The sequence below is a fragment of the Gemmiger sp. An194 genome (assembly GCF_002160145.1).
Taxonomy (GTDB): Bacteria; Bacillota; Clostridia; order Oscillospirales; family Ruminococcaceae; genus Allofournierella.
This window is the reverse complement of record NZ_NFKA01000001.1, coordinates 56572-169337: the sequence shown is the minus strand read 5'-3', so window position 1 is coordinate 169337 and position 112766 is coordinate 56572. Positions and strand designations below refer to the sequence as shown.

At 61.7% G+C, this 112766-nt stretch carries 104 protein-coding genes, 1 tRNA gene and 1 other RNA gene (1 of these 106 running past the window's edge); 56 read left to right on the top strand and 50 right to left on the bottom strand.

The annotated features are described in order from the left end of the window. The 4 genes from B5F28_RS00780 to B5F28_RS00765 all read left to right on the top strand — a co-directional run. Nucleotides 1–873: the 3' portion of an MBOAT family O-acyltransferase gene (locus tag B5F28_RS00780; RefSeq protein WP_087292105.1), read on the top strand. It extends 693 nt beyond the left edge of the window; 873 of the gene's 1566 nt are visible here — the last part of the coding sequence; its start codon lies beyond the left edge, outside the window; it ends in the stop codon at nucleotides 871–873. A 30-nt stretch (nucleotides 874–903) separates the two neighbouring features. After that, nucleotides 904–1860, top strand: a complete 957-nt coding sequence (locus B5F28_RS00775) for a hypothetical protein (RefSeq protein WP_087292102.1) — start codon at nucleotides 904–906, stop codon at nucleotides 1858–1860. A 63-nt stretch (nucleotides 1861–1923) separates the two neighbouring features. Next, the gene (locus B5F28_RS00770; RefSeq protein ID WP_087292099.1) at nucleotides 1924–3249 is read left to right on the top strand and encodes a surface carbohydrate biosynthesis protein; all 1326 of its coding nucleotides are present in this window, start codon (nucleotides 1924–1926) and stop codon (nucleotides 3247–3249) included. A gap of 6 nt (nucleotides 3250–3255) precedes the next feature. Then, a complete protein-coding gene (locus tag B5F28_RS00765; protein ID WP_087292096.1) occupies nucleotides 3256–4491 on the top strand; it encodes a lipopolysaccharide biosynthesis protein in 1236 nt (411 codons plus the stop codon). A gap of 94 nt (nucleotides 4492–4585) precedes the next feature. On the opposite strand, the gene B5F28_RS00760 is transcribed toward B5F28_RS00765, so the two are convergent. Further along, nucleotides 4586–5230 (bottom strand): DUF1648 domain-containing protein, encoded by a 645-nt coding sequence (locus tag B5F28_RS00760; RefSeq protein ID WP_158097470.1) that lies wholly within the window; start codon nucleotides 5228–5230, stop codon nucleotides 4586–4588. Between the two features lie 336 nt (nucleotides 5231–5566). Between B5F28_RS00760 and B5F28_RS00755 the strand changes: the two genes are divergently transcribed. The 4 genes from B5F28_RS00755 to B5F28_RS00740 all read left to right on the top strand — a co-directional run bounded on the left by B5F28_RS00755 (nucleotide 5567) and on the right by B5F28_RS00740 (nucleotide 9523). Next, nucleotides 5567–6688 carry an N-acetyl sugar amidotransferase gene (locus B5F28_RS00755; RefSeq protein WP_087292091.1) on the top strand — a complete coding sequence of 374 codons (1122 nt, stop codon included), beginning with the start codon at nucleotides 5567–5569 and terminating at the stop codon, nucleotides 6686–6688. A 477-nt stretch (nucleotides 6689–7165) separates the two neighbouring features. After that, on the top strand, nucleotides 7166–7903 hold the full coding sequence (locus B5F28_RS00750) for a methionine ABC transporter ATP-binding protein (RefSeq protein ID WP_087292383.1): 738 nt from the start codon (nucleotides 7166–7168) through the stop codon (nucleotides 7901–7903). Between the two features lie 4 nt (nucleotides 7904–7907). Beyond that, nucleotides 7908–8576 (top strand): methionine ABC transporter permease, encoded by a 669-nt coding sequence (locus B5F28_RS00745; protein WP_087292087.1) that lies wholly within the window; start codon nucleotides 7908–7910, stop codon nucleotides 8574–8576. 113 nt (nucleotides 8577–8689) lie between these two features. Then, on the top strand, nucleotides 8690–9523 hold the full coding sequence (locus B5F28_RS00740; protein ID WP_087292084.1) for a MetQ/NlpA family ABC transporter substrate-binding protein: 834 nt from the start codon (nucleotides 8690–8692) through the stop codon (nucleotides 9521–9523). A gap of 89 nt (nucleotides 9524–9612) precedes the next feature. On the opposite strand, the gene B5F28_RS00735 is transcribed toward B5F28_RS00740, so the two are convergent. Next, on the bottom strand, nucleotides 9613–10992 hold the full coding sequence (locus B5F28_RS00735; RefSeq protein ID WP_087292081.1) for an MATE family efflux transporter: 1380 nt from the start codon (nucleotides 10990–10992) through the stop codon (nucleotides 9613–9615). Nucleotides 10993–11222: 230 nt separating this feature from the next. On the opposite strand from B5F28_RS00735, the gene B5F28_RS00730 reads away from it, so the two are divergent. From B5F28_RS00730 to B5F28_RS00715, 4 genes are all read left to right on the top strand, one after another. Then, nucleotides 11223–11876 (top strand): response regulator transcription factor, encoded by a 654-nt coding sequence (locus tag B5F28_RS00730; RefSeq protein ID WP_087292078.1) that lies wholly within the window; start codon nucleotides 11223–11225, stop codon nucleotides 11874–11876. 11 nt (nucleotides 11877–11887) lie between these two features. Beyond that, nucleotides 11888–13303: a sensor histidine kinase gene (locus B5F28_RS00725; protein WP_087292075.1), complete on the top strand. Its 1416-nt coding sequence runs from the start codon at nucleotides 11888–11890 to the stop codon at nucleotides 13301–13303. 112 nt (nucleotides 13304–13415) lie between these two features. Then, the gene (locus tag B5F28_RS00720; RefSeq protein WP_143424659.1) at nucleotides 13416–14261 is read left to right on the top strand and encodes a hypothetical protein; all 846 of its coding nucleotides are present in this window, start codon (nucleotides 13416–13418) and stop codon (nucleotides 14259–14261) included. Between the two features lie 13 nt (nucleotides 14262–14274). Then, entirely contained in the window at nucleotides 14275–15051 is a 777-nt protein-coding gene (locus B5F28_RS00715) for a hypothetical protein (RefSeq protein ID WP_087292069.1), read from the top strand. Nucleotides 15052–15115: 64 nt separating this feature from the next. Here B5F28_RS00715 and B5F28_RS00710 read toward each other — a convergent pair whose 3' ends face one another. Beyond that, the gene (locus B5F28_RS00710) at nucleotides 15116–15667 is read right to left on the bottom strand and encodes a hypothetical protein (protein ID WP_087292066.1); all 552 of its coding nucleotides are present in this window, start codon (nucleotides 15665–15667) and stop codon (nucleotides 15116–15118) included. A 234-nt stretch (nucleotides 15668–15901) separates the two neighbouring features. On the opposite strand from B5F28_RS00710, the gene B5F28_RS00705 reads away from it, so the two are divergent. The 4 genes from B5F28_RS00705 to B5F28_RS00690 all read left to right on the top strand — a co-directional run bounded on the left by B5F28_RS00705 (nucleotide 15902) and on the right by B5F28_RS00690 (nucleotide 19224). Continuing rightward, nucleotides 15902–16486 (top strand): GNAT family N-acetyltransferase, encoded by a 585-nt coding sequence (locus B5F28_RS00705; protein ID WP_087292063.1) that lies wholly within the window; start codon nucleotides 15902–15904, stop codon nucleotides 16484–16486. Nucleotides 16487–16519: 33 nt separating this feature from the next. Beyond that, complete coding sequence (gene hflX / locus B5F28_RS00700) at nucleotides 16520–17782, top strand: GTPase HflX (RefSeq protein WP_087292060.1); 1263 nt, start codon at nucleotides 16520–16522, stop codon at nucleotides 17780–17782. A gap of 322 nt (nucleotides 17783–18104) precedes the next feature. Then, the gene (locus tag B5F28_RS00695) at nucleotides 18105–18545 is read left to right on the top strand and encodes an Lrp/AsnC family transcriptional regulator (protein ID WP_087292057.1); all 441 of its coding nucleotides are present in this window, start codon (nucleotides 18105–18107) and stop codon (nucleotides 18543–18545) included. Nucleotides 18546–18669: 124 nt separating this feature from the next. Next, on the top strand, nucleotides 18670–19224 hold the full coding sequence (locus B5F28_RS00690; protein WP_087292054.1) for a DUF4358 domain-containing protein: 555 nt from the start codon (nucleotides 18670–18672) through the stop codon (nucleotides 19222–19224). Nucleotides 19225–19293: 69 nt separating this feature from the next. Here the strand turns inward: B5F28_RS00690 and B5F28_RS14635 are convergent, their stop codons facing one another. Further along, nucleotides 19294–19455, bottom strand: coding sequence for a hypothetical protein (locus B5F28_RS14635; RefSeq protein WP_158097469.1), 162 nt, complete (start codon nucleotides 19453–19455; stop codon nucleotides 19294–19296). 147 nt (nucleotides 19456–19602) lie between these two features. Between B5F28_RS14635 and B5F28_RS00685 the strand changes: the two genes are divergently transcribed. The 6 genes from B5F28_RS00685 (at nucleotide 19603) to B5F28_RS00660 (ending at nucleotide 23825) form a co-directional block, all read left to right on the top strand. Beyond that, nucleotides 19603–20592 (top strand): glycosyltransferase family 2 protein, encoded by a 990-nt coding sequence (locus tag B5F28_RS00685; RefSeq protein ID WP_087292051.1) that lies wholly within the window; start codon nucleotides 19603–19605, stop codon nucleotides 20590–20592. Nucleotides 20593–20775: 183 nt separating this feature from the next. Beyond that, nucleotides 20776–20988 carry a helix-turn-helix transcriptional regulator gene (locus B5F28_RS00680; RefSeq protein ID WP_087292048.1) on the top strand — a complete coding sequence of 71 codons (213 nt, stop codon included), beginning with the start codon at nucleotides 20776–20778 and terminating at the stop codon, nucleotides 20986–20988. Then, on the top strand, nucleotides 20985–21746 hold the full coding sequence (locus tag B5F28_RS00675) for a DUF3169 family protein (protein ID WP_087292045.1): 762 nt from the start codon (nucleotides 20985–20987) through the stop codon (nucleotides 21744–21746). The genes B5F28_RS00680 and B5F28_RS00675 overlap by 4 nt, the downstream gene beginning before the upstream one ends. 28 nt (nucleotides 21747–21774) lie before the next feature. Next, entirely contained in the window at nucleotides 21775–22842 is a 1068-nt protein-coding gene (locus tag B5F28_RS00670) for a CPBP family intramembrane glutamic endopeptidase (protein WP_087292041.1), read from the top strand. 88 nt (nucleotides 22843–22930) lie between these two features. After that, nucleotides 22931–23218, top strand: coding sequence for a hypothetical protein (locus B5F28_RS00665; RefSeq protein ID WP_087180738.1), 288 nt, complete (start codon nucleotides 22931–22933; stop codon nucleotides 23216–23218). A 7-nt stretch (nucleotides 23219–23225) separates the two neighbouring features. Then, the gene (locus tag B5F28_RS00660) at nucleotides 23226–23825 is read left to right on the top strand and encodes a LysO family transporter (RefSeq protein WP_087292037.1); all 600 of its coding nucleotides are present in this window, start codon (nucleotides 23226–23228) and stop codon (nucleotides 23823–23825) included. 82 nt (nucleotides 23826–23907) lie between these two features. Here B5F28_RS00660 and B5F28_RS00655 read toward each other — a convergent pair whose 3' ends face one another. Continuing rightward, on the bottom strand, nucleotides 23908–24924 hold the full coding sequence (locus tag B5F28_RS00655; RefSeq protein ID WP_158097468.1) for a thioredoxin domain-containing protein: 1017 nt from the start codon (nucleotides 24922–24924) through the stop codon (nucleotides 23908–23910). Between the two features lie 251 nt (nucleotides 24925–25175). Between B5F28_RS00655 and B5F28_RS00650 the strand changes: the two genes are divergently transcribed. Next, nucleotides 25176–25811 carry a lactate utilization protein gene (locus tag B5F28_RS00650; RefSeq protein WP_087292030.1) on the top strand — a complete coding sequence of 212 codons (636 nt, stop codon included), beginning with the start codon at nucleotides 25176–25178 and terminating at the stop codon, nucleotides 25809–25811. A 60-nt stretch (nucleotides 25812–25871) separates the two neighbouring features. Here the strand turns inward: B5F28_RS00650 and B5F28_RS00645 are convergent, their stop codons facing one another. From B5F28_RS00645 to B5F28_RS00635, 3 genes are all read right to left on the bottom strand, one after another. Further along, nucleotides 25872–26078, bottom strand: a complete 207-nt coding sequence (locus B5F28_RS00645; protein WP_087292028.1) for a hypothetical protein — start codon at nucleotides 26076–26078, stop codon at nucleotides 25872–25874. A 78-nt stretch (nucleotides 26079–26156) separates the two neighbouring features. Beyond that, nucleotides 26157–26356, bottom strand: a non-coding RNA gene (gene ssrS, locus B5F28_RS00640) — 6S RNA. Between the two features lie 21 nt (nucleotides 26357–26377). Next, entirely contained in the window at nucleotides 26378–26701 is a 324-nt protein-coding gene (locus B5F28_RS00635) for a DUF1292 domain-containing protein (RefSeq protein WP_087292025.1), read from the bottom strand. A gap of 215 nt (nucleotides 26702–26916) precedes the next feature. Here B5F28_RS00635 and B5F28_RS00630 point away from each other — a divergent pair, with 215 nt between their 5' ends. The 4 genes from B5F28_RS00630 (at nucleotide 26917) to B5F28_RS00615 (ending at nucleotide 30142) form a co-directional block, all read left to right on the top strand. Further along, nucleotides 26917–27726 (top strand): peptidylprolyl isomerase, encoded by an 810-nt coding sequence (locus B5F28_RS00630; protein WP_087292022.1) that lies wholly within the window; start codon nucleotides 26917–26919, stop codon nucleotides 27724–27726. Between the two features lie 146 nt (nucleotides 27727–27872). After that, entirely contained in the window at nucleotides 27873–29438 is a 1566-nt protein-coding gene (gene cls / locus B5F28_RS00625) for a cardiolipin synthase (protein WP_247643364.1), read from the top strand. A 22-nt stretch (nucleotides 29439–29460) separates the two neighbouring features. Continuing rightward, nucleotides 29461–29865, top strand: a complete 405-nt coding sequence (locus B5F28_RS00620; RefSeq protein ID WP_087292018.1) for a DUF3842 family protein — start codon at nucleotides 29461–29463, stop codon at nucleotides 29863–29865. A gap of 118 nt (nucleotides 29866–29983) precedes the next feature. Continuing rightward, nucleotides 29984–30142: a rubredoxin gene (locus B5F28_RS00615; protein ID WP_087180730.1), complete on the top strand. Its 159-nt coding sequence runs from the start codon at nucleotides 29984–29986 to the stop codon at nucleotides 30140–30142. Between the two features lie 74 nt (nucleotides 30143–30216). On the opposite strand, the gene B5F28_RS00610 is transcribed toward B5F28_RS00615, so the two are convergent. Together B5F28_RS00610 and B5F28_RS00605 are read right to left on the bottom strand one after the other, a co-directional pair. Then, on the bottom strand, nucleotides 30217–31002 hold the full coding sequence (locus B5F28_RS00610) for a 4Fe-4S binding protein (protein ID WP_087292015.1): 786 nt from the start codon (nucleotides 31000–31002) through the stop codon (nucleotides 30217–30219). A gap of 13 nt (nucleotides 31003–31015) precedes the next feature. Then, entirely contained in the window at nucleotides 31016–31558 is a 543-nt protein-coding gene (locus B5F28_RS00605; protein ID WP_158097467.1) for a DUF1836 domain-containing protein, read from the bottom strand. Nucleotides 31559–31711: 153 nt separating this feature from the next. Between B5F28_RS00605 and B5F28_RS00600 the strand changes: the two genes are divergently transcribed. Beyond that, nucleotides 31712–32989 (top strand): chloride channel protein, encoded by a 1278-nt coding sequence (locus B5F28_RS00600; protein ID WP_087292010.1) that lies wholly within the window; start codon nucleotides 31712–31714, stop codon nucleotides 32987–32989. 145 nt (nucleotides 32990–33134) lie between these two features. On the opposite strand, the gene B5F28_RS00595 is transcribed toward B5F28_RS00600, so the two are convergent. The 9 genes from B5F28_RS00595 to rlmB all read right to left on the bottom strand — a co-directional run bounded on the left by B5F28_RS00595 (nucleotide 33135) and on the right by rlmB (nucleotide 45588). After that, a complete protein-coding gene (locus tag B5F28_RS00595; RefSeq protein WP_087292007.1) occupies nucleotides 33135–33617 on the bottom strand; it encodes a MarR family winged helix-turn-helix transcriptional regulator in 483 nt (160 codons plus the stop codon). 175 nt (nucleotides 33618–33792) lie between these two features. Next, on the bottom strand, nucleotides 33793–34902 hold the full coding sequence (locus B5F28_RS00590) for a sensor histidine kinase (protein ID WP_247643363.1): 1110 nt from the start codon (nucleotides 34900–34902) through the stop codon (nucleotides 33793–33795). Next, complete coding sequence (vanR, locus tag B5F28_RS00585; RefSeq protein ID WP_087292004.1) at nucleotides 34895–35587, bottom strand: VanR-ABDEGLN family response regulator transcription factor; 693 nt, start codon at nucleotides 35585–35587, stop codon at nucleotides 34895–34897. Before vanR ends, B5F28_RS00590 begins: the two co-directional genes overlap by 8 nt. 181 nt (nucleotides 35588–35768) lie before the next feature. Further along, nucleotides 35769–36197: a Holliday junction resolvase RuvX gene (gene ruvX, locus B5F28_RS00580; RefSeq protein WP_058963683.1), complete on the bottom strand. Its 429-nt coding sequence runs from the start codon at nucleotides 36195–36197 to the stop codon at nucleotides 35769–35771. Nucleotides 36198–36315: 118 nt separating this feature from the next. Beyond that, complete coding sequence (gene lysS, locus B5F28_RS00575) at nucleotides 36316–38313, bottom strand: lysine--tRNA ligase (protein ID WP_087292002.1); 1998 nt, start codon at nucleotides 38311–38313, stop codon at nucleotides 36316–36318. A 150-nt stretch (nucleotides 38314–38463) separates the two neighbouring features. Next, nucleotides 38464–38952, bottom strand: coding sequence for a transcription elongation factor GreA (gene greA, locus B5F28_RS00570; protein WP_087291998.1), 489 nt, complete (start codon nucleotides 38950–38952; stop codon nucleotides 38464–38466). Between the two features lie 303 nt (nucleotides 38953–39255). Next, the gene (gene fusA / locus B5F28_RS00565) at nucleotides 39256–41340 is read right to left on the bottom strand and encodes an elongation factor G (protein WP_087291995.1); all 2085 of its coding nucleotides are present in this window, start codon (nucleotides 41338–41340) and stop codon (nucleotides 39256–39258) included. Between the two features lie 260 nt (nucleotides 41341–41600). Then, nucleotides 41601–44684 (bottom strand): hypothetical protein, encoded by a 3084-nt coding sequence (locus B5F28_RS00560; protein WP_087291992.1) that lies wholly within the window; start codon nucleotides 44682–44684, stop codon nucleotides 41601–41603. A gap of 43 nt (nucleotides 44685–44727) precedes the next feature. Then, a complete protein-coding gene (gene rlmB, locus B5F28_RS00555) occupies nucleotides 44728–45588 on the bottom strand; it encodes a 23S rRNA (guanosine(2251)-2'-O)-methyltransferase RlmB (RefSeq protein ID WP_087291989.1) in 861 nt (286 codons plus the stop codon). Nucleotides 45589–46106: 518 nt separating this feature from the next. On the opposite strand from rlmB, the gene B5F28_RS00550 reads away from it, so the two are divergent. The 5 genes from B5F28_RS00550 (at nucleotide 46107) to B5F28_RS00530 (ending at nucleotide 50259) form a co-directional block, all read left to right on the top strand. Beyond that, entirely contained in the window at nucleotides 46107–46952 is an 846-nt protein-coding gene (locus B5F28_RS00550; RefSeq protein ID WP_247643367.1) for a DNA-3-methyladenine glycosylase family protein, read from the top strand. Between the two features lie 117 nt (nucleotides 46953–47069). Then, the gene (gene fba, locus B5F28_RS00545; protein ID WP_058963812.1) at nucleotides 47070–47933 is read left to right on the top strand and encodes a class II fructose-1,6-bisphosphate aldolase; all 864 of its coding nucleotides are present in this window, start codon (nucleotides 47070–47072) and stop codon (nucleotides 47931–47933) included. 136 nt (nucleotides 47934–48069) lie between these two features. After that, on the top strand, nucleotides 48070–48816 hold the full coding sequence (locus B5F28_RS00540; RefSeq protein ID WP_087291985.1) for a 4Fe-4S binding protein: 747 nt from the start codon (nucleotides 48070–48072) through the stop codon (nucleotides 48814–48816). 124 nt (nucleotides 48817–48940) lie between these two features. Continuing rightward, on the top strand, nucleotides 48941–49483 hold the full coding sequence (locus tag B5F28_RS00535; protein WP_087291982.1) for an RNA polymerase sigma factor: 543 nt from the start codon (nucleotides 48941–48943) through the stop codon (nucleotides 49481–49483). Beyond that, nucleotides 49480–50259, top strand: a complete 780-nt coding sequence (locus B5F28_RS00530; RefSeq protein WP_087291979.1) for a hypothetical protein — start codon at nucleotides 49480–49482, stop codon at nucleotides 50257–50259. Before B5F28_RS00535 ends, B5F28_RS00530 begins: the two co-directional genes overlap by 4 nt. Nucleotides 50260–50334: 75 nt before the next feature. Here B5F28_RS00530 and B5F28_RS14930 read toward each other — a convergent pair whose 3' ends face one another. Both B5F28_RS14930 and B5F28_RS00520 read right to left on the bottom strand, forming a co-directional pair. Further along, nucleotides 50335–52164, bottom strand: a complete 1830-nt coding sequence (locus B5F28_RS14930; RefSeq protein WP_087291976.1) for a M56 family metallopeptidase — start codon at nucleotides 52162–52164, stop codon at nucleotides 50335–50337. Nucleotides 52165–52173: 9 nt separating this feature from the next. After that, complete coding sequence (locus B5F28_RS00520) at nucleotides 52174–52530, bottom strand: BlaI/MecI/CopY family transcriptional regulator (RefSeq protein WP_087291973.1); 357 nt, start codon at nucleotides 52528–52530, stop codon at nucleotides 52174–52176. A gap of 333 nt (nucleotides 52531–52863) precedes the next feature. On the opposite strand from B5F28_RS00520, the gene B5F28_RS00515 reads away from it, so the two are divergent. After that, entirely contained in the window at nucleotides 52864–53142 is a 279-nt protein-coding gene (locus B5F28_RS00515) for a hypothetical protein (RefSeq protein ID WP_087291970.1), read from the top strand. A 68-nt stretch (nucleotides 53143–53210) separates the two neighbouring features. Here B5F28_RS00515 and B5F28_RS00510 read toward each other — a convergent pair whose 3' ends face one another. Together B5F28_RS00510 and gltX are read right to left on the bottom strand one after the other, a co-directional pair. Then, complete coding sequence (locus B5F28_RS00510) at nucleotides 53211–55481, bottom strand: serine/threonine-protein phosphatase (protein ID WP_158097466.1); 2271 nt, start codon at nucleotides 55479–55481, stop codon at nucleotides 53211–53213. 186 nt (nucleotides 55482–55667) lie between these two features. Further along, nucleotides 55668–57119, bottom strand: a complete 1452-nt coding sequence (gene gltX, locus B5F28_RS00505; RefSeq protein ID WP_087291964.1) for a glutamate--tRNA ligase — start codon at nucleotides 57117–57119, stop codon at nucleotides 55668–55670. Nucleotides 57120–57320: 201 nt separating this feature from the next. Between gltX and B5F28_RS00500 the strand changes: the two genes are divergently transcribed. The 4 genes from B5F28_RS00500 (at nucleotide 57321) to B5F28_RS00485 (ending at nucleotide 61418) form a co-directional block, all read left to right on the top strand. Then, complete coding sequence (locus B5F28_RS00500) at nucleotides 57321–58727, top strand: MBOAT family O-acyltransferase (protein WP_087291961.1); 1407 nt, start codon at nucleotides 57321–57323, stop codon at nucleotides 58725–58727. Between the two features lie 15 nt (nucleotides 58728–58742). Then, entirely contained in the window at nucleotides 58743–59840 is a 1098-nt protein-coding gene (locus tag B5F28_RS00495; protein WP_087291958.1) for a hypothetical protein, read from the top strand. Between the two features lie 86 nt (nucleotides 59841–59926). Further along, nucleotides 59927–60934 (top strand): tryptophan--tRNA ligase, encoded by a 1008-nt coding sequence (trpS, locus tag B5F28_RS00490; protein WP_087291955.1) that lies wholly within the window; start codon nucleotides 59927–59929, stop codon nucleotides 60932–60934. A gap of 241 nt (nucleotides 60935–61175) precedes the next feature. Continuing rightward, nucleotides 61176–61418 carry an AbrB/MazE/SpoVT family DNA-binding domain-containing protein gene (locus B5F28_RS00485; protein ID WP_087180701.1) on the top strand — a complete coding sequence of 81 codons (243 nt, stop codon included), beginning with the start codon at nucleotides 61176–61178 and terminating at the stop codon, nucleotides 61416–61418. Nucleotides 61419–61480: 62 nt separating this feature from the next. Here the strand turns inward: B5F28_RS00485 and B5F28_RS00480 are convergent, their stop codons facing one another. Beyond that, nucleotides 61481–62173 (bottom strand): helix-turn-helix domain-containing protein, encoded by a 693-nt coding sequence (locus B5F28_RS00480; RefSeq protein WP_087291952.1) that lies wholly within the window; start codon nucleotides 62171–62173, stop codon nucleotides 61481–61483. 289 nt (nucleotides 62174–62462) lie between these two features. Between B5F28_RS00480 and B5F28_RS00475 the strand changes: the two genes are divergently transcribed. Then, nucleotides 62463–63104, top strand: coding sequence for a histidine phosphatase family protein (locus tag B5F28_RS00475; RefSeq protein ID WP_087291949.1), 642 nt, complete (start codon nucleotides 62463–62465; stop codon nucleotides 63102–63104). A 74-nt stretch (nucleotides 63105–63178) separates the two neighbouring features. Here B5F28_RS00475 and B5F28_RS00470 read toward each other — a convergent pair whose 3' ends face one another. The 3 genes from B5F28_RS00470 to B5F28_RS00460 all read right to left on the bottom strand — a co-directional run bounded on the left by B5F28_RS00470 (nucleotide 63179) and on the right by B5F28_RS00460 (nucleotide 66842). Next, nucleotides 63179–64093 (bottom strand): AEC family transporter, encoded by a 915-nt coding sequence (locus B5F28_RS00470; RefSeq protein ID WP_143424658.1) that lies wholly within the window; start codon nucleotides 64091–64093, stop codon nucleotides 63179–63181. A 133-nt stretch (nucleotides 64094–64226) separates the two neighbouring features. Further along, on the bottom strand, nucleotides 64227–65546 hold the full coding sequence (locus B5F28_RS00465) for a DUF3048 domain-containing protein (RefSeq protein WP_087291941.1): 1320 nt from the start codon (nucleotides 65544–65546) through the stop codon (nucleotides 64227–64229). Between the two features lie 90 nt (nucleotides 65547–65636). After that, on the bottom strand, nucleotides 65637–66842 hold the full coding sequence (locus B5F28_RS00460) for a DUF3048 domain-containing protein (protein ID WP_158097465.1): 1206 nt from the start codon (nucleotides 66840–66842) through the stop codon (nucleotides 65637–65639). A gap of 458 nt (nucleotides 66843–67300) precedes the next feature. Here B5F28_RS00460 and B5F28_RS00455 point away from each other — a divergent pair. Next, nucleotides 67301–67376 (top strand) — tRNA-Lys (locus tag B5F28_RS00455). A gap of 125 nt (nucleotides 67377–67501) precedes the next feature. On the opposite strand, the gene B5F28_RS00450 is transcribed toward B5F28_RS00455, so the two are convergent. After that, a complete protein-coding gene (locus B5F28_RS00450; RefSeq protein ID WP_087291933.1) occupies nucleotides 67502–67759 on the bottom strand; it encodes a hypothetical protein in 258 nt (85 codons plus the stop codon). A gap of 207 nt (nucleotides 67760–67966) precedes the next feature. Further along, a complete protein-coding gene (gene thrS, locus B5F28_RS00445; RefSeq protein ID WP_087291930.1) occupies nucleotides 67967–69901 on the bottom strand; it encodes a threonine--tRNA ligase in 1935 nt (644 codons plus the stop codon). Between the two features lie 670 nt (nucleotides 69902–70571). Here thrS and rny point away from each other — a divergent pair. Beyond that, the gene (gene rny / locus B5F28_RS00440; protein WP_087291927.1) at nucleotides 70572–72128 is read left to right on the top strand and encodes a ribonuclease Y; all 1557 of its coding nucleotides are present in this window, start codon (nucleotides 70572–70574) and stop codon (nucleotides 72126–72128) included. A 181-nt stretch (nucleotides 72129–72309) separates the two neighbouring features. On the opposite strand, the gene B5F28_RS00435 is transcribed toward rny, so the two are convergent. From B5F28_RS00435 to B5F28_RS00420, 4 genes are all read right to left on the bottom strand, one after another. Continuing rightward, nucleotides 72310–72687 carry an MmcQ/YjbR family DNA-binding protein gene (locus B5F28_RS00435; RefSeq protein WP_087291924.1) on the bottom strand — a complete coding sequence of 126 codons (378 nt, stop codon included), beginning with the start codon at nucleotides 72685–72687 and terminating at the stop codon, nucleotides 72310–72312. Between the two features lie 181 nt (nucleotides 72688–72868). After that, nucleotides 72869–73219, bottom strand: coding sequence for a hypothetical protein (locus B5F28_RS00430; RefSeq protein ID WP_087291921.1), 351 nt, complete (start codon nucleotides 73217–73219; stop codon nucleotides 72869–72871). Between the two features lie 94 nt (nucleotides 73220–73313). Next, entirely contained in the window at nucleotides 73314–74264 is a 951-nt protein-coding gene (locus B5F28_RS00425) for a TIGR03943 family putative permease subunit (protein WP_087291918.1), read from the bottom strand. A 22-nt stretch (nucleotides 74265–74286) separates the two neighbouring features. After that, nucleotides 74287–75525, bottom strand: a complete 1239-nt coding sequence (locus tag B5F28_RS00420) for a CobW family GTP-binding protein (RefSeq protein WP_087291915.1) — start codon at nucleotides 75523–75525, stop codon at nucleotides 74287–74289. 276 nt (nucleotides 75526–75801) lie between these two features. Between B5F28_RS00420 and B5F28_RS00415 the strand changes: the two genes are divergently transcribed. Next, nucleotides 75802–77586 (top strand): aminopeptidase P family protein, encoded by a 1785-nt coding sequence (locus B5F28_RS00415; RefSeq protein WP_087291912.1) that lies wholly within the window; start codon nucleotides 75802–75804, stop codon nucleotides 77584–77586. A gap of 151 nt (nucleotides 77587–77737) precedes the next feature. Then, nucleotides 77738–79276: an amidase domain-containing protein gene (locus B5F28_RS00410; RefSeq protein ID WP_087291909.1), complete on the top strand. Its 1539-nt coding sequence runs from the start codon at nucleotides 77738–77740 to the stop codon at nucleotides 79274–79276. Nucleotides 79277–79386: 110 nt separating this feature from the next. Here the strand turns inward: B5F28_RS00410 and B5F28_RS00405 are convergent, their stop codons facing one another. Next, the gene (locus B5F28_RS00405) at nucleotides 79387–80232 is read right to left on the bottom strand and encodes a glycosyltransferase family 2 protein (protein ID WP_087291906.1); all 846 of its coding nucleotides are present in this window, start codon (nucleotides 80230–80232) and stop codon (nucleotides 79387–79389) included. Nucleotides 80233–80456: 224 nt separating this feature from the next. On the opposite strand from B5F28_RS00405, the gene B5F28_RS00400 reads away from it, so the two are divergent. Together B5F28_RS00400 and B5F28_RS00395 are read left to right on the top strand one after the other, a co-directional pair. After that, nucleotides 80457–81950 (top strand): carboxypeptidase M32, encoded by a 1494-nt coding sequence (locus tag B5F28_RS00400; RefSeq protein ID WP_087291903.1) that lies wholly within the window; start codon nucleotides 80457–80459, stop codon nucleotides 81948–81950. Between the two features lie 269 nt (nucleotides 81951–82219). Continuing rightward, the gene (locus B5F28_RS00395; RefSeq protein WP_247643362.1) at nucleotides 82220–83521 is read left to right on the top strand and encodes an MATE family efflux transporter; all 1302 of its coding nucleotides are present in this window, start codon (nucleotides 82220–82222) and stop codon (nucleotides 83519–83521) included. Nucleotides 83522–83579: 58 nt separating this feature from the next. Here the strand turns inward: B5F28_RS00395 and B5F28_RS00390 are convergent, their stop codons facing one another. The 5 genes from B5F28_RS00390 to gap all read right to left on the bottom strand — a co-directional run bounded on the left by B5F28_RS00390 (nucleotide 83580) and on the right by gap (nucleotide 88041). After that, entirely contained in the window at nucleotides 83580–85058 is a 1479-nt protein-coding gene (locus B5F28_RS00390) for a hypothetical protein (protein WP_087291900.1), read from the bottom strand. Between the two features lie 232 nt (nucleotides 85059–85290). Then, nucleotides 85291–85626: a DUF2500 domain-containing protein gene (locus B5F28_RS00385; RefSeq protein ID WP_087183745.1), complete on the bottom strand. Its 336-nt coding sequence runs from the start codon at nucleotides 85624–85626 to the stop codon at nucleotides 85291–85293. A gap of 225 nt (nucleotides 85627–85851) precedes the next feature. After that, nucleotides 85852–86175: a branched-chain amino acid transporter permease gene (locus B5F28_RS00380; protein ID WP_087291897.1), complete on the bottom strand. Its 324-nt coding sequence runs from the start codon at nucleotides 86173–86175 to the stop codon at nucleotides 85852–85854. Further along, nucleotides 86172–86891, bottom strand: a complete 720-nt coding sequence (locus tag B5F28_RS00375; protein ID WP_247643361.1) for an AzlC family ABC transporter permease — start codon at nucleotides 86889–86891, stop codon at nucleotides 86172–86174. The genes B5F28_RS00380 and B5F28_RS00375 overlap by 4 nt, the downstream gene beginning before the upstream one ends. Nucleotides 86892–87030: 139 nt before the next feature. Continuing rightward, complete coding sequence (gene gap, locus B5F28_RS00370; RefSeq protein ID WP_087291894.1) at nucleotides 87031–88041, bottom strand: type I glyceraldehyde-3-phosphate dehydrogenase; 1011 nt, start codon at nucleotides 88039–88041, stop codon at nucleotides 87031–87033. Between the two features lie 206 nt (nucleotides 88042–88247). On the opposite strand from gap, the gene B5F28_RS00365 reads away from it, so the two are divergent. Together B5F28_RS00365 and ansA are read left to right on the top strand one after the other, a co-directional pair. After that, nucleotides 88248–88913, top strand: a complete 666-nt coding sequence (locus B5F28_RS00365) for a histidine kinase (protein ID WP_087291891.1) — start codon at nucleotides 88248–88250, stop codon at nucleotides 88911–88913. 92 nt (nucleotides 88914–89005) lie between these two features. Beyond that, complete coding sequence (gene ansA, locus B5F28_RS00360) at nucleotides 89006–90025, top strand: asparaginase (protein WP_087292363.1); 1020 nt, start codon at nucleotides 89006–89008, stop codon at nucleotides 90023–90025. 77 nt (nucleotides 90026–90102) lie between these two features. Here the strand turns inward: ansA and pap are convergent, their stop codons facing one another. From pap to B5F28_RS00340, 4 genes are all read right to left on the bottom strand, one after another. After that, nucleotides 90103–91575 (bottom strand): polyphosphate:AMP phosphotransferase, encoded by a 1473-nt coding sequence (pap, locus tag B5F28_RS00355; protein ID WP_087291888.1) that lies wholly within the window; start codon nucleotides 91573–91575, stop codon nucleotides 90103–90105. A gap of 230 nt (nucleotides 91576–91805) precedes the next feature. Further along, nucleotides 91806–93341, bottom strand: coding sequence for a nitrite/sulfite reductase (locus tag B5F28_RS00350; protein ID WP_087291885.1), 1536 nt, complete (start codon nucleotides 93339–93341; stop codon nucleotides 91806–91808). A 138-nt stretch (nucleotides 93342–93479) separates the two neighbouring features. Next, nucleotides 93480–94253, bottom strand: coding sequence for a hypothetical protein (locus tag B5F28_RS00345; protein WP_143424657.1), 774 nt, complete (start codon nucleotides 94251–94253; stop codon nucleotides 93480–93482). Further along, entirely contained in the window at nucleotides 94250–95602 is a 1353-nt protein-coding gene (locus B5F28_RS00340; protein WP_087291879.1) for a citrate synthase, read from the bottom strand. The genes B5F28_RS00345 and B5F28_RS00340 overlap by 4 nt, the downstream gene beginning before the upstream one ends. A gap of 181 nt (nucleotides 95603–95783) precedes the next feature. Here B5F28_RS00340 and B5F28_RS00335 point away from each other — a divergent pair, with 181 nt between their 5' ends. Beyond that, nucleotides 95784–96845, top strand: a complete 1062-nt coding sequence (locus B5F28_RS00335) for a SpoIID/LytB domain-containing protein (RefSeq protein WP_087291876.1) — start codon at nucleotides 95784–95786, stop codon at nucleotides 96843–96845. A 218-nt stretch (nucleotides 96846–97063) separates the two neighbouring features. After that, nucleotides 97064–98416, top strand: coding sequence for an MATE family efflux transporter (locus B5F28_RS00330; RefSeq protein ID WP_087291873.1), 1353 nt, complete (start codon nucleotides 97064–97066; stop codon nucleotides 98414–98416). A 9-nt stretch (nucleotides 98417–98425) separates the two neighbouring features. Here the strand turns inward: B5F28_RS00330 and B5F28_RS00325 are convergent, their stop codons facing one another. The 3 genes from B5F28_RS00325 to B5F28_RS00315 form a co-directional block, all read right to left on the bottom strand. Beyond that, nucleotides 98426–99481, bottom strand: coding sequence for a YcxB family protein (locus B5F28_RS00325; protein WP_087291870.1), 1056 nt, complete (start codon nucleotides 99479–99481; stop codon nucleotides 98426–98428). A 108-nt stretch (nucleotides 99482–99589) separates the two neighbouring features. Beyond that, nucleotides 99590–100336, bottom strand: a complete 747-nt coding sequence (locus B5F28_RS00320) for an SDR family NAD(P)-dependent oxidoreductase (protein WP_087291867.1) — start codon at nucleotides 100334–100336, stop codon at nucleotides 99590–99592. A gap of 172 nt (nucleotides 100337–100508) precedes the next feature. Further along, a complete protein-coding gene (locus B5F28_RS00315; protein WP_087291864.1) occupies nucleotides 100509–101621 on the bottom strand; it encodes an ABC transporter ATP-binding protein in 1113 nt (370 codons plus the stop codon). A 142-nt stretch (nucleotides 101622–101763) separates the two neighbouring features. Between B5F28_RS00315 and B5F28_RS00310 the strand changes: the two genes are divergently transcribed. Together B5F28_RS00310 and nagB are read left to right on the top strand one after the other, a co-directional pair. Further along, on the top strand, nucleotides 101764–102552 hold the full coding sequence (locus tag B5F28_RS00310; RefSeq protein WP_087291860.1) for a helix-turn-helix domain-containing protein: 789 nt from the start codon (nucleotides 101764–101766) through the stop codon (nucleotides 102550–102552). 219 nt (nucleotides 102553–102771) lie between these two features. Next, the gene (gene nagB / locus B5F28_RS00305; protein ID WP_087181789.1) at nucleotides 102772–103509 is read left to right on the top strand and encodes a glucosamine-6-phosphate deaminase; all 738 of its coding nucleotides are present in this window, start codon (nucleotides 102772–102774) and stop codon (nucleotides 103507–103509) included. Nucleotides 103510–103629: 120 nt separating this feature from the next. Here the strand turns inward: nagB and B5F28_RS00300 are convergent, their stop codons facing one another. Continuing rightward, on the bottom strand, nucleotides 103630–104157 hold the full coding sequence (locus tag B5F28_RS00300) for a hypothetical protein (protein WP_143424656.1): 528 nt from the start codon (nucleotides 104155–104157) through the stop codon (nucleotides 103630–103632). Nucleotides 104158–104173: 16 nt separating this feature from the next. Continuing rightward, complete coding sequence (locus B5F28_RS00295; protein WP_087291855.1) at nucleotides 104174–105076, bottom strand: helix-turn-helix domain-containing protein; 903 nt, start codon at nucleotides 105074–105076, stop codon at nucleotides 104174–104176. A gap of 236 nt (nucleotides 105077–105312) precedes the next feature. On the opposite strand from B5F28_RS00295, the gene B5F28_RS00290 reads away from it, so the two are divergent. Together B5F28_RS00290 and B5F28_RS00285 are read left to right on the top strand one after the other, a co-directional pair. Continuing rightward, nucleotides 105313–106686 carry an MATE family efflux transporter gene (locus B5F28_RS00290; protein WP_158097464.1) on the top strand — a complete coding sequence of 458 codons (1374 nt, stop codon included), beginning with the start codon at nucleotides 105313–105315 and terminating at the stop codon, nucleotides 106684–106686. 66 nt (nucleotides 106687–106752) lie between these two features. Further along, on the top strand, nucleotides 106753–107622 hold the full coding sequence (locus B5F28_RS00285; RefSeq protein ID WP_087291850.1) for an NAD(P)-dependent oxidoreductase: 870 nt from the start codon (nucleotides 106753–106755) through the stop codon (nucleotides 107620–107622). Nucleotides 107623–107671: 49 nt separating this feature from the next. On the opposite strand, the gene xdhC is transcribed toward B5F28_RS00285, so the two are convergent. Further along, nucleotides 107672–108529 (bottom strand): xanthine dehydrogenase accessory protein XdhC, encoded by an 858-nt coding sequence (xdhC, locus tag B5F28_RS00280; RefSeq protein ID WP_087291847.1) that lies wholly within the window; start codon nucleotides 108527–108529, stop codon nucleotides 107672–107674. Between the two features lie 257 nt (nucleotides 108530–108786). Here xdhC and B5F28_RS00275 point away from each other — a divergent pair, with 257 nt between their 5' ends. From B5F28_RS00275 to B5F28_RS00265, 3 genes are read left to right on the top strand one after another with little or no spacing between them, the layout of a single operon-like run. Further along, nucleotides 108787–109887, top strand: coding sequence for a putative NPN-dependent ornithine cyclodeaminase (locus B5F28_RS00275; RefSeq protein ID WP_087291844.1), 1101 nt, complete (start codon nucleotides 108787–108789; stop codon nucleotides 109885–109887). Nucleotides 109888–109927: 40 nt separating this feature from the next. After that, nucleotides 109928–111022, top strand: coding sequence for a hypothetical protein (locus B5F28_RS00270; RefSeq protein WP_087291841.1), 1095 nt, complete (start codon nucleotides 109928–109930; stop codon nucleotides 111020–111022). 29 nt (nucleotides 111023–111051) lie between these two features. After that, nucleotides 111052–111960 carry a L,D-transpeptidase gene (locus tag B5F28_RS00265; protein ID WP_087291838.1) on the top strand — a complete coding sequence of 303 codons (909 nt, stop codon included), beginning with the start codon at nucleotides 111052–111054 and terminating at the stop codon, nucleotides 111958–111960. 92 nt (nucleotides 111961–112052) lie between these two features. Here the strand turns inward: B5F28_RS00265 and B5F28_RS00260 are convergent, their stop codons facing one another. Beyond that, the gene (locus B5F28_RS00260) at nucleotides 112053–112697 is read right to left on the bottom strand and encodes a hypothetical protein (RefSeq protein WP_087291835.1); all 645 of its coding nucleotides are present in this window, start codon (nucleotides 112695–112697) and stop codon (nucleotides 112053–112055) included. Nucleotides 112698–112766 lie beyond the last annotated feature (69 nt).

The window sequence follows — 112766 nt, the reverse complement described above, 5'->3', positions numbered from 1 at the left end:
CTGCTGGCGGCCACCCTGGGCTACACCTTTTATCTTTACTTTGATTTCGTGGGTTATTCCCAGATGGCCCGGGCCAGTGCCCTTTTGCTGGGGCTGGAGATCCCGGAGAACTTCAAGACCCCCTTCTTTGCCACCAACTTCTCCGGCTTCTGGAGCCGGTGGCACATCAGCCTTTCCAGCTGGCTGCAGGACTACCTGTTCACCCCACTGGTCTGGGCGGACGCTTCCAAGCTGCCGCTGCTGGGCAGAAAGATCACCCGGTTTTCGCCGGTGTTCTGCGTCTTCTGCGTGTTCTTTGTCTCCGGCTTCTGGCACGGCAACACCCTTCCCTTTGTGATCTGGGGTCTTTTACAGGCCGCCTACCGGGTGGGCGAGGAGCTGCTGCATCAAAAATTGGGCAAGCCCAAAAAGAAGGCCCCTGCCCGCCAGATGTGGGCCAAGCGGCTGGGCGTGTTCCTGCTCTGGAACTTCAGCATGGTGTTCTTCGCCATGGGCAGCGGCATCGGCCAGCCGGAGGGAGAAAGCTACGGCGTGGGCCAGGCCTTCGCCATTCTGAAGGGCTGGTTCGCGGGCTGGTCCCCCGCCCGCTTTGCCTCCGAGAGCTGGCAGGCTATTCTGGGCGGCTTCTACAACAACACCCTCATGGGCGCGGCCTGGCTTGTGATGCTGGCCTGCACCCTGGCGCTGGCCTTCTGGCTGGACTGGCAGCGTAACTTCCAGTTCAAGAACAAGAGCGAGGAGCTGGTGCTCACCGCCCAGAAGCCCGCTGTGCGCTGGGCGCTTTACTACGCGCTGGTGCTGTTCAGCTTTGCCGGTCTCGTCATGCAGAACGGCGGCTTTGCCGGGGGCAGCTTTGCCTACGGCGGTTTTTAATTCAGATCGCAGAAAGGAGCCCACGGCCCCATGAAACATATTTTACGCAACCTTGCGCTGCTGCTGGTTCCGGTGCTGGCGTATTTCTGCCTGTTTGCGGCCTTTGAGCCCAACAACTATTTCGGCCTGCACCCGAACACCGACAGCGACGCCCCCATCAGCCGGCTGAAGGATTTCAAACGTGAGCCGGGCAATTCCATCATCATCGGTGATTCTCGTTTTGCCCACTTCGACATGGATCTGGTGAACGAAACCAGCGGCCGCCCCTGGCAGAACCTGGCCTTCGGCGGCGCGTCGCTGCGGGAGGGCATCGACCTTCTGAACTGGGCGCTGGATAATAATCCCAACCTGGAGGAAGTGATCTTCGGCTTTTCCTTCTACACCATCAACCAGGGCTACGACACCGACCGGATGAGCAATCTGGAAAAGACCCTGAACAACCCCTTCGCCTACTTCTTTAACCTGGAATACAACGTGAACATGCTCACCAACCTGCAAAACCAGCTCACCGGCCGGGTGGACGCCCCCGAAACCGGCGACTGGGTCTACCCGCAGGACTACACCGCCGCCGACGGCACGGTGTATGAGGTTCACACCCTGCTGGCCGAGTACCCCGCCGCCCTCATCACCAAATGCGAGAACTGGGCGCTGAACACCAGCCAGATGGACCGGCTGTACGAGGCCGCCGCCCGCTGCGCCGAGCGGGGCGTGAAGCTGACCGTAGTGCTGGCCCCCATGGCGGACATCGTGAAAACCGAAGTCTGCGACGTGTACGGCGAAGGCGGTACCATCACCGAGCAGATGGAAACCGCCGTGCTGCCCCAGCTGGCGGAAAAATCCTCTGAGCTTGGCTTCTCGGTGCTGGACTACGAATGGACAAACCGGCCGGACTTTGACGATGACACCCAATTCTACGACGGCTTCCACCTGGACGAGCGCTACGGCCTGCCCCAGTGGACCGAGCAGCTGTTCACCGATCTGGGCTAAGGGCAGCCCTCCGCCAGTTCGGCGGATGCTGCCCCCAAAGCCCCCAAAAAAGGAGAGAAAAAAGTGAGTCTTGATTTTCTGATCCTCTACGAGCATACGGTGCGGGAATACGAAAGCGACCTTCTTTTGAAGCTGGAGCTGGAACGGCGTGGCTACACCGCCGAGATCCGCCAGCTGCTGGACCGCAAAAAGCTGAAATATTTCACCTGGAAAAAGCCCAAGGTGCTGGTGTCCAGCTGCATGTACGACAACGAAGCCATCAACAGTCACGTTTACAACAACGTGGGCAAGCTGAACAAGATCGTGAACCTGCACTGGGAGCAGATGCTCAGCGACACCCAGGAGGAGGGCGACTGGTTCAACTTTAACGGCAACGCCAAAAAGTGCGTGCAGACCTGCTGGGGCCGCCGCACCGCGGACCGGCTGATCGCCCACGGCATGGAGGAGAAAAACTGCCCGGTGACCGGCGCGGTGATGATGGACTTCGTGCGGCCGGAATTTTCCGGCTATTTCAAAAACAAGGCGGACCTGTGCGCCGAGTTCGGTCTGGATGCCTCCAAGGAGCTGCACCTTTACATTTCCAGCTTCGGTTATGCCAGCATGACCGAGCAGGAGGTCAAAGAGCTGAGCGAGATGGCGGGCACCGACTTTACCGGCTTTGCCGCCACCAACCGGGTGAGCATGGCCGAGACCCTGCGCTGGTTCGACGAGTATCTGGGCCAGCACCCGGAGGTGGAGCTGGTCTACCGCCGCCACCCCAGCGAATGGAACAGCCCTCAGCTGGCCGAGCTGGCCAAAAAGCGGCCCAACTTCCACGTGATCTTCGCCTACGGCGTGAAGGACTGGATCATGGCGGCGGACTCCATCTCCATCTGGATGAGCACCGCCATTGCCGAGGTGTACATGGCGGGCAAGAGCTGCCACATCCTGCGCCCGGCCCCCATCGAGCACGAGTACGACCCGGTGATCTACGCCGGAGCCAAATACGTGACCAGTTACGAGGAATTCCTCGCCGCCATGGCGGACAAAAACCCGCCCTTCCCCATTGCCAGAGAGGTGATCGAGGGCTATTTTGACCCCAGTGAGACCCCCGCCTACATCCGCATGGCGGACCTGCTGGAGACCGTGTACAAGGAGCCGCCCCGGGACGAGCCCATGGGCGAGGGCTTCACGCCTCATTTCAACCTGCTCAAGTTCTTCGCGCTGTGGGGCGTACACATCCTGTTCGCTTTGCGCCTGCCCCCCAAAAAGGTGTTCTTCTTCCACAAAGGTCTGGCGGATTTTGCACAGCGCATCTACGGTTATGTGGAAAAAGCCTATGTGCCCAAAGCTCAGATCAAGGCCATGGAGGACAAGATCCGTCCCTTCGTGATGAAAGGGGGCAACTGACCGGACATGGAACGCCAGATGCGCCGCAACGTGCTGTTCAACACCGCGGGCAGCCTTTTGTTCTACATCTGCCAGGCAGCCATCACCCTGCTGGTCACCGCTCTGGCCGGGGCCGAGGCCAACGGCCTGCTGGCCACCGGCATGACCATCGCCAACGTCTGCCTTTCCGCCGCCAGCTATGGCATGCGCACCTTCCAGGTGTCGGACCTGTCGGGCAAATACACCGACCGCAGCTATCTGTTCAGCCGCTACATCACCCTGACGGCGGCGGGGGTGGGCTGCCTTGTGTTCTCGTTTATCAACAGCTATTCCGCCCAGCAGCGGTGGGTGATCTTCCTCTACACCGGATACCGGCTGATCGAGAGCTGGTCCGACGTGTGGCACGGCTACCTGCAAAAGGCTGAACGGATCGACATCGTGGGCATCAGCTTCGGGGTGCGCGGCATCGTGACCGCCCTGAGCGTGACTCTGGGTCTTCTGCTCACCAGGGACCTGGTGCTCACCTTGGCCATTCTGTTCGCACTGAACGCTGCCTACGTGCTGGTGGTGGACATTCCCCTGGCCCGCCGCCGGGCGGATTTCAAACGCACCGGCGGGGCGGGCGTGAAGGCCCTGCTGCTGGAATGCCTGCCGCTGGCGGTGTACGCCTTTTTGAACACCACCATCGCCTCGGTGCCCCGCTACTACTGCGAGCGGATTCTGGGCAGCGTGAAGCTGGGCTACTTCAACAACGTTTTCCTGCCGGTGATGATTTTACAGGTGGCGGTGATCTACCTGTTCGTGCCCTTCATCACCACCTTTGCCCACCTGTGGACGGACCAGAATGGTAAGGGCTTTTACAAGGGCCTGCGCCTGCTGGGCGCGGCGCTGGTGGCTTTGTGGATCGCCGGTACCATCGGCGTGGCCCTGCTGGGCCGCTGGGGGCTTTCGATTCTGTATCCCACCACCCCCGAAGTGCTGGACTATGCTCCCCTGCTGGGACCGCTGGTGCTGGCCACCGTCTGCACGGTGGCGGCCACGGTTCTGTGTCACCTGCTCACCATTGCCCGGGAGATGCGTGGTCTGATTCTGGGCAATCTGGCGGGCCTTGCCGCCGCTCTTCTGGCCAGTCAGCCTCTGCTGCAGACCTTTGATGTGTACGGCGCGGCCTGGGCCACCATTCTGGGCATCGGCGTACAGGCCATTGCCCTGCTGGCCTTCCTGCTCGTTCGCTGCAAAAAGCAGTTTGCGGCCAAACAATAAGCGCAAAAAAGCAAAACGATAGCCCCTTCCCTTAGCCGTTGTGACATAAGGGGCTTTTATTGTGCTTATCGTTCGGTTGGTTGTTTCGTATGAATCAGCTTTGCTGCATCCGACGGCCCATCCAGTGGGAATAGATGCCCGGCACGATCATAGGCACCAGCCACAACAGCATCCGGCCCGCATTCAGCGGCGAAAGCCAGCTGCCCAGCATCACCGCCGCGCCGCACAGGCCCCAGATGCCTCCGGTGACCATGTGGATATGGGTCCAGTCCTCTTCACTGGACATGGAAAACCGGTCCTGTACGCCCCAGCGGGAACCGAAGGGAAGCTCGGCCACATGGGCCGCCACGATCAGCACCGCCAGCCCCACCAGACCGGTCAGCAGCACCAGGATCTGGATTCTGCCGGTGAGGTTCGCCGCAAAGATCACGCTGTACATGGCCACGCTCAGCAGCGGGATCAGCCAGCCCAGGCCCTCCCGCAGCGCACCCATCAGCCGGGGACCAAGCACCATGCTGTGCACTGTGGCATATACCACCCAGTGCATCACCATGAGCACGATGGGAATGGCGATCACTGCCCAGGGCTTGCTCATCAGGCTGGTCACCTCGCCGGTCTCGCCGCTCCACTGCACCGCCATCTGCCCAGGCAGGCGGCCGTAGGCCAGAAGCCCGGCCACCAGCGGCAGAGCGCAGGCCGCAAGGCCCGCCCAGAACGGAGTTTGTATCTGCTTTTTCATCCCACAGCACTTCCTTTCCTGCTCGGGGCATCCCCGTACCGACGCTGTGCAACAAAAAGCATCGCCCATGGGATGCGGATATTTTTCTACTGTTATCATACCGCCTGCCGTCCGGTCCGGTCAAACCCGGCGGCAGGCGGTTTTGCGCCGTTTGCCCGGTGATTTCGTCCCAGCGCTTGTGCGGGCGGGGCGGGGCGCTGTTTTGCAAAAAATTCATGAATTTTGCACCGGTGGCCCCACTGGAATTTGTAATATGGGCCGGGGCATGCTATAATGAAACGACGGCACAGGAACCCCCTGTGCACAAGCCTTAACTTCAAGGGAGGGGATCGACCCATGAAATACTGTAAAAAATGCACCATGCCCGACACCCGGCCCGGTATCACCTTCGATGCCGAGGGCGTTTGCAGCGCCTGCCGCCACTACGAGAGCCGCGCCAACGTGGACTGGGATGCCCGCTGGAAGGAATTTGAAGCCCTGTGCGACAAGTACCGCGGCTGCAACGGCCCCGGCGGCTACGACTGCGCCGTTGCCGTGTCCGGCGGTAAGGACAGCCACTTCCAGGTATACATCCTGAAAGAGGTCATGAAGATGAACCCCATCCTGTTCAGCGTGGAGGATAACTTCCCCATGACCGAGGCAGGCAAGCACAACCTGAAAAACATCAGCGAGGAGTTCGGCTGTACCATCATCAGCTGCAAGCCCAACATCAAGGCCCAGAAGACCCTGATGCGCGCCTTCTTCGAAAAGTACGGCAAGCCCACCTGGTATGTGGACCGGCTGATCTACACCTTCCCTCTGCACATGGCGCTGAAGTTCAACACTCCCCTGCTGTGCTACGGCGAGAACGTGAGCTTTGAGTACGGCGGCAACGCCGACGAGGAGACCTACTCCGCCCGCGGCCAGATCGAAAACGGCGTGGCCGTCGGCTTCCCCGAGGAGGAGCTGCTCAGCTACGGCGTTTCCGCCAACGACCTGGCCCTGACCAAGGCCCCCACCGCCGAGGAGCTGGCCCGTCTGGACCCCTTCTACATGAGCTACTTCCTGCCCTGGAACAGCTACAAGAACTACCAGCTGGCCAAGAGCCGCGGCTTCCATGACCTGACCCACGAGTGGGACCGCCGCCATCACGTGGAGAACTTCGACCAGATCGACTCCCGCGCCTACCTGGTGCACTCCTGGCTGAAGTACCCCAAGTTCGGCCACGCCGCCGCCACCGACTACACCGCCCGCTACATCCGCTACGGCCTGATGACCCGCGAGGAGGCCATCCCCCAGATCAAGGAGCGGGACGGCGCGTTGGACCCCCTGTGCGTGCGTGACTTCTGCGAGTTCTGCGGCTACACCGAGAGCGAGTTCTGGGCCATTCTGGACAAGTTCTACAACACCGACATCTTCCACAAGGACGAGTACGGCCGCTGGGTGCTGAACCACCCCATCTGGGAAGAGAATAAATAATCACAAATTGTGATTCTGCGCTCCGCTTTTTTGCCGAAAAGCGGGGCGTTTTTTTGCATTCCTCGTCAAATCGTGCAAAAAAGTGCTTGACAAACCGTAAATTCGACGGTATCATAAACGCATACTATCATCCAAAAGCGAAGAAGAGAAGAGTAGGCTTTCGGCATCGACCCTTACTAGAGAGCCCCGACGGTGGAAACGGGCAGGGAACAGGAAGCTGAACATGGTCTCGGAGCTGCGTGTGCGAAGAGCAGGAGTTCTAAGTGCCCGCCGGGAACGCCCGTTAAAGCGTCAGGCTGTAATCAGTTCATTTCTGCCGCAGCCGGAAAGGCCGTTGTCCCCGCAAGGGGCCGGTGAATCAAGGTGGTACCACGAAGTCTGTTACAGGCTGTCGTCCTTGTTTTGTTGCAAGGACGACAGCCTTTTTGTTTTGCCGTTTTACCGCCGGACCGAACAAAGGAGAGAATGAAAGCAATCATGTTTGAGATCAAACATCTGTCTAAAATCTTTACGGGAAGTGCCAGCAAGGTGGAAGCCCTGCGGGATGTTTCCACCACCATCCAGGATGGCGACATCTTCGGCATCATCGGCATGAGCGGCGCGGGCAAAAGCACCCTGCTGCGCTGCCTGTGCCTTTTGGAAAAGCCCACCGAGGGCCAGATCCTGCTGAACGGCAAGGACCTTGCCCATCTGAAGGGTAAGGAGCTGCTGGAGGCCCGCCGCCAGATGGGCGTGGTGTTCCAGGGCTACAACCTGTTGATGCAGAAGACCGTGGCCGAGAACGTGGCCTTCCCCCTGAAGCTTACCCCTTACAAAAAGGACGAGGTGGAAAAGCGGGTGGCCGAGCTGCTGGACCTTGTTGGCCTTGCGGATAAGGCTCAGAGCTACCCCAGCCAGCTTTCCGGCGGCCAGAAGCAGCGGGTGGCGCTGGCCCGGGCGCTGGCGTCCAATCCTCAGGTGCTGCTGTGCGACGAGCCCACCAGCGCCCTGGACCCCCTCACCACCAAGAGCGTGCTGGAGCTTTTGCAGGCCATCAACAAAAAGCTGGGCGTGACGGTGATCATCATCACCCACGAGCTGGCGGTGGTCAAGGCCATCTGCAACCGGATGGTGGTCATCGACGGCGGCCGCTTTGTGGAGCAGGGCGACGCGGCTCAGATTTTTGAAAATCCCCAAAGCGACGTGGCTCGCCTTTTGCTGGGCAAGGAGGAATAAACCCATGGCAGAATTTTTCGCACAGTACGGCAGCCTTTTGTGGGAGGGCACGCTGGAAACCCTTTACATGACCTTTGTTCCCACTCTGGTGGCCTATCTGATCGGCCTGCCCCTGGGCGTGCTGCTCACCACCACAAAATCCGGCGGCATCATGGCCGCCCCCCGCTTCAACGCGGTATTCGGCTGGTTCGTGAACCTGTTCCGCAGCATTCCCTTCATGATCCTGATCTTCTTCGTTCTCCCCTTCACCCGGCTGATCGCGGGAACCTCCATCGGTGCAACCGCCGCCAACGTTCCCCTGTCCATCGCGGCGGCGCCCTTTGTGGCCCGCATGGTGGAGCAGAGCCTGGAGGAGATCGACGCCGGCGTGGTGGAGGCCGCCCGCTGCATGGGCGCCACCAACTGGCAGATCATCACCCGGGTGCTGCTGGTGGAAAGCGTGCCCAGCCTGCTGCGGGGCCTGTCCATCACCATCATCACCATCTTCGGCTACACCGCTGTGACCGGCGCGGTGGGCGCGGGGGGCCTTGGCAACATCGCCTTCCGCTTCGGCTACCAGCGCTACCAGAGCGACGTGATGTACGCCACCATCGTTCTGGTGGTCATTCTGGTGTGCATCATCCAGAGCGTGTGCAACCTGCTGGCCCGCAAGGCCGACAAGCGCAACCGCTGATCCCCTTTTGAAAAAACAGCGCCCCGCTTCGGGCGGCGCGCGAGCTTTGAGCCGGGTGCTGTTTTTGTTTTACAACGCTTATTTCAACCCATCAACATAGAGGAGTGTATACCATGAAAAAACTGATTTCTCTGGCTCTGTGCGCCGTGCTGGCCGTGAGCCTGGCCGCCTGCGGCGGCAAATCCGGCGGCTACAAGATTGGCATCCCGGCAGACGCCACCAACGGCGGCCGCGCTCTGCAGCTGCTGCAGGCCCAGGGCATCCTGACCCTGACCGAGGGCGTTGGCCTGGAGGCCACCGAGCGGGACATCGCCGAAAACCCCTACAACGTGGAAATCGTCCCCATGGAGGCCGCGGCCCTGCCCAGCAGCCTGCCTGATCTGGACTTCGCGGTCATCAACGGCAACTATGCCTCCGGCGCCGGCATCGGCGACACCGTTCTGGTGAGCGAGGACGCCGAGAGCGTGGCCGCCCAGACCTTCGGCAACATTCTGGCCGTGAAGGAGGGCCGGGAGACCGAGCCCGCCATCCAGGCGCTGGCCGCTGTGCTCATGAGCCAGGACGTGCAGGACTGGATCGCCGCCAATTACAACGGTGTGGTGATGCCCATGGGCGCTGAGGAGCTGACCATTCCCGAAATTGCCGAGCCCGTCACCCTGAAGGTGGGCGCTTCCCCCAGCCCCCACGCCGAGATTCTGGAGTACGCCGCTCCCATCCTGGCCGAGCACAACGTGACCCTGGAGATTGTGGAATTCGACGACTACGTGATGCCCAACACCGCCGTGGAGGACGGCAGCCTGGATGCCAACTACTTCCAGCATCAGCCCTATCTGGATGACTTCAACGCCGAGCAGGGCACCCACATCGTGAGCGTGGTCACCCCCCACTACGAGCCCATGGGCATCTACCCGGGCAAGACCGCCGATCTGAGCGTGTTCAGCAAATAACTCCCCCATCCCCCAAAACGCAAGCAAGCAAAAAAGAGGAAGCCCGTCAGGCTTCCTCTTTTTTATTTACTCTTGATTTGCTCTTGCAATCAGGCCTCAGCGGAGGTCGCAGGCTGTCGGTCCTCCTTGGGCAGCCATTTGCCGCACTTGTAATAGATCACAAAGCAGATGCTGGTGATGACCCAGCTCACCGGGTAGCTGACCGCCACCGTCAGAATATCCCGCTTGAGCGGCACCACAAAAATCACCCACAAAATCCGCAGTCCGCACACGCCGCTGCCGGTGAGGATCATGGGAATCAGTGCCTGACCGCAGCCGCGGATGGCACCGGACAAAATCTCGATGCACACGAAGGTCACATAGCAGGGCATCAGATGCCAACACAGCGTGACGGCAATTTCCAGCACCGTCTCGTCCTGGGTGAACAGCCGCAGCAGCAGCTCGGCGCAGCTCAGCATGATGGCACTCAGCCCCACGGCAGTGGCCGCGTTCATGGCAAGGCAGACATTCACGCTCTTGCGCACCCGGTTGTACAGTCCCGCACCGTAGTTCTGGCCCGCAAAGGTGGTGATGGCAATGCCGTAAGCGCCGCTAATCATCCAGAAGAAGCCGTCCACCTTGGAAAAGCTGGTCCAGGCGGCCACCGTATCGGTGCCGAAGGAGTTGATGCAGCTTTGCAGAATCACGTTGGAAATGGCATACATGTTGCCCTGAATGCCCGCCGGAATGCCCACCTGCAGCACCCGGCCCAGGCTGGCCCGATCAAAGCCCAGCTGGGTTTTATCCAACCGATAGATGGCCTGGGTTCCGGAAAGGGAGAGATAAACCAGCGCGGCGCTCACCCACTGGGAGATCATGGTGGCAAGGCCCGCGCCCAGCGCGCCCAGACCCATCACCGCCACAAACAGGATGTCCAGCACGATGTTCACCAGGCAGGCCACGATCAAAAAGTACAGCGGGCGCTTGGTGTCGCCCACCGCGCGCAGGATGCCCGCGCCCACATTATAAAAGAACGAGGGGATCATGCCCAGGCAGTAGGCGATCAGATACTGCACCGCGTATTCCATCACATCCGCCGGGGTGCCCATAAGCTCCAGCGCGGGCCGGGCCGCCAGGATACCCAGGACCGTGAAAAGCAGACCGCCCGCCAGCGACATGGCCACCGAGGTGTGCACTGTTTTCTGTACCCGCTGCGGGTCCCGGGCGCCCACACCCTGGGCCACCACCACAGTGGTACCGGCTGCCACGCCGGTGAACAGGTTCACCACAATGTTCACCAAATTGCTGGCGCCGCCGCCCACCGCGGCCAGCGCCTGCTTGCCCACGAACTGCCCCACGATGACCGCATCGAAGGTGTTATACAGCTGCTGGAAGAAGGTGCCAAACAGGATGGGGAAAAAGAACACAAGGATCTGCTTCCAGATCACACCCTGCGTGATCTGATTTTCCGCGCTGACGGAACGCGACATATCACAAAACCTCTTTTCTGAAATTCACTCCCGGGGGCCGCGGCCCTCATAAAAACACTTGAAAGCCACAACAGTATAGCACGATTGCACCGCCGTGTCGACCATCGTTATTTGTTTGGCACAAATTCGGTATTTTGACCAAAGCCATGACAAGTTCGCAACAAGTTCTTTATAATATAAAGGCAGAAACAACACCGCCCCGGCCGGGCACAGAAAGGGAGAAACGCTCCATGGCACACATTCTCATTGCCGAAGACGAAACCGCCATCAACAATCTGATCCGCTCCAATTTAAAGCTGGTGGGCCACAGCTGCGCCCAGGCCTTCACCGGGCCCGAGGCGCTGGAGCTGGCCCAGAGCCAGGCCTTCGATCTGGTGCTGCTGGACGTGATGCTCCCCGGGCTGGACGGCTTTGCCGTAAAAGCCCAGCTGCCCGCCGGGCTGCCGGTGATCTTCGTGACCGCCAAGACCAGCCTGTCGGACAAGCTGCAGGGGCTGGGCCTTGGCGCGGAGGACTACATCGTGAAGCCCTTCGAGGTGCTGGAACTGCTGGCCCGGGTGGAGATCGTGCTGCGGCGGGGCGGCAAATCCGCCCGCACCTTCACGCTGGACGAGCTTCGGGTGGATCTGGACGCCCACCGGGTCTTTCTTCGCGAAGAGGAAGTGCCCCTCACGCCTCAGGAATACAGCCTGCTGGAGGTGCTCATCACCAACCGGAACCTGGCTCTCAGCCGAGAAAAGCTGCTGAACCTGGCCTGGGGCTACGACTATGAGGGCGAAAGCCGCACGGTGGATGCCCACATCCAGCGGCTGCGTAAAAAGCTGGAGCTGGAAGGGCGCATCCAGACCGTTTACAAGCTGGGCTACCGGCTCAGCACCCGCTGAAAGGGGCTTTTATGAAACGGCTCACTTTGAAATACTGGCAGAAGACCTATCTGGCCACTCTGGCGCTGTTTCTCTGCTGCCTTGCGGGCAGCATCGGGGCAGTGTTCAGCCTGGGCCAGCGGCAGAACTTTTCCTCCACGGTAAACGAGGCTCTGGCCCAGCAGCAATACCTGATGCAGAGCCTTGTGCAGGATGCCCGGGCCGTGGCGGCCTCCCGTCCGGCGGCACTGCCCAATCTGTATGAATACTACGCCACCCAGTACGCGGGCGGCGGCATCCCGCTGGAGGTGGCGGAAAACGGCGCTGTGATCTATTTCACCCTGCCCGCCGTAGAAGGCGGGCGCACCCGGCCGGAGGTCCCCGAGGGCCAGCGGGTCTATCTGGTGCTGCCCACCGAAGAGGGGCGGCAGCTGTTTGTCTCCTCCCGGCTTGCCACCGTCTCGCCGGATACCATCGTCACCTGCGCCTTCCCCATGGAGGGGTTTTATCAGGAGTGGGCCCGCATCCGGCTGCTGTTTCTCATCATCGGCGGAGTGGTGAGCGGGGTGTTTGCCATCGCCTTGTATCTGGTGCTTGCCCGGATGTATCGGCCGCTGGCTCAGGTGACCGGCACCGCCCGAGCCATTGCGGCGGGCGATCTTGCCGCCCGCGCGCCGGACCAGCGGCGGGACGAGGTGGGCGAGCTGGGCCGTGCCATGAACCAGATGGCAGGCCAGGTGCAGCACAAGATCGACCAGCTGGAGACCGCCGCCAGCCAGAAGCAGCAGCTGATCGACAATCTGGCCCACGAGATGCGCACCCCGCTCACCGCCATCGGCGGCTGGGCCGAGACCATGCAGCGGGCCCAGATGGACCCGGAGGAGCTGATGGAGGCCACCGATACCATCCTGTTCGAGAGCCGACGGGTGCTGGCGCTGAGCCAGCAGCTTCTGAAGCTGAGCGTGCTGCGCAGCGAGCCGCTGGAGCTGGCCCCGGTGGATGCAGCAGACCTGCTGCGCCGGGTGGAGCACACCATCGGCCCCAAGGCCCGGGCCCGTCAGGTGGACTTCGCGGTGCTGCCTCCCGACGGCCCGGTGGAGTTTTCGGCCGACGAGGTGCTGCTGGAAAGCCTGCTGGTCAACCTGTGCGACAACGGAGTAAAGGCCTGCCCTGCCGGGGGCCGGGTGCGGCTGCTGGCCCACCGTGCGCCGGGCCGGGTGCTGTTCGTGGTGACCGACGACGGCCGGGGCATGGACCGGGAGACGCTGGCCCACCTGGGCGAGCCCTTCTACCGGGCGGACAAGGCCCGCAGCCGGGCCGAAGGCGGGGCCGGGCTGGGGCTTTCGCTCTGCTTTGCCATCGCACGCCGCCACGGCGCGCAGCTGGAATTCGAAAGCCAGCCGGGCCGGGGCACCCGGGCCACGGTGACTTTTACAACTTCGCAATAAGTTTTTACCGCTTCGCAACACCCCGCACCTTTTGCGGCAACAGGCAGGGCGTAAGCTAAAGCCAGAAAACAGGCCGGGGTCTTCCACCCCCGGCCGCGCCAAGGAGGATGTTATGATGAATCTTCGCCCCATTGCTCTCAGCCTGACGGCCGCCCTGGCCCTGACCGGCTTTTCCGCCTGCTCTGCTCCCGGCAAGACCCCGGTGGCGGTGAGTGACCCGGTGAGTGCAGCTGCCAGCACCACCGCCAACCCGGTGGATCAGGCAATTCAGGCACTGAATTACACCTATTTCGATGTAACAGAGGAAATGACACAGGGGGAATATCACGATCCCCTTTTCACCTATGCACCGCCATCGGGCGGGCATCCGGATTCTCAGGCACTGGTCAACCAGGCAGCTGCCATCTTTGAGCAGGCCTGCGGTGAGAATTTTTCCGATCAGGAATTCATCCTTTACTACTACAGCTCTCCCTTTTCCTATGATCAGCAGACGGTGGCGCACATCCAGACCACGCTGCCCAGCACCCGTTTGCTGGCGGATGACCAAATTCCAAAAGAACGATACGAAAACAAAAAACCGGAAGCGCTCTATAAGCAGCATGCCAGAAACATGACCATCGTTTCGCTGGATCTGGATGTGGAACAGGGCTCCGTGCTGCATTTCGGCGGTGCAGGCCCCTTCGACGCTCTGGACGAGCTGCCTGAAAATTACGATCAGCTGCGCAAAGCACTGTGGCCGGATCAGATCTCCGGTTTCTGCGAAGCGGCAAATCTGGGCACACCCGCTTCTGTGGAGTTTCCCAATGATCGGGCTTCCTCGGTGTGGGTTACACTGGAGAACGGAGACATCTGCCGCTTTTCTCTTTCTCTTGCCGGAATTGTTGGCTTTGACAATCTGACCCGTGCCGGTGGAGACGAAGCCGTGCAATCCGCTTTGGACAAAGACGCCGGACGCTGAGGAGGGATTCATCATGAAATACCTTTCTGTTCTTATCGCCCCCCTCTGTGCCGCCCTGCTTTTTTCCGCCTGCTCTGCCCCCGGGCAGACTCCGGTGACGGTGAGCGACCCGGTGAGCGCCTCCTCCAGCTCCGCGCCAGACCCGGTGAGCGCCGCGCTGGATGCCTGCGACTACGCTTATCACGACTACACCGAGGAATTTGTGGCCGAGCATCCCGACCCGGTTCAGCTCAACAACGGATTGGAGGGCGTTCCGGATTACTACAAAATCTATGTGCAGCCGGACGAGGCCTGCATGGAGGTGCAGCAGGCGGTGAACACCGCTGCCCACTGGATGGAGGCCGCCAGCGGCATCCCCCTGGGGGAATATCAGTTCACCACCTACGCCTTCCGCCGCACCGACTACCAGAACGGCGAGCGCACCATCTGGAGCGTGGACTGCTGGCAGGCCCCGGACGGCACCGACGAGGGCAGCTTCCACTTTATTGCCCTGCTGGACGCCATCAACGGCCAGCTGCTTTCGCTGAACGTGAAGCCTCCCTTGAACAGCGGACTGTACGCCTCCGATTCTTCCGATTCGATGGAGCTGTTCCAGGTCATGCTGCCCGCCCTGTTTGAGGAGATGGGCCTGCCCACCGTGGAAGCCGTGAAGCCTGCCGGAGATTCCGGCGGCGGATTCCTGCCGGTGCAGATCTCCACCGCGTCCGGTGATTACCGGGCCGCCTACATGGTCTCCGAAAACACCGCCCAGCTCACCTTCCTTGCACTGGACGGCGCGTTCCTGCTTTAAAAGCGCAAACATCAGCCCGCCATGGCGTTTGCACCATGGCGGGCTGTTGTCGTTTTCCTTCGATTCATGCGGCCATTGCACGGCGGCCCACACGGCCCGCCCAGGCCAGCGGACCCTGGTACACCACCCGCAGCGGCTCCAGATAGGCAAAATCCTCCGGGCGCACCAGGCTGGGGTGGTCCGGCAGCTCCAGCGCCCCCGCATCCTGCAGGGTCTGGGCCACAAACTGGCTGCACACGAATTTATTCCGCCGCTGGTGGGCGATGCCCAGCCAGGCCAGCGCCAGACCCAGCACGTCATAGCCGTAGTCCAGCTGGCGGCGTTCCATCTTTTCCAGCCGGCGGGCAATGCGGTCGTAGGCCTTCTGGCTCACCGGCAGCTCCAGCACCAGGCTGTCCGCCGTGCCGCTGCGGCCGTAAACCCCGTCGTACAGATTCTCCCGGATGAAACCGGCAGGCAGGGGCGCAATCTCGTAGCGGCGGGCAAAGCTGTACATCCGCTCCAGGTCCCGGTCCAGCGCCAGGCTCACGTGGGTATAGCGGTTGCCGGTCAGGCCGTGCATGGCCCGGGCAAACAGGGTGTCGGTACGGGATAACAATAAGTAAACATTCGGCATGATTCTGGCTCCTTTCGCCGCGGCCCTTTTCTGGTGGTACTTCCCCTTCCCCGGGCGGGCGGTATGCATGGTTCCGGTACTTCCTACCGGCTCAGTAGGTTTCCCTTTGCTCATACAACGAGTCTGAATGCGCCGGTTCTTCATCTTTTTTCAAAAAAATTGACACACCGCCCGCTTGCACCTATAATAAAAGCACTTTCCCCGGCAGCGGGGGGCGATGAGGAGGGGATTTCCATGCGCCATCTGGGCACACCGATCTTAGAGACCGAACGGCTGATCCTGCGGCCGCTGACCACCAGCGATGCCATTCCCATGTTTGAAACCTGGGCAAACGACCCGCAGGTGACCCGCTTTCTGCGCTGGGAGCCCCACAAGGACTGGCTGGAGACCGCCCAGCTGCTGGCCGCCTGGGAGGCCCTTTACCAGAACCCGGACTACTACCAGTGGGCCGTCTGCCTGCGCGGAACGGATTCCCCCTTCGGCAGCATCAGCGTGATGGAGGGCGAGGAACAGGACTCCTCCCTGTGGCATGCTCCCGGCCTGGACCATTCCGCCGGGGTTTGGGAGGTGGGCTACTGCTACGGCCGCGCCTTCTGGGGCAAGGGCTACGCCACCGAAGCTCTGTGCGCCGTGCGGGACTTCTGGTTCAAGGAAGTGGGCGGCCCCTGGCTGGCCTGCTGCCACGCCAAGGCAAACCCCGCCAGCGGCCGGGTGATGGAAAAGGCCGGATGGGTGTGGGACCACGACAGTCTTTACCACAAATTCGACGGCACTCCGGTGCCCTGCCGGTGCTATGTGAACCAAAACCCGAATTTCTGACGCGATAATTTGACAGCGATAAAAGGAGCTTATATGAGTGAACTGATGATTCAAGACAAGGAGCCGGTGAAGGTCGTCCTGCTGGGGCTGGACCTGGGCCAGTTCGACGCGGACCGGAGCATGGACGAGCTGAGCGCTTTGTGCGAGGCCAACGGCATGGAGGCGGTGGCTCAGATCGTGCAGCGGCGCGCCGCCCCCGAGGCGGGCACCCTGCTGGGCGAGGGCAAGCTGGAGGAGGCCAAGCTCTACTGCCAGAACCTGGGGGCCGAGGCGGCCATCTTTGACGGCGAGCTGACCGGCAGCCAGATCCGCAACCTGTCCGAGCGGCTGGATGTGGAGGTGCTGGACCGCACCATGCTGATTCTGGAGATCTTCCGCAGCCGGGCGGTAACCAACGAGGGTAAGGTGCAGACCGAGCTGGCCATGCTGCGCTACCGGCTGCCCCGTCTACAGGGTCTGGGCGAGAGCCTGTCCCGTCAGGGCGGCGGCGGTGGCGGCGGCGGCGGTGCACGGCGCGGCGCAGGCGAAAGCAAGCTGGAATACGACCGGCGGCACATCCACCGGCGCATCGAGGCGCTGGAGCAGAAGCTCACCGAACTGGAAAAGCGCCGCGGCGAGAACCGCCGTGCCCGCCAGAAGGCCGGTACCCCGGTGATCAGCCTGGTGGGCTACACCAACGTGGGCAAGTCCAGCCTTTTGAACGCCCTGTGCGGGGCCGAGGTGATGGAGGCGGACATGCTGTTCGCCACCCTGGACCCCACCGCCCGCAAGTTGACCCTGCCCAGCGGTCTGAACGTGATCGCAGTGGACACCGTAGGCTTTGTGAGCCGCCTGCCCCACAAGCTGGTGGAGGCCTTCAAGAGCACCCTGGAGGAAGCCGCCTATTCCGATGTGATCGTGAAGGTGGCGGACGCCGCCGACGAGGAGCGGGAGGATCAGTTGACCGTCACCGATCAGGTGCTGGCAGAGCTGGGCTGCGAGGGCATCCCGCAGCTGACCGTGTACAACAAGTGCGACAAGGCCGGTGCCACTCCCTTTGATCCGGCGGTGATCCTGACCAGCGCCAAGACCGGCCAGGGTCTGGACGACTTGCTGGCCGCGCTGGATGCCGCCCTCTCGGACCGGGTGCGGGCGGTGAAGCTGGTGCTCCCCTACGACAAGCTGGGCCTGGCCGAGGCCATGCGCAGCCGGGGCAGCGTTTCGGTGGAGGACTACCGGGAAAACGGAGTCTACTTCGAAGGCTTTGTGAAGAGCAGCGACCTGCACATTTACCTGCCGTACCTGCTGGAAAACTGAACAAAAAGCAGAAAGGCCCGCCGGAAAACCGGCGGGCCTTTCTGCATAGAGGGGTGGGAAAGTATAATAAGTGAGAAGTTATCAAATTCAGGAGTGCGTGTCTTGCACTGTCTTTAGTATACCCATTTTTCTTAATATGTCAAATTGAAATGTCGGTTTTTTCTTTCCGAATTCCCTTTACTTTTGCTTTTTTGCTTTATATAATTAAGTGAAGCCACCAAATTGTTTTCATCTTTTTTGATTGTATAATTTCTCTATATTTTTTCTTAACTTTGTCAATTTTTTATGTCACTTTGATGTTTCTCGGAAAGGAGCTGTTTTTTTGGACGATTTAGACAAAAAGATCCTGATGCTTTTGGAGCAAAATGCCCGTATGCCTGTGAAGGACATCGCCCGCCAGGTGGCCCTCACCAGCCCGGCGGTGTCCAGCCGCATCCGGCGGCTGGAGGAGCAGGGTGTGATCGCGGGATACACAGCCCTGCTGCGGGACCCCCAGCGCCAGACCAGCGTGGACGCGCTGATCAGCGTATCCATCGCACCGGCAGACCGGGACGAATTCCTCACCCTGGCCCGGGCGGATGCTCAGGTGCGCCAGTGCTTCCATGTGACCGGCAGCCACAGCTTTATCGTGAAGGTAAGCTGCGAGGGCATGCCGCAGCTGGAGCAGCTGATCACCCGGTTCCAGCGTATGGGACCCACCAGCACCCAGATCATTCTTTCCACCCCGGTGGAGCGGGGGTCTTTTTTCAGCCCGGCGCAATAATCCGGGGCGCTGTTTCGTATTCCAGTCACAGGGGCAAACTTACGGCTGTTTTGGGCATACTTGCAGCAAAGGGCCGTTTTCTCCCGTCGCCGGCGGGGCTGCCCATTGACAAAGGAGTGTTTTTATGAAACGTTTATTTTCGATTCTTCTGGCCGGTGTTCTGGCCGCCGGTCTGGTGGGCTGCGCCTCCTCCGGCGCGGATTCCGCCGTCAGCCATACCCCCGCAGACTACACCGCCGCCCTGGCGGACAGCCGCACCGAGGAGGATAACAGCAACTACACCATCTTCACCCTGGAGGGTGACAGCTACACCGCCAGCAAGGGCTATGCCGAACATCTGGACTCGGAGGCCATTTCCAGCCAGGGCCAGATGAGTCTGGATGTGCTGGGCCTTGCCGCCGAGGATGTGGAAAGCGCCGCCTACAGCGTGTCGCTGATGAATGTGAAGGCCTACGGCGTGGCCATCGTGAAGCCCGCCGAGGGCAAGACCGACGCGGTGAAGGAGGCCCTCTCCGGCTTCATCGAATCCCAGAAATCCGCCCAGGAAAACTACCTGGCGGACCAGTACGCCATTGCCAAGGCCGCCAAGCTGGAGACCCTGAAAAGCGGCGAGGTGGTTCTGGTGATGTGTGAAAATCAGGACCAGGTGTTCCAGAGCATCGAGACCGCGCTGAAATAATCCAGTAAAAAATGCTCCGGTCCGCGTTCCCCCTTTCGAGGGCGCGGGCCGGAGCATTTTGCTTGCCGCTCAGCCGCTGTTTTTCTGGATGTAGATGCGCAGCGCCTGGATCATCAGCAGCAAAACCTTGATGCTCAGCACCAGCACGGCCACGCCCAGCACCACCAGCGCCAGATTCACCAGCACCATCAGCCAGCTGAAGATCGCGGTGATTCCGAATACACTGCTCATGGCTTGCTTCCCCCTTTCCTTTTTCAAATCGCTGTTTTTCTCATCATACCATAAAGTGCTAAAGAACAAAAGCCCACATTGCCCGCCGGGCAAAAGTTTGTTATAATGGCAGATAGACCAAAACTGATAGAAAGGCGGTTTTCGCCAATGAAAGCCACTGTGGTGATCCCCAACTTGAACGGGGCTGGCTGGCTGCGGGATTCCATCGAATCCGTCTGGGCCCAGACCATGCAGGATTTTGAACTGATCGTGATCGACAACGCCTCCACCGACGAGAGTCTGGAGATCGCCCGCAGCTATGTGGGCCGCAAAAACTATACCCTCATTGAAAACGACCATAACACCGGGTTCTCCTACGCGGTGAACCAGGGTATCCGGGCCGCAAAGGGCGAGTTCGTGGCCCTGTTCAACAACGATGCCTTCGCCGAGCCGGACTGGCTGGAAAACCTGATTCGCGCCGCCGAAGCGGACGAGCGTATCTTCGCGGTGAGCAGCCTGATGATCCGCCACTTCGAGCGGGAGCTGGCGGACGACGCCGGCGACTACGTGACCATTCTGGGCTTTGCCTGCAAGCGGGGCGACGGCATGAAGGCCAGCCGCTACGCAAAGCCCTGCCGGGTGTTCTCTGCCTGCGGCGGCGCGGCGCTCTACCGCAAGAGCATTCTGGACAAGATCGGCCTGTTCGACGAGAACTTCTTCGCCTACTACGAGGACGTGGACATCAGCTGGCGGGCCAACAGCCTGGGCTACAAAAACGTCTACTGCCCCACCGCCAAGTGCTACCACATCTGCGGCGCCACCACCGGTGCGGTGCGCTACAATCCCTTCAAGAGCATCCAGAGCGGGCGCAACAGCATTCTTCTGCCTTATAAGAACATGCCCATCCTGATGTTTATTCTGAACCTTCTGCCCCTGGCGGCGGGTTACCTGCTCAAAGCTGCCATGTTCCGGCTGCGGGGCTTCGGCCCGGCCTACGGTCAGGGCTTCAAGGAGGCTCTGAAGGTGATGGGCAAGCTGGAAAAGCCCAGGTTCCGGCTGAAGAACCTGCCCAACTACATCCTCATCGAGCTCTGGCTGATTGCAGACACCTTCCGCTACATCGTCTACCGGGTGCAGCGGGCATTTCACATTCAATAATCACTTTTCCCCCTGTCATTCAGACGGGGGGATTTTTTTGTCCTGTTTCCGCCTGCCGGAAAAATGCCAAAAATCTTTGTCAAAACCAGTTGACAAAGATCCTTGTCATTGCTATACTGATGATGACAAAGATACTTGTCATTTTGACACAGATACTTTGCAACGCAAAAGGAGGTTGAGCCTATGCCGCTGGGAAACCGGCTCAAGGAGCTGCGCGCGGCCAGGTCGCTGAATCAGCAGCAGCTGGGGCAGCTGGTGGGGGCGTCCCGCCAGACCATCAGCCTGATCGAGCGTGGGGACTACAACCCCTCCATCACGCTGGCGCTGCGCATCGCACAGGTGTTTGAAACGCCTGTGGAAGAGGTATTTTATCTGACGGGGGAGGAAGAACAATGAAACCGAAAGCGGAAAAGAAAAACACCTGGGTCTATGTGAAATTCACACTCATCCTCGTGGTGTGTGGTCTGTTTGGCGCAGGATGCAGCATGTTCATCGGGTCAGGCTTCGACGGTCTTTCCAGACTGAGCGCCACCCTCAGCCAGGGACTTTACGGGGCAGGCGTTCCACTGATGACTTTGGGTCTGCTGCTGTCTGCGGCGGCCACCGCCCTGTATCTGGCGGCGAAAAAACCCATGGCCCGTGCCGATGAGGACGACGAGGCTTATGAGAAGGCCAACCGGCTGCTCTGCCTTGCCTTGATTCTGACCACCCTGGGCTTCCCCTGGTTCATGCTGACCGCAGGGCTGGCCTTCGGGCGGGCCATTCGGTCCGAATCAATCCCGCTTGCCGGCTTCGGGTTTGGTCTGCTGATTCTTCAACTTGTCTGGCTTACCGCGCTGCAGGCCCTGGTGATCGGGGCCACCAAAAAACTCTACCCGGAAAAGCGGGGCAACGTGTTCGACACCAAATTCCACAAAGACTGGTACGCCAGCTGCGACGAGGCTGAGCAGAAGACCATCGGCGATTGCAGCTATTTTACCTTCCAGGTGATGAACATGCTCTACCCTATCGTGATGGTGGTACTGCTCATGGTGGGTTCCGCCTGGTCCATCAACGCCCTGTGGTTCGTGCTGCTGGGCGGGCTGTGGATGATGCAGACCCTTACCTATCAGCTGCGCAATTACTGGCTGCAACATGTAAAACCCAACCGTTGACTTCAAACACGAAAAGGAGGAATCTGTCATGAAAACCAACTGGACCGCCGTGGAAAAACGGCAGCTGATTATCTTCGGACTGGTCGCTTTTGTGCTGCCCTATCTGTTGGGCATCCCCATGGGCCTTGCCTACCACGCAGGCAGCGACGTGAGGGCCTTTCCCTCGGCCCAGATGTTCTACCCTGCCGCCGGCGCTATCCTTGCCATTCTTCTCACCCGCCGGGAGGACAAAACCATCCCCCGCAAATTTTACATCTGTTTCCTGCTGGTGACCGTCCTCATGGCTCTGTGCGCCCTTGCCAGCGCTATTGCCCCCGCCCTGCCCTGGGCGGCGGCAAGCAACGGGGTCATCATGGTGGGCAGCGTGTTGTGCTGGGTCTTTTATTTTCTCGACGGCAAGGCACGCCGCACCGCCTGGGGCATGCGGCTCAACCGCTGGGTGTTTGCGGTGTTCGCGGTGTTTGCGGTTCTCTACTTTGTCCGGATCGTCCTGCTCAGCGGGCTGATGATTTTGGTGGACCCTACTCTGGCAAAAGCAGAATCCACTTCCGTTGACCCGCTCTATTTCACCATCATGCTGGTGAATATGCCGCTGAACTTCCTGCTGGTATACACCGCCTTTTTCGGGGAGGAGTACGGCTGGCGCGGCTTTTTACAGCCTCTGCTGCAAAAGCGGTTCGGCCTGCGGGGCGGCATTGTGGTGCTGGGCGTGGCCTGGGGGCTGTGGCACCTGCCCATCAACATCTTCTTCTACAGCCCGGACACCTGGGGTCTGAGCGTAGTGAACCAGATCGTGCTCTGCATCTGCTACAGCGTCTTCTTCGGCTTTGCCTATATGAAGACCAAAAGCATCTGGGCGCCGGTGCTGATCCACTTCTTTAACAACAACGCCATTACCCTGTTCACCGATCCCAACGCCATCCAGAATCAGGTGTTGGACTGGACCAGCGTGCTGCTGGGCTTTGTGGCGCTGACGGTGCTGTACCTGCCCTTCCTGGCCTCCAAGGTGTTCCGCACCGGCCCGGTGGTGGAGCTGCCCCTCCCCGTAGAGGCACAGCCCGCCATCTCCGAGCAACCTGCCGAACCTGCACAATAAGGCCGTTTTTCTCCGCTGGGGTGCATTGCTACCCCAGCGCTTTTTTGCTATAATAAGGGGAAATTGCGCGAACTGGAGGGGACCGTTTGTGGATGTGATCCTGATCATGTGTCTGGGAGTGCTGGTGGGCAGCCGGTTTTTCCCGAAACAATACAAAAAACTTTGCGAGCGGCTGCAGGTGGTGTGCACTCTGGCGCTGATTTTCTGCATGGGCGTTATGCTGGGGCAGCGGCCGGGCTTTTTGCAGGAGCTGGGCCAGCTGGGGCTGCAAAGCCTGGTGTTCTGCCTGGTGCCGGTGGCCTTTTCTGTGCTTTTTGTCTACCTGCTCACCTGCCGTTTTATGAACGGGCGGGAAAAGCGCAACAAACGGAGGTGACCGGCTTATGGTGATTCTGGCAGTGATCGCCCTGGTGGGCGGCGTTCTTTACGGGCTTTCCGGTCTGGAGCTTCCCCTGCTGACCCTGCTCGCCGGTCACTCGGACCTGGTGCTGTATCTGCTTATGTTTCTGGTGGGCATCAGCATCGGCCTGCACGAGGGCATCTGGGCAAAAATCAAGCAATACCACATCAAGGCATTCCTCATCCCCATCGGCATCATTGCTGGTTCGCTGGTGGGCGGCGCGATGTGTGCTCCGCTGCTGGGCTTTTCGCTGGGGCAAAGCACCATGGTGGCCAGCGGTCTGGGCTGGTACAGCCTGGCCGGTGTGACCGTGGGCAACCTGGCCGGAGCACAGCTGGGCAGCATTGCCTTTCTGAGCAACCTGATGCGGGAGATCTTCTCCTTTTTCGTGATCCCGCCCATCTCCCGCCGCCTGAACTACTACACCTGCATCGCCCCCGCTGCCGCCACCAGTGAGGACACCACCCTCTCGATGATGATCCGCTTCACCGACGAGGAAACGGTGGTGCTTTCGGTGTTCAACGGAGTGGTCTGTTCGGCCGCGGTGCCGCCGCTGATCTCGCTGTGTGCGGCGCTTTTGTGAGCAGTCTCTTTTGCAATTGAAACAAAAAACCGGGCCGGAACGCTGGCAATTGCCCATGCGTTCCGGCCCGGTTTTTGTATGTTCAGTTCTTGTCGCCGCCAAAGCCCAGGGCGGAAAAATCCACCTTCACCGGCACATGATCCGGCGAATAGATCATCTTGCCCCGCCAGACCGATGCGGGCACCGGCTCCACCGGCTCCTGGGGTGCTTCGGTGGGCTCCTGTGGCTCCTGAAGCGCTTCCTGCGGCGGATAGACGCTGCTTTCCGGCGCGGCGGTCCAGGCCTGCTCCGGCTGGGGCTCGTCCACCTGAGGCGCGGGCTGGGGCTGCTCCACAGGAGTCGCTTCCTCCTGCCGATGGAAGGCAACAGCGGACTGCTCCCCCTGTGCCGCCTGCTGCGCCTCAAAGGCTTTGTTCTCCTCCAGTGCGGCCAGCAGCTCCGCTTCGGTGAGCGCCCCCTGATCCGGCTGTTCAAAGCCGTCAAAGATCTGCGGCTGCTGTTCCTGCGGGAAGGCATCCGAAACTTCCGGCTGTGGTTCCGCCTCTTTTGCAGGCAGGGGCAGCTCCTGCGCCACCCGCTCCATGGCCGAGCAATCCGCCGGGAGGTCGGTCATGCTGTGGCCGTAGTGAGCAAACAGCACCTGTCCGTCTTCGTTCAGCACCAGAGTAAGAGGCAGCTGATTCAACTCGTTTTTGGCCGGGGAATACCCCTCCTGGCGAGCCTGCTTGATGATGCGCATGCCCTCCAGCGAATAGCAGCGCAGCATGCCGCGCTTCTGGGGAATCTGGAAGTAATCGTACAGCACGCCCTCCGCATCGCAGATCAGCTCAAAGGGCAGCGAGCCCCTGGGCGCGGCCTTGGCAATGGCCTCGGGCCGGGAGCGTACCACGCAGGCCAAACGGACACTGCGCAGCGCGTAGATGGTCTCCAGATACTGGGTGATAAAATGCCGGGTGATGGGGTGCCCGAAGTTGGGCAGGAACACCAGCACCACCGGCTTGTCCCCCTGCAAAAAGCCGTAGAAGCTTTTCTGCGGTTCGTAAGGGGTATCGTAGGAAAACGCCGGAATTTTATCACCGGCCTTTAAACGCTTGGCCATGCAAGTCATACTCCTTCAACATCCGGCACAACCGCCGGTGTAAAATCACAAAAGGCGCAGCAGCGCCTGTGCGCTGCCGCTTTAAACCATTGTAGCACAACCGCCCCGGCTCCTGCAATGGCAGGCTCTGGCAGCTGCCTGTAAAACTTTTGTGTGCGCCGGGATTCACACAGCGCCGCAAAACAAAAGATGTGCTATAATAAAAACAACAATTCCAGCCCATTGAGCAAGCTGTTGAAGGAGGAATTCTCATGCATGAAGCAGTGATTTTAAACACCGAGCGCCGCATCCAGCGCACTATGGAGGCCCTGCGCGCCAACAACATGGAGGCCTACTATGTGAAGACCGCCGCCGAGGTACGCCCCTTTGTGGAGCAGATGATCCCCGAGGGCGCCGTGGTTTCCAACGGCGGCAGCGTGAGCCTGGCCGAGACCGGCGTGATGGACCTGCTGGCCAGCGGCCGTTATCAGTATCTGGACCGAAGCAAGGTGACCGGCGAGGAGCTGGACGCGCTGTTCCGCCAGGTGTTCAGCGCCGACTGGTATCTGGCCAGCACCAACTCGGTGACCGAGGCCGGTGAGCTGTACAACGTGGACGGCACCGCCAACCGGGTAGCCGCCATGACCTTCGGCCCCAAGAACGTGCTGCTGGTGGTGGGCTGCAACAAGATCGTGAAGGACATCCACGCCGCCGCCCGCCGGGTAAAGGAGATCGCCGCCCCCGCCAACACCGACCGGCTGAACTGCAAGACCCCCTGCGCCGTGACCGGCACCTGCGCCGACTGCCACAGCCCGGCCCGCATCTGCTGCACCACCACCATCCACCGCTACCAGCGGATTCCCGGCCGCATCAAGGTGCTGCTGGTGGGTGAACCTCTGGGCTTCTGATCCGGCTTTTCCGCCGCAAAAAATCGCCGCCCCGCTGCTTTGTGCTGGGGCGGCGATTTTTTATTTCTTGTTAACAGTCTTCCGGGCAGGCCTGCGCAGATAACCCGCCTGGATGGTCAGCTCCGGGCGGCGCACCTTGCGCAGCAGCTCATCCTTTTCCGCCTCGCGGCCGGGCTCAAAATCGAATTCCCGGTATTCGGCGCGGGGGTTGGTACCCGCACGGCTGCCATAGATGTGGCTCGCGCCGTGGTAATCGCCCTTTCCCATGGGGGCTTTCCTCCTTTTGCTGCGGGACACAAAAAAGCTCCCGGTTCTTTGAAAGGACCGGGAGCGCTTTTGTTTTCAAATAGCCCCGCCTTGCCGTCTGCAGCCAATCAAAACCTACCGGATGGCAGGTGGGTGCCCTGTGGCCACTTTTCCACTCCCTTCTTCCGTGCTCCCCTTGAGGGGCGGGAGGTCTGCGGTCCGGTAGTCAACTCCGGGCTCCCTGAATTTGATTAGTAGGATTATTTAAAGCTGCAACAAATCGCACAAGGCAGGATGCTAAGCGTGTTTGGGCGGCAGGCTTACTGCTCGATGTCGAAGAATTCGCGCAGGCGCTTCTCGAACAGGTTGCTCACCTCGTAAAGCTCCTCGTCGTCTTCCACGATATCCAGGTATTCGCCCTCCGCGTCCTGGCCGACCTTCATCAGGATCAGGTCCAGCTCGGCGTCCTCCAGCTCTTCCTCGTTCTCCACGTAGGGAACCAGTGCCATGTAGTGAACGCCCTTGTGGTCGGCTGCGTCGATCACCTCAAAGGTGTGCTCTTTGCCTTCCTCGTCCTCCAGGGTCACCAGGTCGGGGGTGTAATCTTCTTCCTGCTCGGTGACAGGGGTGTTGTTCTCAGCCATGTTTGCTCTCCTTTTTCGGGCGGGCCCTCGGGCCTCGCCTGTGTGATCTGCTAGATAAAGTTTACCTTTTTTTGCTGCCTGCGTCAATAGAAAAACGCAACAAAACCCGCTGTGAAAGTTTTATAAAATACTTGGAGCAGCTGGTTTTTATTTTTCCCGGCTTTGTGGTATAATATGTATTATTTCTATCAAAAAATTACAGGAGGGCATCTTCCTTGCGCAGATTCATTGCTTTGGCAGCGGCCGTCGTTCTGGCCGCCGGCCTGCTCACAGGCTGCGGCGGCGGAGTTGTGGGCAGCTCCATCAAACGCCCCCAGGTGGAAAGCGAGGAGCTTCAGTTCCAGACCCCCGCCGAGGGCGACCCCATTGCCATCTTCAACACCAGCGCCGGTGAGGTGCGGGCCGTGCTGTATCCGGACCAGGCCCCCATGGCGGTGGAGAACTTCACCCGTCTGGCCCAGGAGGGCTACTACAACGGCACCAGCTTCCACCGGATCGTTTCCGGCTTTGTGGTGCAGGGCGGCGATGCCTCCGGCAGCGGCACCACCGGCTCCACCATCTGGAACAACAACCCCTACCCCAAGGAGATCTCGGACCAGCTGCACCACTATTCCGGCGCACTGTGCGCCGCCTTCAGCCCGGATGAGAATGTCTCCGGCCTGAGCCAGTTCTACTTTGTGCAGTCGCTGCCCGAAAAGCTGGACGACAGCCTGCGCACCCAGATGGAACAGGCGGGCGTGCGCACCGAGGTGATCGAGGCCTACGATGCGGCGGGCGGCCTGCCCTATCTGGACTACACCGACACCGTGTTCGGCCAGGTCTACGAGGGCATGGATGTGGTGGACGCCCTGGCCCAGAGCGAGGTGGACGAGCACGGCAAGCCTGTGGAGGACGTGCTGCTCAACAGCGTGACCATCAGCACCTACGGCGCGGCGGACCCGGCTCCCGCCAGCGGCAGCGAAGGGGCTTCCTCCTCCGCTTCCCAGACCTCCAGCGCGGCACAGAGCACCAGTCAGACCGAATAAATTCATTCCGAGCGCACGCAGCACCGTGCGCTCTTTTTGTTTCCCCAGGGTCTTTCCGTCGATTTTGTGGGAAAACTGTGATATAATATCCCCCAAAGGCTTTTTCGTTTGCCTTTTTCCCTTTTTCATGCAGGAGGCTTATTATTATGGAAATGAAGAAGGTACGCAAAGCCCGCAACAAACTGGGCCGTGGGCTGTTGTCCCGCAGCTTTTTCTTCGCGGTCTTGCTGCTGCTGCAGATTACTCTGGTGGTTGGCATCGCCGTTGGGCTGGGCAGATTTTTCCCGTATTTTTATCTGTTTCTGATGCTGCTCAGCGCCCTGGCTGTGCTCACACTGCTGGATAAGGACAAGGTCAACCCGGTCTATAAAATCATGTGGCTGATCATGATTCTGGTCATGCCGCCCACCGGTACCCTGTTCTACCTGTTCTGGGGCCACCGGAACACCGGCAACCGCCACGCCAAGCGGCTGGAATCCATCACCGAGCGGGGAACCCGATCGCTGCCTCAGGACCCGGAGCCCATGCGCCGCCTGCAGGTGAAGGACAAAAACCTGGCCCGCAGTGCCACCTATCTGTCCCAGTGCGCAGGCGCTCCCCTTTATGGCGATACCCAGAGCGAATATTACGCCTGGGGCCAGGATTTCTTTCCCCGCTTTCTGGAGGAACTGAAGGGCGCCAAGCACTTCATCTTCATGGAGTATTTCATCATCAAGCCCGGCTACATGTGGGACACGACTCTGGAAATTCTCACCCAGAAGGCCGCCGAGGGTGTGGATGTGCGCCTTTTGTTCGACGCCTTCGGCTGCATGTTCACCCTGCCGGAAAACTACGATGAATTCTTGCGGCGCAAGGGCATCAAGTGCTATCCCTTTGCACCGCCCCGGCTGTCCGGCCGGATCTCGGACTACACCATGCTCAACCACCGGGACCACCGGAAGATCACCGTGATCGACGGCAACGTGGGCTTCACCGGCGGGCTGAACTTTTCCGACGAATACATCAATCGAAAAAAGCGCTTCGGCATGTGGAAGGACACCGGCCTGATGCTCAAGGGCAGCGGCGTGCAATCGCTGACCGCACTGTTTCTGGAAATGTGGGACTTCACCACCGGCAGCGTGAGTGACCCGAAGGACTACGCCCCCACCCTGCGCTACACCGCCCGGGGCTTTGTGCAGTCCTACGGCGACAGCCCGCTGGACGAAGAGAATGTGGCCGAAAACGCCTACTTTAACGTGCTGCAGCAGGCCACCAACTACGTGTATATCGCCACCCCCTATCTGGTGGTGGACAACGAGATGATCACCACCCTGACCCTGATTGCCAAAAGCGGTGTGGATGTGCGGATCATCACCCCCGGCATTCCGGACAAATGGTATGTGTACTGGGTGACCCAGAGCTACTACCGGGTGCTGCTGGAGGCGGGCGTGCGCATCTTTGAATACACCCCCGGCTTCATCCACGCCAAGATGTATGTGTCGGATGACAAAACCGCCATCGTGGGCAGCGCCAACATGGACTACCGCAGCCTGTATCTGCATTTCGAAAACTGTTGTGCCTTCTACGGCGGGCAGATGGTGCAGGATGTGCGGGCCGACCTGGAGGAGTGCATGAGCGTGAGCAACGAGGTATTCCTGGAGGACACCTATAAAACACCCCTGCCCAAGCGGGTGGCGCAGCTGATCCTGCGCCTGTTCGCGCCGCTGCTGTAACAAGAAAAAGCGAGGTTATTGCATGAGAATCGTTGTGATTGACGGCCAGGGCGGAGGCTTCGGCCGCGCCCTGATTGAAAAGCTGCGTGCTGGCGGCTACGCCGGCGAAATTCTGGCGGTGGGCACCAATGCCGCCGCCACCGGTGCCATGATGAAGGCAGGCGCCACCGCGGGCGCCACCGGAGAGAACGCAGTGATCGTGAACGCCCGCCGGGCGGATGTGATTGCCGGACCCATGGGCATCGTGATGGCCAACAGCATGATGGGCGAATGCAGCCCTGCCATGGCGCTGGCCGTGGCGGACTCCTCCGCCCGCAAGGTACTGATCCCGGTGAGCAAGTGCGGAGTGCAGATCGGCGGCCTGCCCGAGCTGCCCCTGGCTGAATACATTGCGGACGCCGCCCGCCGGATTTTAAGTCTGGCATAATTTTGTTGCCGTGGCAACATGATTTTTCCGTTCCGCCGCATATACTAGAGTCACGGACCAAACGGTCCCTCTCAAAAAATTCATTTCTTTCCAAATAGAGCGAAAAGGAGTATTCATTATGAACCGTTTTGTATGTGACGTGTGCGGCTGGGTTTACGACGAGGCTGAGGGCTACGAGGACGGCGGCATCGCCCCCGGCACCCTGTGGGCCGATGTTCCCGAGGATTTCGAGTGCCCCCTGTGCGGCGTTGGCAAGGACCAGTTCAGCCAGGAGTAATTCCCCAATCCCCCATAAGCAAGCAAAAGGCCCGCGCCTGGAATTGTCCAGGCGCGGGCTTTTTTCGTTTTTCTTTATTCAAGGCCGGCCAACCAGATCCGGTTTTCCCGGTGATCGTCGCACACCTTGCGCAGTTTGGCCGTAACGGCCAGCTCCGGCAGCTTGCCGAGGCTTCTGGCTTTTACAGGGCACACTGCCACGCAGCGCATACAGGTGATGCACACCTTGCTGTCGGTCCTGTTTGGCTTCCCGGCAGGAATTGCCTCCACCGGGCACTGGTCGGCACAGCGGCCGCATTCCACACATTTTCTATTCGCCTTCGGGTGGAACGGTACCCCGCCAAATTCCCGGTAGGGTCGATTGCCCGGCAGCTCCAGCCCCGGTTCCTGCCCCGGCAGAAGATTCTGGGCCAGCTCCACTGCCTGCTTTCCCAGCGCCGCAGCCTGGGAAAGGTCCGCCCCATTCGGGCGCTCCGCTGCGATCCGGGTGGCCATGGAATGCCGGGCCACAAATTCCCCGGCCGCTATGGGCCGGTAGCCTGCCCGCTCTGCCAGATCATACAGCTCAGCCAGCGTATCCTCGCTGGCGCGCGCGCCGTAAACGCTCAGCAGCACCGCCGGGCCACAGCCCTTCAGCTGCTCCATCCTCTTTGCCACCGGCGCGGGCACCCGCCCACCGAAAGACGGAACAGCCAGAATGGTCAGGGTCCGCTCGTCCGGCTGAAAGGGTGCTTTTGCCCGCTGCGGGGTGCAATCCCATTCCTCCATCGGCAGGCCGGTCCCTTTTGCCGCTGCCTGCCCCACCGTCCGGGTGGTTCCCGCGGCGGAAAAATAAATCAGCTGTACTCTCTCAATCTTCACCGGCTTCTTCTCCTCATTCCTGCCCGCCGGCCTGCTCGGCGAAGGCCAGCCGCTTTTGTACATACACCTTGCTGGCATAGGCCTGCACCGCGCCCCGCAGCAGGGTGATGGCCGCCGGGTCCTGCTCATTGCGGATCTGGGTGGGGGCTGCCTGCCCCAGGAACACCGCCCGCAGTGCGCTCTCCAGCTCCTCACAGAAGCAGTCGTAGGCCTGCTCCACCGGGCAGTGGTCCATCTGGGCGCGGATCATGCTGCCGATCTCCGGGATGCTGAACACCTGCTTGAGAGCGCAGATGGTGACCAGATAGGCCATGTGGGCCCGGTCGTATTTTTTGTTCACCGGCGGGCTCATCACCCGCTGCTTCACGTAATTGTTCACCATCGCCTTGGTCAGAGTGATCTGCTGCTCCTGGGGGGCGATGGGGGCAAAAATCTCGTTGATATAGCCGGTGACCTGATCCATATACAGCGCGATGCCCGGCAGCTCGGCCCAGCGGGGGCAATGGAAGCCCAGGACCTCTTGGGAAAGGCTGCTGTTCTCAAAGCCCTGTTTCATTGGTGTCACGCTCCGTTTCCTGTTGCAGTTTTCGCTGGTTTCTATCATAGCACAAAAGGGCTTTTGCTTCAATTTTTTCCGGGGATTTGCTATAATATAAGCCGGTATCAATGTGCAAAAACGGCCTTGCTGAGGCCGGTGGGAGGCGGTAACATGAATCTGCGGCGCAAAGAGGCGCTGACCAACATTGCCGAGGGGCTGTTCCCCTACAGCGAGACCTTTCTGATGTGGATGATCTGCTCCGGGCTGATGGGCCTTGCGGGCGGCGCGGTGGGTGCGGTGTTCTACCACATGGTAAGCTGGGCCAACCGGGTACGGGCGGCCCACCCGGAGCTGCTGTGGCTGCTGCCGGTGGGCGGCCTGGCCATTGTGGCGGTGTATCAGCTGTGCGGCATGAGCACCGAGCGGGGCACCAACCAGGTGATCGAGAGCGCCCGCAACGGCAAGCGCGCGCCGCTGCGCATGACCCCGCTGATCATCTTCGCCACCTTCATCACCCATCTTCTGGGCGGCAGTGCCGGGCGTGAGGGCGCGGCCCTGCAGATCGGCGGCAGCATGGGCGGCTGGCTTGGGGAAAAGCTGCGGCTCAACCAGCCCAGCCAGCATTTCATGGTGCTGTGCGGCATGAGTGCGGTGTTCAGCGCCCTGTTCGGCACCCCGCTCACCGCCACCATCTTCAGCATTGAGGTGATCAGCGTGGGCGTGGTCTACCACGCAGCGCTGCTGCCCTGCACCATGTCCAGCCTGGTGGCCTACGGCGTTTCCCGGGCGCTGGGGGCGGTGCCGGAGCAGTTTGTGATCCACAAGGCCAGCGGCCTTGGCTGGGGCAACTCCTGGCGGGTGGTGATTCTGGGCGTGGGCTGCGCGCTGGTGGGCATGCTGCTGTGCATTGTGATGCACACTGCAAGCCATCTGTACCAGACCTGGCTGCCCAATCAATACCTGCGCATTCTGGCAGGCTCGGCGCTGATCATCGGCTGCACTCTGCTGCTGGGCACACGGGATTACAACGGCGCAGGCATGCAGGTGATCGAGCAGGCCATCACCGAGGGCGTGCTGGCCCATCCGCTGGCCTTTTTGTTTAAACTGCTGCTCACCGCCCTCACCCTGGGCTGCGGCTTCCGGGGCGGCGAGATCGTGCCCACCTTCTTTGTGGGCTCCACCTTCGGCTGCCTGGTGGGGCCGCTGCTGGGGCTGGACCCGGGCCTGGCGGCGGCGGTTGCACTGGTGGCCACCTTCTGCGCCGTGACCAACTGCCCCTTCGCCAGCATCGTGCTGGGTGTGGAGCTGTTCGGAGCCGAGTCCATGCTGCTGTTCGCGCTGGCCTGTGCGGTGAGCTACCTGCTCAGCGGCCAGTACAGCCTTTACTCCGGCCAGCAGATCATGTATTCCAAAATCAACAACGAAAAGGTGGACAAGCCCGCCCACTGATTCCAAAATGAAAACAGCACCGGCAACGCATCTGCCGGTGCTGTTTTTTATGTTTATACGGTGGCCTTCTGACCGGCCTCCAGGGCCTTCAGCGCGGCCTCGATGCAGGTCTGCACATACTCCTCCCCCAGGCCGGTGTCCAGCGTCAGGTGGTAGTTTTGCCCAGACCCCACACCCGCCGGGTGTAGTACTGGTAGTTGGTGGCCCGCCGCCGGTCCTCCTGGGCGATGCGGGTCTTTGCCGCCGTCTCGTCCAGCTGCTCCCGCTCCGCTTCGCTCACCCCCGCAAAGGCCTGCTCCTCCAGCTCCTCGAAGGCCTGCCGGACCCGCAGCGCCATCGAATGGCCCTGCCCGGTGAGGTAGACCGCAAAGCTGCGCCGGTCCCCCTGCTGGGTGCGGCGCTCCACCAGCGCCTTCTCCTCCATCCGGTTCAGCACCGAGGTGAGGGAGGCGGGCTCGATGTGGCAGGCGCGGGCGATCTCGGCCTGGTTGGCCCCGTCGTGGTCCTGCAGATAGTCCAGCACCTTGGGCTGGCCCAGGGTCAGGCCGGTATCCTTCAGTTTTGCCAGCAGCTGCCGGTGCACCATGGACTGATTGGCTAAAGGCAGATAGTGAAAGCTGTGTTCCATTGTGGCGATCCCTTTCCTGTTTTCGGCGTTCCAATTCATTAGAATTCTAATAATTAGCAAGCTAACTTTTGCATTATAGGCGTTTTTGCCCCGCTCTTTTAAGGGCAGAATGCTCGGAAAAGGCCAAAAAAGAGCCCTGTGCAGCGCACAGAGCTCTTTTCCAAATCCATATCGATCAGTTGGAAGGGCCGTTTTGGGGCAGGCGCAGGGTGAACACCACCCGGTCGTCGGCGCTGGCGGCGGCGATGGTGCCCCCGTGCTGCTCCACGATCTGCCTGGCGATGGCCAGGCCCAGCCCGGCATTGCCGCTGGCGCTGGCCCGGGATTCGTCCGCCCGGAAGAACTTTTCGAAGATGCGGGCCAGCTTTTCCGGCGGGATGGTCCGGCCCTGATTCACGAACTGCAGCACCACCGTCTCCCCCTCCAGCCTGCCCTGCACCCGCAGGGTGGTGCCGGGGTCGCTGTAGCTCACCGCGTTGCGCAGCAGGTTATCAAACACCCGGGCCAGCTTTGCCGGATCGCAGCGGACCGGCAGCTCATCCGGCAGGTCCGCCTGGCAGTCCAGCCGCTTTGCCGCCAGCTCCGGCGCGAACTCGCTGACCATCTGGCGCAGCATCAGCGACAGGTCCACCCGGGAAAGCTCCAGCTCCAGATGGCTCAGGCTGAACCGGGTGATCTCGAAGAACTCGTTCACCAGCTCCTCCAGCCGCAGGGCCTTTTCCAGCGCGATGCCGGTGTAGCGGGCCCGGGTGGCCGGGCTGATGTCCGGCTCATCCACCAGCAGGTTCAGATAGCCGATCACGCTGGTGAGCGGGGTTTTCAGATCGTGGGCCAGATAGACGATCAGGTCATTTTTCCGCTGCTCCTCCTGACGAAGGGCCGCAGCGGCCCGCAGCCCCTGCTCCCGGGCCTGGTTCAGCTGATCCTGCACGGTTTTCAGCTGGGGCCGCAGTCGGATGGGGTCCTCCCCCGGGCGGGCCAGACGGCCGGCGGCCTCGGTCACCTCATCCAGATAGCGCAGCGGCTTGCAGAAGACCCAGCCGGTGATGAGCACCGTGCCCACCCCGAGCCACAATACGGCCAGAACGGGCAGGAGCAGCTTTATGATCTCTTTAACCAGAAACACCCACCAGTAGCGGCCCAGATCCAGCTGAAAATACACAAAGTAAGCCCCGTTGAGCAGCAGCCAGCTTGCACCCCAGAACGCTGCCAGCATCACCGCCAGCTGCAGGGTGAAGCGCAGCGCGGTGCGCCGGTGGGCCCAGTTTTTACGCAGTTCACTCAATGGTATACCCCACTCCCCAGACAGTTTTGATGAATTTCGGCTGACGACTCTTTTCGTGCATCTTCTCCCGCAGCCGGGCGATGTGGGTCATCACGGTGTTGTTGCCATCGATGTACTTTTCGCCCCACACCTCCCGGAACAGCTGCTCGCTGGGCACCACCTGCCCCCGGTGGCTGCACAGATACCACAGAATCGAAAACTCCAGCGGCGTGAGGGCCAGCTCCTCCCCGTACAGGGTACACTTGTGGGTGACCTCGCTGATGCACAGACCGTTGAACTCGTATTCCCCGCTCTTTTCCGGCTGGGCGGACTGGTTGTACTGGGTATACCGGCGCAGCTGGGTTTTGACCCGGGCCAGCAGCTCCAGCGGGTTAAATGGCTTGGTGATGTAGTCGTCCGCTCCCAGCATCAGGCCCTGGATCTTATCCAGATCCTCCACCCGGGCGGTGAGCATCAGGATGGGCCACAGGTGCTTTTTTCGGATGCGGCGGCACAGCTCAAAGCCGCTCAGGTCCGGCAGCATCACATCCAGAATGGCCAGGTCCACCGGCTTCTCCGCCACGCATTCCAGCGCCTGGGCCGCGTTCTCGCATTTGTACACCGTGTAGCCCTCGTTGCTCAGATAGACCTCCACCAGGTCCGCAATGGCGGCCTCGTCATCCACCAGCAGGATCTTCGCACTCATTCCTGCCCGTCCCCCTTTTTCCTTCATTGTTTCGCCTTTTATGATACGGCAAACCTCCATCCGGCGCAAGCGCCCGCAAAAAAACGCCCTGCTCCGGTATTATCCTACCAGAACAGGGCGCGGATGTGCTTTTCTTTTTGCTTGCGGAAATCTTACGATTTTCTCACGAAGCCCCCGGCCTTCAGGCCTCCTCCGGGTGATGCTTGCGCCAGGCCAGAAAGCTTTCCAGAATGACCGCGGCGCTCACCGAGTCCAGGATCTCCTTGCGCTTTTTGCCGAAGGTGCCCACCTCGCTTAGCTGGGCGGCGGCGGTGACGGTGGTGCGGCGCTCGTCGCAGAAGCGCACCGGCAGCTGGCCGTCCCGTTCCAGAATCGCCGCCATCTTGCGGGTCTTCTGGGCGCGGGAGCCCTCGGTGCCGTCCATGTTGCGGGGCAGGCCCACCACGATCATCTCGGCCTTCTGGGCACGGGCGGCTTCCAGAATGGCGGCGGCCGCCTTGTTCATGCTCTTTTCCTCGATCTGAGGCAGAGGGGTGGCCAGCAGCTCGCTGGCATCGCTGATGGCAAGGCCGGTGCGGGCATCGCCGTAGTCCACAGCTAGGATCTTCATGGCTCTTCCTTTCCTTGTTCAAAAGAAGCCCCAACTCCTCAAAGGCAGCACCGCATCATTCCGGGCGGTGCTGCCCAACAAAAAGTCGGGGCTTCTCGGTCATTTCAGTTCCGCGGGATCAATACAGCTTGGCACCCGCGGGGATGTGCTCGTCCACCATCAGTAGATGCAGCTTTTCTTCGCCCTCCTCGGTATGAATCGCGGAGAGCAGCATGCCGCAGGATTCGATGCCCATCATGGGACGGGGAGGCAGGTTGGTGATGGCAATCAGGGTCTTGCCCACCAGCTCCTCGGGCTCGTAGTAGGCATGGATTCCGCTCAGAATCGTGCGATCCGTGCCGGTACCGTCGTCCAGAGTGAAGTTCAGCAGCTTCTTGGACTTCTTCACGGCCTCACAGGCCTTCACCTTCACGGCGCGGAAGTCGGACTTGGAGAAGGTCTCGAAGTCCACCATATCGGCAAACAGAGGCTCGATCTCCACCTTGGAGAAGTCGATGGGCTCGGCCACGGAAGCGGCAGGCTCAGCCACAGCAGCAGCGGGCTGGGCCTTGACGGCGGCCTTCTCCTGCTTCTTGGGCGCATCCAGCGGCTTCATGGTGGGGAACAGGATGACCTCACGGATGGTGTCGGAGCCGGTGAGCATCATAACGCAGCGGTCGATGCCCATGCCCATGCCGCCCGTGGGAGGCATGCCGTACTCCAGAGCGGTGAGGAAGTCCTCGTCCATCATCTCGGTCTCGTCGTCGCCCCGGTCGCGCAGCTCCAGCTGCTTCTCGAAGCGGGCGCGCTGGTCGATGGGATCGTTCAGCTCGGAGTAGGCGTTGGCCAGCTCGCTGTGGCAGATGAACAGCTCGAAGCGCTCGGTCAGGCGGGGATCTTCGGGGCTGCGCTTGGTCAGCGGGGAGACCTCCACCGGGTACATGGTGATGAAGGTGGGCTGGATCAGCTGCTCCTCCACCTTCTGGTCGAAGCAGGCGTACAGGGCGTTGCCCCAGGTCTTGTCGGCGGTGTCGGCCAGCTCCACGCCAATGGCCTTGGCAGCAGCCACAGCCTCGGCGTCATCGGTGATGGCGCCGAAGTCCACGCCGGTGTACTCCTTCACGGCGTCCACCATGGTCAGGCGGCGCCAGCCGGGGGTCAGGTCGATGTCCTCGCCCTGCCACTTCACCTGGTAGCTGCCCAGGATCTCCTTGGCGGCGCCGGACAGGATGCCCTCGGCGATGTCCATCATGTCGTGGAAGTCGGCGTAGGCCTGGTACAGCTCCACGGTGGTGAACTCGGGGTTGTGCTTGGGGTCCATGCCCTCGTTGCGGAAGATACGGCCGATCTCATACACCCGGTCGATGCCGCCCACGATCAGCCGCTTCAGGGGCAGCTCGGTGGCGATGCGCATGTACATGTCCAGATCCAGGGTGTTGTGATGGGTGATGAAGGGGCGGGCAGCCGCGCCGCCGGCGATGGTGTTCAGCACCGGGGTCTCCACTTCCATGTAGTTGCGCTGATCCAGGTAGGAGCGCATGAAGCGGATGAAACGGGAACGGATCTCGAAGGTGCGGCGCACCTCGGGATTCATGATCAGGTCCACATAACGCTGGCGGTAGCGCAGCTCCTGGTCCTTCAGGCCGTGGAACTTCTCGGGCAGGGGCAGCAGGCTCTTGGCCAGCAGCACCACATCGGTGCAGCGGATGCTGATCTCGCCCATCTTGGTGCGGAACACCTGGCCCTTGATGCCGATCACATCACCGATGTCGAACTTCTTGAAGCCGGCGTACTCCTCTTCACCGATCACATCGCGGCGAATGTACAGCTGGATGTTGCCGGAGGCGTCGCGCAGGTCGGCAAAGCTGGCCTTGCCCATCACGCGCTTGCTCATCATGCGGCCGGCCATGCACACGGTGCGGTCGGTCTCTTCCTCAGCGGCCAGATAGTCGTATTCCTTTTTGATGTCCGCGGCGAAAGCGTCCTGCGGATATTTGGTTTTTTGGAAGGGGTCGTTGCCCGCTTCCTGCAGGGCTTTCAGCTTGTCGCGGCGCACAGCGACCAGCTCGTTGTAAGCCTTTTCGCTGAGCTCCTGATCCTGCTGGGGGTTGGGGTTCTTGTTTTCGTTCAGCTCCATGCTATTCCCTCCAAAAAACGCGCCGGTTGGCGCGGATATGATAGTTTGGCCCGCATACGGCGGGCATACTGCCTTATTATAGCACAAAAAGAGGCGCCGTGGCACCTCTTTTTGCGGAAAACGATCTTCTTTTTTTGCGATTTTTGCCGATTACATGGCAGCGCGGCTGATCTCCAGGATCTTGAAATCGATGGTGCCGCCGTTGGGCAGGGTCACGGTCACGGTCTGGCCGACCTTCTGGCCCATCAGAGCAGCGCCCACGGGGCTCTCGTCGCTGATCTTGCCGTTCAGGGGGTCCGCCTCGGTGGAGCCGGTGATGTCGTACTCCTCAACCTCGCCGTCCTCGTCCTCGATCTTCACGTGGGTGCCCACGGAAACGGTGTCCAGGTTCAGCTCGTCGTTATCGATCACGCGGGCGTTCTTCAGCATGGCCTCCAACTGGGCGATGCGGCTCTCGATGAAGGCCTGCTCGTTCTTGGCCTCGTCGTACTCGCTGTTCTCGGACAGGTCGCCGAAGCCGCGGGCCACCTTGATCTTCTCCGCAACGTCCTTGCGGCGGACGGTCTTCAGTTCCTCCAGCTCGTCCTCCAGGGCCTTCAGGCCGGCGACGGTCACAATAACTTCTTTTACATTGCTCATGGTTCTGTTTACTCCTTAATCTGTGGGAAGCCGCGGCCGTCAAATGCCCTGCCGGACCTGTGGTACCGGCGGTGCCCAAGGGGGGTATGCTTGTTCACAACTCACAATGGACCGCGCTTTGCTTCCATTTAATTTTGATAGTATAACGAGTTCTGGGCCATTTGTCAACCGAACCCCCTTTTTTTGGCTGAATAACCAAAAATCCCTCTTGCTTTTTGGCAAACGGAACGGGGCCCGCGGAAAGGGAGTTGTCCCTTCCGCGGGTCCCGTTTTCAATCCATTGTTATGCCGATGCCGGAGAAATTATTCCTCGTCGTCGGTATTGCCGCGCAGCTTCTTGGCCTCCTCAATGACCTTGCCCTCCAGGTTGGTGGGCAGAGGCTCGTAGCGGGCAAACTCCAGGGTGAAGTGGCCGCGGCCCTGGGTCAGCTGACGCATGAAGGTGGTGAAGTCCTGCATCTCGGCCATGGGCACTTCCGCCTCCACGACCTGCAGGCCGTCCTCGTCCGGGTTCATGCCCAGAACACGGCCGCGCCGCTTGGTCACATCGCCCATCACGTCTCCGGTGTTGTCGGCGGGAACATGGGCCTTCAGGGTGCCCACAGGCTCCAGGATCATGGGGCCGGCCTCGGGCAGAGCGGCCTTATAAGCCAGCTTGGCGGCCATGATGAAGGCCATTTCGCTGGAGTCCACCGGATGATAGCTGCCGTCCAGCAGGGTGGCCTTCAGGCCAACCACCGGGTAGCCCGCCAGCACGCCGTGCTCGGCTGCCTGGCGCAGGCCCTTTTCCACCGCGGGGAAGTAGTTCTTGGGCACGCTGCCGCCGAATACCTTCTCCTCGAAGACCAGCTCCTCGCTGTCGCAGGGCTCGAACTCGATCCACACATCACCGAACTGGCCGTGACCGCCGGTCTGCTTCTTGTGACGGCCCTGGGCCTTGCACTTCTTGCGCACGGACTCACGGTAGCCCACTCTAGGCACGGTGAGCTCCACATCCACGCCGAATTTTGCTTTCAGCTTGGCGACCACCACGTCCAGATGCTGCTCGCCCAGGCCGCTGATGATCTGCTGGCCGGTCTCGGTGTCCACACGGTAGGTCAGGGTGGGGTCCTCTTCCATCAGGCGGGCCAGAGCCGCGCCGATCTTGCCCTCGTCGCCCTTCTTGGCCACACGGATGGCCATGGACAAAGTGGGCGTGGGGAATGCGGGGGCGGGCAGCTTGACCACACGGCCGGCCTCGCACAGGGTATCGCCGGTCTGGGCGGCGGGCAGCTTGGTCACTGCGCCGATGTCGCCCGCGCCGATCACAGTGGTATCAGTCTGCTTTTTGCCCTTCACATAGAGCAGCTTGCCCATGCGCTCGGCTTCGCCGGTGCGGGCGTTTACCAGGGCGCTGTCGCTCTTCAGGGTGCCGCTGACCACCTTCACGTAGGACAGCTTGCCCACAAAGGGATCGGCCACGGTCTTGAACACGTAGGCAGCCAGGGGGCCGGCCTCATCGCAGGCGACCTCCACCGGCTCACCGGCGGCATCCTCGGCCAGAACAGCGGGTGCGTCCGCCGGGCTGGGCAGCAGGACCTTCAGGTTGTACAGCAGCATGTCCAGACCCTGCTGGTTCACGGCACTGCCGCAGAACACAGGGGTGATGGCGCCACTGCGGCAGCCCTTGGCCAGGCCGTTCACGATCTCCTCGGTGGTGAAGGGCTCGCCGGAGAAGAACTTCTCCATCAGCTCGTCGTCGGTCTCGGCCACGGCCTCGCTCATGGCGGCGACCAGGCCCTCCAGACGGTGGCCCATCTCGGGCAGCTCCACCTGCACCTGCTTGCCGCTCTCATACTTGAAGGCCTTCTGACTGAACAGGTTCACATACAGAATGGTGCCGTCGTCCTGCCGCACAGGCACCACGCAGGGGCAGATGCTGGGGCCGAACTTGGTCTTCAGATTTTCCAGAATCTTATAGTAGTTGGCGTTTTCCAGATCGGTCTTGTTCACGAAGATCATCTTGCTCTTGCCGTGCTTCTCGGCCAGATGGAACGCCTTTTCCGCGCCAACGGTCACACCCGAACGGGCTGACACAGTGATCAGCACGCTCTCTGCAGCCTGAATGCCCTCGTACATGCCCAGCTCAAAATCAAACAGGCCGGGGGCGTCGATGAAATTCAGCTTCACACCGTCGTACTCCACGGGGGCAACGGCCGCCGCCAGGCTGGCGTGGCGCTTCTGCTCCTCGGGATCAAAGTCGCACACGGTGTTGCCGTCCTGCACGGTACCGGCGCGCTGCATCTCAGGATCGGTGCTGAACAGCAGTGCTTCGATCAGGGTGGTCTTGCCGCAGCCGGCGTGACCGGCTACCAGGATGTTTCGGATGTCTTTGTTGGCGTAATTCATAAGTTAATACCCTCTCTTCTGCCGCCTGTTTTGCCACGAGAAATTGCAGCGGCAGCAATCTATACAAAAATCTTATCACAATCATAAAGCTTTTTAAAGATAATGTTCTAAAAAAAGGCTGGTTTCCCTGCACAAAATCAATTGCAAGCTTTGTGCAGATTGCCTATTGACGGAAATTCCCCGGTTGTTTTTGCACAAAAACGCACAAAAGGCGCGCCCGATGTGGGCGCGCCTTTTGGCAGCTTTCAAAACACGTTCTATTACTCGTATCGTTTGAGCATGGGAATCATCAGGGTGAGCACCGCCCAGGCCGCCTGGTAAAGCACCAGCGCGGGCAGAGCCAATGCGGCCATGCCGCCGGTGAAGGCCAGCAGCAGTGCCAGCACCACGCTGACCAGAATGCCCGCCGCCTGCACCAGAGAGGAGGTGCGCTCGGCCGAGGCCGCGCCCGCCGCCGCCAGCAGACCGCCCACAAAGGAGGCAAAGCTGCCGATGTGAGCCATGCAGCCGGGGCTGTACTGCCGGTATTCGGTGACCGGCGTCAGGGCGCGCCGCTCGGCGCCGCTGAGCACCTTCACACAGCCCTCCTCCAGGCCGTAAACCTGGCTGATCAGCTCGGTGGTCAGCGAGAAGTCATCGCTCTTTACCAGTACCGACACACCCTGACGGTTCAGGGCCTCCAGCACATGGGATGCCTGCTCATCGGCCTTGTAGCTGACCAGGAACATGCCGAACAGCCGGCCGCTCACCGCCAGATAGATGGCCTGCTTTTTGCCCTTGGTGTAGCGGTTTTCGTAGTCCAGCGAGGGGATCTCCACCCCCTGCTTTTCCATCATGGCCCGGTTGCCAATGATGACCCGCTTGTCGCCCACCCAGGCAGTGAAGCCGAAGCCGGGGTCGTTTTCCAGGCTTTCCACCGGGAACAGGATATTGGTCTTGCCCTGGATGATGTTCATAAACACATCCCGCAGGGTATCGCAGCCCGCGATGAGCACCGACGCGGCATACAGGATGGCCAGATCGATGCGCTCCTTCTCGAAGGTCTTGATGCCGTGCAGCCGCACGCTCTTGGCGGGGAACAGGTCCTTTGCGCCCACCATGATCATGTTCGCGCCGCTCAGCTCCTCCACCGAGCTCCAGCCGGGCACCACAGCGCCCACACGGGCGGCGCTCTTCTGCATCAGCATAGCGGGAATCGCTGCCAGCAGGGTGGCGCTGGCCGGTCCGCCCAGGCACAGGGTGCCCGCAAAGGCGGTGAAGGCCATGGCCAGACCCTGTTTGGAGAACAGGGCGATCAGAGCAGTGAGCAGCGCCGCACCAGCCAGCACCCAGCTCATGCGCTGGAGCATCCGGTCGCTGGCGCGCACCGAGAAGCTGCGGCGCAGAAAGCCCTCCACCAGAGTGGTGGGCCGGCTGGCCACCAGACAGGGCTCCGGCTCGCCCAGGCCCTCGGCCAGGCGGGTGCAGAGCTCCTCATCATCCAGCCGGAAGGCGGCCACGTGCTCGTTTCCGGTGCTGACCAGCGCGAAGTTGCGGCTGATCACACCGCTCATCAGATATTTGCCCAGCGCGCCGAAGCAGAGCAGCAGCGCCGCCGGGGCGGCAAACAGGGTAAGCTTGTCGGCCTCAAAGGTCTCGGCCTTCATCATCAGCACCAGCAGCTGGACCAGCGCACCAACACCTGCCAGAGCCAGCACGCTGTCCGGCGTGGGAGCGCCCCACAGGCCGCGGATGCCGTTCCAGAACACCCGCCAGTTCACCGCGCAGGCCACAGCCAGCAGCACCAGATTCACCGCCAGGTAGGCCATAGGGGCCACCGCCGGGTCCACCGCACCGATGGCGGGCAGCGGACTGTCGCCCACCGCCAGGCCCAGATACAGCAGCACCAGGCCCGCCGCCGCGGAAACGCCGGTGCGGATGGCGGTGGTCAGACGCAGCCGGTCCAGATCCTGCTGGACGATCGGCGCGTCCGCCGGATTCTCGTAATCCTCCACATATTCCGGGCCGGGCTCCTCTGCAAAGGGCTCGCCGGGAGCTTCATCGCCCAGCAGACGGGGCGCACCGCCCTTGCCTGCATCGTCCTTCAGCACCCGGGTGGCGTCCGGACCGGGCTCGTTGTCCCATTCCACATCCAGCTGCACCGAGCCGGTGGGATGCTCGTCCAGCTCCAGCTCTTCGGGCCGAAGCACCATGGTGGGCTGGTCCGCTTCTGCAGGCTGGATGGGCTTTTCGGATTCCGGGGCAGTCCGGGTGGGTGTGTCATCCACTGCGGGCTCTTCCGGCTGGGGCCGGACAGGCTCCGCGGGCTCCACCTCCACTGTGGGGCTTTCCACCGGCTCGATCTGTACCGTACCCACCGGCTGAGACCGGGCGGGCTCTGCGGGCTCCACCTCCACTGTGGGGCTTTCCACCGGCTCGATCTGTACCGTGCCCACCGGCTGAGGCCGGACAGGCTCTGCGGGCTTCACTGCCGCCGCGGGGTTTTCCACCGGCTCGATCTGCACCGTGCCCACCGGCTGGGGCCGGACAGGCTTTATGGGCTCGGCCATCGGCCGGGTAGGCGCCTGATCCACCCAGGGGGTGGGGCGGGCCGGGGCCTGGTCCGGCAGCGGCAGCTCCACCGTACCGGAGGCCGGCTCCTCCTGCGGCTGGGCGCGGCGCTCCCGGTGGAACAGACGGAACGGCTCCCGCTCTTTGACGGGCTGCTCCTCTTCCTCTTCCGGGCTCTCCTCCGGCTCCTCGCCGGTTTCTTCCTCGGCTGCGTCCTCCTCGTCCTCATTCCATCTGTGCCAGAAGCCGAAGCGGCGGCGCCTGGGTGCCCGCTCCTCGGACTCGTCCTCTTCCGTTGTGTTCAGTTCAGTGGAGTAATCCTCCGCATCCAGGCCTTCCTCGTCGTCCTGGGCCTCCGCGTTCTTTTTGCGGCCCACAAAACGGGCAAAAAAGCCGGGGTGCTGCTCCTGCTCCAGATCCGGGATGACTGCCACGCTCTCGCTGAAAAACTTCTGGAAGTCGCTGTCCATCTGGATCGTGTCGGACAGGCGGGGCGCCGCGGGCTCCTCCTGCTGGGGCGGCGGCGCAGCCTTGGCGGGCTTTTGTTTTGCCCGGCTCTGGCTGCGCTGCTTCTGAGGCTCCGGCGCGGGCTCCTGCCAGAAATTCTGGACCGTCCGATGCGTCGGGGCGGTCGGGGTCTCCGGCTCCATATGCACTGCCGGAGCCGCCTTCTTCTGTTCCAGCCCCAGGTCTGCCAGGATGTCCTCCACCGAGCCGCCCGCCGGGGCACTCTTTCCCTGCTTCAGGGTCTCCAGGATATCATCCACCGAGCTGGAATTTCTTTGATCCGCCATGCTCTTTGTTCCTCCGTATGCTAGTTGCTGGCCGGGGCTCTGTTCAGCCCTGGCCGCGCTGACGGGCGATCTCGTACAGGATGATGCCCGCCGCCACGCTCACGTTGAAGCTGTCCACCCCGGTGCCGCGGGCCGCCATGGAAAGGCTGACCACACCGTCGCACAGCTTCTTCACCAGCGGGCTCACGCCCCGGCCCTCGCTGCCCATGACCAAAGCCACCGGGCCGGTCAGGTTATTCTGATGCAGGGGCACACCGTCCATGTCTGCACAGTAGACGAAAACGCCCTGGTCCTTCAGGCGGCGAATGCTCTCGCCGATGTTGGCCACCCTGGCCACCGGCAGACGGGCCGCCGCGCCGGCGCTGCTCTTCAGCACCGTGGGGGTGATGGCCGCGCCGCCGCGCTTGGGGATCACCACACCGTGAGCGCCGCACAGCAGCGCCGACCGGATGATCGCACCCAGGTTGTGGGGGTCCTCCACGCCGTCGCACAGAACCAGGAAGGGAGGCTCGCCCTTTTCCTTCGCCAGGTCCAGCAGCTGCTCCAGGCTGGCATATTCCACCGCGCTGGCAAAGGCAGCCACGCCCTGGTGGCTGTCGGTGCCGCAGGTCAGACGCAGCTTGTTGGCATGCACCCGCTTGGCCACCGCACCGGCCTCCTTGGCCAGGGCGGTGTAGTAGGCGGCCACCGCCTCGGGCAGGGTATCGGCCAGCAGCACCGTATCCACACCCGCGCCGCTTTTCAGCAGCTCGGTCACCGGATTCTTGCCGTAGACCAGGCTGGACGAGGGCTCCTCAGCCTCCGCGCGGGGGGCGCGCCGCTCGCCTTCGGGGCGGGCAGAACCGGGGCGCCGGCCGGGGCGCTGAGCGTTGGGGCTGAACTTTTTATCAAACTTCTGAGGCATGGGCCGTCTCCTTTTTTGAAGCCCGCAAAACGGGCCGTGTTATCGCTGTATTTTGCGGTTTTTCCCGCATGTAAATTAAAGTATAACACTATACCGCGTTTTTTGCCACTGTTTGACGCCAAGTTTTTCGGCCTCCGCGCCGCCCCTTCCCGGTGAAGTTTGGGCGGACGGGGGCTTTTCCAAACGCACAAAACGCGGTAAAATGCAAGAGGAATTTTTTCATTCGTCCTTCGGGGCCGGTTATACCAGTTGTAAACCCGAAAAAGATTTCCACATGTTGAAAACCCTGTTGAAAGTGTTGACAAGTGGCTGTTTTGAGCCATTTTCTCACAATTCCCAACGGGTTTTCAACATTGCAGTGGAAAGTTTTCTTCTTAACAGGCTGTTGAACCTGAAATTTGTCCTGCTCTTTTTCGACAAAACCCTGTGGATGGGGCCGGATTTTTTCTCTTTTTTTACCAGCAAGCGGCCAAAAGCCGCAAATTTCTTACCCGTCAGGAGGGAATGCTTTGATCATTGTGGAAAACTGCGGCGGCATGGACCTGGCCGCCACCCTGGACTGCGGCCAGGCATTCCGATGGCAGGCCGACGGAGCGGCCTGGCACGGCATTGTGGAAAACCGCTCCGTCACCGCACGGATGGAGGGCAATTCGTTGATTCTGGAGGGTGCGTCGGAGACTGACCTGGATTTCTGGGTGCACTATTTTGCACTGGATCTGGACTATCCCGCCCTGCTGGAAAAATTCTGTTCCGGCAACAAAATGCTGGCCGAGTGCGTGCGTCACAAGCCGGGCATCCGGGTGCTGCGCCAGCCCTTTTTTGAGACGCTGTGCACCTTCATCATCAGCCAGAACAACAACATTCCCCGCATCAAGGCCATTGTGGAGCGGCTGTGTACCGGGCTGGGCCAGCCGCTGGAGGGCGGCGGCTACGGCTTTCCCAGTGCAGAAACACTGGCAGCGCTGGAGCCGGAGGACCTGGCCTTTCTGCGGGCGGGCTGGAGGGCGGAATACCTGATCGATGCGGCCCGCCGGGTGGCCGGCGGCCAGATCGACGAAGCTGCCCTACGCGCCATGCCCATGGAAAACGCCCGGGCCATTCTGATGACCGTGAAGGGCGTGGGCCCCAAGGTGGCGGACTGCGTGCTTTTGTACAGTCTTTCCTTCTGGAAGGCGGTTCCCATGGATGTGTGGATGAAAAAGGCCATGTGCCAGCTGTTCCCCCGGGGCGTGCCGGTTTGCTGCCGCAGCCACGCAGGCATCGCCCAGCAGTTCATCTTCGACTATGCCCGCCACCATCTGCCCAGCGGCCAAAAACAAAAAACCGCGCGAAAAATGCACACCAAACAATCAAGCGGGAATTGATTTTGCATGCAAGTTGGGTTATACTGTTGGCAGGATAAAAACTTAACACCATGTTTTTATTCCCCCGCACCGCTCACGGTGCGCTTTTTTAAGAGAGAAAATGGAGGTATTATCATCATGCTGGTAAGCGCAACCGAAATGCTCAACAAAGCCCGCGACGGCCACTATGCCGTTGGTCAGTTCAACATCAACAACCTGGAGTGGACCAAGGCCATCCTGCTCACCGCGCAGGAGCTGAACAGCCCTGTGATCCTGGGTGTGTCCGAGGGTGCCGGCAAGTACATGACCGGCTACAAGACCGTAGCCGCTATGGTTAAGGCCATGATCGAGACCCTGAACATCACCGTTCCTGTTGCCCTGCACCTGGACCACGGCAGCTACGAGGGCGCCAAGGCCTGCATCGAGGCTGGCTTCTCCAGCATCATGTTCGACGGCAGCCACTACGCCATCGACGAGAACGTTGCCAAGACCACCGAGCTGGTTGAGCTGGCTCACTCCAAGGGCCTGTCCATCGAGGCTGAGGTTGGCTCCATCGGCGGCGAGGAAGACGGCGTGATCGGCGCCGGCGAGATCGCTGACCCCGCTGAGTGCAAGAAGATCGCCGACCTGGGCGTTGACTTCCTGGCTGCCGGCATCGGCAACATCCACGGCAAGTACCCCGCCAACTGGAAGGGTCTGGACTTCGAGGCTCTGGAGAAGATCCACGAGGCCACCAACGGCATTCCTCTGGTTCTGCACGGCGGCACCGGCATCCCCGCCGACATGATCAAGAAGGCCATCAGCCTGGGCGTTTCCAAGATCAACGTGAACACCGAGTGCCAGCTGTCCTTCGCCGACGCCACCCGTAAGTACATCGAGGCCGGCAAGGATCTGGAAGGCAAGGGCTTCGATCCCCGTAAGCTGCTGGCCCCCGGCTTCGAGGCCATCAAGGCCACCGTTAAGGAGAAGATGGAGCTGTTCGGCAGCGTGAACAAGGCCTAAGCCTTTCCCACTTTTCCACGGGCTTTTCCCCGCAGAATGCAAACGATGGCAGGTCGCCGCGCCTGCCATCGTTTTTTTGCATTCCAAAGCGGCCGGAGCCGCTGCGATGCAATCCATATAAGGAGGAACCTGCACCATGAAGATCAATGTGTTCTGTTTCAGCCCCACCGGCGGCACCAAAAAGGCCGCACAGCATCTGGCCGGTGCACTGGGCGGCGAGGCCGTCTGCACTGACCTGACGGTCCACCCGGCCCAGGCGACCCCCGCCGACATGGCCGTGATCGCCGTGCCCTCCTTCGGCGGGCGGGTGTCCCCTCTGGCCGCACAGCGCATCCGTCAGCTGCAGGGCGGCGGAACCCCCGCGGTGCTGCTCTGCGTGTACGGCAACCGGGCCTATGAGGACACTCTGGCGGAGCTGCGGGACCTGGCTGCCGAGGCGGGATTCCGGGTGGCGGCGGCGGTGGCAGCCATTGCAGAGCATTCCATCGCGCGCCAGTTTGCTGCCGGACGGCCGGATGCGCAGGACCTGGACCAGCTTTCGGCATTCGGCGAAGCGATCCGCCAAAAGCTGGACCGGGGCGAGCTGACCGAGCCGGAGCTGCCCGGCAACCGGCCCTACAAACCCTTCGGCGTGCTGCCCATGCTCCCCGCCCCCACCGGCGACTGCATTTCCTGCGGCGTGTGCGCCAAGGAATGCCCGGCGCAGGCCATTGACCCGCAGGACGTGAGCAAGGTGGACAAGGATGCATGCATCTCCTGCATGCGCTGCATCGCGGTGTGCTCCCATGCCGCCCGGCAGCTGTCTCCGGAAATGCTGGATGTTCTGAGCAACAAGCTTGCCAAGGTCTGCGCGGACCGCAAAGAGAACGAGCTGTATCTGTGAGCCGTGCAAGTGCATCGCCTGCTTCCCCGTGTGCCGATTCGGGAAAGCAGGCGATATTTTTTTGTAACAAAAGGCGCAGATTTCCGTATGGAAAAGATAAGATCGAAAAAAGGGGGAATGGCCCATGGAACAGGAGCAATTGGTCCGGCAACTGAGACAGGGCGACAGCAACGCGCTGCGGGGACTCATGGCACTCTACACCCCTTATCTGTGCACCGTTGCGGCAAATCTGGCGGTGCCGCCCCTCACCGCTCAGGATGTGGAGGAGATCGTCTCCGATGCCTTTATCCGCCTTTGGCGCCACCGGCAGGATCTGGACCCGGAGCGTTCGCTGAAGGGGTATCTGGTAAGAATCACCCGAAACCTGGTGGTGGACACCCTGCGCAGCCGAAAAGCAGACTGCCTGCCGCTTGTAGATGAGATTCTGGAGCAAGAATCTCCACTGGAAACCCAACTGGAGCAGCAGGAAGCAGTGCGAAGGCTGAAAACCCATCTGGAGGCGCTTTCCCCTGTGGACCGGGAGCTGCTGCTCCGCTTTTATTATTACAACCAGCGTACCGCCACCATCGCCCGGGAACTCGAAACCAGCCCCGGCGCAGTGCGGGTGCGCCTGTTTCGGCTGCGGGCGCAACTGAAAAAAGATCTGGAAGGAGAAGAACTGCAATGAAGGAGCCGATGGAACTGCACGAGCTGTTTGCATCGCTGGACGATCCCCGGCAGATTGATCTCCAAGGCGTGAATGCACAGAAGATTCAAAATCGGACACTGGAACAGCTCGCCCTTTTGGACCAGAACGAGCGGCCAGCGCACAGATTTCCCCGCAAATTGTTTCTCACCGGGCTGGCGGCGGCGCTGGCCGTGGTCCTGGCCGCCTGTGCCTGTGCGGTTTCGGCCCGGGTCTGGGGCGTCCGACTGTTCGACCGGCAGGAAAAGCAGCAGCTGCAAAAGCCTCTGTACGCCGTGAGTACTAGCACCAGCCAGCCGGGTGAGGAATCGGGCGAACGGCTACTTGCCGGGTTCAGCGCAGAAATTCTGGATGTGGACTGGCTGGAGAAAAACGACATACTCTTTTTCGACGAGGTGGGCACGGTTTGCGGTGTGGCGAGCGGCGACGGCATGGAATTTCCGTCCTTTGTGTTCGACAACGGTGAAATCGCCATTCTCACAAAGGAGGACGGCAGTGGCTGGGTCCTGGAAGAAAACAGCCCCCTTGCCCTCTCGCTGCGGCAGAATACAAAGGACAATCCCCAGGCCAGCCCGGGCGGCGACCGCCTGTCACTGGGTGTGATCGTGGACGGCCTTCCCCATGAACTCACCTGCGGAAAGGACGCGGAATTGGAATACACCTATATCCCAGACAAAGCAGCAGAGGTATACTTCTATGTGCAGAACTTCTCCGCCGGGCCGATCGTGATTGAGGACGCGGAGATTGCTACACCGTAACATCCAGCAGTTATACAAAAAGCAGGGCGAATCCCTTCCACCACCGGGATTCGCCCTGCTTTTTCTTGTTGCTTTTCAATATTCCGGGAACCACTCGCGCAGGCTGCGGCGCTCGCCGTTCACGTAGATTTCCACATGACAATGGTTTCCGGTGGAATTTCCGGTGCTGCCTACGGTGCCGATCACCGCGCCCTGCTCCACCTGGGTGCCCGAACTCACGTTTATGCTGTTCAGATGCGCATACAGGGTGCGCACGCCGCCCTCATGGTCGATGATCACATATTTGCCGTAGCTGTAATGCCAGCCTGCGGCGGTCACCGTACCGGCCGCCATGGCGTACACCTCTGTTCCTTTGAGGGCGATCACATCCACGCCCTTATGGTAGCTGCTCATCCAGCGGCTCACATAGGTGTAACCGGGCACCGGCCAGATCAGCGACACCGAGGTCTCGCTGTCCACCGCATTCTGCTGCCCGACCTCACTGCTCTCCACCGCGCTTTTGACCAGGTTCAGGTCCCCGTTGTACCGCACGATTCCCGTCACCGGGGCCTGCAGGGTGATGCGGCCCACCTCCTGATATTCCATCAGCAGGCCCTGCTCGTCGTAAAAGGCCCAGCCGCTCACCTCGTCCAGCCCGTCCGCCGCGCTGCGCTCGATCACATACTGTCCATCGGCCAGGGTTTCATCCTGCTCATATTCATATTCCCCGGCCACGCTCTGCTCCTCGCGCATCCATTGCACGCTGGCCTGGCCCTCGGCCAGAGCGGGCTTTTCCTCCGGCTCCGGCATGGGAGTAGGCACCGCCTGCCGGACGGCCGGCTGGGATTGCTGCTGCAAAAAACTCAGCTGCTCCAGCCCGTTTGCAGCAAGACTCTCCGATTCAGCGGACACCCCCGCCGACAGACTCGCCGCCGCACAGGCAGTCAGACAGACGGCGGCCAGCACCCCCGCCGCCGCGGCCAGTCTCTGGCGGCGACTGGCTTTGGGCGGCTCGAACAGGGCAAGCAGCCGTGCTTTCAGATTCTCCGGCCCAGCGCTCATGCCCGAGGCTCCGGCAGGCAGCGGACCCGCCGCGGCTGCCAGCAGCACCCGCCCGTAGGCCTTACGCTGTTCCTTATTCAGCCCGCGCACCGCCGCCTCGTCGCAGGCCAGTTCACACAGTCGCTCCATCCGGGCGGCCTGCCAGTGGCAAAGCGGGTTGAACCAGTGGACCCGGCAGGCCAGCCGCAGCGCGGCCTTGCCCCACAGATCGCCGCCGTTCAGGTGGGCCAGCTCATGGCGCAGCGCCAGCTCCAGCGCCGCCGTCTCCATGCCCCCGGGCAGATACAGCACCGGCCGCAGCACCCCCGCCAGCAGCGGCGTGCTCATGCCCGGGCACACCCAGGCCCGGGGCGGGATGATGTGCCCGTTTTCCAGGCTGACCCGGCGCAGCAGGCTCTGCTCCGCTTCGCTCAGCGGACCGCGCATCCGGCGCAGCGCCCGGCAAAATCGCCAGTATCCGACCAGCTGCCACAGAGTGAACAGCACGGTCCCCAGCGCCCACAGCCAGGGCAGCACCGCCAGCAGCTGACCCGCCAGCTGGGGCTGCACCGGCTCCACCGGCTGGGCCAACGGGGCAGTCATCACCGGCTGGGCACTGATGTTCACCGTGTGCACTGCCGCCTGGGCCGCCTGCTCCAGTGCCTGCCCCACCGGTTCCAGCCCGGTGGAGCGCTTCAAGCCCGGCGCAAGGGCCAGAAGCGGCCCCACCGGCAGCAGGAAAAAGCCCGTGATGCACCCCAGCGCCCGCCGCTGTCCGCGCCAGTTCAGCCGCTTTAACAGCGGAGTGAGGGCACACCCCAGCAGCGCTGCCACCGTGCCTGCCAGACTGGTGGGCAGCAGCCAGGTATAAAACAGTTCATACATCGGCTCCGCTCACCTCGTTTCCAGCCAGTCCCGCAGCTCGTCCAGCTGGTCGCCGGAAAGAGCCTTGCCGTCGTAGAGGGCGGCCACCATACTTTTTACACTGCCGCTGTACAGCTTGGTCAGCAGCTCCTGCGCCTCAGCCGCCCGGTACTGCTCGCTGCTCACACAGGCGGTATACACATTCTGTTTGCCCCGCTTTTCCACCTTCAGTGCCCCCTTGGCCGCCATGCGGGCCAGAAAGGTAAGCAGAGTGGTGGGCTTCCATCCCTTTTGCTGCAGCGGGCCGGCCAGCTCGGCTGCCGTGACCGGCCGCCCCAGCTTCCAGATCTGCTCCATAATCTCCAGTTCCGCTTCCGACAGTCGCATAGTAAGCGCCCCTTCCCTTTTTCTTTATATGTATGGCAACACACTTCTACAGTTTGTAGTTTCATTTTTATTCTAACAGATGTAGAGCAAAGCCGCAAGCCCCTATTCTGCCGGATTGTTACCATTTTGTAGTCATTTTGTTATAAATTCTTCTTGATTTTTTGTACATTTTGTTACCTTTTTGATGCTGTTTCTTCATAGATTGTTCATATCTGGAGGGTATGATAGGAAAACGTTCCGAGGCAGCGGCGCAAACGCGCCCACCGGAACCATACGACGCCCTTTGGTTTATGGGGCGATTTTCCGAATCAAAACGAAAAGGAGAATGACATCATGAAACTGTCTTCTAAGATCATCGCCGTTGCTTGCGTGGCCGCTCTGGCCCTGTCCCTGGTTGCCTGCGGCGGCAACGAGACCACCACCTCTTCCAGCGCTGCTGCTTCCAGCGAGGCTGCTTCTTCTGAGGCCGCTTCCTCTGAGGCTGCTTCCAGCGAGGCTGCTTCCTCTGAGGCCGCTTCCAGCGAGGCTGCTGCTTCCGAGGCCGCTTCTTCTGAGGCCGCTTCTTCTGAGGCTGCCGCCAGCGAGGTTACTTCCGCTTCCAGCGAGGCCTAATCGTTTCCGAACAGAAAAACGCCCAGCCATCCGGCTGGGCGTTTTTTGTTGTTCGAGACGCGGGCGTTTCATTCCACCGCCCGCTCCAGCCGCAGAACTGCCACTGAAATGTCATCCGGACGGCGGCGGCCTTCCGCCCGCTTCTGGGCCATATCCGCCAGCAGCTCGGCGGTCTTCTGGGGAGTGCTGCCGCTGGCAGCACACAGCTCCAGCTGCTGGCACAACCAGCCGCTGCCGTCGGTGAGGGCGCCGTCGCTCACCAGCACCACCCAGTCGCCCTCGTTCAGCGCCACCGAGTTCTGCTGGCCCACCACCTGCTCCAGAATGCCCACCGGCAGACTGCTGCCCTCCAGCGCCTGGGCCTTTCCTCCCCGCAGCAGCAATGTGGGACAAGCCCCCGCCTTGAACAGGCTGGCCCGGCCGGTGTACAGGTCCACCGTGACCAGATCCATGGTGGCGGCGCTCTCCTCGTCGCTTTTCAGTGCCAGGGCCACGTTCACCAGCCGGGCGGCGCTCTGGGCTCCGAAGCCCGCCTTCAGCAGCCTTGCCGCCAGGGTGGCCGCAAGCGTGCCGTCGATGGCGGCAGGTCGGCCCACCCCCATGCCGTCGCAGAGCAGCAGATGGGCGTTGCCGAAGCAGTCGCAGAACTGCTCCACCGCATCGCCGCAGGCCCCAGCCTTGGCCGGGCGGGCCGCCAGCCCGTACCTTGGAAAATACAGCGGCTGCTCACTGAAGGTGATGGTGGTCACTGCCCGGCAGTGGTCCACCCGGGGCAGAGTAAGCGGCCGGTGCAAAATGCGCTGGGCCTCCCCGGTGATCTCGCTCAGCTCCTGCTGGCTGAAGGGGGTACGACTCACCGTGACCCCTGCCCGCAGCCGGCCCGCCGCATCAAAGCCTGCCTGGCATTCCAGCGGCTCCAATCCAATGGAGGAAAACAGCCGCCCCAGCTGCTCGGTCTTGCCCACGTCCGGCACGATGCTCTGGCCCAGCTGCCCGGCCATCTGGCTCAACGCCTGAGCCATGGCGCTGTACTGCTCGGTAAGGGCCGCCCGCATGGCTCCGGCCTTGACCCGGCTCTCCCGCCTGCCCCGGTACAGCGCATACCCCCGGCTGGAGCAGCTGCACAGCTCGGTGGGATGGATGCAGCGGCAGAATTGGCCGGGCAGCTGCTCCAGCGCCGCCCGGCCCTGCTGCTCCAGAATGGGCTTGAGTCGGTAGAAGCCGTCCATGGTGGTGCTGTAATCCTGCACCCAGCAGCGTTCCCGGCTGCCGCAGGTGCGGCAGAGCTCCTCGGCCACATAGTCCACCACCCAGTTGTAGCTCTCGCCCCGCCGGGGCAGGGTCTCATACACCTGGTTCACGGTGTCGGCAATGCTGGTGAGGGCGTTGGCCACGCTCTCCAGCTGGCTCACCGCTCCGGCCACCCGGGGCCGCTGGGCGGCGGCGGGGTCGGTCTGGCCGGGCAACGCGGCCAGCAGACGGACGGGCAGGGCAAAAAACGCCGCCTCCCCCAGCGCCGCGCTGCCCAGAAAGCCCACCGCCAGGCTGCTTTGCGGCGCGGCCAGCACTCCCAGCAGCCCGCCTGACAGGAACAGGGTGGCACATCCCAGCCGCTCCCCGGGGGTAAAGTAGGCCGCCGCCAGACAGCCCACCGCCACCGCCAGCCCGGCAAAGCACAGGTCCGGGTCCGCCGCGGCCAGCGCTCCCGCTCCGCACAGACAGAAGATGGCGCAGTCCCGCAGTCTGCCCCGGAAGGCCAGGGCCAGACCGCCCGCTGCCAGCACCACCACACCGGGCAGCAGCCCCATGGCGGGCAGCTGCTGCAGACCGCAGAGCCCCGCGCAGCAGAGCAGCAGGCTTTCGGCTCCCAGAGGCCCGCCCCGCCGGGCTCTTGCCCCCGCCCGGAACAGCCCCCAGCCCCAGGCGGCGGACAAAGCCACGTCGCCCACCGCCGCCACCGACTGGGGCGGGCCTGCCAGGCCGCTCACCGCCAGCATCAGCTGCACCGCCAGCAGGGTGCCGCAGCCCCCCGCGGCGGCGGGCCAGAACTGCTCCCGGAACATGGCCCGCCCGGCCAGCACCACTGCGGCCGCCGCCAGATAGCGCAGCCCATCGGCCAGGGGCAGCAGAAGCAGATACCCGGCCAGCACGCCCGCGCCCGCCGCCCACAGCCGGGCCGAGCCCACCCCCATGAGCAGCGCCAGACCAAAGGGGTGCAGTCCTCCGAACACACTGCCCGCGGCCATCAGTGCGCCCAGCGCACCACTGGCCAGCTGCTGCAGCCCCGGCCCCCAGCCGGCCAGCCGCCGCAGGGGCAAAAGCCGCAATTTTTCACCCATAACATTCCACCTCGTTTTTTTCTGATTTTTGCCGCCGGGACATAATCCGCCCCGGACCTGCATAGAATCAGTATAAAAAGGCCCCGCGGCATTTTTTGCCGCAGGGCCTTGCTTTTTCAAAAAGGGGCAGAAACAAACAAAAACCGCCCTGCCCGGAACTCCGGGCAGGGCGGTTTGCAGACAGGGTTACAGCAGCTCCAGAGCGGCGCGGATGCGCTTGACGGTCTCCTCGCGGCCCATCATGGCGGCCAGATCGGTGCCGCCGCCGGGGGTGCGCTGCTTGCCGGACAGGGCGATGCCCAGCGGGAACAGCAGCCAGCCGTTTTTCACGCCCATCTCCTCGGCCTTCACCTTGCAGGCCTCGAAGATGGCATCCCGGTTCCAGTCCGCCAGGTTCTCCAGCAGGGGCAGCAGGGCCTCCAGGGCCTGCTTTGCAGTCTCAGGATTGGTCTTCTGCTTCTTGTTGGTGTACAGGTCGGTGGTGTAGGGCACCACGGCGTCGAAGAAGTCCAGCTGCTCGGGAATCTCGCCCAGCACCTCGCAGCGGGGCTGCAGGTTAGCGCAGAGCAGGTCGCGGTCGATGTCCACATGCACGGCCTGGTCGATCCAGGGATCGGCCATTTCGCGGAACTTCTCGGCGGGCAGGCGGCGGATGTACTCCGCGTTGATGGCCCGCAGCTTCAGGGGGTCAAAGATGGCCGGGCTCTTGCTGATGCCGGACTCGTCGAAAATCTTGACCATCTCCTCCAGGGTGAAGATCTCCTCCTCGCCCTTGGGGCTCCAGCCCAGCAGCAGGATGTAGTTCAGAATGGCCTCGCTCAGGTAGCCCTTGGCCACCAGATCCTGATAGGAAGCGTCGCCGTTGCGCTTGGACAGCTTGTTCTGGGCGTCCTTCATCACGGGCGGGCAGTGGATGTAGGTGGGAACCTCCCAGCCGAAGGCCTGGTACAGCAGGTTGTACTTGGGCGCGCTGGACAGATACTCCGAGCCGCGGATCACGTGGGTGATGCCCATCAGATGGTCGTCCACCACGTTGGCGAAGTTGTAGGTGGGCATGCCGTCGGTCTTGATGAGGATCTGGTCCTCCAGCTCGGCGTTGTTCACCTCGATGTGACCGTAGACCACGTCGTCAAAGCTGGTCACGCCCTCCTTGGGCATCTTCTGGCGGATGACGTAGGGCACGCCCGCGGCCAGCTTCTCGTCGATCTCGGCCTGGCTCAGGTTGCGGCAGTGGCCGTCGTAATGACCCACCACGGCGCCGCCGGCTTTCTGCTCCTCGCGCATCTTCTCCAGACGCTCGGGGGTGCAGAAGCAGTAGTAGGCCTGACCGGCCTTCACCAGCTGCTCGGCATATTCCTTGAACATGCCCATGCGCTCGCTCTGCACATAGGGACCCACCGGGCCGCCCACGTCGGGACCTTCGTCCCACAGCAGGCCGGTCTGGCGCAGGGTGTTGTAGATGATGTCCACCGCACCTTCCACGTAGCGTTCCTGGTCGGTGTCTTCAATGCGCAGGATGAAGGTGCCATCCTTGCTTTTCGCCTTCAGGTAGGCATACAGAGCGGTGCGCAGGTTGCCCACGTGCATGTAGCCGGTGGGGCTGGGCGCAAAACGGGTGCGTACGGTATTGTTCGCCATGATCGTTTCTACTCCTTTTATCCTCACGCGCCCGGGCGGCAGGCAGCGCGGACCGGGCGGTTTGTTTCTCTTGTTTATTGTAAGGTGCGCACATCGGCTTGTCAACCTGGCCGCAAAACTTCTTCGCTTTACAAGCCCTTGCCCCTTTTATTATAATAGGAAAAGACCCAATGGCATTTTCCATGCAAAAGGAGCGTTTCCATGAACTTTCTTTCTCTGTCCTTCGCCGGATTCGGCGCGCTGGTGTTTGCCGGCTGGTGGGCCCTGCCTGCCAAAGCCCGGCCCTGGCTGCTGGCGGTGGCAAACCTTGTCTTTGCCGGGCTGTTCGGGACCAAGGCAGTGATCTGCCTGGTGCTCATCTGCCTGGCCGGCTACCTGTGCGGCCTGTGGACCCAAAAAGGAGGCGGCCGGGCGGCCATGTGGCTGGGCATTCTGCTGAGCCTTGCCCCTCTGGCGGCCTACAAATACCTGCCGCTGGCCTCCCCCGCCCTGTTTGAGGGGCTGGTGGCCCCGGTGGGACTGAGCTTTTATGTATTCAAGACCATCAGCTATCTGGCGGATGTGGCCAAGGGCCGCATCCAGGCCGAGAAGTGCCCGCTGTGCTACTTCAATTACGTGGGCTTTTTCCCCCAGCTGGCCAGCGGCCCCATCCAGCGGGCGGGCAGCCTACTGCCGCAGCTGAAGGCCCCCGCAATGACCTTTGACCGGGCGCTGGCCTACACCGGCTGCGTGCGCTTTTGCTGGGGCATGTTTCTGAAAAAATGCCTGGCGGACCAGCTGGCCGGCTACCAGGGCGCGCTTTCCCAGCCGGAATACTACTACAGCCTGGGCATCGTCTGGTCGCTGCTGGCCTACACCCTGTATCTGTACTTCGACTTTGCCAGCTACTCCCAGATGTCCATCGGCGTGGCCAACCTGCTGGGCCTGCAGGTGGAGGAAAACTTCCTCAGCCCCTATTTCTCCCGCAGCATTGGTGAGTTCTGGCGGCGCTGGCATGTGAGCCTTTCCAGCTTCCTGCGGGACTACATCTACATCCCCCTGGGCGGCAGCCGCAACGGTGTGCCGGTGCTGGTTCTGGCCACCATGGTCACCTTCGTGCTTTCCGGCGCATGGCATGGCGCCACGGCCGGTTTTCTGGTCTGGGGCGCGCTGCACGGCATTTATCTGCTGATCGGCCGGGCCACCAAAAAAGCCCGCGCCCGCTTCTGGGGCGCGCTGCATCAGGGCGAAAACAGCCCGCTGCGCTCGGTGGCGGGTTGCCTGTTCACCTTCCTTCTGGTGAGCATCGGCTGGTTCTTCTTTACCACCGGCACCCTGCATCAGGCCCAGATCGTGCTCCGTTCTCTGTTCCAGCCCATCCCCTTCAGCCTGCAATACCTGAAGGAGAGCTTCACCCAGCTGGGTTACACCACCACCGGCATGGTTCAGCTGGGGCTGTTCGCCCTGCTGGCCGCCGGGATCGACTGGGCTTCCCGCAAGGAGGGCTTCGGGGCCTGGGCGGCGCGGCAGAAGCCGGTGCTGCTGGTGCTGCTTTGTTATCTGTGCGTGTTTGCCAGCCTGTTCTTCGGCGCGGCGGGCACCCTGCAGAATGTTTATTTCGCATTTTAAGGAGGACAGGCCGTTATGAAACGATTTTTGGCAGTTGTGGCGCTGTTCCTCGCGCCGGTGATCCTAGTGTGCGGCGTGTTCGCTCTGGCGGTATACACCAGCGGCGAATGGCGCACCGAGGAGGAGGTTGCCCAGATGGTGCTGGACGGCGAGCCCGCCTTCCTGGGCCTTGCCTACCGGGACAACACCCGTTACTACAAGCATCTGGTGGCCAGCGGCAAGGCCGCGGATCTGCTGGTGCTGGGCACCAGCCGCAGCATGCAGTTCCACAGCGAATTCTTCACCACCGACAGCTTCTACAACGCGGGCGGCGGCAGCGGCTACATCAACGAGTTCCAGTATTTTCTGGAAAACCTGCCTGAGGAGAGCCTGCCCGACACCCTGATCATGGTGATGGATCAGTACTTCTTCAATCAGGCCTGGGTGGGCACCGGCGGTATGCCGGAGGGCTTCGACTACGGGCACTATGAATTTAACGCCAAGACCGCCCTGTCCGAGGCCATGCGGGGCTGGGCCGAGGGCAAATACTCTCTGCTGGATGTGTTCACTCCCCACCCGAATGTGTACGGTATGGCGGCGGTGGGCCGGGGCAGCGGCTTCAATCCGGACGGCAGCTACTGCTACGGCCGGCTGCTGGATCACCCGGAGGAGGGCACCGACGTGGGCTTCCACGATACCTTCGACCGAATTGTGAAGGGCACCAACCGTTTTGAGTACGCCGAATACGTGTATCCCACCAGCACCGAGGTGGTCCAGCGGCTGCTGGCCTGGTGCAACGACCGGGGCATTCAGGTGGTGCTCATCATCCCGCCCTACGCCCCCAGTGTTTACGAGCGGATGGCCGAGAGCGGCAACTACGGCTACTTTGACTGGATTCCCAAAATCCTCACCGAGCTGTGCGCGCCCTACGGCTACGAGGTCTACGACTTCAGCTACATGCCGGACACCAGTGACGACGAGTACATCGACGGCTACCACGGCGGCGACCGGGTCTATGCCCGGCTTACCCGGCAGCTGGCCGACCAGAGCACCATTCTGGAGGGCCTGATCGACACCGATTATCTGGACGCCGCCCTGGCCGACAGCGGCAATCCCCTGCGCCTGGCGCAGTAAGGCTTGACAGCGCACAGCCAGCGGCTATAATACAAGTATCAGTTACGGGCGTTTTGCGGCGCCTAAAAAGAAATGAGGCAGAAACAATGAGCGAAGAAATGCAGCGCAAGAAGCGCATCCTGTCCGGCATCCAGCCCACCGGTACCTTTACCCTGGGCAACTATGTGGGCGCGGTGCGCAACTGGGGCGCTTTACAGGAAGAATACGACTGCCTGTACATGGTGGCGAACCTGCATGCCATCACCGTGCGGCAGGACCCCGCGGCCCTGCGCCGTCAGACCCGGGAGGCCGCGGCCATGCTGCTGGCCACCGGCATCGATCCTCAGAAGAGCGTGCTGTTCGTGCAGAGCCATGTGCGCGCCCACGCCGAGCTTTCCTGGATTCTGGCCTGCAACACCCAGTTCGGTGAGCTGGGCCGCATGACCCAGTTCAAGGACAAGAGCGCCAAGCACGCCGATAACGTGAACGCCGGCCTGTTTACCTACCCGGTGCTGATGGCGGCGGACATTCTGGTGTACAACGCGGACCTGGTGCCCGTGGGCGTGGACCAGAAGCAGCACCTGGAGCTGGCCCGCAATGTGGCCCAGCGCTTCAACAACCAGTACAGCCCCACCTTCACCCTGCCCGAGCCCTACATCGCCAAGACCGGCGCCAAGATCATGAGCCTGCAGGAGCCGGAAAAGAAGATGAGCAAGTCCGACACCAACGCCAACAGCTTCATCCTGATGACCGACGACGCAGACACCATCCTGCGCAAGTTCAAGCGCGCCGTGACCGACAGCGAGGGTACCGTGCGCGCCGGTGAGGACAAGCCCGGCGTGACCAACCTGATGAGCATCTACAGCGTGCTCACCGGCAAGGACTTCGCCGCCATCGAGAAGGAGTTCGAGGGCCAGGGCTACGGCGTGTTCAAGGAGGCCGTGGCCGGCAGCGTGATCGACGCCTTCCGCCCCATCCAGGAGGAATATGCCCGCATCCTGGCCGACAAGCAGTACCTGGACGGCGTGCTCGCCGAGGGCGCCGAAAAGGCCAGCCGCATGGCCGACCGTATGGTCAGCAAGGTCTACAAAAAAGTGGGCATGCTGCAGCTGTAACCCCTGTATCTTCAAGCAGCCCGTCCGGGCGCGCCGTTTGGCCTCCGGACGGGCCGCTTTTTTTCCTTTCGGAGCAGGCTTCGACCCCGAAAAAAGCATTTTCCAATTATTTACCATATATTGACAATTTTTCCATGGTGGTTTATAATGAAGCAAACGGGCGAGTATTCCCTGTTCGCCTGTTTCCCATGACCGACTTTTCCCAAAACCCAAAATCCCAAATCAAAGGAGAGATCGTATTATGAAATCCACAGGTATGGTCCGCAAGATCGACAACCTGGGCCGCATCGTGCTGCCCATTGAGCTGCGCCGGGTGCTGGAGATCGACCAGGACTCCTCCCTGCAGATCTTCGTGGAAGGCGACGAGATCATTCTGAAGAAGTACCAGCCCGCCTGCGTGTTCTGCGGTGAGGCCAAGGGCGTGATGCAGTTTCACGGCCGCAACATCTGCGCCGAGTGCCGCAAGGCCATCGGCCAGCTGTAAGCTGACTGACAAACAAAAAAAGACCGGAAGCCTCACAGGGCTCCGGTCTTTTGCTTTTGTGGTTATTTCTGCTTGTCGATGCGCTTTTCGCTGTTTTTGATCAGCATCATCAGGCTGCCGGAATACAGGCGGTAATCCTGCTCCAGGCTCTGGCTGGTCATGGCAAAGCAGCTGGTGTCCTTCATGGGGGCGCTGCTGCCCACCTCTTCCCCGGCCAGGATGGCGGCCACGTTGGCCTCGGCGGTATCCATGGCGGCGGAGGAATAGCCGTTCCAGCGGCCGTTGCTCACGCTGAACAGACTGCTGGCATTCTTGGCGTTGGAGGAATAGAGCAGGCGGAACATCTTGTACACCGCCACGCTCAGATAACCGCTCACCTCACTGATCAGGTCGCTGTTCTGGCTGGCGCCCAGCTTGTCGTACAGAATGTTCAGGCTGTTGGAGATCAGCTTCTTGTTCATGGTGGGCAGGGTGCTGCCGCGATAGATGCTGTCCCGCGCGGCGTCCGGATTGGGGATATCCTCCACGCGCAGGGTCAGACCGTTCCGGTCCGGGCTGCGGCCCAGCAGATAATCGCACGACACATCATAATACTCCGCCACGCGCACCACAAAGTCCAGGCCGCATTCGCGGATGCCCTTCTCGTAGTGGGACAGCAAAGCCTGGGATACACCCAGGTCCGCAGCAGCCTGCTTCTGGGTGATGCCCCGCTCTTTGCGCAGCAGGGTAATGATCCGGTTAAATTCAGTCGTCATGCAATATCTACCTCTTCGTTCCGCAAGTCCGTCCTGTCTGCGTTTGGCATAGTCTGCCCGCAGAGACAATTACGTATCGTAAATTATAAAACAACCAAAACGCTTTGTAAATACAAATTTCGCCAATATTCTTTTTGTTTTTTCGTGGGTTTTGCCTAATATTGACTTTGGCACCTAGATGTATGATAATAATCAGGAGTTCTTTTCTAAATATTGTGTTTCAAGAATTTTCCATTTAGTATTATGTTACTATTTTGTAACTATTTCTTTGCTTTCAGGAGGGATTTTTTTGAAGACCTTTACCCTGCATCTGATCCGCCACGGGCTGACCCAGGGCAATCTGGACGGACTGTACGTGGGCGGCGGCACCGACCTGCCCCTGTGCGATGAGGGCCGTGCCCAGCTGGAGGAGCTGTGCGGCCGTTTTGAATACCCCCAGCCCCAGCTGGTGTTCACCTCGCCCCTGCTGCGTGCCACCCAGACCGCAGACATCCTCTTCCCCGCCGCCCGCAAGCTGGCCATCGACCAGCTGCGGGAAGCGGGCTTCGGCGTGTTCGAGGGCCGCAAGGTGAGCGAGCTGGTTCACGAGCCGGACTTCGCCCGCTGGATGGACCCCACCTCCGGCTTCACGCCCCAGGGCGCAGAGCCCACCGCCCAGTTCCACCGGCGCTGCGGCGAGACCCTGATGAAGCTGTTCGAGTACATGATCCGCTCCGGCACTGAGGAGGCCGCCTGTGTGACCCACGGCGGCGTGATCATGAGCATGCTGGCCCAGAAGGCCCTGCCCCAGCGCAAGCCCGAGGACTGGATGGCAGACCCGGGCGCGGGCTACACCCTGCGCACCGACACCACCCTCTGGATGCGGGACGGCATTGTGGAGGCCGTGGACATTGTGCCCTTCGGCTATCTGGACGATCAGCCGGATGACTGATTCTTCCGCAAAAATAAACCCCCGGCGCTCGCGCAGCCTGCACGAGCGCCGGGGGCTTTTTGTACCCTGCCGAATTACAATACGCCAAGCACCAGAATGGCCGCCAGCATTCCCACCACGCCCAACAGGATGGACAGAGAGTTGATGAAGCTGGCCAGGCCCTCGTCGCCGCCGCACCGTTCGGTAAAGGCGGGGGCGATCACCGAAATGGGCGCAAACACCATGACCGCCAGGCCCTGCCGCACCTCCAGCGAGAAGGGCGCCAGATAATAGCAGCCCACCGAAAGCACCAGTGCCAGCACCAGGCGCACCCCCAGAATACGGGCCGCCGTCCACAGATAAGCGGGCTTTGCCTGCACCCGGAACATGGCACCCACCATCAGCATGGCCACAAAGGGATTGGCCACAGCGATGGGGCTGATCAGATCCAGCAGGGTCTGCGGCACCGTGACCCCAAAGATCACCAGCAGCAGCATGGTAACGTAGGTCACAAAGGGCACCGAGGACAGAAGCTTCTTGCCTGCGCTTTTCAGGTCCGGCTTTTCTCCGCCGCACACCACCGACACCAGTGCATAGGTTCCGCCGGTGCACATCAGGGAGTTGCCCACATCGAACAGACAGCCCGCCATCACGGCTCCGGCCCCCAGAAAGCTTTGCAGGAACGGCAGCGCAAAGGCACCGATGTTCCAGCTGGGGCAGTTTACCATATACAGCACCCGTTCCCGGTTGGTTTTTCCCCGGGCCATCGCAGCGCCCACTCCGATCATCACCCAGTTGGCCATCAGAGACAGAACCGGGATCAGCAGCAGCGTGGGTTGCCAGGCCATGTTGGCGGTGCTGGTGATCACCGCCGCGGGCAGGGTGATCTTCAAAACGATATTGCTCAGCACCCGGTGGTCCTTTTCTCCGAAGATGCCCACCGATCGGAAGATCACTCCCAGCAGGATCACCAACAAAAACGATGACGATTTTACAAATACGGCCTCCATGGGCCACTCCCCCTCTCCAAACACAATAGCTCTATTATACTTCCGCCGGAACAAAAACTGCAACAAAAAAGCAGCGAAAGCACCTGCTTTCGCTGCTATTTGCTTGTATTTGCTGCCGCCTGGAGGGCCTATCTCAGCCTTCGGCGGGCTGGGATGCGGCCGCGGGCTCAGAGGCGGGCGCGGGCTGGGAGGCCTGCCCCTGCTCTGCCGTCGGCTGAGAAGCCGGCACGGATTCCGGCGCCGGTTCCGGGGTGGGTGCCGGGGTAGGCTCCGGCGTGGGCTCCGGGCTGGGGGTGGGCACAGCGGTGGGCATGGGCGCGGGAGCCGCGGGCAGCGCCTGCTCGGCGCCCGAGGCATCCAGCAGCTTCAGGCTCTGGCCCGCAAAGCCGCCGTAAATTCCCATGTACGTCCGGCCGGGCTGCACGTTCAGCATGCTGCCGCTCTCGTCGTACAGCTTCAGCGGGGCCATGGCGTCGCCCTTTTCCCAGCGGATGGTCTGCACCCCGCCAGCGGACAGATACAGCCCCTGACCGCCGCTCAGGTCATACTGGCGGGTCACGCCGTTGTCCTTCAGGCCGCTGGAGGCCATGAGCAGGATCACATTGGAGAAGCGGACCTCGCTGTCGTCCGGGCGGCCCGCATCGGTCTGGGGCGCGTCGCCCTCCCGCAGGTAATAGCGCTGGTCCTCCGTGTTGTAGACCAGGCGGGCGGTGCGCTCGCTGCCATAGGTGATATCCAGCTCGTAGCCCTGGGTGTTCTGGGGCACGCTTCCTTCCGCGAACTGGAAGAAGCTGTGGGTTTCGCCCTCGCTGCTCTGGCCGTACAGGGCCAGTGCGCCGGGCAGCAGACTGCTGGTGGTGTACCAGCTGTACTGCTCCGCATAGATCTTGGCCCGCTCCCGGTCCAGATCAAAGGCGGCGGTGCCGGTGTAAACGCCGTCCAGCGGCTGATAGCTGTAGTAGTTCACCAGGTTGGAGGCATACACATCGCTGCCCACATACATGGGGATCGCCTGCAGCGGCATCACCATCTGCAGAAACAGATCGCGCCCCTGGCCCACCGGGCCCACCTTCTGCAATGCATCCACCCCGTCGTACAGGGCCATCATCCAGGTGTCCTGGCCTTCGGTGTTGGCCTCGATCAGCAGTTCGGTGTCCCCGATGCCCCACTGGGGCCAGGCTGCCTTGTCGTTGTAGAGCATCACCGCCACCGGGCGCTGACCGTAATACTCGGTTTCCCGGCCGGACAGCGCGCTGATTCCCTGGGCAGGCAGCGGCATGTCGTTCTCTGTTTCCGGCAGCTGCGGCGCCTGGGGCTCGGCCTGCGAGGAGGCTGCCTGGCTGGACGAAGTCTGGGACGACGGCTGCGCCTGGGAGGAATCGGCCCCCTTGCCGCAGCCAGCCAGCAGCGCCAGGCTCAGCGCCAGCGCCGCCGCTTTGTAGCATGCTTTCATTTTTGTGTTTCCCCTTCCCCTGTTTGGTGCTCTGAATGTACAAAACAGGGCCTGTCCATTTTGGCAGACAGGCCCTGGATCAGACTATGATCAATCGTCGCTTTCCACGAAGGTCTCGGTGGTGGGCGCTTCCTGGGTATCCTGTGCGGTGGCCAGTGCCTCCCACTTGAAGTTCTCGGCCTCGTCGATGTCCACCACGGTCACATAGCTCTTGCCGCAGTTGATCTCGAAGGGCTCCTGGGTGTCGAAGGTGACCAGACGCAGAGCCTCCAGCGGAGTGCCCTTCTCCCAGCGGATCTTCTCGATCTTGCCGCCGTAGCAATAGTAGCCAACGCCGCCCCAGCTGTACTCGGCATACTGCAGGTCCTTGGCCTCGTGGCCGGGATAGGTGTGGATATCAGTGAACAGCACGATCAGGTTGTCGAACATGAGCTGCTGATCGTTGTTTTCATCGATGGTATCCCGGTAGCTGCCCAGGCTGGAGTAGTACTGCGCCATCTTGTACTGACCCAGAGAGGCATCGTAGTCGAACTGGGTACGGTAGCTCTGGGAATGGCGGATGGTTACGCGCTCGGCGTTGTTGTCGCCCTCCACAAAGGTGCCTGCCGGAATCACAGCCGCGTCGCGGTAGTCCACGAAATCAAAGAAGGTGGAGTTGTAGCTGCGGCGGTCGTCGATGTTCTGGCTTTCAATGTACTCGGCAATCTTTTCGCCGTTGGTGTAGGCAGTGTGCTCCTTGGCCACCGTGTTGCCCGCCCAGTTGCGGCGGTTGAAGTCACGGTAGATCAGGCCGGCGGCGGTGTTGCCCTCCAGGTCCCACTCCTCGTAGTCGTAGTCCTCGATGTACTGGCGCTGCACCACGCTCTGGCCCACATGCACATACAGGGGCTGCCAGGGCAGAACCAGACGGAAGAACTGGTCACGGGCGGAACGGATGGGGCCGATCTCGGGAATGTCGTTGTAATCGGTGAACAGGGCCATAAAACGGGTGATGCCGCCCTCCACCTTGATCTCGAACAGGATATCCGCCGCGGAAAGGCCGCGCTGGGGCCGGCAGGCCTGGATGTTATTCACCATCACGCCGGTGATCCGCTCGCCTTCCGGGTAGTCGATGTCCTTTTCGTAGCCGGTAAGTACCTGGGCCTCGTAGGGCTCCGGAGTGGGCTCCGGCGTGGCAGCAGGGCTGGATGCACCCTGACCGCCCTCACCGCTGGCAGTTTCGCCGCTGCCGCCGCAGGCGGTGAATACGCTGGCTGCCAAGAGAACAGCCAATACGACACTCATCAAACGCTTCATGTAATTCTCTCCATTTGTCTGTGTATTTTTTGCACAGGCCGCAGCCGGGGCGCACCCATGCGGAAAGCCCTTATCATCGCGCCGGGAGCAGCTTGCCCCCGTTTTTTCCATTTTACTCCCGCGCCGAATCGTTGTAAAGCAAACGGAAATTTTTACGCACTTTCGCCAAAATCCCAGGAAAAAGTTTGTATATCAAACCTATTGAAACGATTTCAAACCATTTTCCCAAGGCTCTGGTGTGGAGATCGAACCGGGACCCCCACGCCCCAACCGCTTATCCTTGAAACGATGGGCTAACACTATCATACTCATTTTTCCGCCGTTTGTAAACACTTTGTAATTTTTGCCGGTCATTTTTCTGTTTCTTTTAACCGTCATCATGTGTCGCTTGATTTTTTTCAAAAATCGCTTGACAAAGCATTTTTCGATTGATATAATAAACAAGCTGTAAGCAGCGTGAATCATTAGCTCAGTCGGTAGAGCATCTGACTTTTAATCAGAGGGTCCGGAGTTCGAGTCTCCGATGGTTCACCAAAAAATCCCGGACGCGAAAGCGCCCGGGATTTTTCCTTATTCACTCTTCATTCTTCACTTTTCACTTAACACTCCCCCGCTTCTCTTGCACCGAGGCCGGGGGAGTTTTTGTTTTGCCTGGGTTTTCAGCCCTCTTGGGAATCGCGGCGTGCAGCGCGCTTTTTTTGGGCGATCTCTGCGGTGATGATGCCCAGTGCCGCCAGCGCAAACACCACGCCCCAGATCACGGTTCCCGTCTCCCCCGCCGGAGCCTGCGCCGCCTGCTGGGTTCCGGCAGCCAGCGCACCGGGTGCCGCGCCAAAGGCCAGCAGCAGCACGCCTGCCAGCGCTGCCAGTGTGCGCAGCGAGCCGATTATCCAATCCATCTGCCGTCTCTTCTTCATTCTTCCTTTCCCCCTTACCTGCTTGCTGTTTCTCCTGCTTTCAGTTTAGACCCGCCGGAGCGGCGGGTCTATCTCTTTTGGGTGAAGGGGATGTAAAGATCCGGTCAAATTTACCCTGGCCGCGCCGCAGCACACAAAAGAGCCGCACCCGGTTGGATGCGGCTCTTTTCATTTGAATCAGAATGCTTTGCTCACAAGCAGGCGCGATCAGCGCTCCTTGGTGGCGATCTCGGTGAGGATCTGGCCGATGAAGGCGTCGGGGGTCATCACGCCGCCCTTTTCCTCCTTGCGGGCACGCACGGCCACCAGGCCCTCTTCCATCTCCTTGTCGCCCACAACCAGCATGTAGGGGATCTTCTTGAGCTGGGCCTCGCGGATCTTGTAGCCCATCTTCTCACTGCGGTAGTCGGTGTCCACACGGATGCCGGCGGCCTCCAGCTTGTTGTGCAGCTCACGGGCATAGGCATGCTGACGCTCGGTGATGGGGATGATCTCCACCTGAGTGGGCATCAGCCAGGTGGGCAGAGCGCCGGCGTACTTCTCCAGCAGCAGGGCCAGAGTACGCTCGTAGCAGCCGATGGAGGTGCGGTGGATGATGTAGGGGGTGTGCTCCTGACCATCCTCACCCACATAGGTCATGCCGAACTTCTGCGCCAGCAGCATGTCGATCTGGATGGTGATGAGGGTATCCTCCTTGCCGAACACGTTCTTGATCTGGATGTCCAGCTTGGGGCCGTAGAAAGCGGCCTCGTCGATGCCCACCTTGTACTCCAGGCCCAGGTGGTCCAGGATCTTCTTCATCAGGCCCTGGGCTTCCTCCCACTGCTCGGCGGTGCCCTCGTACTTATCCTTGCGGTTGGGGTCCCACTGGCTGAAGCGGTAGCTTACGTCCTCGCCCAGGCCCAGGGTCTCCAGCATCTCCTTAGCCAGCTCCAGGCAGCCGCGGAACTCTTCCTCCAGCTGGTCGGGACGCAGCACGATGTGGCCCTCGCTGATGGTGAACTGGCGCACGCGGATCAGGCCGTGCATCTCGCCGGAATCCTCGTTGCGGAACAGGGTGGAGGTCTCGCCCAGACGCATGGGCAGGTCACGGTAGCTGCGCTTGCGGTTCAGGTAAACCTGGTACTGGAAGGGGCAGGTCATGGGACGCAGGGCGAAGCACTCCTTGGTCTCATCGTAGGGATCGCCCAGCACGAACATGCCGTCCAGGTAGTGGTCCCAGTGGCCGCTGATCTTGTACAGATCGCGCTTGGCCATCAGGGGGGTCTTGGTCAGCAGGTAGCCCCGCTTCTGCTCGGTGTCCTCCACCCAGCGCTGCAGCAGCTGGACGGCGCGGGCGCCGTTGGGCAGCATGACCGGCAGGCCCTGGCCGATGGACTCCACGGTGGTGAAGTACTCCAGCTCACGGCCGATCTTGTTGTGGTCCCGCTTGAGGGCCTCTTCCTGCTGCTTCAGGTACTCCTCCAGCTCGCTGGCCTTGGGGAAGGCGATGCCGTACATGCGGCACAGGCTGTCCCGGCTGGAATCGCCGCGCCAGTAGGCGCTGGTGGCCTGGGTCAGCTTCACGGCCTTCACCGCGCCGGTGCTCATCAGGTGCGGGCCCGCGCACAGGTCCACGAAGTCGCCCTGCTGGTAAACGCTCAGCTCCCAGCCCTTCTCGGCGTACTCCTCCAGCAGCTCCAGCTTATAGGGCTGACCGGCAAAGATCTCGCGGCCCTCTTCCACGGTGATGATGCGCTTTTCCACCGGCAGGTCCGCCTTGGCGATCTTCTTCATCTCGGCCTCGATGGCGGCAAACTGGTCCGGGGTAAAGGGCTTCACGCCGCCGATGTCGTAGTACCAGCCGCTCTCCAGAGCGGGGCCGATGCCGAAGTGGGCTTCGGGGTACAGGTGCTGGATGGCCTGAGCCATCACATGGGCAGCGGTGTGCCAGAAGGCGTGCTTGCCCTCGTCGTCGGCAAAGGTGAGGATCTCCAGCGCGCAGTCCTTGTCCAGCACGGTGCGCAGATCGCACACCTGGCCGTCCACCTTGGCGGCGCAGGCGCTCTTGTAAAGGCCCATGCCGATGCTCTTGGCCACCTCAGCGGCGGATACGCCTGCCTCGAACTCCTTGACGGTGCCCTTCAAATCAACTTTGATCATAACTATTCGACCTCCCGTTTGATCGCTTCGCCCAAAGGGGCGAAAAAAGAAAAAATGCCCCATCCCGTAAAACAATAACGGGATGAAGCATCTGAAAGCTCCACGGTTCCACCCGAATTGCGCGCCTTTTGGCACGCCCACTCGTTTGGGCGATAACGGGCCCTTGCCGGCGGGGGTTCGCCCCCGCGCTCCGCGGTGGTAAGCTGTGGGGGCACCTGCGCGCAGCCGCTCTCAGCACGCCTCCGAAAGGGAAGCGGCGGCCTTCTCTATCCGCGTGTTGCCCGCCCGCTCATGTCCGCATCTGCGCTTTTGCGGGATAGGTTCAGCCTTATCTTATACCTTCCCTTCGGGATTGTCAATATTTCTTGACAATTTGTGAACTCGTCATTAAAATAAATAGTAAGTATATTAGATGATCAGCCGCAGGGTCCGCCCTGCTTTTTGTGAAATATACGCAAGATACTGTGAGTATTTCCAAACGAACACCGGCAGCATGCCCTGCTGCCTTGCAATATCCAATTCAGCCCGTTTGCATCCTTCCCGCCGCACCGCCTGTGCGGCGGTATCGTTGTGCTGCGTGCCGTTCGTTCCAGGTCCCGCAATTAGCCGGTCTGCCCCTGCACCATGGCGGTCATCTCAGATACCATTTTTATTTGAGGAGTTGAAAACATTGCCATCCATTATCGTACTGGTACTGGTGGCAGTCGTTGCAATCGCCGTCGGTGTGGCCGCAGGCTTTTTTCTTGGCCAGAGCTACCGCCGCAAAACCGCTGAAGCCAAGATCGGCAGTGCCGAAGAAGAAGCAATGCGGATTGTGAACGACGCCATCAAGACCGCCGAACAGAAACGCAAAGAGACCGTGATCGAGGCCAAGGACGAAGCCCTGCGCATGAAGACCGAGGCCGACAAGGAGATCAAGGAGCGCCGCAGCGAGCTGAGCCGCCAGGAGCGCCGCCTGGACCAGAAGGAGGAATCCCTGGACAAGAAGGTGGCCGCCCTGGAGCAGAAGGAAGAGGAGCAGCGCCGCCGCAGCGAGCTGGTGGAGGCTAAGCTGGACGAACTGGAACAGCTGAAGCTGCGCCAGATGGAAAAGCTGGAGACCATCGCCGGTCTGACCCAGGAGGATGCCAAGCACCTGCTGCTGAACCGCCTGGATCAGGAGCTGACCCACGAGAAGGCCATGCGCATCAGCGCCTACGAGTCCAACCTGAAGGATGAGTGCGACACCATGGCCCGCGAGATGATCGGCCAGGCCATCGCCCGCTGCGCCGCCGACCATTCCAGCGAGACCACCGTGAGTGTGGTCCCCCTGCCCAACGACGAGATGAAGGGCCGCATCATCGGCCGCGAGGGCCGCAACATCCGCGCCCTGGAGACCGCCACCGGCGTGGACCTGATCATCGACGATACCCCCGAGGCCATCACCCTGTCCAGCTTCGACCAGGCCCGCCGCGAGGTGGCCCGCATGACGCTGGAGCGACTGATCGCCGACGGCCGCATCCATCCCGCCCGCATCGAGGAGACGGTGGAGAAGTGCCGCCGCGAGCTGGAGCTGTCCATGAAGCGGGAGGGCGAGCGCGCGGTGATGGAGGTGGGCATCCACGGCATCCATCCCGACATTGTGAAGCTGCTGGGCCGTTTGAAGTTCCGCACCAGCTTCGGCCAGAACGTGCTGAACCACTCTCTGGAGGTTTCCTATCTGTCCGGCCTGCTGGCCGGCGAGATGGGCGTGAACGTGACCCAGGCCCGCCGCGCCGGTCTGCTGCATGACATCGGCAAGGCTCTGGACCACGAGATCGAAGGCAGCCACATCCAGATCGGTGTGGAGATCGCCCGCAAGTACAAGGAGAACCCCGCCGTGATCCATGCCATCGAGGCACACCACGGCGATGTGGAGCCCAAGACTCCGCTGGCCTTCATCGTGATGGCCGCCGACGCCATCAGCGCCGCCCGTCCCGGTGCCCGCCGCGAGAACCTGGAAAGCTACATCAAGCGGCTGGAGAACCTGGAAGAGATCAGCTGCAGCTTCGAGGGCGTGGAGAACGCCTTTGCCGTGCAGGCTGGCCGCGAGGTGCGCATCATGGTAAAGCCGGACGCCATCAGCGACGACCAGCTGATCCTGCTGGCCCGTTCCATCACCAAGAAGATCGAGGAAGAGCTGGATTACCCCGGCCAGATCAAGGTGAACGTGATCCGCGAGAGCCGCGCGGTGGAATACGCCAAGTAAGCTTTCAACCATACAACGAGTCCCCGGTGGAAAATTCTCCGCCGGGGGCTTTTTTTATCACAAAAAAACCGGCCCGCGGGGAAAATTTCTCCCTGCGGGCCGGTTTTTGTTTGCCCGAGTGCTGTTATGTTGTACTTTCCTAAAACAAAGCCGGAGTTTGTCTCTCGGATAAATTTATATTTCAATGCTTTTTGTGTCTCGCTTTTGGCGCAGTTGCATCATAACTTTCACTTAGCAACATTTTGATTTTGTCATCCGAGACACTACCATCCAAGGCAACCGTAATCCAGCTTTCCTTATTCATGTGGTATGCCGGAAAAAAACCCGGCTCACACCGCAGAGACCCTATCAACAGTGTGTCGCACTTGAAATTCACCACATCAATAAGGCCAGTACCTTGCAGCCCAATCTTGTTTTTAGGCACATCCATAATAAGTGCAAACCATTTTTGATTATTGTTATGGCGAAACACTTCATAATTGGGATATTTTAGCCATGGAAAATCCCGCTCTGCATTGTAATTTTCGAGAATAAACCGTCCTAATTCCACACGATTCATTGATGCCACTCCCAATCTTTCTATTCACACAAAATATAATATTCCTTCAAGAGTGCCGCAAGGAATTTACGTTCTCAGCGGACCACAGCAAAAAGCCATAATACATAACGCCTAACATAAAAAAACGACCTGCAAGTATGCTGCCGCAGGCCGTTTTTTTTATTGTGCTTTTCGCAGAGGCTCAGCCCTGGCAGCCCAGATCGTCCCAGTCGCCGAAATCCTCGGCGCTGGCGATGCGGGTGGGGTCCAGCTTGCCGTTCTCATCCAGCGGCTTTTCCGCTGCGCCCAGGGTCACCGGGTTGGTGTTGGGGCCACGGTCGGGGCGCTGGGGGTAAACGGTGGGCTCCGGCCGGGGCTCCTCGCGGGAAGCCTTTTCCGGCTCGGCCTGCGCGGGCTGCTCCGGCTCGGTGGGCACCTCCACATATTCGCCCTCGATATGAGAGCTCTTGTTGTAATCGTTGAGCAGCTTATAGGCCACAGCGCCCGCCGCAATGCCCAGAACGATGGAAATCAGTCGTTTGAAAAAACCCATGGGTACTCCCTCCTTTTTTGAGTAGTATACCACAGGGCCCGCCCCGGCGCAAACCCGGGAACGGGCCCTGTTCGTTTTGTTTTTCTTCGGCCGGTCAGCTGAAGGTGACCACGTCGTCCTTCAGGGGCTGGGCAGCCTCCACCGACAGGGCGGTGAGCACCGGGCCCTTGCCGCCAAACAGGGGGTGGAACTGCACCCGCACCTTGGCGGTGATCTTGATCCAGCTGCGCTGGGCCAGCTTCTTGGCATCGTCGTACTTGCAGGGGAAGCCCACAAACTGGATATCCTGCACGCAGCAGGTCATGGCGAAGCGGCCGGGCACAAACTGATTCTGGCCCACCCGGGGCGTCTGGCAGACCTGGGCGGTGAAGCGCACGGTCTTGCCCGCGTACTTCTCTGGGTCCTCGCTGGCATCCAGATACCAGATGCCGAAGTCCTCGTCGCCGATCTCGATCACATCCGCGTTGATGTCGAAGGGCAGCTCGTCCGGCAGCTGGTCGTAGGCCACGCTGCCGTCGGCGTATTCGTAGGCGATGTCGCACCGGCGGCTGGCCTGGCGCACCGCCTTGTGCACGAACTCTTGGTCCTCCTCGGTCAGGCCGTCGGCCCGGTTCACCACCAGCAGCTCGCACTGGGCGAATTTATCCAGGAACAGCTGACGCATGTTGTCGAAGTACATGCGGAAGGTGTTCGCGTCGGCGGTGCCGATGGTCTGGTAGATCACCCAGTTCTCCGGCATGGCCTCGTACAGCTCCTGCACCATCCACATGCCGTTGTACTCAATCACCACACGGCCCGCGCCGGTCTTTTTCACCAGCTCGGCCAGATGGGTGGGGTTCAGCTGCTCCTTGTCCTCAATGAGCTCCACGCTCACGCCGCCGAAGGCGAACTTGTCGGCGTCATACTCCTCTTCGCCCTCCTCGCAGACCAGCAGCAGGGTCTTGTCGCCGGAGTCGAACTTGGGGTCCTCCATGGTCTCCTGCACAAAGCGGGTCTTGCCGCTTTCCAGAAAGCCCAAGAACAGATATACCGGAATCTCTTTCACGTTACCTCTCCCTCCCTGCGGCTCAGGCCAGATGGAACAGCTGCTCCAGGGCAGCCTCGTCCAGCTTGGAGCCGATCACGCACAGGCGGCCGGTCACATCCGCAGCGCCGCCGCGCACATCAGCCTCGCCGGGCACATGGTCAAAGTAGATCCAGCCGTTGGTGCCGGGCAGGATGCCCTTGGCGCGCAGCACCACACCGTACTTGCCGCTGTCCAGCTCTTCCAGAGCGTTGCGGATCTCCTCCTCGGTGAACACCCGGGCAGTCTCACGGCCCCAGCTGGTGAACACCTCGTCGGCGTGATGGTGGTGGTGATGGTCGTGGTCATGGCCGCAGCCGCAGCTGCATTCGCCGTCGTGATCGTGATGATGGTGCTCGTGCTCATGTTCATGGTCGTGACCGCAGCCGCACTCCTCATCGTGATCGTGATGATGATGCTCGTGCTCATGGTCGTGGTCGTGACCGCAGCAGCACTCCTCGTCGTGATCGTGATGATGATGCTCGTGCTCGTGCTCATGGTCGTGACCGCAGCAGCACTCCTCATCGTGGTCGTGATGATGGTGATGCTCATGCTCGTGATCGTGGCCGCACTCCTCGCCGTGCTCGTGGTGATGGCCACACTCGGGGCAGACCTGAGTCTCCTCCAGCAGCTCCTTCACGAAGTCCCGCTTGGACTCCATGGCCGCCACGATCTGCTCGCCCTTCAGCTGGCTCCAGTCGGTGGTGACGATGGTGGCCTCGGGGTTCTTCTCCCGGATCATGGCCACAGCGCGGGCGATCTTGTCCTCGCTGGCGGCGCCGGTGCGGCTCAGGATGATGGCGTTGGCATGGCCGATCTGGTCGTTGTAAAACTCGCCGAAGTTCTTCATGTACAGCCGGACCTTGTTCACATCGGCCACGGTCACAAAGCTGTTCAGCTGCACGTCCCGCTCGGCGGCGATGCCCTGCACAGCCTTGGTCACATCGCTCAGCTTGCCCACGCCGGAGGGCTCGATCAGGATGCGGTCCGGCTGGTACTGGTCGATGACCTTCTTCAGAGCTTCGCGGAAGTCGCCCACCAGGCTGCAGCAGATGCAGCCGGAGTTCATCTCGGTGATCTCGATGCCGGCCTCTTTCAGGAAGCCGCCGTCGATGCCGATCTCGCCGAATTCATTCTCGATGAGCACCAGCTTCTGGCCCGCGTAGGCCTCGGCGATCAGCTTCTTGATGAGCGTGGTCTTGCCGGCGCCCAGAAAACCGGAAAAAATATCGATCTTGGTCATGGTATATTGTCTCCTTTTATCTTGCGCAGAGCCGCCCTGCCGGAGCATGTTCCCTCCCCCGGGCCGCCTGCTGAAAACAGTCGTTCTGTTTCTTATTATACTATCTTTGTCAAGGTCATTGCGCGGTTTTCTCCGGTGTTCTTTTTGCGAAATTTTGCGTTTTTGCGCCTCGCTCTCTTTTAAAACCTGCTTTACCGTGTTAATATAAATTCAACACGATTTTGCACGGTGGGCGCGGAATGCTTCCGCTGTGAGAAAAGAGGTAAAACAGATCCCATGAAAACCACCAACGAAAAGATCGCCCAGCTGCGGGCGGCCATGCAGGCCGCCGGGGCGAATGCCTGCCTGATCCCCTCGTCGGACCCCCATTCCAGCGAATATCTGCCCGACCACTGGAAGGCCCGGGCCTACTTCTCCGGCTTCACCGGCAGTATGGGCACCCTTGTGGTGACCGATACCGCCAGCGCCCTCTGGGCCGACGGCCGCTATTTCATCCAGGCCGAGCGCCAGCTGGCCGGCAGTGAGATCCAGCTGCAGAAGATGGGCACCGAGGGCACCCCCACCGTGACCCAGTATCTGACCGACGCGCTGGGCGAGGGTCAGGTGCTGGCTCTGGACGGCATGGTCACCCCCACCGCCACCGTGCAGGAGCTGGAAAAAGCCCTGGCGAAGAAGGGCGCGAAGGTGCTGTCCGTTGATCTGGTCAGCCCCATCTGGGAGGACCGGCCCCCGGTTCCCTCCACCCCCGCCTGGCTGGTTGACGCTGAAACCGCGGGCGCTTCCGCGGAGGAAAAGCTGAACCGCCTGCGCAGTAAACTGGCCGATGCCGGTGCCTCCGCCATGGTGGTTTCCCGGCTGGACAGCGTGGCCTGGCTTTTGAACCTGCGGGCCGCTGACCTGGACTGCACTCCCTTTGCACTGGCCTACTGCTTTGTGACCGCCACCAGCGCCACCCTGTTCATCGACCAGAGCCGTCTGCCCGAGGAGGCCACCGCCGCACTGCGGGCCCAGGGCGTGGGCGTGGAGGATTACGACCGGCTGCTGGGCACTCTGACCGGCTACCATCACGACCGGGTGATCCTGATGGACGGCTCCACCAACTGGGCCATCTACAGCGCCGTGTGCCAGAACCCCAACTTCACGGCGAAGATGGGCGAGGACCCCATCCAGGCCATGAAGGGCGTGAAGAACGCCGCCGAGATCAAGAACCTGATGAACTGCCACGTGAAGGACGGCGTAGCCATGGTGCGTTTCCAGATCTGGCTGGAGCAGCAGCTGGCCGCGGGCGAGACCGTTACCGAGGTGGATGTGGACCGCAAGCTGCTGGAGCTGCGCGCTGAGCAGCCCGGCAACCTGGGCCCCAGCTTCGACACCATTGCCGCCTACGGCGCAAACGCCGCCATGATGCACTACCACGCCACCCCGGACAACTGCACCAAGCTGGAGAAGCGGGGTTTCCTGCTGGTGGACAGCGGCGGACAGTACACCGACGGCACCACCGACATCACCCGCACCTACGCGCTGGGTGAGCTGACCGACAACGAGCGCACCTACTACACCTACGTGCTCAAGAGCCACATCGACATCGCCAAGCTCCAGTTCCTGTCCGGCTGCACCGGCGGCAATCTGGACGTGATGGCCCGTGCCGCAGTGTGGCAGCACGGCATTGACTACCGCTGCGGTACCGGCCACGGTGTGGGCTTCATCGGCGGCGTACACGAGGGCCCCCAGAGCCTGCGCGTGACCAATCACGTGCCCTTCGTGCCCGGCATGACCGTCACCGACGAGCCCGGCATCTACGAAGAGGGCGAGGTGGGCATCCGCATCGAGAACGAGCTGCTGTGCGTGGAGCGTGTGAAGAACCAGTACGGCCAGTTCCTGGGCTTCGAGTCCATGACCCGCTGCCCCATCGACCTGACCCCGGTGCGCCCCGAGTTGCTGGACGCGGACGAGAAGGCCTGGCTGAACGCCTTCCATGCCGAGACCTATCGGGATCTTGCTCCCCTGCTGACCGAATCGGAAGCCGCATGGCTGGCTGAAAAGACCAAGCCCCTGGCCTGATCACACACTTATCCCCCGGTGAAAGCCGGGGGATTTTTTGCATCCCGCCGCCAAAATTTACAACTTTGCACGCTCCTTCGATACAGTTTCGTTACATCGGCGCGGTATAATACGTCTAATAGAAAAATATTGCCAAAGGAGGAACGAGACGATGGCCAATTCCCCCGAAAGCTGGAAATACCATTCCGGGGCAGGCCGCCAGCGCACGCCGCGCCAGATGGTCCAATCGGCCCAACCGGTTCGCCGCGCCCCCGCAAAGCGCACCGCGCCCCGCCGTTCCTCGCTGGAAACCCGCTATGCGCCCCAGGTCCAAAAGCGGCAGGTGCGCCGCCCTGTGACCCGGCAGCCCACTCCGCGCCCGGTGCAGCAGCGGGCCAATCCGCCCCGGCCGGTCCGCCGCAGACGCCGCTCCTCCCTGCGGCCCTGGGCGCTGGCCGCTCTGGTCAGCTGCCTGATTCTGGGCTTCACCTGGGTCTGGTCCGTCGGGCAGACGGTTCCCGCCGGGGCGGATGCTTCCACCCCGGCCAGCCAGGCAGAGCCTGCACCCGCGCCGTCGGTAGGCGAATGCGTGTTCCGCTCCGGGGGCGATGAGCTGCCCCGGGAAGTGCAGGACACCCTGACCGAATGGTTCGTGCGCTGCTACGATGCCGCGGCCCGGCTGGAGGCCCCGGAGCTGGACGATCTTTACGGCCCGGGTGCCGCGGCCCAGGAGGCCTGCCTGCTGGATGAGGCCAGCGTGGACTTTATCAGCCGGGTGCGGGCCATGCAGCCGGTGGACCTGACCATGACCGGCTTCACCATCGGCCTGACGGTGGAGGAAACCAGCTGGGAGGGCGAGACCATCACCGTGAGCCTGCAGGAGGACGACCAGATCCAGTTTCGCTTTCTGAACGGCCGCACCAGCTCCAGCTGCGGCATCGAGAACACCTTCACCTTCTCCGCCGACGGCAAGATCCTGGCCCACGAAAAGACCGAGGACGGCTTCAATCTGGTGCGGGATGTGTACAGCCGCCAGTCCTCCGGCGGCGAGAGCGCCATCCAGAGCACGCTGAGCCAGCTGATGAGCGCCGCCAAGGCAGATGTGGACAAGCTGGCCAGCCAGCGCCAGCAATATCTGGCGGACCCCTCCGGCCAGAGCAGTCTTCAAACCTGCAACATGGATTATGACCGGCAGGCGGCGGTGGCCTACGCCCGCCAGTGGGTGGGACTGACCGCCATGACCCGCAATCCCAAATGGGGCATCTACGACGACTACGGCGGCAACTGCAACAACTTCACCTCCCAGTGCCTGTACGCCGGCGGCATCCCCATGGACATCTACGGCTACGACACCCAGCAGTGGAAATGGTACAGCGACGTGCCCAACTCCTACTCCGAGGCCCGGGGCCGCTCCTCCAGCTGGAGCGGTGTGGATGAATTTTACACCTACGTGAACGAGAACAGCGGCTACGGTCTGGTGGCCGAGGCGGACGGCAACCTGTACACCGCCCAGCCCGGCGACGTGCTGCAATACGGAGCGGACGGCGAGTGGAAGCACTCGGTGCTGGTGACCGAGGTAGTCAACGACGCCAATGGCCAGCCGGTGGAATTTCTCATCGCCTCCAACACCACCGACCGGATCGACTGGCCCATGAGCGCCTACGCCTACGCGGATGTGCGGCTGATCCATGTTCTGGGCTACAACAACTGAGGCAACACCGCATCCTTCACGCCAAACGGCTCAGGCGGTATTTCCTTGTAACAAAGCGAGCCTGCCACGGGAGCATTCCCGGTCAGGCTCGCTTTTGTTTGTTTTTTGGTTCAGGCTTCGGCCACTGCCACCAGATATTTGTAGATCTGCAGCTTGTTCTCCTCGTAAAGGCCCAGCTCCTCATAGAGCTTTTTGTAATAGGCAAACAGGCTGGCCTTGGTGGAGAGCATCTTCATGGTGTTGCGCAGCCCCAGCTGGGTGGCGGTGATGCTCTGGGGGTTCTGCACATAGTAATACACCGGCTGCTCCAGCGCATAGAAACGGGAGGCGTAGCGGATGTACTCCAGGTTGAACAGCAGATCCTCGCTCCAGCCCAGCTCCACGTTGCACTGGATGTTGTGGTTATGTACAATATCCCGCCGGTAGAGCTTGTTCCACATCACGCCATAGTAAAAGCTGGCGGGTTCCTTCATCAGGCCCTTGGCAAAGGCGGTCTTGTCGTAAAAGCCCGCGTCCAGAAAGCCGTACTGCTCGATGGTCTGGTAGCTGTCCTCCTCGGTTTTTGCGAAGAGGGGCTTGTGGTTCTCCACCCGGTAGTAGGGCGCGATCACCAGATCGGCGGTATGCTGCTCCGCCTTTTCCACCAGCAGGCGGGTGGCATCCGGTGCCAGATAGTCGTCACTGTCGGCAAATTGCAGGTATTTGCCGGTGGCCATGGAAATGGCCAGATTTCGGGTGGCCGATACCCCGCTGTTGGCCTTATCGATGAGCAGGATGCGTTTGTCCACCCGGGCGTACATATCCACCACCTGCAGGCTCACATCGCTGCTGCCGTCGTTCACCAGAATGATCTCCAGGTTCTGGTAGCTCTGCTTGCGGATGCTCTCCACACAGCGGGCGATGTGTAGCTTCGCGTTGTAGACCGGCACGATCACACTGACCAGCGGCTGCTCCATCCTTCGATTCCCCCCTTCGGCATTCATTGCTCCTCTGCTTTTCAGTGTAGTGCATCCGGCGGCGAAAATCAACCGGGAGCATCCGGCTTTTCTTCGGCTTTTTGAGAAAGGTTTGTATTTTTTGCCGTCAGCCGGTATAATAGCAGAAAAAGCCCCTGCGCCGCACCCGGCAAGCCGCCGGGCCGGGCGCGGGCGATTTTGCCCACAAAGGAGTGACCATTTTTATGATGACCGAGACCATGCAGGCCCTGCGGGACCTGCAAAAGAAGCTGTACGCCTTTCAGTTCGCGCTGAATGTGATCGACTTCGACGCCCAGACCGTGGCCCCCAGCGAGAGCTATTCCGGCCGCGGCGAGGCACTGGAGGTGCTGAGCAGCATCAAATACAGCCTGATCGCCGACCCTGCCCTGCCCGCTCTGCTGGAAAAGGCCCGCAATGAGGAGCGCACCGAGCAGGAGGCCGCCGAGGTGGCCGAGCTGCAGCGGATGTACGACGAGACCAGCAAGATCCCCGCCCAGGAATACGCCGCCTTCGTGAAGCTGACCACCGCCGCGGTGAACGCCTGGGAGAAGGCCAAGGCCGCCAGCGACTTCTCGCTGTTCGCCCCCTATCTGGAGCAGATCGTGGCCTACCGCCGCCGCACCGCCGCCTACTTCGATGCCAATAAGGCCCCCTACGACGTGTGGCTGGACCAGTACGAGAAGGGCCTGTCCATGGCCCAGTGCGACGCCTTCTTCGACCGGCTGAAGGCAGTGATCCAGCCGCTGGTGAAGGAGATCGGCCAGCGGGGCGCGAAGATCCCCTGCGATTTCCTGGAGGGCACCTGGCCCATCGAGGCCCAGAAGATGCTCTCGGCCGCTGTGATGAAGCTGATGGGCATCGACGAGGGCCACTGCGTGCTGAGCGAGAGCGAGCACCCCTTCACCACCGAGTTCTACAAGGGCGACGTGCGCATCACCACCCACTACCACGAGGACGACATGGCCAGCAACCTGTACTCGGTGATCCACGAGGGCGGCCACGCGCTGTATGAGCTGCACATGGCCGACCGGCTGCAGTACACCTGCCTGTCCGGCGGCGCATCCATGGGCCTGCACGAGAGCCAGAGCCGCCTGTGCGAGAACTACCTGGGCCGCAGCCTGGGCTTCATCAAGAGCCTGTGGCCCACCCTCACCGAGCTGTTCCCCACCCAGCTGGCGGGTGTGACCCCCGAGGCCTTTTACAAGGCGGTGAACCAGTGCCAGCCCAGCCTGATCCGCACCGAGGCGGACGAGGTGACCTACTGCCTGCACGTGATGGTGCGCTACGAGCTGGAAAAGCGCCTGATGGACGGCTCGCTGGAGGTAAAAGACCTGCCTGCCGCCTGGAACGCCCAGATGAAGGAGCTGCTGGGCGTGGATGTGCCGGACGATGCCCACGGCGTGCTGCAGGACATCCACTGGGCCGGCGGCGATCTGGGCTACTTCCCCAGCTACGCGCTGGGCACTGCCTACGGCGCCCAGATGATGGCCTCCATGCGCAAGGATCTGGATGTGGACGCTCTGCTGGAGGCGGGCAACTGGGCCCCCATCACCGGCTGGCTGGAGGAGCGCATCTGGCAGTACGGCAAGGAGAAGACCCCCGCCCAGCTGCTGAAGAACGCCTGCGGCGGCGAATTCGACCCCAAGTTCTACACCGATTATCTGGTGGAGAAGTATTCCGCCATTTATGAACTGTGAGGTCTTGCCTTTTGGCACGGGCTTTGCTATACTGAGTAGCGGAATTCAAGGCGATACCGCACAATTCCAGGTGGTGGAGCGCGCCGGAAAATTTTGGCGTGATACGCCGCCTGAGCCGTGAGGCGTGAATTATGCGGTGTTGCCTCAATACAAAAACATGGCGGGCGGCCACCGGGTCGCCCGTCAGGTGCCTGAACCTCTCCCGGTAGGTCGCAAGCAGGGAGGGGGGCAGGCACCTTTTTTTGCTGTGAGGGAGGAAGTAGAAGTCTGTGAACGTATTGCCCAAATTCTGCCGCTATGTGAGCGCCAACGTGCTGGGAATGATCGGCCTTTCCTGCTACATTCTGGCGGACACCTTTTTCATTGCCAACGCCATCGGGGCGGACGGCCTGGCCGCGCTGAACATCGCCATCCCGGTGTTCAACCTGATCAACGCGGCGGGTCTGATGACCGGCGTGGGCGGCGGTACCCGCTATGCCATTCTGCGGGCTCAGGGAGAAAACGATGCCGCCAACCGGCTGTTCAGCGGCATGGCGCTGCTGGCCGCGGGAGTCGGCTGCGCCCTGCTGGCTCTGGGCGCGCTGGCCGCCCGGCCTCTGGCCGCTCTGCTGGGGGCGGACGCGGTGACCCTGCCGCTGTGCAGCGTCTACCTGCGCACCATTCTCTGCTTTGCCCCCTTCTTTTTATTGAACAGCACCCTGCAGGCCTTTGTGCGCAATGACGGCGCGCCCCGGCTGGCCATGGCGGGCATGCTCACCAGCAGCCTTTCCAACGTGGTGCTGGACTGGGTGTTCATGTATCCGCTGGGGCTAGGCATGTTCGGCGCGGCCATCGCCACCTGCATTGCCCCCATCCTGAGCCTGTGCGTACTGTCCACCCACTTCGCCCGCCCTGTCAGCCGGCTGCGCTTTTCGGTGCGGGGCGCGGCGCTGCGGCCCGCTGCACGGGCGCTGAGTCTGGGCGCCTCCTCCTTTGTGTGTGAGCTGTCCTCCGGCGTGGTGCTGCTGGTGTTCAACCTGCTGATTCTGCACTTCACCGGCAACGTGGGCGTGGCGGCCTACGGCATCATTGCCAATCTGGCGCTGGTGGGGCTGGCCATCTTCACCGGCGTGGCCCAGGGCATCCAGCCCCTGACCAGCCACGCCTACGGCACGGGCAATACCACCGAACTGCGCCAGCTGCTGCGGCTGGCAGTGGGTCTGGTGCTGGTGCTGGCGGCGGTCTGTTACCTGGCGGTGAACCTGTGGCCGGACCCGCTGATCGCCGCCTTCAACCGGGACGCCGACCCCCAGCTGGCGGACATCGCCCGCACCGGCATGCGCATCTATTTTGTGGGCTTCTTCTTTGCCGGGCCCAATCTGGTGCTGGCCGCCTATTTCAGCGCGGTGGACCGGCCGGGGCAGGGCTTCGGGGTTGCCATGATCCGGGGGCTGATTGCCCTGATCCCGCTGGCACTGGTGCTGGCGGCACTGCTCAGCATGACCGGTGTCTGGCTGGCTTATGTACTGGCGGAGGCCTGCGGCCTGGGTGCTGCCCTCTTCTTTCTGACCCGTCGCGCAAAAGCAAACTGAGCATACACACAACAAAAGCCGTGAGGGGCAATGTTCCTCACGGCTTTTGTTATACAGTTTAGTCTTTCCGGCCGATGCGCCGCTGCCGGGCCAGCCGCCACAGGGTGGCCGTGGCCAGCAAAATCAGCAGCGGGGTGAAGTTGAAGGAGTACCGTGCCTTGGTTTCCCAGAAGCTCAAAAAGAGCATCAGACCGAACACACTCACCCGTGCCAGGGTCAAGGTGCCGGGGCGCGCCCGCCGTACCGCGCCCAACGCGCCTGCCAGCACCAGGCCCATGAGCAGGAACTGATAGGCCTGGCAGTAGTAAACCATGGGCATATAGCCGGGCTGGTCCTCCAGAATGAACCGGTGGGTCCAGTTGGCTTTGAGCGGGGTGGCCAGGAACTCCTGGGCGTCATACATGCCGTCGCCCCAGGTGATGGCCGCCTTGCAGGTCATAAAGTCCAGCTGCTCCAGCGGGCTGCGGGAGGAATACTGCTCGATGATAAACTGGCGCAGCATCTGCCGCCGGTCAGCCATGGTGGGCAGGTCCTTGGCGGCCTGACAGACCGGGTCGTTGTAATCGCCGTCGCCGGTGCTGCCGTAGGCAAACCACAGCTCAATAGGGAAGCCCTCGGCATCCTCCACCGAGAAGTCCAAAAGGCCGCTGTGCTGCCAGGCCTTGTAGCCCGCGTTCAGCCCCACGAACACCAGCACCAGCACCAGCGCCCCGGCCAGCGCCTGGCGGAGCTTTTTCTCCAGAAAGAGCTGGATCACCAGCGCTACCACCATCACCGCCACGCTGCCCTTCACCGCGTAGCCCACAAAGGCCGCGGCTCCCATGGCCACCAGCAGGGCAATGCGCACCGGGCGGCGTTTTTCGCTGCGGTAGTAGTTCCAGCACAGCAGCACCAGCAGCCCAAAGGGCAGGGACAGGGTATCGGAATAAAAGCAGGGAGACCAGAGCACAAAGGGCAGAAAGCCCGCGCACAGCACAAAGGCCAGGGCCACGCCGCTGTTGTGGTGCAGGATACGCCGGGCCAGCAGGCAGACCAACAGCACCGCCAGCCAGATGGCCAGCACGTTCAGCACGATGCCCGCGTAGATGCCGGCCTCGGTGTCCGGCGTGATGCCGAACAGCCCCACCAGCTTATACCAGCCGGTGAGCAGCAGTGCCAGGCCCAGATTGTTGTTGCAGATCACATAATAAGCGCCCCACACCTGAGGCACGCCGTCGTCCAGAAAATCCGGCAGGCTTTGCAGCACGGTGCTCATATCCATGATGGGCACCTCGGCCAGCAGAAAGCCCAGCCAGCCCAGCGCAAGGCCGTAGACCGCCAGCACCGCCCCCAGCAGCAGCCGGAACCGGCGGCGGGGCAGCTGGTCCAGCAGCGGCAACACAAAGCGGGCCAGGGCGAACAGCACCGCCCCCAGCACCGCGCCCGCCGCCAGCGCGGCCAGCCCGTTGTGCTGCCAGCGCAGCACGCTATTCAAAAAGACCCAGCCCCAGACCAGGGCAAACCCCGCCGAAAAAATGCGGGTGAGCTGTTTCTGCATTCCCATTCTCCCCTGCCGTATCTGCCCGTTGCCGGGGCAGGAGCAAACCCGCCGCACCGGCTTTTGGACGCAGTTTTTTCCTTATTGTATCACATCACACCGGCAAAACAAAGAAAAAACCGGGAGTGTTCTCCATTAGAAAACACTCCCGGAAATTCCGTCTCATAATAAGGCGGGTTCAAAAGCCGCCCCCGGGCCGCTTGCTAAGCCCTGGTGCAACGTTTTGCATGATTTAAGAAACAGCGCGCAGCTGGCCTTCGCCCTCGGCTTCAAACAGCTGCTGGCGGGGTACAAAGTACACGAACTCGCCGCCTCGGTAGGTGAGCACGCCCCGCTCACCGGGTTGCAGCTGACGGGCGATGTGGGCAGGAATGGCGAACTCCACTTCCTGGCCGCGGGCGATGAATACGCCCTTGTACTGACCCTCGCCGTTGGTCAGAATCCGCTTCACAGTGGCCATCAGGCTCACTTCACCCTTATTCGACTTCCCCTTGCCGGCCCATGCACGCAGCAGTGCGAACGCAGCACATGCAGCCAACAGGCCCGATACGATCAGCATCCACTTCATGGAATTCCCTCCTCAATTTCAATTTTGTTTCATCCGCCGGGCCGCTGGCTCTGAGGGCCCCGTGCCGGTCGGTTTGAATGTCCGCTTGTACTTGTAAGACGATTGAGGACCGAGTTTTATTTCAACTCTTTCCAAAAATTTTTGAAAAATCAGAAAAATTTTAAAAAAAGTCATTTTGTTTGCCAATCGCGAACACCTTTCCCCGTCAGCAGGGCAAAATCCCGCTCAAAACACCCATTGTACCAGCAGCATATAGCAAACCGTACCTCCGGCAATGGAGAGCAGCATCTGCCGTTTCCACCGGTGCAGGCCGATGGTGACCAGAATTGCGATCAGTTCCGGCAGGCCGTGGGTCCCGGTGGTCCACTGCACCCCCTTCAGGCAGTAGACCACCAGCATACCGAAGATGGCCCCCGGCAGCGCCCGGCCCAGATACCGCACGTAGGCCGGAACCTGACCGCCTCGGAACACCCAGAAGGGCAAAAACCGGGTGAGCATGGTGCCCAGTACGCACAGGCCGATGGTGATGATCTGTTGGGTCAGGGTCATTGCACATCCCCTCCTTCCGCCTGCATCCGGTCGATGGGTGTTTTGAAGACCGTGAGCAGGGCCAGAATGCAGCCCATGGCGGGCAACAGGAAGGAATCCGCCCCGAACAATGCCAGACACGCCGCGCTGGCTCCCAGGCCGATGAGCGAGGGCAGATGGGTCTTCTCCTTGCCCCACTGCTCCAGAAAGATCACCACGAACATGGCGGTCATCACGAAGTCCAGGCCGGTGGTATCGAAGGAGAGCAGCGACCCCGCAAGACCGCCCAGAGTTGCCCCCGCCACCCAGTAGCTGTGGTTGAGCAGAGTGACCCAGAAATAAAACCAGCCCCGATCCACCCCTTCGGGAATTTCGGCGCTGCAGTTGATGGAAAAGCTCTCGTCGCACATGCCGAAGATCAGATAATACCGTTTGAGGCCCAGACCCCGGTATTTTTCCAGCATGGCAATGCCGTAGAACAGGTGGCGAGCCTGGAGCATCAGCGCCACCAGAAAGGTCTGCAGGGGCGCAAAGGGCGCCAGCAGCATGGACACTGCCACAAACTCCAGCGAGCCGCCGAAGATGGTAAGCCCCATGAGCATGGGGTACCAGAAGGAAAAACCGGATACATTCATGTATATGCCGTAGGCCATGCCCAAGAACAAAAAGCCCGCCAGAATGGGCACCGTGTGGGGAAAGGCCGCGGCCAGCGCCCTGCGGCGCATTCCCTGCTGCATTGTATGTCAACTCCTTTTACGTGTTACCAGTTTAGCATTTAAAAGCCAAAAAGGCAAGCGCCGCCGCAACAGGCACAAAAAAGGCCCCCGCGTGGAGGAACCACGCGGGGGCCTTTGTCATACCCTAAGCAGAGGAGAATTACAGCTCAGCGAAGTACTTGATGGTGCGAACCATCTGGCTGGTGTAGCTGTTCTCGTTGTCGTACCAGGACACAACCTGAACCTGATAGGTGTCGTCGTCGATCTTGGTAACCATGGTCTGGGTGGCATCAAACAGGCTGCCGTAACGGATGCCGATGATGTCGGAAGAAACGATAGCGTCCTCGTTGTAGCCGAAGCTCTCGGAAGAAGCAGCCTTCATGGCAGCGTTGATGCTGTCAACGGTAACGTCCTTGCCCTTAACAACGGCAACCAGGATGGTGGTGGAGCCGGTGGGAACGGGAACGCGCTGAGCAGAACCGATCAGCTTGCCGTTCAGCTCGGGGATAACCAGGCCGATAGCCTTGGCAGCGCCGGTGCTGTTGGGAACGATGTTGGCAGCGCCAGCACGAGCACGACGCAGGTCGCCCTTACGATGGGGGCCGTCCAGGATCATCTGGTCACCGGTGTAAGCATGCACGGTGGTCATGATGCCGCTCTGGATAGCGTAGGTGTCGTTCAGAGCCTTAGCCATGGGAGCCAGGCAGTTGGTGGTGCAGGAAGCAGCGCTGATGATGGTGTCTTCCTTGGTCAGGGTGCCCTCGTTCACGCTGAACACAACGGTCTTGGTCTCCTTGTCAGCGGGAGCAGAGATAACAACCTTCTTGGCGCCGGCGTCGATGTGAGCCTGAGCCTTGGCCTTGCTGGTGAAGAAGCCGGTGCACTCCAGAACAACGTCTACACCCAGCTCACCCCAGGGCAGCTCAGCGGGGTTGGGGTTAGCGTAGATGGTGATCTTCTTGCCGTCAACGGTGATGGAACCCTCGCCAGCCTCAACGGTGTGACCGTCGTAACGACCCTGAGCGGTGTCGTACTTCAGCAGGTGAGCCAGCATCTCGGGGCTGGTCAGGTCGTTGATGGCAACGATCTCGTAACCCTCAGCGCCGAACATCTGACGGAAAGCCAGACGGCCAATGCGGCCAAAACCATTAATTGCAACTTTAACAGCCATTGTAATATCCTCCTTAAGGTAAATAAATTACTTAGGTGTCTTTATTGTATACCAAAAATCTGAAAACTACAAGGGCTTGTCAAGAAATTAACACAAAAGTACAAAGATTATTACGCAGGCGCCTATCCTTAGGCATTATCATGGGATATTGGTGCATCATTTGTGCAAACTAACAGATACATGCCCCAAAAACAGGAGGGACTCTCATGCGTTTTGCAAGCGATCCGCTGGAGCTGGCGGCCCTGCTCCGCCGCCAGGCCGCCCTGCGCCTGGGCCCGGACGCGCCCGCCGATGCCGCCGGGCTGCGGGCCGGTTACCTGCTGCTGCGCCGCGCCCGGGCGCTGGAGCTGGAGACGGCCTTTTCCCTGCCCGCTGCATCCTGCCTGGAGCTGAACAGCTGGTGCGGCGCTCTGCTGGAGGCAGCGGCCGAGGTCTGCCCTCTGCCGCCCGCGTCGATGCGCTTTTGCGGCTGGGGCGAACCGCTGCCGGTGGCGGGCCGCAGCGGCCTGCTGGAGGCGCTGGTGCTGCAGCTGGTATGCAACAGCCTTTTGCATGCCGGGCCCCGCCCCAACCTGGAGCTGCGGCTGCGTTCAGCAAACGGGCGCGCTCATCTTATCTATATAGACAGCGGCCCCGGCCTTGCCCCCGATGCCCGACCGGGCTTCGGCTTCGGTGCGGCCCGTGCCTTTGCCCGCCAGGCGGGAGGAAGCTTTGCGGTGCGCGCGGGTGGGCCGGGCTTTGTGTGCGGGGCTTCGCTGCCTCTCTACCCCGCCCTTCCCCTGCTGGCACCACCCCGGCCGTCGGAGCTGCTGGCGGACCGGTTCAGCCCGGTTTATATTCATCTTGCCCCCCGGTGCATCCTGCCGGAGTAAAGTTGCCCCCGCCCGGCTTTTGTGGTATGCTGATAAGCAGCAAAATCCGCCGCAGCGCCGCAGAAGCCGACGCCGGCCAGGGGGCATTTTTTATGAAAAAACGCATCTGCATCTTATATACCGGCGGCACCATCGGCATGATGCCCGGCGAGCAGGGCTACGCGCCCAAGCCGGGCTGCTTTGCGGGCGGGCTGGCCACCATTCCTGAGCTGACCAGCCCGGATATGCCGGACTGGGAGCTGGTGGAGATGGACCCGCTGCTGGATTCCTCCAACATCACAGTGCACGAGTGGTGCGCCATCGGCCAGGCCATCGCGGACCGGTACCACCAGTTCGACGGCTTTGTGGTGCTGCACGGCACCGACACCATGGCCTACACCGCTTCGGCGCTGAGCTTCATGCTGGAAAATCTGGACAAGCCGGTGGTGCTTACCGGCAGCCAGATCCCGCTGTGCCAGCTGCGCAGCGACGGGCGGGACAATCTGATCACCAGCCTGCTCATTGCAGCCGAGGGCGTGGTGAACGAGGTGAGCCTTTATTTCGGCGGTCAGCTGCTGCGGGGCAACCGGGCGGTGAAGAGCTCGGCGGACGGCCTGCAGGCCTTCTCCTCCCCCAACTATCCGCCGCTGGCCACCGCCGGGGTGGACATCCGCTACAACAAAAGCGCCATCGGCGCACCCCGGGTGAACGGCCCCTTGCAGCTGGCAAAGCTGGAGAACGTGCCCATCGGCGTATTGAAGGTATTCCCGGGCATCCAGTTCGAGCTGTTCGACTCGATCCTGACCGAGAAGCTGCAGGGCATCGTGCTGGAGACCTTCGGCGCGGGCAACATTCCGGACTACGACGGTGCACTGCTGCCGCTGATCCAGAAGGCCTTCGCCCACGGCACCATCCTCACGGTGTGCAGCCAGTGCCCCCAGGGCGCGGTGCACATCGGTACCTACGCCACCAGCAGCGGCCTGAAGGCCGCCGGTGCGGTGAGCGGCCTGGACATGACCACCGAAGCCGCCGTGGCAAAGCTGTACTACCTGTTCAGCAAGGGCTACGACCGGGACACCATCAAGCACTGGATGGAGCAGGACCTGCGGGGCGAGCTGACCAGCGCCCGGTAAATCCGCCTGAACATACGAAAAATGCCCCTTCGGCAAAACAGTCGAAGGGGCATTTTTTCTGTGTGCTCCGCAAGCGGTCAGTCGCCCAGCGCCTTTTCCAGGGTATCCACAATGATCTCCAGGGCTTTGACGCGGGCATATTTTTTGTCGCACGAGGGCAGGATGTGCCAGGGGGCCTTCTGGGTACTGGTCTTCTGCAGCATCTCATCCACCGCCTGCTCGTAAGCGGGCCATTTTTCCCGGTTGCGCCAGTCCTCGTCGGTGATCTTCCACTGCTTCTCCGGGGTGTTCTGGCGGCTTTGGAACCGCTCCAGCTGGGTGGCCGGGTCGATGTGGACCCAGAATTTCAGGATCACTGCGCCCCAGTCGGCCAGCTCGGCCTCGAACTCGTTGATCTCGTTATAGGCCCGCTGCCAGTCATTCTCGGTGCAGAAGCCCTCGATCCGCTCCACCAGCACCCGGCCGTACCAGCTGCGGTCGAAGATGGCAATGTGGCCGGTTTTGGGCAGGCGGGTCCAGAACCGCCACAGGTAATGCCGGGCCTTTTCGTGGGGCTCGGGGCTGGCGATGGGATTCACCTGATAGCCTCGGGGGTCCAGCGCGGCGGTGACCCGCCGAATGTTGCCGCCCTTGCCCGCGGCGTCCCAGCCCTCGTACACGATGATCACCGGCACCTTTTTGCGGTAGGTGCGGTTGTGCAGAACGGTCAGCCGCTTCTGCAGGGCCTTGCGGCGGGCGTCATATTCCTCGTCGGTCAGGCTTTGGGAAAGGTCCACCTGCGCCAGCTTGGGCATGGACACCAGCGGGAAGGTATTCTGCAAAAGGGGCACCGCCAGCGCCGCGTTCTTGCGGGCGGTGTCGATGGCGCTGCACAGGGTCTCCAGCATCTGCAGCTCGCACCACTTTTTGTCCTTCGCGTCAATGATGTACCAGGGCGCGCCGGGCAGATTGGTGGCCCGCAGGTAATCGTCGAACACATCCTCGCACTCCTCATAGTGCTTGTTCTGCCAGCGGTCGTTGGCGCTCACCCGCCAGGCGGTGTCCGGGTCGGCGGCCAGAGCCTCCAGCCGCTTTTTCTGCTCCTTGCGGCTGATCTGCAAAAACAGCTTGAGCACCAGATAGCCGTTGTCGGTGAGCTGGCGCTCAAAGCGCAGCACGCTCTGCAGCCGCCGGGCGTAGGCCTGGCCCTCCAGCTCGCCCCGCAGCCGCTCCTTCACCACCTGGTCCATCCAGCCGGAATCCAGAAAGGCAAACTTGCCCGCCTCGGGAATGGCCTTCACATACCGGTGCAAAAAGGGGTAGCGCCCCTCCTCCGGCGTGGGGGCGGACATGCTGGTCACCGTGAAAAACCGGGGGTCGATGTTTTGGATGATCCGCCCCAGCATGCTGCCCTTGCCCGCGGCGCCCCAGCCCTCCACCAGCACCAGCACCGGCAGGCCGGCGGCCTTCACCTCCAGCTGCAAAGCTTCCAGCCGGTCACGGGCGGCATCCAGCCGCTGCTTGCATTCGCTCTCCTCCGGCCGCGCGGGCCGTACCCAGGTTTTCAACATGTTGCACACCTCTCATTTCCCTGCCCGGACACTTTACCGGGCGCTGCGGGCGGCGCGGGAGATTGCCCACTGTCCGCCGTTTTCTTTCATTATACCACCGGGCAGCAGGTTCATACCGGCGTAAGTTTCGGCACATCCCACAAGCTTTTCGCCCATTTTTTGCCAACTATGCAAAAATGCCCCGGATGGCAGCTGCCATCCGGGGTATTTTGTTGCATTTTTTCGCCGGCTCAGACCAGATACTCCGCCGCCAGGGCGCGCAGCTCGGCCTCGTGGGAGGGCAGCCATTCCTCGAAGGAAAGGCCGGTATCGGCCACCTTGCGGCCCAGCGCCACCAGGAATTCCGGGATGCGCTCCTCAAAGATCACGCCCCAGCTCTCGCCGAAGCGCTCCTCGCCCATCCGGGCGCTGCCGTTCACATGCAGGGTGAAGGCGGGGTGGGGCTTTTTGTCCACCAGCTTCACGCCGCCGTGGAAGCCCAGGGCGCCCACCTGATGGGTGCCGCAGGAGGAGGGACAGCCGGAAATGTGGATCACCGGCAGCGCGCCGTCCGGCAGGTTTGCCTCGCGGGCAGCCTTCACACAGGCGTGGTACAGCGCCTGGGAATCCCGCACGCCCTGCTGGCAGACCGCAGCGCCGATGCAGGCCACCGAATGCTCAAATCGGGTGCGCGCGCCGTCCTCGGTGACGGCCAGCACCTTTTCCGCCTCGGCGGCGGTGCAGTTGATCACGTACATGGTGCCGTCCGCGCCCAGACGCACCTCCACCTGCTCCATGGGCTGGATGGTATCCAGCAGCGCCCGCAGAGTCTGGCGGCTGGGAGTGCCGCCCAGGGGATGATAGCTCACCGCGAACAGGCCCGCCTGCTTTTGGGCGATGATCCGCTTGCCGCTGATGCTGCCCTCGCCCTGCTTGGTCACCGGGCGCTTCTCCACCTGCCGGTCCAGCCCACCGGCGGCTTTCGCAGCCTCCAGAGCCTGGTTATAGGCCTGGCGCAGACCCTCCTCGCCCAGGGCCTCCTGCATGTAGCGGGTGCGGGCCTTGGCCCGCTGCTCATAGTTGCCGTGGGCCAGGAAGGTGTCCACCATGGCCTTCACGTAATACAGCAGCTCACCGCCGGGCACATGCTCGGCCACCTTCAGGCCCATGCGGGGGTTGGGGCCCATACCGCCGGCGATGTATACCGAGAAGCAGCCGTCCGCCTCGGCCACAAAGCCCAGGTCCCGCATGGTGACGTGGGCCGTGTTGGTTTCATGGTTGGCAAAGCCCACCTTCAGCTTGCGGGGCATCCGGATATCGTACAGCAGGCTCAACAGATAATCTGCGGTCATCTCCGCATAGGGGATCACGTCGAAGCTCTCGCCGGGCAGCACGCCGGACAGAGGCGGCGCCATCACGTTGCGGGGGTGGTCACCGCCGCCGCCCCGGCAGACGATGCCCGCATCCAGAGCCTTTCCCGCCACGTCCAGAATCTGGCGGCCGGTCAGATGGTGCAGCTGCACCGTCTCGCAGGTGGTCAGCTTGATCAGGTCAATGTTCAGCCGCTCGGTGGTCTCCACCACAAAGGCCAGCTTTTCCTTGGTCACGCGGCCGGCGGTCATCCGCAGGCGGATCATCCCCTTCTGGCCGCCCTTTTCGGAATAGCTGCCGAAGCCGCCGGAGATGCCCTTGTACTCCTGCTTGCTCATATTGCCGGTATAAAAATCACGTGTGGCTTCGTCAAAGCCCTTCAAATCCGCCCGGAAGGCGGCCATCATATCGTTCATATGCCTCTCCTTTGTTCAGCTCACCGCCCCTGAGCGGAGCGGTTTGAAAAGTTATTATACCATAGGTTTGGCAGGATTTACACAAAAAAGGCCCGCCGGATTGGAAAATTCCGAATCCGGCGGGTTCTTTTTCACACGTTACTTCTCTTCGCTGGACACAGTGAGCGCGTAGACCGCGCCCATCAGGCCCACCAGAGCCAGGCACACGCCCTCGACCATGCCGCGCAGCGCGCTCTGGCCCTGCAGCCAGGTCCACACGGCGCTGGGCAGTGCCAGGCAGGTGCAGAACAGGAAGGCCGCCATGCCGCTGAGCCAGATCCACCGGGCGCTCTTGCCGCCGGGGATGTAGGCGCTTTTCAGCTGAGCCGTGCAGAACAGCAGCGCCACCAGCGCCGCCAGGGCCTCCAGAGTGGTGTTCACCCGCGCGATTCCGGTGGGAGCCAGACCAAACCGCTTGATGGTGAGCAGGTAGAGCGCCAGTGTGCCCGCAACGCCGAACAGCGCGCTGCCGGTGGGAGCCTCAAATTCCGGCGTGAACCGGCTGCGGCCCAGCAGCAGCATCCACACGCCGCTCACCAGATACAGCACCGCCAGCGCCAGCTCGAACCGGCCCATCTCATCAAAGGCCGCCAGATACACCCCGCCCAGCGCGGCAAAGCCCACGCCGCACAGCAGTGCCAGCATGCCCTGAGCCGTGCTCTGGCCCTTCAGCGCGGTGCTGGTTTTGGGGATCATCCAGCCCGCCAGCCACAGCAGCACCAGCACGCCGCCCGCCAGCGCATAGCGCCACAGGTAGCTGCCCCAGGTCACAAAGCCGGTGGCAAGATCGGTGTAGTACATCACATCCAGCCAGCGCACGGCACCTGCCGCCGCGCAGACCAGAAGCAATAAAATCGTTGCAATTCGTTTCATCCGCGTTCCTCTAATGTTTTGTATTTCTGCCGCACGCCCAGGTACTTGTAGGCCGGGCGGATGATCCGGTTGGCGAACACCACCTCTTCAATGCGGTGGGCGCACCAGCCCGGAATGCGGCTGATGGCAAACAGGGGGGTGTAAAGATCCTGGCTGATGCCCAGCATCTTGTAGATCAGGCCGCTGTACAGGTCCACGTTGGCGCACACGGTCTTGTTGCCCTTTTCCTCGGCAAACACCTGGGGACCCAGCTTTTCCACCAGGCACAGCAGGCGAAACTCCTCCTCGAAGCCCTTTTCCACCGCCAGCTTCTCCGCCTTCTGGCGCAGCACCACGGCACGGGGATCGCTGATGGTGTAGATGGCATGGCCCATGCCGTAGATCAGGCCGCTGCCGTCGCCCGCCTGCTTGCGGATGATCCGGCGCAGAAATTCCCGCACCTCGTCCTCGTCCCGGTAATTCTCCACACCGGCCTTCAGGTATTCCAGCTGCTCCATCACCTTCAGGTTTGCGCCGCCGTGCTTGGGGCCCTTCAGGCTGCCGATGGCCGCCGCAATGGCCGAATAGGTATCGGTGCCGGAGCTGGACAGCACCCGGCAGGTGAAGGCGGAGTTGTTGCCGCCGCCGTGGTCCGCGTGGACCAGCAGGCACAGATCCAGCAGCTTTGCCTCCTCGTGGGTGAACTTCTGGTCCGCCCGGTAGGTGGAGAGGATGTGCTCGGCGGTGCTCTGCCCCGGCGTGGGCGGGTGGAAGAACATGCTCTGCTTGTCGTACACCCGGCGCTTGAGCTGGTAGGCGTTCACCATGATGGTGGGCAGCCCGGCGATCAGGTTGATGGACTGCTCCATCAGGTTTTCCAGGCTCAGGTCCTCGGGGCGCTCGTCGTAGCTGTAGAGCGAGAGCACGCTGCGGGCCATCTTATTCATAATATTGGGGCTGGGCGAGCGCAGCAGCACGTTCTCGATGAAGTGCTCGGGCAGGTTGTGGTGCTCGGCGATGATCTGCTGGAACTGCTCCAGCTCGCTCTTTTTGGGCAGGCTGCCGAACAAAAGCAGCCAGCTGACCTCCTCAAAAATGAAGCGGTCGTGCTCGTAGGCCTCCCGCACCAGCTCGTTCAGATCCACGCCCCGGTAGATCAGCCGGCCCGGAGTGGGGATGACCTCGCCCGCCGGGCCTTTTTCGTAGCCCACAACATCACAGATGTTGGTCAGGCCCGCCAGCACACCGGTACCGTCCGGGTTGCGCAGGCCCCGCTTGACCCCCAGACGCTCACTGGTCTCCGGGTCGATGTAGTTATTTTTCAAATATTCCCGGCATAAAAATTCCATACCGGAAGACTGCTGGGCCATGGCCCCCTTCCCCCTCTGATCCGAATTTGTCAAACGGCCTGCTTCGGCGCGCTTTGCGCCCCGGGGCCGTTATTCTGAAAACCACCCGTTCCCACCGGTGGTTTATGTTTAATCTTACACACTTTACAACGAAAAAGCAAGTGCGGAAACTGCCGCCGCGCCGCCAAGGAGGTCCAATGCCATGAAACGAAGTATCCTGCCCATCCTGCTGTTCTGCCTGCTTACCTTCTGCCTGCCGCTGGTGAGCCTTCTGCCCCAGGCCGCCGGGCAGGCTGGGGCATCCTCCTCTTTGGGGCAGAACGCCGCCGAGGTCCAGCCTGCGCCCGCTGTCTCCTCCCCCGAAAGCACCACACCGCTCCCCAGCGCTCCGCCCGCCGAGACCCCTGCCCCGGCAGAGGATGTGATCCGGGTACAGAATGCCTCCACCGGCCAGGTTCTGGAGATACCGGTGCTGGAGTACATGATCGGGGCGGTGGCCAGCGAGATGCCCATCACCTGGCCGGACGAGGCACTGAAGGCTCAGGGAATCGCCGCCCACAGCTACGCGCTGTATCAGCGGGACCACGCGGACACCGAGGCGCTGGGCGGGGCCTGGTTCTCGGTGGACCCGGCCCGCCGCCAGGGCTGCATGACCACCGAAGTGCTGCAAAGCTACTGGGGCGAGGACTACGAGGCCAACTACCAGCGGCTGAAAACCCTGCTGGAGCCGCTGGTGCACACGGTGCTTTTGTACGAGGGCGCACCCGCCGCCGCCTGCTACCACGCCATCAGCAACGGACGCACCGAGGCAAGCCAGCTGGTGTGGAACGAGGCGCTGCCTTATCTGCAGGGCGTGGACTCCCCGCTGGACAAGCTGGCCGAGGGCTACGAGGAAACGGTGAGCTACACCACCCAGCAGATGTACGACATGCTGGCCACTCAGTTTTCCGGCCTGGACCTGAGCGGCAGTGCGGACGGCTGGTTCGGCGAGACAAGCCTTACCCCCGCCGGATACGTGGACACCATCCAGGTGGGCGGGGCCTTTGTGAAAGGCACCCAGCTGCGCACCGCCCTTTCGCTGCGCAGCAGCTGCTTTACCATTCAGCGCACCGAGGATGGTTTCGATGTGACCACACTGGGCTACGGCCACGGAGTGGGCCTGAGCCAGTGCGGTGCCCAGGCCATGGCCGCCCAGGGTCAGAGCTGCCAGCAGATTTTAAGCTGGTATTTTCCCGGCACCAGCCTTGCGGAATACCCCGGCTGATCGTTCCGCTTCGTTCTCCTTTTCAAGTGGCAAAATGCCCGCCCACAAGCCATGTGGACGGGCTTTTTTGTGCTCTTTTCTAATTTTGAAAATCAGTCGAAAATCCTCAAAAAGTTGCATTGACTTTTGCCGCCGCTGCGGTATGATAGGTGGCGTTATGTTTTCGCACAACACTCTGGATCTGATTTTTGCAACGCACCCAAATGGAGAGAATTGTTATGACCAAATCCATGACCGCCGGTTCCCCGGCAAAACTGATTTTGCTGTTCGCACTGCCGCTGTTCATCGGCAACCTGTTCCAGCAGGTCTACAACATGGCCGACGCCTTCATCGTGGGGCGGATGCTGGGCGTGAATGCCCTGGCCGCGGTGGGCTGCACCGGCAGCCTGACCTTTCTGATCATCGGCTTTGCCCAGGGCCTGTCCGCCGGTTTTTCCATCCTCACCGCCCAGCGCTTCGGCGCGGGAGAAATGGACGGCGTGCGCCAGAGCTATGCGGCCAGTCTGGTGCTGGGCGGCGTGATCAGCCTGGTGCTCATGGCGGCCAGCATGGCAGGCACCCGCCAGCTTCTGGTCCTGCTGCAGACCCCACCGGAAATTTTAGAGGATGCCACCCGCTACCTGATCGTGATCTTCGCGGGCATTCCGACCACCATGCTGTTCAACGTGGTGTCCAACGTGCTGCGCGCGCTGGGCGACAGTAAAACCCCGCTTTCCTTTCTGGTGGGGGGCTGCGTACTCAACATCCTGCTGGATGTGCTGCTCATCCTTTACACCCCGCTGGGGGTAATGGGCGCGGGCGTGGCCACCGTGATCGCCCAGCTGCTGGCCGGTGCCGCCTGCGTGGTCTACATCCACAAGGCCTTCCCCGCTCTGCGGCTGCACCGGTCCGACTGGAAGCTCAGCCGCCGGGAGGTGCTGCGGCATCTGCAGATGGGTCTGCCCATGGGCTTCCAGAGCAGCATCATTGCCATCGGCTCACTGATGCTGCAATACGCCCTGAACAGTCTGGGCAGCACCGCGGTGGCCGCCTTCACCGCCGCCAACAAGCTGGAATCCCTGGGCACCCTGCCTCTGTGCAGCTTCGGCCTTGCCATGGGCACCTTCGTGGCTCAGAACTACGGCGCGGGCAAGCTGCACCGCATCCGCACCGGTGTGCTGCAGTGCAGCGCCATGGCGCTGAGCTGGTCCGTCTTTATGGGTGTGGTGTTCCTGGTCTTCGGCCGCCAGCTGGCCATCCTGTTTGTGGGCCGCGACGCCCAGGTGACCGGCCTTTCCTATATTTATCTGTGCGTGGTCGCCTTCTCCATGTGGGTGCTGGCACTGCTGTTCATCTTCCGCTACTCCCTGCAGGGGCTGGGCCAGAGCTTTGTGCCCACCTTCGCCGGAATCATGGAGCTGGTGATGCGCGGCGTCTGCGCGGTCTGCCTGGTGGGCCCCTTCGGCTTCACCGGTGCCTGTCTGGCCAACCCCATGGCCTGGAGCGGCAGCGCGGTGCCGCTGGTCATTGCTTTCTTCATCACCATGCGGCGGCTCACCCTTTCCATGCCGGAGCATGAGGAGATCGCCTGACCGCTTCTCTTATTCCGGTCGGGCAAGCCGGGCCCGGATGAAGTCCCGCACCCGGCGGCGCTCCGCCTCATCGGCAAAGGCCTGGGGTGGCAGCAGCGTGATGACTCCGCCGTCCTTTTTCAGCACCAGCGTGCCCCGCTGCTCTCTCACTTCGTCGATTCGCTCCCAGCTCCAGAAGCTGCCCTCCTCGCCCCGGGCAAGCTGAATGCCGTCCTCATACAGTTCAAATCGGGCGGGCATGCGGGTCAGGCCGGAGGGTCCGCCCTGCTGGATGGTGGCTTTTTCCCGCCGCCGGGGATTGGTCTGAGCGGCCACCAGACCCACCACCGCCGCCGCGGCAATTCCCTTGACCAAAAGCCCGCCGGGCATCAGCAGAAGGATGATGAACAGTGCCGCTGCGCCGCCCAGCGCCAGACGCAGACGCAACCGGCGGTTCCAGGCATCGGCAATGGAATAGCTGGCGCCCCAGACCAGATTCGGCCGGGGTGTGATGAGCGACCGCCAGAGGGTCTCGTCCAGCGGCTGGGCCTGACGCACCCGCTCGTTCACGGTGTGCTGCAGCTGCGCCAGACCGCCCTGAGCCTCCAGCTCCCGGGCGGAAATGGCCGCCAGACAGCTGCGCCCGGCGCACAGCATTACCAGATCGCGGCTCTGTACCACCCGGATGCTCGGATTCCAGTGAACGGCCAGCAGCTGCAGGCCGTCGAGCCGATAGATGCGAAGGATATGCTGGCTGAATACCAGACGGCGAGGTTCCTCCGGCTGGTCCAGAAACCGCCGGTATGCCCTGCGGTTGCCCGCCACGATACGCCAGACCATCCAGCCCGCGGTGCCCAGAAACAGCAGCATATAGGCCAGCGTCTGCCAGCCATACCAGGAAAAATCCATGCCCATGTAGTAAAAGCCCCAGTAGGTCAGCCACAGTTCATGGATACCCAGCACCGCCAGAAACAGCGGCCCCAGAACGGCCGCAATCCCCAGCGGGCTGAGCAGGGTGCGCCGCAGCAGCAGCTTCCAGGCCTGACGGCGCAGCGAGAGGCTGTTGGTGTATTCGATCTGATCCATGGCGATATCCTCGCTTTCCGCTTTATTTCCCACAATTATACCATGAAATGCAAAACGGAGGGAAGCCCCGGCGGCTTCCCTCCGTTTTTTCTGTGCTGTAAAACCGGGTCAGGTGCGGGCCAGACCGTCCACACTGAGCACCACGCCGGTGATGTAGCTGGCCATCTCGCTGGCCAGGAACACGAAAGCATTGGCCACCTCTTCCGGCTTGCCGATGCGGCCCAGCGGAATCTGGGTGCACAGGGCCTTGATGATGTGTTCCGGCACCGCGCGCATCATGTCAGTATCGGTGATGCCGGGGGCCACTGCGTTCACCCGGATGCCGTATTTGCCCAGCTCCCGGGCCAGCGACAGGGTAAAACCGTTTACCGCAAATTTGCTGGTGGGATAGGCAATGCCGCTGGGCTGGCCGTAGCGGGAGACCATGGAGCTGGTGTTCAGGATCACACCGCTGCCCTGGGCCTGCATGATAGGAGTCACAGCCCGGGCGCAGGTGAACACGCCCTTCACGTTCAGGTCCATCACCTTTTCAAAGGTGGCCTCGTCGTATTTGTCAAAGGGCGTGGAATCGGACATACCTGCGTTGTTCACCAGGATATCAATGCGGCCGTACTCCTGCGCCACCTTCTGGAAGGCCTCTTCCACGCTGGCCAGGTCCGCCAGATTGGGGGCGATGCCCGCCACCCTGGCGTTGGGGTCCTTCTCCTTCAAAGCAGCCACCGCCTTGTCCGCGGTCTCCTGCCGGGAGCCGGTGAGAATCACGGTAGCGCCCTCCCGCAGAAAAGCCTCCACGGTGGCCAGGCCGATGCCCCGGGTGCCGCCGGTGACAATAGCGATCTTGTTTTCCAATAACATAATCCGTACCTCCTTTTATTCTTTCCCGCAGTCCGTCTGCGCGGGAACAGTTGTTTATCTTTATTATAACACCTTTGCAGACCGAAAACGGTGAGGAACGCACGGAAAACGCAAAAGCGCCGCTGGTTTTCCAGCGGCGCTTCTGCGTATAACATGATTCCAAGGGGAAGGATCAGTTGAGGATGGTCAGTTCGGTCTCGGGATCGAACAGATGGATCTTGTGAGGATCGAAGGCAACGGTAACGTTGCTGCCGTTCTTGGCCTTGGAGGTGGGAGCTACACGAGCGGTCAGCTTGTTGCCCTTGTACAGCAGGTACAGGTAGATCTCGGAGCCCATCAGCTCGGAAACCTCAACAGTGGCCTCCAGCTTGCACTCGCCCTGCTTGTTCACGAACTCGGGATCGTCCTTGATGTCCTCGGGACGAACGCCAGCCTTGACCTTCTTGCCAACATAGGCATCCAGCTTGCCGTCGGTGGTCTTCTCCTTGGGCAGGTCGATGCGGTCGCCGGCCAGATCCAGGAAGTAGCCGTTGCCGTCCTTGTTCAGGGTAGCATCCAGGAAGTTCATCTGGGGGCTGCCGATGAAGCCGGCAACGAACATGTTGATGGGGAAGTCGTACAGGTTCTGCGGGGTGTCGACCTGCTGAACGATACCGTCCTTCATAACCACGATGCGGTCGCCCATGGTCATAGCCTCGGTCTGGTCGTGGGTAACGTAGATGAAGGTGGTAGCCAGCTTCTGGTGCAGCTTGATGATCTCGGTGCGCATGCTGGTACGCAGCTTGGCGTCCAGGTTGGACAGGGGCTCGTCCAGCAGGAATACGGCCGGGTTACGAACCATGGCGCGGCCCAGGGCAACACGCTGACGCTGACCACCGGACAGAGCCTTGGGCTTGCGGTCCAGCAGGTGCTCGATGTCCAGTACGCGGGCAGCCTCACGAACACGCTTGTCGATCTCAGCCTTGTCTACCTTACGCAGCTCCAGGCCGAAAGCCATGTTCTTGTAAACGGTCATGTGGGGGTACAGAGCGTAGTTCTGGAACACCATGGCGATGTCGCGGTCCTTGGGGGCCACATCGTTCACCAGGCGGTCGCCGATGTACAGCTCGCCCTTGCTGATCTCTTCCAGACCAGCGATCATGCGCAGGGTGGTGGACTTACCACAGCCGGAGGGGCCAACCAGAATGATGAACTCCTTGTCGGCGATCTCCAGGTTGAAGTCCTTAACGGCGGTAACGTCGCCGGAGTAGATCTTGTAGATATGACGCAGGCTAATGCTTGCCATGGGAATCGACACTCCTTTTTATTGTTGATGGTTTTAATTGTCTTTTGTTGATACGCTTGACCGCGTATCTCGTTGCTAATATAATGATACCAGACTTTTTCCGGATTTAAATAGCACTTTATTGATATGAGGTGATGTAAAATTGATTTTCGACCCCCTTGTCTTCTGCACCCTGAAGGAAACGAAGGACCTGCAGTTCTCCACCCCCATTCCTCTGGAGGGAGAAGGGCTTTGGATCGGGGTGCTTTCCAGTGGGCAATGTGCCCTGGCGGATGAAGAGGCTCCCCAGCTGGCGGGGGCGGGCAGCCTTTTGCTGGGCGCGCCGCCGCTGCGGCTGGTGCCCGCCGAGCCCTGCCATCTGGCAGCGGTGCTGCTGGGCGGTCAGGCGGCCGCGGCCTTTGCCGAGGGCCTTGCCGGCCCCATGTTCGCGGCGGGCGCCTCCTGCCCCGGCGCGGCTGAGCTGGTGGCCCAGCTGGTGGCCTCCCCCTCCTCCCGCCGGGCCTCGGCCCTGGGCTACCAGCTGCTGTGCGAAAGTGCCCGGGCGGACGCCGCCGCCCCCAGCTACCCGCCGCTGGTGACCATGGCCATTGCCGCCATGCGGGAGCACTACGCCGGGCTTTACGGCGTGGAGGAGCTGAGCGAGAGCCTGGGCGTGAGCAAAAGCCATCTGGTGCGGGTGTTTAAGGCGGCGGTGGGTGTGCCCCCGGGCCAGTACCTGACCGGGGTGCGCATTGAGGCCGCCAAGCAGCTGTTGTGCCACCGGGAATACCCGCTGGAGGTGGTGGCCAGTCTGTGCGGCTTTTCCGGGGCCAACTACCTGTGCCGGGTGTTCAAAAAGGCCACCGGCCAAAGCCCCACCGCCTGGCGGGCGGCCGCCGCCGGGGTGCCGGAGCTGCCGGAGCTGCCCCAGGAACGGGAGCTGTATGTGTAAGGCTTCTCCTTAATATAGTAAGAGAAAGGCCTATTTTTCAACAAATCCCGCCCCAATTTCGGAAAAGATTTTGTTTTTTGTGCAAAATTTCTGCATATTTTGGGCTATAATTTTTCCCCGGAAGGCTGTATGATAAAGATAAGACCGCGATTTGCAGGCAGGGCGCGCCCCCGCTTTGCGAGTTTCACCGAAAAATAGTAAAGAACGGAGTGTATCACAATGAAAGTTGTTGTTACCAAGAGCTACGACGAGAGCTGCGCCTATGTGGCCGACATGATCTGCAAACTGGTGAATGAGAAACCCAACTGCAAGCTGGGCCTGGCCACCGGCGGCACCCCCGTACCCATGTACAAGAAGCTGATCGAGGCCAACAAGGCCGGCAAGGTGGACTTTGCTCAGGTACGCACCGTGAACCTGGATGAGTACTGCGGCATCCCCGAGACCCACGACCAGAGCTACCGCTACTTCATGAACACCAACCTGTTCGACCACATCAACATCGACAAGGCCAACACCTACGTGGCCAAGGGCATGGGCGACGCGGAAGCCAACGCCGCTGAGCTGGAGGCCAAGGTTCGCGAGGGCGGCGTTGCCGACCTGCAGCTGCTGGGCATCGGCAACAACGGCCACATCGCCTTCAACGAGGCCAGCGACCACCTGATCAGCGTGGCTCACATCGAGAAGCTGACCGAGAGCACCATCAACGCCAACGCCCGCTTCTTCGAGAAGAAGGAGGACGTTCCCACCACCGCCATCACCATGGGCATGGGTGACATCATGGCTGCCAAGTGCGTTGTGCTGATCGCCACCGGCCTGGCCAAGACCGACGCCATCAAGGGCCTGGTTATGGACAATGTGATCACCACCCAGAACCCCAGCAGCATGCTGAAGATGCACGAGAACGTGGTTGTCGTGATCGATCAGGAGCTGGCCGACGCCGTTGGCTACAAGGGCTAAGCGCTCCGTTTTCCACAAAAGAACCGCTCCCCAGTGAAAAACCGGGGAGCTTTTTTGTTGCCTGCCCAAACAAAAAGCGAGCGGAAAGATCCGCTCGCTTTTGTTTTTCTTATTTTGCGCTTAAAAGCTGCGCCAGCTGTCCAGCCCGTCGGGCAGATGACCGGCCCAGAAGCCTGCCAGCATCGCCGCAGCCTGGGGGCGGCTCACACCGCCCAGTTCCCGGGTGATGTCCGGCCCGCCGGGCTGCTCCAGTACCGCCTGCACCGCCAGACCGCCGTCCGGGTCGGTGGTACAGTGCATGGACCGGCAGCCCTCCAGAGGTGCGGGCGGGGTGAGCACCAGATAACCCGCGCTCACGCCCACGGCCTCCACCGCGCGGGTGAGGGCGGCTGCATCCGGCTGGCAGGGCGCCTGGCCCTCCACCGTCAGCTGCCACAGACCGGTGTCGTTTTTGCGGCCGGGGCGCTGCTCCTCGGGCAGGCCCGGGTTCAGCCGCTGACGGCGCTGCTCTTCCCTGCGCCGTTCCACAGCCTGGCGGTCCCGCCGGCGGGAGCGCACGGTGGAATAGATGGCAAGGCCCATCATCACCAGCACCAGCACGCCCAGCAGCACCGGCAGCAGCGTCTGAAAGAAAAATACACTCATCACCTGTCTGCCCTCCGGCTTATTCCTCGCCGCGGCCGCGCCGGGCCAGCACCTTCACGCTGCTGGCATACTCCGAGGGAGTCATGCCGGTGACCTTTTTGAAATGGCGGGAAAAATAATGGATGGAATTGTAGCCCAGCAGGGCCGCGATCTCGGTGAAGTTGTGGCTGCCCTCCCGGATCATCTCCTTGGCCTTCTGGATCTTCAGATTGCCGAAGTATTCCATGGCGCCGCCGCCGGTCTTCTCCCGGAAGACCTTCTGCAGGTAGCTGCGGCCCACCAGATTGTCCCGGCAGATGTCGCTCAAGGTCAGGCGGCGCTGGATGTTGTTCTCCAGATACTGCTGCACCCGGCTCAGGAATTCATTCTGACTGCGCTCCCGGATCAGGCTGGTGGGCTTGGTCACCACCGGGCTGTCGCCCCGGCGCACCATATCCAGCAGCATGGTCTCCAGCGAGAGGCCGATCACCTGCTCGGCGCCGAAGGCCGCATCCTCCCGGCGGGTCAGATGCTGGGCCAGGGGATCGTCCAGCGGGGTGGAGAAGGCCGCACCGGCCATTTCCACGATCCGGGCCATGAGCACCCGGTCGCTGTCGCTTGCCATGAGCACCCGGCCCCGGAAAAAGTCCATGGCGGGGCTGTCGCAATCAAAGGAGACGATCACAATGTTGGGCGCATCCTTGCCGGTGGCACGGATGTTGTGATACTCGCCGGGCTCGTGGAAGATCATCTGCCCCTTTTTCAGCAGCTTCTCCTCCTCGCCCGCGGTCACGTAGACCTCGCCCTTGTCCGCATAGACAAATTCCCAGAAATCATGACTCTCGCCCGTGAAGGCGTAGTCCGGGCCATATTCAAAATAATGTACCGAATAGATGCGGTCGATGCGCAGCACCTTGTCCAGCTCCAGTGCCTGATAGCCCATCTGCTTGCAGCTCCTCTCCTTTGGAAGAGGGGCGGTCTGCCCCTGCTTGTTTGTCCGTGGTTCACTTGCTCATGCTTGTAGTATATCCTAAAACGACCGATTGTGCAAATGTTTTCTTTTTTTCTGCCCCAAATGCCGCTCTCTGGCAGCATTTGCTCGAATATGCTATACTGGAACCGATGATGCAAATAACAGGGGCCCCGCCCCCAAAAATCAAACAGAAAGAGGACGGACCAATGCAGCGATTCAAAGAACATTTTTATACCGACTGGTCGTTTTACAAGCGGATGCTGGCCATCACCATTCCCATCGCTTTGCAGAACGTGATCAGCCTGGGCGTGAACATGATGGATACCATCATGCTGGGCCAGCTGGGCGATGTGGCCATCGCCTCGGCCAATCTGGGCGGCCAGCTGTTCACCATTCTGGATGTGATGGGCTTCGGCCTGGCCAGCGGCGCGGCGGTGCTGATCGCCCAGTACTGGGGCAAGCGGGACATGCTGCGCATCCGCCAGATCTTCGCGCTCACGCTGCGGGTGGTGCTGGTGGTGAGCAGTCTGTTCGCTCTGGTGGGCCATTTCCTGCCCGAAAAGGTGCTGGCCATCTATACCACCGATGCGGCGGTGATCGAATCCGGCGCGACATACCTGAAGCTTTTATCCATCAGCTTCGTGCTGTTCAGCTTTTCCAACTGCTACATCATGTGCCTGCGGGCGGTGGAACAGGTGCGCATCAGCATGGTAGTGTACGGATGCAGCTTCTTCATCAACGTATTTTTCAACTACTGCTTTATCTTCGGCAAGCTGGGCGCACCGGCCTGGGGCGTACGGGGCGCGGCCTTCGGCACCGTGATGGCCCGCCTGTTCGAGCTGTGCGCCACTCTGGTGTACATGTGCTTCATTGAAAAACGGGTGCGCTTTACTCCCCGCTGGCTGCTGCAGCTGAAGAGCGGCCTGGGCCGGGACTATGTGCGCAACAGCGTGCCGGTGGTGAGCAACGAGCTGCTGTGGGGCGTGGGCCTCTCGGTGGTGAACCTGACCATCGGCCACATGGGCGCCAGCTACACCAGCGCCATGAGCATCGTGAACGTATTCAACCAGCTGGTGAGCGTATTCACCTTCGGCATGTCTGCCGCCAGCGCCGTGGTGGTGGGCAAGACCATCGGCGAGGGCCGCATCCACGATGCCAAACGGGCCGCCAACAGCTCGGTGCTGGTGGGTCTGGGCCTGAGTTTTATCTGCATGACCCTGCTGCTGGTGGGCCGGCCCTACATCCTAAGCCTTTATAATGTGAGCCAGCTGGCCCACGACACCGCCTTTGCCATGATGACCATCCTGGCCCTGATGCAGCCCTTCCAGGCGGTGGGCTGCGTGATGATCGTTGGCGTGCTGCGGGGCGGCGGCGATGTGCGCACCAACCTGATGCTGGACAGCGGCCTGCAGTGGTGCCTGGCCATTCCGCTGGGCCTGCTCACCGGCTTTGTGCTCCACTGGAGCGCCCCGGTGGTATTCTTCTTCCTGCGGTGTGACAACATCGTGAAGAGCATTGCCGGTTTCATCCGGCTGCGCAGCGGCAAATGGATTCGGGTGGTCACCCAGGAAGCCGCCTGAGTGCTGCTTTTTCGCCCCGGCCAAACACCGGGGCGGCATTTTATAAAAACGGGGAGATGTGTTGTTATGAGCAAGATCGCATGGATCGGCACCGGCGTGATGGGCCGCCAGCAGGCGGGCCACCTGGTAAAGGCCGGGCATACCGTAAAGGCCTACAGCCGCCGCTACGAGGCAGTATGCCAGCAGGCGAAGGAATTCGGCTTTGCGCCCTGCGCCACCATCCGGGAAGCAGTGGCTGATGCGGAATTCGTCTTCGTGATGGTGGGTTACCCGGCGGACGTGGAGCAGGTGTTCTGCGGTCCCGAGGGCATTCTGGAAAACACCCCCGCCGGGGCCGTGGTGGTGGACATGACCACCTCCAGCCCCACGCTTGCCCAGAAGCTGTATGCTCTGGGCAAGGAAAAGGGCATCGCCGTGATGGACGCCCCGGTCTCCGGCGGCGACAAAGGCGCCCGGGAGGCCACCCTGTCCATCATGGTGGGCGGTGACGAGGAGGCCTTTGAGAAGACCCTGCCCCTATTTGAATGCATGGGCAAGAGCGTGCTGCTCATGGGCCCCGCGGGCTATGGCCAGCACACCAAGGCGGCCAACCAGATCGCCGTGGCGGGCGCGACCGCGGCCTACACCGAGGCCATCCTCTACGCCGAAAAGGCCGGGCTGGACCCCCACAAGATGCTGGCGGCCATCGGCGGCGGCGCGGCGGGCAGCTGGCAGATCGCCAACATGGCTCCCCGTGCCCTGGCCGGAGATTTCGCTCCCGGCTTCTTTGTGAAGCACTTCATTAAAGATATGAAGATCGTGCGGGAGGAGGCCGCCCAGCGGGGCGTGGAGCTGGAAATGCTGGACAGCGTGCTCCATCTCTACGAGGAGTTTGCCGCGGCGGGCGGCGAGAATGAGGGCACTCAGGCGCTGATCGATTTCTACCGCAAAAAGTAACCGCAAATAAAAAAGGGAGCAGCCCGCGCTGCTCCCTTTTTTGTTTGCTTCAGCTGTGAATCAGCTCCAGCGGCTTCGCGCCAGCGCCCCGCTGCCCTGCCCGCCAGGCAATGAGCTGGCCCGCCACGCTCACCGCGATCTCCGCCGGGGTCTCGGCCCCGATGGAAAGGCCGATGGGGGTGCTCACCCGGGCAAACTGCTCCGCACCGAAGCCCTCCTCTTCCAGCTTCTGGCGGGTCATGGCGATCTTGCGGCGGCTGCCCATCAGCCCGATGTGGCCCGCCGGGGTGGTCAGCGCCTTGCGCAGTACCTCGTAGTCGTGCTCGTGGCCCCGGGTCATGATGACGATCAGATCCTCTTCGGTGGGCTCCAGACAGTCCACCGCGGCGGCCATCTCCTCGCAGAGCACGCCCGCCGCGCCGGGGAAGGCAGACTCCACCGCGAACTCCGGACGGTCGTCCACCACCCAGTATTCAAATTCCAGCGCGGGCAGCAGCGCCGCCAGCGCCCGGGCCACATGACCGGCGCCGAACAGCAGCACCCGCCCGGCTCCCGTCTGAGCCGCCCGCCGCTGCGCCTCCTGCACCGAGGCCTCGCCCGCAGGCAGATACAGAAATTCCACCCGTACCTGGCCGCCGCAGGCCATACCCACCTGGTTGGGGCCCCTGTCGTTCAGGTCATATTCCTCCACCGCGCTCTGCTGTTCCTCCAGAGCCCGGGCGGCCCGCTGCTGGCACACCGCCTCCACCCTGCCGCCGCCAATGGTGCCGATGCATTCGCCGCTGCCCAGCACCGCCATGAAGGCCCCCGCGTGCCGGGGAGCCGAGCCCCTGCTTTCCAGAATGGTCACCAGCACCGCCGGTTCCGTTTCCAGCCGCCGGGCCAGCTGCTTCATTCCCTGGTTCATATTTTCTTCTCCTTCTGTGTGCCGGGCATATTGCCCCGGCCCCGTTCATATTCCTGTTGAGACGACACCGCACGGTTTTCATGCGTTATTGTCCTTAGCATATCACGCCCATCTGCGGATGGCAAGCCGGTTGACAAAGTCCCCCTGTTCGCGGTACGCTGAAACCACAGAATCCGGCATTTGGCATTTTTGAAAGAGTTTCCTCTGCCGGTTCGTTTTATTAACAGCGCCGCCCCAAACGCGGCAAAGGAGGACCCATGTCGTTTACGCTTCCCATTTACCGCGCGCCGGATTTTTCCGCGCCCGCCTTCGCCCGCTGCCCCGATGCCCGCTTTGTGCCCGCCCCCTGTGACGGGGCCGCGCCGGACGGCTACCACAGCACCAGCATGTACCCGGAATACTTCCGGATCGACGGCCGCTGGACCCTGGCTGAGGAAAGCCGGATGGACGGCTGCGTGGTACTGCGGGAAAACGGCCGGCTGGATGTGGTGGAGCTGCGCAACCTGAAGCAGGGCGACCTGGTGGCCCTGGGCCGCACCGACGACGGAGCGGACGGCATCTACCTGCACACCGGCGGCTTTGCCGACCCGGAGGCCCGTGCCGAGGCGGACGCCTTCACCTTCCGCCAGGGGCGCAGCCGGGAGACCTCCTATACAAAAGACTATGACCGGCTGATCCAGCTGCTGCGCCACGAGAAGGAGCACGGCAACATTCTCTGGGTGATGGGGCCTGCCTTCTCCTTTGACGCGGGCGCCCGCGCGGCCATGCAGGCGCTGGTGGAGGCAGGCTACGCCCACGGACTGCTGGCGGGCAACGCCCTTGCCACCCACGATCTGGAGGGCGCGCATCTGCACACCGCCCTCGGGCAGGACATCTACACCCAGCAGAGCATGCCCGGCGGGCATTACAACCATCTGGATGTGATCAACCGGGTACGCCGCTGCGGCAGCATTCCCCGGTTCATTCAGGAATACCACATTCAGGACGGCATCATGTACAGCATCGTGAAGCAGGGCGTTCCCTTCGTGCTCACCGGCTCCATCCGGGACGACGGCCCCCTGCCAGAGGTGATCGGCGACGCCTATCAGGGCCAGACCGCCATGCGGGGACTGGTGAAGCAGGCCACCACCGTGATCTGCCTGGCCACCATGCTGCACACCATCGCCGCCGGCAACATGACCCCCAGCTTCCGGGTGCTGCCGGACGGCACCATCCGCCCGGTGTATCTGTACACCGTGGACGCGGACGAATTCGTGGTGAACAAGCTGCTGGACCGGGGCAGCCTGTGCGCCACCACCATGGTGACCAACGTGCAGGACTTCATCACCAAGCTGGCCCACGGGCTGGGAGTTCTGTAAGAAGTTTATTTTACATAAATAAAGAAAGGAAGTGCCGTCCATGCGCCGGGCCTTGTGTGCTTTGATGATTCTTGCGGTTCTGACCGGCTGCTCCGCTCCCGCCGCTTCGGGGCAGGCCGGGCAATCTGCGCCTGCCAGTCAATCCTCTGCGGACACATCGTCCGCCAGCACTGCGGCGCCTGCACAGGGCGCGGTAAACGAGGCCCAGCTGCGCTGGAAGGAAAACGTCTCCACCGCTCTGCGCCAGTCACTGGTGCTGGCCACCGACCTGCCGGTGATGGACTACCTGCTGCCCGCTTTGAACGAACAGGACGCGGTGGTGCTGGTGGGCAAGCCGGAGCAAAGCGTGCCCCAGGCCGCCTTTTACGTTACCGAGGAGGAGGCCACGCCCCTGGACATCGGCCCCTGCGGGCCCCAGACGCTCCGAAGGCTTACGCTGGAGGACGGCCAAACCTGGGTGATGATCACCGAGCAGCAGCTGGGCGTTTCACCCCCGGCCAGCTACTTTTTCTATCTGGACAATGCCGGCGCGCTGACCGGCTTTTCCCTCCGGGACCCGGAGAGCGGCCAGCCGCTGGCGGTGTCCGCTCAGACAATCGAGGGCAGCACCCGGTTTTCGCTGGAGGTCACCCGGCTGGACGGCGGCTGCACCCGCATAGAACCCGCGGACGGGATGGACAATTCCTATCTTTGGGTCACCGAGGAGGGGAGCTTTCTGCCCTCCGGGCGCAGTGTACATCACTACCCGCTGGTGCTGGAAAACGGCAGCTTTTACGAGCTGGCGGCCGTTCCGCTGGAGGATGAGCAGTTTTTGCAGCTGTTCCCCGAGGGGAAGGACTGGCTGGACCGGATGCTGGAACACGAGACCCGTCTGGTTCGGGAGGATACGCTGGACAGTGAATACACGTTTCTGTACCGGGGCGACGGCACGGTGGACGTGAACCTGCGCTACGGGCATTTTGAATGGGGCTGGCAGTGCTGCCATCTCACTCTGACCCCCGGCCAGCCTCTTCCCGAGCCGGGCACTCCCGAGGGCAGATTCCAGCCGGGCTACCGCCAGCAGGCCGCCTGCCCAGCCATTGCCCGGCAGCCTGAACTCCCCGACTCCCTTGCCGAACCCGGCGAGGATCAATGAATCAATCCAATCACAGGAGGAACCCGACCTTGACCAAACGCATTGCATCCATTCTGTTTGCCGCCCTCATGCTGGGCGGCCTGCTGGCAGGCTGCGGCGGAAACGCTGCCCAGTCACCCGCCGCCTCGGCCGCTCCCACCGCGGCCCCGGCCACACCCGAACCCACCGCCGAGCCCACCCCCGCGCCGGACCCGGAGGCGGTGTGGGCCCAGGCCGGCAAGGACACCATGGCCTGGCTGCAGAGTCAGCCCGGCTTTGAGGGGCTGGACCTGACCGTGCAGGAGGGCTTCCCCTATTTCCTGGCGGTGAACCGGGATGCCAACACCGTGACCGTTTACACCGCCGACGAGAACGGCCAGTACACCAAGCCCTACATGGCCATGGTGTGCAGCGGCGGCACCGACACCCCCACCGGCTACTGGAACACCCCGGTGAACTACGACTGGCGGCTGCTCGCCGGCCCCTGCTACGGCCAGTACGCCACCCGCATCAACGGGCCCTACCTGTTCCACTCGGTGCCCTACTACACCCAGCACAAGGACGATCTGGAATACGACGAGTTCAACAAGCTGGGAACCACCGCGTCACTGGGATGCATCCGGCTGGCGGTGGTGGACGTACGCTGGATCTACACAAACTGCCCCATCGGCACCCCGGTGGCCATTTATGACGACGCGGCCAACCCCGGCCCCATGGGCAAGCCGGACACCCTGACCACCGACCCCAAGGACGAAACCCTGCGGGGCTGGGACCCCACCGACCCGGACCCGGCCAACCCCTGGAGCGATGAATATCTGGACGGCACTGCCATCCGCAGCGCCGCCGCGCAAAGCGACTGGGAAGCCTTTAAGGCCAGCGAGGCCTTCACCCAGAACCTGACCCCCACCGACCTGCAGGGCTGGAGCCACGACAGCGCCATCGTGGGCACCCGGGGCTGATTTCTTTTCAACCGAATACAACACAACAAAACCCGCTGAGGCTTCGCCCAAATGGACGGAACCCCAGCGGGTTTTCTTTTGTTTTTATGGTGTTACCAGTCCCAGCGGAAACCGGCGGCCTGCAGATCACCGCGCATGGCGTAATACTCCTGCTCGAAGGTCACATACTCCCCGGCGGCCAGCGCATCCAGCTGACGCTCACAGGCGCAGGCGGCATGGGCCAGCGCCCGCGCCGCGTTGGCAGGGCAGCCCTCATGGCTGCAGGCCATCAAGTACTGCATCGCGTTGGGCAGATACTGCACCGCGAAATCCGCCGCCTGGGTCGGGTCGGCATCCTCCGTCTCCAGCATCGCCAGCAGGGCGGCGCAGCCGGTCTGCAGCCGCTCGAACTGCCAGGCCAGCATGGGCGGCCGGGAAAAGGTTTCGGTCATACCGCCCATGGCACGGACTGCACCCCGCAGGCTGCCCAGCACCCGCTGGTCCACCCGCAAACTCTGGGGCAGGGTGGGCGCGGGAGGTACCGGCCGGGCAGCGTTCTCCTCTTCGTCCAGCCCCAGCACCGGCAGCGCACCCGCAGGCAGCAGAGCGTTCACCACCAGCAGCATGGCACCCACCAGCAGCGGCACCGAAAGAACCGCCAGCGTGAATTTCAGCCAGGCCCAGGGAGCGGGCAGAAGAATACACACAGCGGCCAGCACAAAGCAGGCGGCAGCCGCCATCCAGAAACGTTTTTTCACAGGGCAAAGCCCCCTTTCCCATCAATCATCCCATCTGCCCGCAGGCAAGTCCGAGAACCGTTTTCTATT

Coding starts and splice junctions, on each gene's coding strand:
- B5F28_RS00775 (WP_087292102.1), top strand. CDS start 904: ATGAAACATATTTTACGCAACCTTGCGCTGCTGCTGGTTCCGGTGCTG.
- B5F28_RS00765 (WP_087292096.1), top strand. CDS start 3,256: ATGGAACGCCAGATGCGCCGCAACGTGCTGTTCAACACCGCGGGCAGC.
- B5F28_RS00760 (WP_158097470.1), bottom strand. CDS start 5,230: ATGAAAAAGCAGATACAAACTCCGTTCTGGGCGGGCCTTGCGGCCTGC.
- B5F28_RS00755 (WP_087292091.1), top strand. CDS start 5,567: ATGAAATACTGTAAAAAATGCACCATGCCCGACACCCGGCCCGGTATC.
- B5F28_RS00750 (WP_087292383.1), top strand. CDS start 7,166: ATGTTTGAGATCAAACATCTGTCTAAAATCTTTACGGGAAGTGCCAGC.
- B5F28_RS00745 (WP_087292087.1), top strand. CDS start 7,908: ATGGCAGAATTTTTCGCACAGTACGGCAGCCTTTTGTGGGAGGGCACG.
- B5F28_RS00740 (WP_087292084.1), top strand. CDS start 8,690: ATGAAAAAACTGATTTCTCTGGCTCTGTGCGCCGTGCTGGCCGTGAGC.
- B5F28_RS00735 (WP_087292081.1), bottom strand. CDS start 10,992: ATGTCGCGTTCCGTCAGCGCGGAAAATCAGATCACGCAGGGTGTGATC.
- B5F28_RS00730 (WP_087292078.1), top strand. CDS start 11,223: ATGGCACACATTCTCATTGCCGAAGACGAAACCGCCATCAACAATCTG.
- B5F28_RS00725 (WP_087292075.1), top strand. CDS start 11,888: ATGAAACGGCTCACTTTGAAATACTGGCAGAAGACCTATCTGGCCACT.
- B5F28_RS00720 (WP_143424659.1), top strand. CDS start 13,416: ATGATGAATCTTCGCCCCATTGCTCTCAGCCTGACGGCCGCCCTGGCC.
- B5F28_RS00715 (WP_087292069.1), top strand. CDS start 14,275: ATGAAATACCTTTCTGTTCTTATCGCCCCCCTCTGTGCCGCCCTGCTT.
- B5F28_RS00710 (WP_087292066.1), bottom strand. CDS start 15,667: ATGCCGAATGTTTACTTATTGTTATCCCGTACCGACACCCTGTTTGCC.
- B5F28_RS00705 (WP_087292063.1), top strand. CDS start 15,902: ATGCGCCATCTGGGCACACCGATCTTAGAGACCGAACGGCTGATCCTG.
- hflX (WP_087292060.1), top strand. CDS start 16,520: ATGAGTGAACTGATGATTCAAGACAAGGAGCCGGTGAAGGTCGTCCTG.
- B5F28_RS00690 (WP_087292054.1), top strand. CDS start 18,670: ATGAAACGTTTATTTTCGATTCTTCTGGCCGGTGTTCTGGCCGCCGGT.
- B5F28_RS14635 (WP_158097469.1), bottom strand. CDS start 19,455: ATGAGCAGTGTATTCGGAATCACCGCGATCTTCAGCTGGCTGATGGTG.
- B5F28_RS00685 (WP_087292051.1), top strand. CDS start 19,603: ATGAAAGCCACTGTGGTGATCCCCAACTTGAACGGGGCTGGCTGGCTG.
- B5F28_RS00680 (WP_087292048.1), top strand. CDS start 20,776: ATGCCGCTGGGAAACCGGCTCAAGGAGCTGCGCGCGGCCAGGTCGCTG.
- B5F28_RS00675 (WP_087292045.1), top strand. CDS start 20,985: ATGAAACCGAAAGCGGAAAAGAAAAACACCTGGGTCTATGTGAAATTC.
- B5F28_RS00670 (WP_087292041.1), top strand. CDS start 21,775: ATGAAAACCAACTGGACCGCCGTGGAAAAACGGCAGCTGATTATCTTC.
- B5F28_RS00660 (WP_087292037.1), top strand. CDS start 23,226: ATGGTGATTCTGGCAGTGATCGCCCTGGTGGGCGGCGTTCTTTACGGG.
- B5F28_RS00655 (WP_158097468.1), bottom strand. CDS start 24,924: ATGGCCAAGCGTTTAAAGGCCGGTGATAAAATTCCGGCGTTTTCCTAC.
- B5F28_RS00650 (WP_087292030.1), top strand. CDS start 25,176: ATGCATGAAGCAGTGATTTTAAACACCGAGCGCCGCATCCAGCGCACT.
- B5F28_RS00645 (WP_087292028.1), bottom strand. CDS start 26,078: ATGGGAAAGGGCGATTACCACGGCGCGAGCCACATCTATGGCAGCCGT.
- B5F28_RS00635 (WP_087292025.1), bottom strand. CDS start 26,701: ATGGCTGAGAACAACACCCCTGTCACCGAGCAGGAAGAAGATTACACC.
- cls (WP_247643364.1), top strand. CDS start 27,873: ATGGAAATGAAGAAGGTACGCAAAGCCCGCAACAAACTGGGCCGTGGG.
- B5F28_RS00620 (WP_087292018.1), top strand. CDS start 29,461: ATGAGAATCGTTGTGATTGACGGCCAGGGCGGAGGCTTCGGCCGCGCC.
- B5F28_RS00615 (WP_087180730.1), top strand. CDS start 29,984: ATGAACCGTTTTGTATGTGACGTGTGCGGCTGGGTTTACGACGAGGCT.
- B5F28_RS00605 (WP_158097467.1), bottom strand. CDS start 31,558: ATGAAACAGGGCTTTGAGAACAGCAGCCTTTCCCAAGAGGTCCTGGGC.
- B5F28_RS00600 (WP_087292010.1), top strand. CDS start 31,712: ATGAATCTGCGGCGCAAAGAGGCGCTGACCAACATTGCCGAGGGGCTG.
- B5F28_RS00595 (WP_087292007.1), bottom strand. CDS start 33,617: ATGGAACACAGCTTTCACTATCTGCCTTTAGCCAATCAGTCCATGGTG.
- vanR (WP_087292004.1), bottom strand. CDS start 35,587: ATGAGTGCGAAGATCCTGCTGGTGGATGACGAGGCCGCCATTGCGGAC.
- ruvX (WP_058963683.1), bottom strand. CDS start 36,197: ATGAAGATCCTAGCTGTGGACTACGGCGATGCCCGCACCGGCCTTGCC.
- lysS (WP_087292002.1), bottom strand. CDS start 38,313: ATGGAGCTGAACGAAAACAAGAACCCCAACCCCCAGCAGGATCAGGAG.
- greA (WP_087291998.1), bottom strand. CDS start 38,952: ATGAGCAATGTAAAAGAAGTTATTGTGACCGTCGCCGGCCTGAAGGCC.
- fusA (WP_087291995.1), bottom strand. CDS start 41,340: ATGAATTACGCCAACAAAGACATCCGAAACATCCTGGTAGCCGGTCAC.
- B5F28_RS00560 (WP_087291992.1), bottom strand. CDS start 44,684: ATGGCGGATCAAAGAAATTCCAGCTCGGTGGATGATATCCTGGAGACC.
- rlmB (WP_087291989.1), bottom strand. CDS start 45,588: ATGCCTCAGAAGTTTGATAAAAAGTTCAGCCCCAACGCTCAGCGCCCC.
- fba (WP_058963812.1), top strand. CDS start 47,070: ATGCTGGTAAGCGCAACCGAAATGCTCAACAAAGCCCGCGACGGCCAC.
- B5F28_RS00540 (WP_087291985.1), top strand. CDS start 48,070: ATGAAGATCAATGTGTTCTGTTTCAGCCCCACCGGCGGCACCAAAAAG.
- B5F28_RS00535 (WP_087291982.1), top strand. CDS start 48,941: ATGGAACAGGAGCAATTGGTCCGGCAACTGAGACAGGGCGACAGCAAC.
- B5F28_RS00530 (WP_087291979.1), top strand. CDS start 49,480: ATGAAGGAGCCGATGGAACTGCACGAGCTGTTTGCATCGCTGGACGAT.
- B5F28_RS14930 (WP_087291976.1), bottom strand. CDS start 52,164: ATGTATGAACTGTTTTATACCTGGCTGCTGCCCACCAGTCTGGCAGGC.
- B5F28_RS00520 (WP_087291973.1), bottom strand. CDS start 52,530: ATGCGACTGTCGGAAGCGGAACTGGAGATTATGGAGCAGATCTGGAAG.
- B5F28_RS00515 (WP_087291970.1), top strand. CDS start 52,864: ATGAAACTGTCTTCTAAGATCATCGCCGTTGCTTGCGTGGCCGCTCTG.
- B5F28_RS00510 (WP_158097466.1), bottom strand. CDS start 55,481: ATGGGTGAAAAATTGCGGCTTTTGCCCCTGCGGCGGCTGGCCGGCTGG.
- gltX (WP_087291964.1), bottom strand. CDS start 57,119: ATGGCGAACAATACCGTACGCACCCGTTTTGCGCCCAGCCCCACCGGC.
- B5F28_RS00500 (WP_087291961.1), top strand. CDS start 57,321: ATGAACTTTCTTTCTCTGTCCTTCGCCGGATTCGGCGCGCTGGTGTTT.
- B5F28_RS00495 (WP_087291958.1), top strand. CDS start 58,743: ATGAAACGATTTTTGGCAGTTGTGGCGCTGTTCCTCGCGCCGGTGATC.
- trpS (WP_087291955.1), top strand. CDS start 59,927: ATGAGCGAAGAAATGCAGCGCAAGAAGCGCATCCTGTCCGGCATCCAG.
- B5F28_RS00485 (WP_087180701.1), top strand. CDS start 61,176: ATGAAATCCACAGGTATGGTCCGCAAGATCGACAACCTGGGCCGCATC.
- B5F28_RS00480 (WP_087291952.1), bottom strand. CDS start 62,173: ATGACGACTGAATTTAACCGGATCATTACCCTGCTGCGCAAAGAGCGG.
- B5F28_RS00470 (WP_143424658.1), bottom strand. CDS start 64,093: ATGGAGGCCGTATTTGTAAAATCGTCATCGTTTTTGTTGGTGATCCTG.
- B5F28_RS00465 (WP_087291941.1), bottom strand. CDS start 65,546: ATGAAAGCATGCTACAAAGCGGCGGCGCTGGCGCTGAGCCTGGCGCTG.
- B5F28_RS00460 (WP_158097465.1), bottom strand. CDS start 66,842: ATGAAGCGTTTGATGAGTGTCGTATTGGCTGTTCTCTTGGCAGCCAGC.
- B5F28_RS00450 (WP_087291933.1), bottom strand. CDS start 67,759: ATGAAGAAGAGACGGCAGATGGATTGGATAATCGGCTCGCTGCGCACA.
- thrS (WP_087291930.1), bottom strand. CDS start 69,901: ATGATCAAAGTTGATTTGAAGGGCACCGTCAAGGAGTTCGAGGCAGGC.
- B5F28_RS00435 (WP_087291924.1), bottom strand. CDS start 72,687: ATGAATCGTGTGGAATTAGGACGGTTTATTCTCGAAAATTACAATGCA.
- B5F28_RS00430 (WP_087291921.1), bottom strand. CDS start 73,219: ATGGGTTTTTTCAAACGACTGATTTCCATCGTTCTGGGCATTGCGGCG.
- B5F28_RS00420 (WP_087291915.1), bottom strand. CDS start 75,525: ATGACCAAGATCGATATTTTTTCCGGTTTTCTGGGCGCCGGCAAGACC.
- B5F28_RS00415 (WP_087291912.1), top strand. CDS start 75,802: ATGAAAACCACCAACGAAAAGATCGCCCAGCTGCGGGCGGCCATGCAG.
- B5F28_RS00410 (WP_087291909.1), top strand. CDS start 77,738: ATGGCCAATTCCCCCGAAAGCTGGAAATACCATTCCGGGGCAGGCCGC.
- B5F28_RS00405 (WP_087291906.1), bottom strand. CDS start 80,232: ATGGAGCAGCCGCTGGTCAGTGTGATCGTGCCGGTCTACAACGCGAAG.
- B5F28_RS00400 (WP_087291903.1), top strand. CDS start 80,457: ATGATGACCGAGACCATGCAGGCCCTGCGGGACCTGCAAAAGAAGCTG.
- B5F28_RS00390 (WP_087291900.1), bottom strand. CDS start 85,058: ATGCAGAAACAGCTCACCCGCATTTTTTCGGCGGGGTTTGCCCTGGTC.
- B5F28_RS00385 (WP_087183745.1), bottom strand. CDS start 85,626: ATGAAGTGGATGCTGATCGTATCGGGCCTGTTGGCTGCATGTGCTGCG.
- B5F28_RS00380 (WP_087291897.1), bottom strand. CDS start 86,175: ATGACCCTGACCCAACAGATCATCACCATCGGCCTGTGCGTACTGGGC.
- B5F28_RS00375 (WP_247643361.1), bottom strand. CDS start 86,891: ATGCAGCAGGGAATGCGCCGCAGGGCGCTGGCCGCGGCCTTTCCCCAC.
- gap (WP_087291894.1), bottom strand. CDS start 88,041: ATGGCTGTTAAAGTTGCAATTAATGGTTTTGGCCGCATTGGCCGTCTG.
- B5F28_RS00365 (WP_087291891.1), top strand. CDS start 88,248: ATGCGTTTTGCAAGCGATCCGCTGGAGCTGGCGGCCCTGCTCCGCCGC.
- ansA (WP_087292363.1), top strand. CDS start 89,006: ATGAAAAAACGCATCTGCATCTTATATACCGGCGGCACCATCGGCATG.
- pap (WP_087291888.1), bottom strand. CDS start 91,575: ATGTTGAAAACCTGGGTACGGCCCGCGCGGCCGGAGGAGAGCGAATGC.
- B5F28_RS00350 (WP_087291885.1), bottom strand. CDS start 93,341: ATGAACGATATGATGGCCGCCTTCCGGGCGGATTTGAAGGGCTTTGAC.
- B5F28_RS00345 (WP_143424657.1), bottom strand. CDS start 94,253: ATGAAACGAATTGCAACGATTTTATTGCTTCTGGTCTGCGCGGCGGCA.
- B5F28_RS00340 (WP_087291879.1), bottom strand. CDS start 95,602: ATGGCCCAGCAGTCTTCCGGTATGGAATTTTTATGCCGGGAATATTTG.
- B5F28_RS00335 (WP_087291876.1), top strand. CDS start 95,784: ATGAAACGAAGTATCCTGCCCATCCTGCTGTTCTGCCTGCTTACCTTC.
- B5F28_RS00330 (WP_087291873.1), top strand. CDS start 97,064: ATGACCAAATCCATGACCGCCGGTTCCCCGGCAAAACTGATTTTGCTG.
- B5F28_RS00325 (WP_087291870.1), bottom strand. CDS start 99,481: ATGGATCAGATCGAATACACCAACAGCCTCTCGCTGCGCCGTCAGGCC.
- B5F28_RS00320 (WP_087291867.1), bottom strand. CDS start 100,336: ATGTTATTGGAAAACAAGATCGCTATTGTCACCGGCGGCACCCGGGGC.
- B5F28_RS00315 (WP_087291864.1), bottom strand. CDS start 101,621: ATGGCAAGCATTAGCCTGCGTCATATCTACAAGATCTACTCCGGCGAC.
- nagB (WP_087181789.1), top strand. CDS start 102,772: ATGAAAGTTGTTGTTACCAAGAGCTACGACGAGAGCTGCGCCTATGTG.
- B5F28_RS00295 (WP_087291855.1), bottom strand. CDS start 105,076: ATGGGCTATCAGGCACTGGAGCTGGACAAGGTGCTGCGCATCGACCGC.
- B5F28_RS00290 (WP_158097464.1), top strand. CDS start 105,313: ATGCAGCGATTCAAAGAACATTTTTATACCGACTGGTCGTTTTACAAG.
- B5F28_RS00285 (WP_087291850.1), top strand. CDS start 106,753: ATGAGCAAGATCGCATGGATCGGCACCGGCGTGATGGGCCGCCAGCAG.
- xdhC (WP_087291847.1), bottom strand. CDS start 108,529: ATGAACCAGGGAATGAAGCAGCTGGCCCGGCGGCTGGAAACGGAACCG.
- B5F28_RS00275 (WP_087291844.1), top strand. CDS start 108,787: ATGTCGTTTACGCTTCCCATTTACCGCGCGCCGGATTTTTCCGCGCCC.
- B5F28_RS00270 (WP_087291841.1), top strand. CDS start 109,928: ATGCGCCGGGCCTTGTGTGCTTTGATGATTCTTGCGGTTCTGACCGGC.